The organism is Campylobacter concisus UNSWCS (assembly GCF_000466685.1).
Taxonomy (GTDB): Bacteria; Campylobacterota; Campylobacteria; order Campylobacterales; family Campylobacteraceae; genus Campylobacter_A; species Campylobacter_A concisus_A.
Genome location: NZ_ANNG01000006.1, coordinates 1 through 114,249, shown reverse-complemented (window position 1 = coordinate 114,249; position 114,249 = coordinate 1). Strand labels below are relative to the sequence as shown.

Genomic DNA, 114,249 nt, shown 5'->3' with positions numbered 1-114,249 from the left:
CTAAACTTATGAGATCATGCTGGATCGAGCTAGAGATGAAAAGCACCGAGCTTAGCACAAAGATAATGAGCGCAAAGAGGCAAAAGCTAAATAGATGATCCTTTTTGTCTTTAAAAAGCAGGACCACAGCGTAGTTTATGAAATTTCTACTTATCATAGACAAAGCCTTTTTGCTCTTTTAGGCTAAAGCTAGAAGCTAAATTTGCCCTTGTTATCTTTGAAATTTCTCTTAGCTCATCTTGCTTTGCTTTGTGGTCAAAGCTAAGGTAGTGCGCCGCTAAGAGCGTGTAAGAGAGTCCAAAAAATAACGCCAAAAATGCTAGAAATTTCACTTTATTTACCGATAAATGTCTTTATCTCGTCAAATTTTATGACACCTTTGCCAGCGTGATCTTTCATAAAGCTATTTGCCTTTGCTTCATCTTTAAACGGGATAAACTCCTCGCCCATCGGTCCAAAAACGTTTGAGCCATGAACGTAAAACGCCTCTTTTGCATCGAGCTTTTCAAGCGTGTAATAATCACTCACATAAGCCTCTTTCGCCACCTCATCAGCAAAGTAAAAGTGCGCCATATCTTTTACGCCATCAAAGTAATAATCCTTGCCACCAGCCTTGATAAGCGTCGCCCACTGCTTATTTTTTATAGGCATGCCACACACCGCACATCTTGCGTCCTTTGGTAGCTCGATGCGCTCTTTTGCCCCTTTATAGGCGTTTGCCTCACTCGTCAAATTTCCAGCCCACAAGGCAAAAACTGCACTAAGCAATAAAGCTATAAATTTCATCTCATCTCCTTTAGTTTCTCTTTTTCTAACTCGCCCTTTTCATAGAGCTTTTTTAACATCTCATCGTCAAATTCTATCTCGTAATAGCCCTTTACAAACTCGCTAAATTTAGCAAAATCATCAAATGCATACCCAAGCAGCCAGCGTCCGCCGTTATTGCCACCGACTAAATTTTGATGCTCCGTCCCGTCATACCAGATAAAAAAGGTCGTCTGCTCTATCTCATCTGGCAAGAAGTAAGAGCGAAATTTAGCAGCCTCGCCACTATAAATTTGCTCTATCACGCTTTTGTCTGCCATGCTTAGCATATTTAGCTCATTTTCATGATCAAACCCTCTAACCAGCACCGCCTCACGCGTAAATATCACATCTAGCAAATCGCCCTGCCCGTTATCTACCACGTATCTTAGGCTATTTTCATCCTCTCTTTTAGAAATGAGCCTTAGATACTCTTCATCTGGCTCCAAAAAAGCGCTATCTAGCAGATAAAGTGCCTCTAGGCTTGCTTGCATGTTGCCCCAGTTTTTAAAACTCATCAATGCTTTCCTAAAATTTCTAAATTCTCGCACGCCTCTTTTAAGCCATTTTTGCAGCTTTTAGTGAAAATTTCACGTGCTTTTTCTACGTCCTCTTTCATGCCTTTGCCCTCAGCTAGCATGATAGCGTAGTTGTTACAGCCCTTTTCATAGGCGTATATGCACGCTTGCTCGTAAAGCTTTGTCGCTTTTGTAAGGTTTTGATCAACCCCTTGCCCATAAACATATAAAAAGCCAAGATTATCGCACCCTATGCCAGCTTCGTTTGCGCAGGCCATTTCGTAGTATGTTTTAGCTTTTGAGTAGTCTTTCTCGGCGCCTTCGCCTTGAGCGTATAAGTAGCCAAGATTACTACATCCCATGCCATCACCTGCCTTACAAGCCTTCTCAAAGAGCTCTTTTGCCTTTTTTAGATCTTTTGCCACACCAGTGCCATTTGTATAGAGCAAGCCAAGCTCCGTGCAGCCCTCGTTGTCGCTACATGCTTTTTCATAAAATTTAACTGCTTTTGTTAGGTCTTTTTCTACACCTTTGCCCTTTTCATATACATAGCCAAGGTTGCTGCAAGCCATAGAGAAATTTTGATCGCAAGCCTTTTCATAGAGCATTGCCGCCTTTGCCTCGTCCTTTTTGACATTGCCCTCCCCCCTGCTGTAAAGCACAGCTAGGTTGTAGCAGCCTGATGCCTTTTTCTCTTTGTTGCAAGCATCTTCATAAATTTGTGCTAGTTTGTTGTGATCATCTTTTGCGCTTAAGGCCTCTTTTATGTAGCCAGCATTTAAAACGCACAAACTAGCAGCCAGTAAAATCAAACTCTTCATCATATCTCCTAAACTACTTTTATATCTCTGCCGCGGTAGGCTAGGGCGATCAGCAAGGCAAGAGCCGCTAAGATCAAGTATATTAGCCCAGAAACGCCAAAGCTCTCGCCATTTGCGTATGAGTGAAGCCCGCTAAGGTAGAAATTTACTCCAAAATATGTAAAAAGTACCGAAGCAAATGATAGCACGCTAGCTGTTAAAAAGGTAAAAACGCCCCTTAGCTTTGGTATAAACCTTAAATGAAGCACTATGGCATAGACGATGATCGTGATGTATGACCAGCTCTCTTTGCTGTCCCAACCCCAGTATCTGCCCCAGCTCTCATTTGCCCAGACGGCGCCTACGAAATTCCCTACAGTTAGCAAACTAAGTCCTATGATGAGGCTTAGCTCGTCGGTGGCAGCAAGGTATCTTATCTGCTCGCTAAGCTTTTGCTCATTTTTGTCATTTTTTAGAGCCATTAATATAAGTCCCACAAGCCCCAGCACAAAGCCAAAGCCCAAAAAGCCATAGCTTGCTGTGATGACGCTTACATGCACACTAAGCCAAAATGACTTTAAAACTGGGACTAAATTTGTTATCTGTGGGTTTATAAAATTTAGATGAGCAACGAGCAAGCTAACACTTGCAAAAAGCGAAGCAGCGCCAAGAGCGAAGCTTTGATGCTTGAAAAATAGCACTCCAGCTAGCACGCTTATAAGCGAGATATAGACTAAACTCTCATAAGCATCGCTCCAAGGTGCGTGACCTGAGATGTAGGCACGTAGGGCTAAATTTAGAGCATGCACTATAAATGCGGTAAAAAACGCAAGGCTAAGCGCTCTTTCAAATCTAAATTTCCTCCCAAAAAATAGCCTATAAAAGCCAAGAGCGAGCGAAGCAAGAGCTAGGATCATGTAAAAATAGATAAGAAATTTAAATATCTCCATTTGGTTGTAAAGCACTTCAAGGCCGACTTTTGCCTCGCTTGGCGCAAGAGAGCCTAGAGTGCTTCTTTGGAAGCTTGAAATTTGTTCTAAACTCTTATCAGCCTCTTTGCACTCGCCACTTTTTACGCAAAGGCTTAAATTTTCTATGTAAGCTCCTAAAACGCTTTTAAACTCGTTTGAAATTTCATCTTTGCTAAAGGCTTCATTTACGCCTAGCCACGTGATAGTATCACCATTTTTAGCGGGGATAAATTTTAAAATTTCTCCCTTTAGCACAAGGTATAAGACATTTAGCCTCTCGTCAAATTTAATGACGTCGTTATCAAATTTATCTCTTTTTGAGGCGGATTTTTCATTTGCAGCCTCTACAAATTTAGCCAGCTTATACTCGCCATTTTCGTTAAAAACGTCATTAAAGCTAGCAAATTTCTCACTAACTCCAAGAAGCTCGCCCACACGATCGCTTGTGATCTTTACCATCCTTTTATCCATCCACTCTTGTGGCGAGATGGCAAAAGAGAGCATAAGCTCATCGCTACTAAGCCCAAAGAGCGTCGTTTTGGTTGAAATTTTGCTTATTACTGCCCTTGTGTAAGAGCTAGCTGGGGCGATCCTGCTATCAGTTTGAACTAAAATTTTGGCAAATTTATCTGCATGAGCTTTAAAATTTATGGCTTCATCGCTTGCGAAATTTGGCGTGGCATTTAGTAAAAGTAGAGCCAAAAACGCAAACTGCGTGCCTTTTATGAAGTTACAAAGTCTAAAAAATCGGCTCTTTTTGCTAAATAAATTTCCCACAAAGCCAAGGCAAAGTAGAAAATATCCGATATAAGTTGGCACTTTACCAGGATCAAAGCTGATCTCAAAGGCGCTTCCAAGCTCGTCAGCGTCGTATGATGACTGAAAGATTTTATAGCCCATGATGCTTAGTGGGTGATTTAGTGAAATTTCATGCTCAGCACCTGCGATGCTTACTTTGCTCGTGTAAGATGATGGGCTATTTAGCCCTGCGTAGCGCTCTAGGATAAATTTATCAAGCCTTAGCGAAAAAGGTAAATTTATCGCTCGTGAGCTAAAGTAAAATTTCGCCTCTTGCCCATCAAAGCTTAAAATGCTTGGCTCAAGATCGTATCCAGCTCCGCCTTTTAGCTTGGCGCTCTTGCTCTTTTCATTAGCAAAGCCAGCCTCTATGCTAAGCGTGGCTGGAGCGTTTTTCTCATCCTTTTTGTAGCCAGTTATCTTTATCTCAAATTCTTTTCCATTTATATTTTTTTTAAAGCGAAAGTCATTTTTGCCAAGCAGGCTAAGTTTTAGTGGATATTCAAAACTTTCATTTGAAATTTGCACTCTCAAATATGGCTTTGTGCTTTGCATATAGTTGCCGCTCTCGCCCACTCTAAGATGCAATACACCCTCTTCGCCAAAGTATCTTGTAAGCGCAGCACCGATGAAGATCAGAATAAAAGCAAGATGTATCAAAAATGCGCCAAATTTCTTATACATCTTGGTTTTTACGATGCTAATGGCTAAGCAAATGGCACAAGCTGCCATGACGCACTCGTACCAGAGTGCTTCATAAACAAGCACTCTAGCCGTCTGTGTGTCATAAAAATTTTCCAAAAAGGTCGCCACCCCTGCACCAAAAGCAAGGATAAATAATAATATTAAAGACAAGCGATAAATATTTAAAATTTTCATCACCTGCCCTTAAGCCTTAAATGCTATAAGTCTGTCCTGCATAAAGTATAAAAACCCTAAGCAATAAAACGCCAACGACTGCTGCAAATGAGCCAAGGTAGAAGCTAAATTTCATCTTGCCAAGTGCGAAATTTAAAACAAGAGGCAAGACAAAGCCAACTAAAACAACCCCAAGCCAGAAAAATTTAGCCCAAACTCCACTATAAAATGCAACTGCCGCGCCTTGCTGATAGCTTGAACCAAGCAAAAGTGAGACAAAAAGCATTAAAATGAGTAAAATTTCAGCGCATAAGACGTAAAACTCCACGCCATGAAGCGAGCCAAGGTCGCTTGAGTGTGGATCTTCTTTGAAAAATAGTGCCGCTATCAGGCTGCTGCCACTTATGCCAGCACTAAGTCCTGAAGCTATGAAAAGCGCTGGTAAAACAGCGGTATTTAAAAGTGGAAATCTAATGAGCACCGAGATCAAAAAGCCTGTATATGCGCAAATGATAACCGCAAAAAGCAGGCAAAGCGCGCTTAAGAGCGGATAAAGTGGCGATAAAATTTTCATCACGCCATCAAAAAAGCCACAAATCGACTTTAACTCCGCGCCAAAGGCGTATAGACACATCAAAAAGCTAAGCGGTATAAACACGCAAAGCGCGGCTACACCGATAGACATAACCGATGTGAAGTTGTAATTAATCAAAATTTTCCAAAACAAAAGTGGCTTTTCAAGGTCAGCTATCAAGCAAACCATACCAAGCATGATGCTAACAAAGGCTAAAAGCGAAGCAGCCTTGAAAAATGGACTAAAGCTCTCTTGTCTTTTGTAGCGCTTTAGAAGTATGGCAGCTATTAGCGCTCCGCCACTCATACCAGCTAGCAGAAGATAAACAGCGATCGGCCAGCCCCACTCAACTGCGTGCGAAAATGTCGCAGTGAAATTTAATGCACCATCCATCTTACACCCCCGCTTTTACTTTAGGAATATATCTAAGGCTTGGTTTTGTGCCAAGTTCTGCTCTTAGCCTTATGCTATCTTTGACAGCTAGTAACTGGCTAATGTGCGAGCTCTCATCGTTTAAATCACCAAATACCAAAGCCTCATATCTGCACGCCTCAACGCAGGCTGGATCTTTTTTATCCTTTAAATTTGTATCTATGCAGAAGTTACAGCTTTGGGCTGAGTGACTAAACTTATCGATATATCTCACGTCGTAAGGACAGGCTACGATGCAGTATTTACAGGCGATGCAGTCATCTATGTTTGTAGTTTGGATGCCAGTTTTTATGTCCTTGTGACAGGCTTTTGTTGGGCAAACAGCCACACAAGGTGCATCCTCACACTGCTGACAAGATACTCTTACATATCTTTTATCGAGCAAATTCTTTGGATCAGTCTTATCCTCTACAAAAAGTCTCATCTGTCCTTTTGGGACTAAATTTACTTTTCTACATGCCACTTCGCAGTCCGTGCAGCCAACGCATTTGTTTTGGTCAAATATCATGCCAAAATGTGGTTTTTTCGCACTCTCTTCACTCTTAAAAGCAAAACCACTACTTGCCACGCTAGCACCAGCAGCCACAACTGCCATGCGTTTAAAGAAGGCTCTTCTGCTATTTTGATTTTGCATTTTTAACTCCATTTATGCCTTAATGAGGCTTTTTAATGCCCTCATTTTGCTCTTTTTCATGAATTTTTCTTGCCGCCTCAGCTAGTTCGCCAGGCTTTAAGACCTTAATAAGCTCTATCTCAAAAACGATAGTCTCGCCACCAGGTATCCCCTCCATGCCGCTATCGCCGTATGCAAGCTCAGGCGGGATGACAAATTTAAACTTCTCGCCCTCTTTCATAAGCATGAGCCCCTCTTCAAGTCCAGGGATCAAATTTAGCATCGAAAGATGAGCTGGAGCCTCTTTTGTCTCGTCAAAGACCTTGCCATCGGCAAAGCTTGCTTTATAATTTACTATGATGATGCTCTCAGGCTTTGGTGTAGCCCCTTTTGAGCTACTTTTTATGATCTCATATTGTAAATTTGATTTTGTTGTTTTTACATTTTTGTTTTTTGCATTTTTTTCCATATAGGCTTTGCCTTGGGCTAAATTCTCTTTTAGCTTGGCAGCCTCTTTTTCTTTTACTATCTTATCTAAGCTTTCAGCTCTTTTGTTTAGTAGCTTTGCTATCTCATCATCACTTAGTTTTAGCTCGCTCTTTAGCGCATCGCTAAAGCCTTTTATCACTGCATCAGCGTCATAGCCAACACCTAGTTGCTTTTGATCTAGCAGTCCTTTTAAAACATATCCACCACTTGTTGCGCCTATGGCATAAGAGTCGTTTGTATCGACATTTGCTAAGAGGCTAGCCGCGCTTAGGCTAAGAAGTAGCGAACATTTTAAAAACCCATTTTTCATTTCAAACCCTTAAGATTAAAGGGGCTAAAACTAGCCCCTAAATGCTATAAATTTTTGTTTAGAATTCTTTGAGCTTCTTTTATATACTCTTTAGATGCATCTAGTCTTTGTTTAGTAAATTTAAATCCATGCATACCCCACGAACCATCTTTTTCGACCATATCGATGATCTCTTGAGCGTTTTGGACAAGCTCATAAACTCTTGCTTTATCGCTTGGATCTAGCTTTTTAGTCTCTAGTAGTGAGTAAATTCCCTCGATGCCTATTTTGACCTCTGAGAATTCATTCTTAACTGGAGTTTGCCATCCCATAACCTCATCATAAACTTGTTTTTGGTTTTTGAAGTGAAGTGTTGGTTTTAGCTCAGATAGCACTGGGCTATGGCAGCCTTTATTATCTTTCATATCTTTATCAGCCCAAGATGTTCTAGCGCATGCCCACATCAAATCAACATAGTTGTGGCCATTTTTATCTCTCTCAAAGTGCCAATCTTTAGCATCTCTTGGACCTTTAGCAGCGTCGCCTGGGACAAGAGATTTCTCTTTTGGATCGACCATGATCTTCCAGATATGAGAGCGTCTTTGAGTATCAAAGCCAGCGTTGTCTTGGAACTGAACAGCGTAGAAGTTCTCGCAGCTCATCATAAATGGCATGTGGCAAGATGCACAAGTGTTGTTTTTGTGTGTATCTGCTTTTGATGCGATATATGCTTGAGTCTCGTGACAATCTTTACAATCTTTTTTGATCTTTGGTTTAGTGTAGAATGCACTTAGATAGCCTTGATCTGGGTTATAGTTCATACCAGTTACGCTCTTATCACCTACAACGTTACCTGTGTTGTCGTGTGGATCGTGGCAAGTGACGCATCTCATGCCTTTATCGTAGTGAGCGGTAAAGTATGATTGTGAGCCTTCTGAGCCGCATCCTGGTCCCATTGATTTAAATTTAGAGCTTAAAGAAAGATCTAGCTTGCCGTTATTAAGTGGGTTAGCTCGCATTAGATCTGGGCTAAAGTTAAATCTTTGGTGACAGCGTTCGCAGTTTGATGTTCTAAAATTTGTAGCTCCATCAAGGTGACCGCCAGCTCCGTGGCACTCCTCACAGCTTACGCCTTTTGAGATAGTGTGTTTTTGAAGCTCTTTGGCATTACCAAGTGCTGCGTAAAATTCTGCTTTTGACTTAAAGTCAAATTTAACTGGGTGGCAAACCTCACAATATGATGAGTTTGCTTGGAAAAACATCGATTTTTTATGTTTTGCGGCGTATGAGGCAAGACCTCTGACATATCCGCCATTATCGCCATACTCTTCAAGCGTGCCAGGAAATTCAGGCACGAGCTCTTTTATCTTTTTAACAGTTGCGTCGTCTAAATTTAACGCCCATGTTCTTTGCCATTGGTTACCGCCAGCAACGATCTGACCTGTGCCATCTCTTAGCAAGCCGCCCTCAACGTAGTAAGTACCACGAAGTAGCCATGCATCGACGTAGCCCATCTTAGTTCTTAAGTGACCAACGGTTGCATAGATGACATCTGGAGTGATACCTTTTGGAAGGATAGAAGCGGTATCTTTGTCAAATACTGGCTCAGTTAGGTTGTTATTGACCTCTGGGTGCTCGCCAGGGAAGCGCATAGTAGTTGCGTGGCGAGATCTGCTCCAGACCTCATACTGAGCTGGGTGACACTCACCGCACTTTTCTGGACCTACAAATTTATTAGGAAACTGAAGTGATGAGGTGGCTGGAATTCTATACATCATAGAGCTATAGCCCTTACCGCCATCTCTTTTACTAAGCTTTGACATATCAAAGCCATGTCCCTCGGCAAGCCACTCTAAGCCGCGGTCATGAACGACCATTTTGCCGACGGTTTTGCCACCATACTTTGTAAAAATAGGGTGGTTTTTAAATAGCCAGTTATACATCTCTTGCTCTTCTACGACGTAGTCTTGCAAGGAGACAACACCTCTACTTTGCAGTGTGCCTTTAGGATTTGCGATAACATCACGTGCTTTATCGGACATCTGCATATTATGCTCTTCGCAACAGGCTTGTGAAGCAAAGATACTAACACCCATGAGTAAGCCTGCTAAGGCTTTGTGTAAGTTTCTCACGTCTCCTCCTTTGAATTTTTATCCTAAAATCAAAATGATTTCATACTGATAATCTTAACACCAAAAAAGGGTAGAAAAGGGGGAAAATTAACAAATTATAAATTTTCGAAACTAATTGTAAATGCAACGTGGTTTTCATCCACATTTTTAGCAAAGATTAGGGCGTTATTTTTGCGAGCGATAAGGCGGCTCATATATAGCCCAAGCCCGCTACCGCTCTCTTTTGTGCTAAAGTGTGGCTCAAAGATGACCTTTAAAAATGAATTTTTTATCGCTCCTGCGTTATTTTGCACGCATAAATTCTTTCTGCCATCTTTTAAAAAGGCGCTTATCTTTATCACTCTTGGCTTTGTGTAGCTTTGCTTAAATGCGTCTTTTGCGTTGTTTATGATATTTATTAAAATTTGGATTATCTCATTAAAATTTGCAAATATCTCAAAATTTTCTCTCACGTCAAGCTGCACTTCGATCTGATACTTTTTAAGAGTTGCGTTTAAAATTTTTATCGTTTGATTTATCACTTCAAGCACCTTAAATTCTTTTCTCAAGGTATTTGGACTAAAGAAATTTTTAAAGTCATCAACAGTTTCTGACATGAAATTTATCTGCTTGCTTGTCTCTTCTATAAACTCATAAATTTTCGCCTCATCAAGCTTTTTTCGCTCTTGATAAAGCTCTAAATTTATCAAAGCTGAGCTTATCTGAGCTAGCGGCTGCTTCCACTGGTGTGAGATATTGCCTATCATCTCGCCCATCGAGGCTAGGCGGCTTTGATGTATCATCAGCTGCTCAGTCTGCCTTTTGCTCTCTTCGCCACGCTTATGCATCTTATAAACAAGTAGTAAAAATAGCCCAAATATAAGCGTTATGGCGCTCATTATGACGATGACCTCTTGCAAATGGTAGGTAAAAATGGCGCGAATTGGGATCTTAAAAGAGATCATCGCAACCGTTTCGTTCACATCTGGGATCTCTATGCCCTCCATCTCGTATTTTTCTAGCATTTGCTGCGGGGCATTTGCGCTGCTATGACAGGCTAGACAGGTCGGGCTTTGGTTTTTTATAGGCAGACCCACAAAGAGCTGTGAGCCATTTTCATCTCTTATTATCCTTACAAATTCTTGAAATTTATTTTCTTTAAAGCCTTGCAAGACGCCAGCTTCAAATTCATTTGGCTGGTGAGCTTTATTTAGCGGTGCGATAGCAACTAGCTTGTAGTCGAAGTCTAGGTTGTATTTTTGCTTTTGGATATTGTAAATTTCACGGCTTATATATGAAGATGATAGAAGCCTTTCGTCAAAAAAGTCCTCTTTTAAAATGCCCTCTTGCTTTAGCTGTTCGATTAGCGGGCGTTGCACACCTGAGATGTACTCTCTTACAGAATTTATACTCTCAAGCACATAATGCGCCTCTCTTTTGGCGTCTTTCATCGCTAGGTCGTTGTAGAAATTTAGCACAAGCGCCGAGACTAGCAGGTATACAAAGATGAAAGCACCGACGATTAGCTGAAATTTATATTTCACAAAGATAGCCTATACCATATAAATTTTTGATCACATCTTTGCCTAGCTTTCTTCTAAGCTCTTTTACGATGGTCTTTATAGCCTCTTTTGTCGGCTGCTCGTAGTCCCAGATGTAGTCAAAAATTTGCTCATAAGTGATAGTTTGGTTTTTGTTGTTTAAAAAGTACTCCAAAAGCTTGCTCTCGCTCTTACTTAGATGAGAAATTTGACCATTTACGTAAAGCGCTTTTTTGCCAAAGTCATACTCAAGCTCGTCATTTAGCCTGATAGTTGGCGTGCGCCCAACTAGCTCAAAAGCCACATCTTCAAGCGCTTTGATGAAAGATTTTTTATCGTATGGTTTTGCGAGATATCTTGTGATCTTTAGCTCAACTGCGCGCCACAGATACTCTTGCTCGACGTGGCTTGATAAGATCACGATAGGGATTTTTTGATTGATAGCTCTTACTTTTTTAGCGATCTCAAGACCATCGATATTTGGCACGCTGATATCAAGCACTAACGCGTCATACGCCCCACTCATAGCAAGCTCAAGCGCATCAAAGCCGTCTGTCACGCCTTTAACTTCTGCGAAAAATAGCTCCAGCGAGGCGCAGATATTTCGCAAGATCGCCTCTTCATCCTCTAAGCAAAGGACCTTTTTGTTTGATAAAACATCTAAAATATCATACTCTTGCATACGTCATCTCATCTCTTAAGCCAAAATGCCGACTTAAATAACACAAAATAAAAATTATTTCATAAATTTACATCATGATCGTAAGCTTAAAGTAAAAAATCGGCTCGATACTTAAGCGATAAATTTAAAAGATAAAGTTAAATTTAGCCAAAGATTTGGCTAAATTTCCTAATTATCCTTTAGTTGCCTCTGCTTCCAGGCTTAATCGCCTTGCTACCACTCTTACAAAGCGGACAGTGCTCTGGCTCGTAAATTTCAAATTCAAAATTTCCCAAAGCAAAAAACGGCTTATCGCTTGGCAGTTTTGCATTTGCCTTAGCTTCATTGCCTAAATTTGCAACCTTGCAAAAGCCGCGATTTGCAAGTGCCGCAAAGCCAACCACCTCGCCACCAAGGCTCTCTATCACGTGGGCTGCTTCAAGTGCTGAACCACCAGTTGTTATGATATCTTCACAAACTATAAATTTCTCGCCTTTTTTCACTTCAAAGCCGCGTCTTAAGCTCATCACCCTATCAACGCGCTCAGTAAATATAAAGCGTTTTTTTGCCGCACGAGCTAGCTCATATCCAGCTAAAATTCCACCAAGTGCAGGAGAACAAACACTATCAAATTTAATGCCAAATTTCTCTATCACACTGGCTAGCTCATCTGCTAGCTTTGCTGCAAGAGCAGGGTCTTCAAGCACCTTTGCACTTTGCAGATAAAACTGCGAGTGGTTGCCACTACTTAGCAAAAAGTGCCCCTCTAGATACGCCCCAGCGTCCTTATAAATTTTCTCTAAATCCATCGCTTTTTCCTTTTAAAATTTGCCAAAAATCTTAACACATACCCACTTAAGCCACTCTTTTTAAAATTTAATAAGCCCCACGCTTGTATAATTCTTGCACTCATACAAAAAGGACACTCATGCTTCTATTTAACCCTGTTGTTTTTAGCATTTTGGTGATGACGGTGCTATGTTTGCTGCGTTTTAACATCCTGCTTTCTATCCTCGTTTCTGCGCTTGTTGCTGGGGTTATGTATAAGCATGGTTTTAGTGGATTTGAAAGTGGTTTGGCAAGCGGTTTTGAGAGCTTTTTTACGGCTCTAAAAGAGACCACGCAAAGCCTCATAAGTGGCATGCAAGGCAACCTTGAAACCTCTCTTAGCTACATCTTGCTAGGTGCTCTTGCAGCTGCCATCGCAAATACAAATTTAACAGCCATTTTGATAAATGCAATGAGTAAATTTCTTAGCTCAAATAAGGTCATTTTTACGCTAACTATCGCATTTATCGCTTGTTTGTCTCAAAATTTGATCCCAGTTCATATAGCCTTCATACCTATCTTGATCCCGCCACTTCTTGCCCTTATGAACAAAATGGGCATAGATAGACGCGCTGTGGCTTGCGCTCTTACATTTGGACTTCAAGCGCCTTATGTGAGCATTAGCGTTGGCTTTGGTCTGCTTTTTCACAATATCCTTAAAAAAGAGCTAGCAAACAACGGCATAAACACAACCATCTCAGACATCTCATCAGTCATGTGGATAGGTGGAGCTTCGATGTTTGTGGGGCTTATCTTAGCCATACTTTTTTATAGTAAAAAAAGGATTTATAAAACTTCTAAATTTGAAAAGGCTGAACTTGATGAGATCGAGCGTGCAAAAAGCCTTGAGATGACTAAAAAAGAGTGGGCGGTCTTAGCTGGTGCAGTTGTCGCCTTTGTCGTGCAAATTTACACTTCGCTCTTGCCACTTGGCGCGTTACTTGGACTTTTGGTCATGGTCGTTTTTGGCGGCATCGAATACAAAAAGGTAGATAAGATCATGGATAATGGCCTTGCTATGATGGGCTTTATCGCATTTATCATGCTTGTTGCTGCGGGATATGGCACCATTTTAAGAGAGAGTGGCGGTATAGACGAGCTTGTGAAATACGCTAGCTTGGTCTCTGGCGGCAAGATAGGTGGAGCATTTTTGATGCTACTTATCGGACTTTTAGTCACGATGGGCATAGGCACTAGCTTTGGCACTATCCCTATCTTAGCCTCTATCTACGTGCCACTTTGCCTTAGCCTTGGCTTTGGCGTGCCAGCTATCATCTTGCTAGTTGGTATAGCAGCGGCTCTAGGCGATGCTGGAAGCCCAGCAAGTGACAGCACACTTGGGCCAACGAGCGGTCTAAATGCTGATGGTGAGCACAACCACATATATGATACTTGTGTGCCTACATTTATATTTTTTAACATCCCGCTAATCATCGGTGGCATCGTAGGAGCCATGATACTTGGATAAATGTGTTAAAATCATTAAAAAATTTAAAGGAAAATGCGATGCAAACAAATATTGATTATGCAAAATACGAGACTATGACACGTAAAGCATTGTTTAATTCTCTTGAAAAAGAAGAAAAAAAACTAAATTCATTGCAAGATACTTTAAAAAAACAATCAGAACTGATCCTTTATCTTAAAAAAAAGATAAAAAGTAAACTTGATGAGCCAAAAGATTATGAACTTTTAAAGTCTCCAAGCATAAAAAAACTCGATACAGAATTTAAAAAACTCTCAAAAGCAGAGCAAGAAGCACTAATAGCCGAAGTTAAAACTGAAATGGGTGTTTAGTGTATAAAATAGCCATTAAGCGCTCTGCCGACAAGCAACTAGATAAAATTTCAAAATGTGATCTAAGAGCAGCTCTAAAAATACGTACCTTTCTAAAAGAGCTCGAAAAAGTAGAAAATCCTTTTGCAACAAATAACGCAGAAAAGATGCAAGGCTATGATAATCGCTGGCGTTGGAGAGTTGGCATACATTACCGCATAATAGGGCTTAAGCAAGATGAAATTTTAACTATTGAGATAATAGAAATTTCATCACGAGAAAAAGCATACTAAAAAATACGATCACACAAAAATTTTCAAATTTTTCTCTTTTTGCCGATATAAATTTTGGAACATCTTTTGCTTTAAAAAGATCATAAAAAATTTTAAAACGAGAAAAAGGATAAGTCAATGATGAGATCACTTTGGTCTGGTGTTTCAGGCCTACAAGCCCACCAGATAGCCATGGACGTAGAAGGCAACAATATCGCAAACGTCAATACCTATGGTTTTAAATACAACCGCGCAAATTTTGCTGATATACTAAGCCAAACTCCAAGAGTTGCTACCGCTCCACAAGGTCAGCTAGGCGGTCAAAACGCTATGCAAATAGGTCTAGGAACGACCATAAACTCAACTACAAGAATTTTCTCACAAGGCACACTAACAGCTACTGACAAGCAAACCGACCTTGCTCTTCAAGGAAATGGCTTCTTTGTCGTCTCTCCAGATGGCGGAACGACAAGATACTACACAAGAAACGGCGATTTCGTCCGTGATAAGGCTGGTAACTTTGTAAATAATAGCGGTTATATCGTTCAAGGCTGGACTAGAGATGAAGAGACTGGCACTATCGACTCAACAGGCCCTATAAGCAACATCGTCATCAAAAAAGGTCTTACAACTCCAGCAAGAGCAACAACAGAAGTTAAAATAAAAGGCAACCTCGACTCAGGTAACAGCATCGGTCAAAGAAGCACACCTATTTACGCTCTTGACTCAGTTGCTGGCGGACGCGACTACAATAACGATGGAATTTTAAACGCTAACGAAGTTCATAATGAAAACGACGTAAATAACGATGAATTTTATACAAACTCAAAAAAAGAACAAATGCTAACAGAGCGTGGCGTCGATCTTGGTGTTACATTTGACGAGCTTGGAAACGGTCTTGCACTAAGAGATGGACAAGGCATATGGGTAAGCTACGCAAATGCTAAAACTGAGAAATTTAGCATAGGAAGTCCTGAATCTCAAACAATTGGTAAGATAGATCCAGCAAAAACACTTGATATCACAATAAATGGCACAACTATTAAATCCCAAGATCATACTATGACAAGCATCAGTGACGTTGCCGCTGCTATCAACGCTCAGTATAATAAAACTGGCGTTAGAGCTGAAATTTCAGAGGGTAATAAGCTAACACTTATAAATAGAAATAACTTAGGCACAACTGAAGAGACAAAAAATATTCACTTAGTGGTAAATGCAGGAAACAGCGTTGCTGGTCTAGCTAGCAAAGACATCATAACAGCTTATCAATATGTCTATACAAGCTCACAAACAACAGCTGTTCATCCAAATAACGACAAAATCGCAAGACAGATCACTACAACAGAAGATCTTCGTGCTGCTATGCAAGAGGATGCCAGAAACCACGTTGATTATAATGGTGATGGAAATATTGTTAATGTAAAAACATCAGATGAGATGGCAGAAAAACTAAGAGCCGCACAAGAGGCTGAAACAAAGGCTATACAAGAGAAAACAACTACAAAAACAGCAGCTAATGCTGCAAACAATGCTGCACAAAATGCAGAACAAGATGCTAGAACAAAGAATGTTACTGCCACGAATGCTATACTTGCATTAAATGCCGCTATAGCTGCTGCCGGTGCTGCCGCTGGTGCACCAGGTCAAGCACTTATAGATGCAGTAAATGATGCTATGGCAAAAGCAGATGCAGCATCAAGAGCTGCTATGGATGCTATAAACAAAGCAAATTTAGTTGCAACATCTAGAAATGCAACAGCTGCCGAAACAGCTGCAGCAAATGCTGCAGCAAATGCTGCAGTAGCAGCTGCAAAAACTGCCAATGATAATCTAATTACTGCAATAGATAATGTAGTATTTGCAGGTGGTGCAGGTGGTGCTGCGGCTGGCATAGCAGCATTAAGGACAGCAGCAGAAACAGCCATAAAAGATGCAAACGAGGCTGCAAACGAGGCTGCAAAAAAAGTAAAAGATGCAAACGAGGCCGCTCAAAAGGCAGCCACTGCTTTAAATAATGCAAATGAGGCTGTAAAAAATCGTGTAATGATACAAGAAAATATGGATGAACTAAATAGAGCAATCGGCGATGAAGCAAAAAAAGCACTAATGAAAAAGATGACAGATCTAAACGACGGAGTAAAAATAACAGTAAATAAACTAGGTCAATTTCAATTAGAAAACCCAGCGAGCGATAATGCCGACCAAGCCCTATATATGACGATTACTGGTTTAACAAAGCCAGCAGAAAATGCAAATACAGCAGCTATAAATGAAAATGTTAGACTTACAACAATGATGAAAGCACTTGATGGCGCACTAAGCCCGGGTCAAGCTCTAAGAGCAAGTGGTAAGATGATGATGTCAAGCCACGGCTCAACGGCTGAAATTTTTGACTCACTTGGCTCAAAACACACTGTTAGCATTAAATGGGCAAAGACAGGCACTACAAAAGATGGCGGAACTGAGTGGAACATGGTGATCCAAGTGCCAGAGCCTGCTAAGATAAACTACACAGGAGAGGGTCCAGACAACGTTGTGACTGGTTCATTGAGATTTAACTCAAATGGCTCACTTGCTAGCTTTCACCCAGCTACGATAACATTTTCAGCTAACAACGGCTCACAAAGCGGTCAAAATGTTAGTTTAAATTTTGGCTTGGGAACTGATTTTAACGGACTAACAAGCTTTGATAAAGACTCTTCAACTGAGTCTATCTCACAAGATGGCTACACAGGTGGCACACTAAATGACCTAAAGATCGATGAGACTGGCACTATCATCGGTGCATTTACAAACGGCCAAAGCTTTGGTCTAGCTCAAGTTGCACTTGCTAGCTTTACAAACAATGAGGGTCTTCAAAGTGAGGGCGGAAACGTCTTTTCACAAACTGCAAACTCAGGCGAAGCAGTCATCGGTGCAGCAGGCACTGGCGATAAAGGAACGATCGCAGCTTCAAAACTAGAAGCTAGTAACGTCGATCTAAGCCGCGCACTAACAGATCTTATCGTAATCCAAAGAGGCTTTCAAGCAAACTCAAAAACTATCACAACAAGTGATGAGATGCTAAACACACTTCTTCAACTAAAACAATAATCATAAAGGGGGCGCTCGCTCCCTTTTAAATTTACAAATAAAATCAGCCTTCTTTTTGTAAAATGCTAAAAAATTTCACAAAAAGAGAAAATATGCAAGTAACACTACTAAATCACACTCCACTAAATATCTGCTCTCACGCGATCCGCACATGCTGGCAAAGCTTTGACAAAGGCGACAATGGTGGTGAAAAAGACGTCGAGCTGATAGATAGGGTGGGTAATAAATTTAAACACGCATCAACGCTGGAGCATCTTTACTACAACTTCTACATCCAAGGCATCTCGCGCGCACTACTTCAAGAGCTAGCCCGCCACCGCATAGCAAGCCTAAGCGTCAAATCAACCCGCTACACGCTAAAAGAGCTAAAAAAAGAGGAGAAATTTGAAGTAGGGCAGTTTGAGCGTGCGGCTAAATTTATCGTGCTAACAAATGACGAAATGGTCGATAACGCAAGCATTAGAGCGCTTGAAAACTTACGTGAAATTTTAGCTACAACGACAAAGAGTCTAGACATAGTCAAATACTGCTTGCCAGAGTGCTATAAAACAGAGCTTACGTGGAGCATAAACGCTAGAAGCTTGCAAAATTTCATCTCTCTAAGAAGCTCAAAATCAGCCCTTTGGGAGATAAGAAATTTAGCAAATGCTATCTACGACGCCTTGCCAAATGAGCATAAATTTATCTTTGAGAAGTGCTTGCCAGAGGATGAGCAAAACTAACAATTACGTTAGTGAAATTTAGAAGTGATAAAATGAGCGCTAAATTTATTTTTTCAAAACGTAAAGAAGCTCGTCTACGTGGATGTTTCTAGCTTTTAAATTTCTGCTGCCGCGGTAGGCATTATACTTTTGGCGCAGTAGATGAACTTTGCCCATTTTATTTAGGTTTTTATCAAATTCATCTTGGTTTATAAAGCCCTCTGAGTTAAACGAGATAAGCACAAATTTCGCCTTTAAATTTGCTATCAGCTCGAAAAATGCCTCGCTTGCTGATGATTTTTTATTAAAAACTGATCTGTTCCAGTCCTTTGCGATGCCTGAGACTTTTGAAATTTTACTTGGCTCTTCATAGCTTGCGATGAGATTTAGCATGAAGTAGTTTGAGCCGTATGGATGCTGATTATAAGGCGGATCAAGATAGACTAGATCAAGCCCATCAAGCTCTTTTGCCAGTAAATTTGCGTCCTTTTGATAGACCTCAAATGGCACGCTAAAATTTGAAAAAATAGGCTTAGTCAAATTTATATCAGAAGTGATCCTTGAGATGGCATTTTGCCCCCTGCCACCAAACTGACCGATGCCCTCTTTATTTTTATGAAAACCTTTAAAAATTCCACTCGTATTTGCATGCACGCTTGCATTATAAAGTAGTGGAGCTATTAAAAATTTTCTCATCTCCTCTGGCAACATCTCATCTATGAGCCTTCTTGCGGTGTCAATGAATTTGGCATTTTTCCTTGTGTAAAAGACCCGCTCGCCAAAAGCGATATTTTCATCATCTTGCGGGGCATAAAGCCTTGTTATAAAGCCCTCATAAAGGCTCTTTTTTATCTCTTTTTCAAGCTTTTTTTGCCAGAAATTTATCTCATCTCTTAGCTCATTTGTGGCGTTTTGTAGGTAGCATGAGTTTGTGATGAAGCTATAAAGCTCCAAGTCGTTTGCGACTAGAAATTCGCTATTTTGTTTTAAAAACCTAGCCACCACGCCGCTTCCGCTAAAGAGGTCGCAGCAGCTAAGCTTCTCTTTTTTAAGCTCGTCTTTTGCGTATTTTACGCCTCGCTCGATAAAGCCTAAAAGAGAGCGTTTGTTACCAAGATAGGTTAAAATTTGCTCTTTTAGATAGGCTTGATTTTCTTGTTTAGCTGGCTTCAAATCAGTGCTTTTTTAGTCCCATAGCATCAACGTCAAGTTTGATCTCTTCGTTATTTATGATGACTAGGCCTTGTGCTAAAATTTTGCTTGCTATGGCGTGCGCTTCATCAAGTGAGTGCATCTTGTAAGTGCCACATTGAAATTTATTTAGCTCTGGGATCTTATCTTGATCTTTGACCTCTAAGATATCTTTCATTGAAGCAAGCCATGCCTTTTTTACAGCTTCTTCACTAGGTGTGCCGATCACACTCATATAAAAGCCAGTCCTGCAACCCATCGGCGAGATGTCTATGATCTCCACGCCGTTGCCATTTAGATGATTTCTCATAAAGCCAGCAAATAGGTGCTCTAAAGTGTGAGTGCCCTTTTCTGGCAAAATTTCTTCATTTGGCTTGCAAAATCTCAAGTCAAAAACGCTGATATCATCGCCTTTTGGGGTCTTCATACTCTTTGCTAGTCTAACTCCTGGGGCTTTCATCTTCACATGATCTACGCAAAAACTATCAAGTAGTGGCATATATTCTCCTTTAAATTTTTGGTAATTTTAGCGTAAAAAAGATTTAAAAATTTAAAGGCCCACGTAAATTTGCATGAGCCTAGTAGTATTTGAGTGGTTAATATTAAAATAAATGTTTGCTTTAATTATATAAACAAAATTTACAATGTTTATAGTGTTCTCATAAATTCGGTGCTATAAATTCCCTCGATGCGTCTTTTCATATCATCATGCCAGCCATTTGTAAGAGTGGTGAGGGCGTTAAATTTCTCAAGTAAATTTAAATTTTCACTTGGCGCGTAAAAGAGCCTATTTATCTCTAAAATGCTCATATGAACTGGGTCACTCTCTATAACCTCTATCGCGTCGCCCGCCTTGCACGAGCCTGGCGTAAGAACTCGGTAGTACCAGCCAGTAAGGCCTGTTTCAAAGATATGAGTGGCTAAATTTTCGTTACCCCATCTTTTTGAGAGCTTAAAGCATGGCTTTCTAGGCTGCGAGACTTGAAGCACAAGCGAGCCAACCTTGTGGATATCACCCACGCAGACGCTACTCTCATCAAGCCCATCAACGCATAAATTCTCCCCCATCGCCCCATAAGCCATATTTTTAAATCCTAAAAATTTCTCCCACTCGGCATAGTTTGCAAACGAATTTGCAAAGACTGCCTTTTCAGGGCCGCCGTGATGCTTCGTATCAGCGACACTATCGCCCTTAAAGCCAAGCTTATTTGCAAAAATTTCGCCATTTTGAGCTACTTTAAAAATAGCCGAACTCCAAGGTAAATTTAACTTATCAGTTGCATTTTGCAAGCCATAGTTTTTCACATCGCCGATTAGTAAAGCTTTTAGTATTGCCATCTTTTTCCTATCAAATTTAGCTTATTCTTAAATTATTTGCGTGAGTTAGCGCGATCGCGATCGCATCGGTGATGTCAAGCGGTTTTATCTCTTTGTTTATGCCCAAAATTTTCTTAACCATAAATGCCACTTGCTCTTTGTCAGCCTTTGCCTTGCCGGTGACCGTCTTTTTCACCTGAAGTGGCGTATACTCGGCAAAGTCCCCATGAAGCTGCAAAATTTTAAGACTAAGTGCCCCACGAAACTGAGCTAGCTTTAAGACCGTTTTTGGGTTGTAGGCAAAGAATATGTCCTCTATCGCGACCTCATCAAATTTATGGTTTTTAAAGATGAGGTCAAGCCCCTCGCAAAGCTCTGTGATCTGATACTGAAGCGTGTTTGGCTTTATCTTTATAAGCCCAGCTTCAAGAAGAGTAGTTTTAAATTTGCTCTTTTCAAGTATCGCGTAACCGCAATTTTTCGTGCCTGGATCGATTCCTAAAATTTTCATCACAATCTTTTCAATACTTTTTCACGACTTTTTCACGCCGTGAAAAAGTTTGTCAGAGTTTAACAAAGATTTTATTAAATTTAAGATAAAATCGCTAATAAAATTCATTAAATAAAAAGGGTTGAAATTTGCTAGCAGACGAGATTTTAGAGCTTTTACAGACAAAAATATCAGCTAATGAATTTGACTGCTACATCAAACAATTAAAATTTAATGAAAAGGCTTCAAACGAAGATTTTATAGTTTTTAACGCCACGAGTGAATTGATGGCTAAATTTATAAAAACTAGATATGCAGAAAAGATAGCCTACCTTTACGAAGTAAAAACCGGCAAAAAGCCAGAGGTCGAGATAACTAGCCAAACAAAGCTAAAAAACATAAAGCAAAACCAAGTAAATGTAAAGCAGATCAAGGCGCAAAGCAGCATTTTAAACCCTGGATATACATTTGAAAATTTTGTCTGCGGCGACTCAAATCAATTTGCATTTCTAAACGCAAAAGCAGTTGCGGACAAGCCTGGCGTACTTTATAACCCACTTTTTATCTATGGCACAACTGGCCTTGGCAAGACGCACCTGCTTCAGTCAGTTGGCAACTACTGCCTAGATCAAGGTAAGATCGTCATCTGCGTGACGAGCGATCAGTTTATGATCGATTTTACCACACATCTAAATAGCCACTCGATGACTAAATTTCGTGAAAAGTACCGAAACTGCGACGTTTTACTAATAGACGACGTGCAGTTTTTAGGAAAAACCGATAAAATTCAAGAGGAGTTTTTCAACACCTTTAACGAGCTCATCGCCAAAAAAGGTCAGATCGTCATGACCTCAGACCGCCCTGCAAAGATACTAAAAGGCTTTGATGAGAGGCTAAAGTCTAGGTTTGAACAAAGCATAATGGCTGATATCACACCACCTGAGCTTGATACAAAGATAGCTATCATCATCAAAAAATGTGAATTTGACAAAATTTATCTAAACAAAGAAGTGATCGACTACATCGCTACAAATATGGGCGATAATATCCGCGAGATCGAGGGCGCTATAATAAATTTAAACGCCTATGCAAGCTTGATGAGAGTTGAGATAACGCTTGAATTTGCCAAAAACACGCTAAAAGATCTCATCAAAGAGAAGCATGAAAATATAAATTTAGAGACCATTATAGAGATCGTTAGCAAAGAGCTAAATATCAAGCCAAGCGACATAAAAAGCAAGTCAAGAGTGCAAAATATCGTCGAGGCTAGACGCATCATCATCTACCTTGCGAAGATGCTCACTACAAACTCTATGCCTCAGATAGCAAACTATTTTGGTATGAAAGACCATAGCGCCGTTAGTCACAATATAAAAAAGATAAACGAGCTCATGGAGAGCAACGAAATTTTCAACCTCAGAGTGACTGAGATAAAGAACAAAATTTTAACAAAAGGATAAAAACATAATGAAATTCGTGAATAAATGTGAAGAAATGAAAAATTCTTTTCACATTTTAAATAACGATGCTGGCGTGAGAAAAGATGGTTTTCACACTTTCACGCTACCAACTAATACAACAAAAAGAAAATTAAAAATAAGAGGGAGTATTTAATGAAGGTTTTAATAAACAAAAACATGCTTGAGAGCATAGTAACAAACACTAATCCATATCTCGAAAAAAGAGATCTTAGTGCTATCACTTCTCACATCTATATCTCTGCAAAAGATGGAGTTTTAAACATAAAAGCGACTGATCACGAGATAGGACTAGCATATAAACTAAGCAACGCAAAGATCGTTGATGAAGGCTATGCGACTGCAAATGGCAAAAAGCTACTTGACATCATCAAAAGCCTAAAAGATGAAGAGGTGACGCTTGAAACTGTTAATAACTATCTTTACATCAAGCAAAAAAACTCAAAATACAAACTTCCTATGTATAAATTTGAAGACTTCCCAGAGTTTCCAACGATAGAAGGCAAGGCTAAATTTAACATAGACGCCATAATGCTAGGCAGAAGCTTAAAGAAAATTTTGCCATGCATTGATAGCAACAACCCTAAATTTGAGCTAAATGGCGCTTTGCTAGATATAAAACAAAACTATATAAATATAGTCGGTACTGATACAAAAAGGCTAGCTGTATTTAAATTTGCAAATGAAGCGAGCAATGAATTTTCACTAATCATCCCTAAAAAGGCGATAAATGAAATTCAAAAGCTATTTTTTGACAAGATAGAAATTTACTATGATGAAAACGTCCTCATCGCTCAAAGCCAAAATTTTGAGTTTTTCACAAAGCTGATAAATGGTAAATTCCCTGACTATGAGCGTGTTATACCAAAAGATATCGCTATTAGATTTGAGCTAAGCAGAGATAAGATGGTTGAGGGCATCAAGACTATCTCGATGCTAAGCGATCAGATGAAGATAACTTTTTCAAAAGAGAGCATCACATTTGAGAGCATCATAGAGGATAACTCAGAAGCCAAAACGATGATAGAGTTTCAAACTGGACTTGAAGAAGATATCAGCATAAATGTCAAAAATAGAAATTTAATAGACTTCCTACAAAGCATAGAAGATGAGAAATTTGAGTTTGGATTTAAAGATAAAAATTTACCTTTCGTTGTTAGCTCAAAAGAGCTTTTAACGGTTATAAGTCCATTAAATATATAAGTTAAAAAAGGTTTATGATGGAAAATAATTACGGCGCAGAAAATATTAAAGTACTAAAAGGGCTTGAGGCGGTCAGGAAGCGCCCAGGCATGTATATAGGCGATACTAACATAAGCGGTCTTCACCATATGATCTACGAAGTCGTTGATAACTCTATCGACGAAGCGATGGCAGGATACTGCGATACGATAGATGTTGAGCTTACACGTGAGGGCTCAGCGATCATTAGTGATAATGGCCGTGGTATCCCAGTAGATATGCACCCGACTGAGAAAATTTCAGCTGCGACTGTTGTTCTAACTGTGCTTCACGCTGGTGGTAAATTTGACAAGGACACTTATAAAGTCTCTGGTGGTCTTCACGGCGTTGGTGTATCTGTCGTAAATGCCCTTTCTAAAAAGCTAATCGTAAATATCAAACGTGATGGCAAGCTTCATAGACAAGAATTTGCAAAAGGCATCCCACAAAGCGATCTTGAAGTTATAAAGACTACAAACCGCACAGGTACGCAAGTTGAGTTTTGGCCAGATGATAGTATATTTGAAGTGACTGAATTTGACGATGAAATTTTAGTAAAAAGATTTCGTGAGTTAGCCTATCTAAACCCAAAGATAACTATAAATTTTAAAGATCAAAGAAATGGCAGAAGCGAGAGCTTTCATTTTGAGGGCGGACTTGAGAGCTTTGTAACTGATATGAATAAAGCAAATGCTGTCAGCAAAGCAGTCTCATTTAGCGGCGGCGAAGATGATGTTATGGTTGATTTTGCGCTGCTTTATAATGACACTTATAGTGAAAATTTACTAAGCTTTGTAAATAACATCAAAACTCCAGATGGCGGCACTCACGAGGCTGGCTTTAGAGCGGGCCTTACAAGAGTTATCACAAACTACGTTCAAGCAAACGCTGCTGCACGTGAAAAAGATACAAAGATAACTGGTGAAGATATCCGCGAGGGTCTTATCGCAGTTGTAAGCGTAAAGGTGCCAGAGCCGCAGTTTGAGGGACAAACAAAGGGCAAACTAGGTTCAAGCTACGTAAAACCTATCGTTCAAAAGATGGTTTTTGACGTGCTAACAAAGTATTTTGAAGAAAATCCTATCGAAGCAAGAGCGATAATGGATAAAGCTCTAATGGCAGCTCGTGGTCGCGAGGCCGCTAAAAAAGCTAGGGATCTAACTCGCAAAAAAGAGAGCATGAGTGTAGGCACACTCCCTGGCAAACTAGCTGACTGCCAAAGCAAAGATCCAGTAATTAGCGAGCTATATCTAGTGGAGGGCGACTCTGCGGGCGGTTCAGCAAAGCAGGGACGTGATAGAGTTTTTCAAGCGATATTGCCGCTTAAGGGTAAAATTCTAAACGTTGAAAAAGCACGACTGGATAAAATTTTAAAATCTGATGAGATAAAAAATATGATAACAGCTCTAGGATGCGGCATCGGAGATGAATTTGACGCTGAAAAGCTTAGATATCATAAGATCATCATCATGACTGATGCTGACGTCGATGGTAGCCACATCCAGACACTGCTTTTAACATTCTTCTTTAGATTTTTAAATAAAGTTGTTGAAAACGGCCACATATACCTAGCTCAGCCGCCACTTTACCGCTATAAAAAAGGTAAAAAAGAAATTTATCTAAAAGATGAAAAGGCACTAAATGAATTTCTTATCGAAACTGGCATCGAGGGCGTTGATATAGAGGGCATTGGCAGTGCGGATTTGATTGACTTTTTAAAGATCGTTGCAGCTTATAGAAGCGTCTTAAAAGAGCTTGAAAAACGCTTTAACGTCCTTTCAGCGATCCGCTATATGATAGAAAATCCAGACATCGTCTCAAAAAGCTACAATGAAATTTTTGAAATTTTAAGAGACTTCTTAAAAGCTGAGGGTCACAACATCCTAAACCACTACGTTAGCGAAGATGAGGTTAGAATTTATGTCCAAACTGAAAGCGGCCTAGAAGAGCTTGTGGTAAATGAAAATTTATTTACAAATCCACTCTATGAAGAGGCGCTTTACATCAGCCAAAAGATAAAAGAGCGCGGCCTAGACTTACATAGTGACGTTATAGATGTGCTTGATGAAGTAGAGAAAAATGCGAAAAAAGGTGCATATATCCAGCGTTACAAAGGTCTTGGTGAGATGAACCCTGAGCAGCTTTGGGAGACTACGATGAACCCTGAGAACAGAAGACTTTTAAAGATCGATATAAACGACGCTATAAGCGCTTCTGACACGTTTAATCTCTTCATGGGCGATGAGGTCGAGCCAAGAAGAAACTACATTCAAGATCACGCAAAAGACGTTAAACACTTGGATATTTAAAATATAAAGGATAAAAAATGAGCGAAGAGATGAAGTATGGCGAGAAAATTTTAAAAGAATTTGACGTAGAGAGTGACCTTGAGGTCTGGGAAAATAAGCAAACAAGGGACTATGTCATAAAGATTACTCTGCCTGAGTTTTGCTGCCTTTGCCCTCGCTCTGGTTATCCTGACTTTGCGACCATATACCTTGAGTATATCCCAAATAAGCTAGTTGTCGAGCTAAAAGCGATAAAGCTTTATATAAATAGCTTTATGAACCGCAACATCAGCCACGAAGATAGTATAAATGAAATTTACTCTGTTTTAGAAAAAAAGCTTGAGCCTAAATTTATGAAGATAGTTGGCGACTTTAACCCACGTGGAAATGTCCATACGATTATCGAGATCAGCTCTGATCTAGTGGTAAAAAAGCCAGCTGAAGAGAAAGAATACGCTCCAAGAAGTAGAGAGAGAAGCTTTAGCGACAAGCCGCGCGAGAGACGTAGCACAAGCGATCGAGCTAGCAGCAGAGGCAGCAGAGATGATAAATTTAAAAAAGATGACAAGCCAAGAAGAAGCTCAAACAAAGAGGGCTTTAGAAAGATAAGCTACGCCGATGATAAAAAGCCAAAAGTAGTCAAAAAGGATAAATAATGATAAGTGCTAAGCTTATAGAACATATCTTTAAAGCAGCATCTATATCACGTTGGAACGACTATCCAAAGATGACAAATTTAGTCGAGCTTGACAAGCAGGCTCATAAATTTATCATCGCTTATTTCATAGCAAAACAAGAGCAAAATGCCGACATGAACTACATCATCGAGGCTGGGATTTTTGAGTTTTTAAGCAGGGTCGTAGTCACAGACATACGCCCTGACGTCTTTCACCACATCCAAAAGACAAAAAAAGAGCAGATAAATAGCTGGGTTTTAAGCAACCTCGAGACGCTCATCTCAGATATCGAGGGCGGCGAGTTTTTGGAGAGGTTTAAAAACCACTATAAAAACGACAAAACTCACGAAAAAGAGCGCCTTATACTAAAAGCAGCCAGCTATCTTGCCACGAGGTGGGAATTTTCTATCGTCTATCAAACGAGCCAATTTTTAAGTGACATCGACGAGCTTAAAGCGAAGGTTGAGGAGGAGATGGAGGATTATTACGAGCTAATTGGTGTTAGAAAGATCGCTATGAATCAAAAATTAGCCCGCCTTGTAGATCTAAGTGGCAGGCTAAGGTTTCAAAAGCGCTGGGCACAAACGCCTCGCATCCCTGAAACCGCGGTATTAGGACACATGCTAGTTGTTGCGATACTTAGCTACTTTTACTCACTAAAAGCAAAAGCTTGCAAAAAACGCCTAGAAAATAACTTCTTTTGCGCACTATTTCACGATCTGCCAGAGAGCCTTACAAGGGATATCATAAGCCCTGTAAAATACGGCGTAAAGGGGCTAAATGAGATCATCAGCGAGTATGAGATGAGGCTTATTGATGAGAGGATTTTGCCATTTGTGCCAGAAAAGATCAAAGATGAGTTTAGCTACATCCTTGGTATCAGAAAAGATGGCGAGAAATTTATCAAAGATGAGTTTGAAAATAGGACTTATGAGCGCAAGATCATCTGCCACGAAGGAACTATGGAGAACGTAAATGAGGATAAATTTAACCCGATCGATGGCAAAGCGCTAAAATACTGCGACAAGCTCTCAGCCTACATCGAAGCTGGAATTTCTATAAGCTACGGCGTCAAGTCAAAAGAGCTAACTGATGGCTTTAATAATATGTATAAATTTTTTAGCGAAAAACCTAAGATCGATGGAGTGGATTTTTTAGAAATTTGCGATGATTTTAATGAGCATTTTGGTTTAGAAAGACCCCCTCTCAGATGACTGCGGCACACACTTAATACAAGTGCTCTGCTGTGTTCCCACCCTGAAGCGGTGCTCATAAAAAGCATTGCACAGGTCTAAGAAGGAGCTTCGCAATCATACAAAAACTATACTTAAATTTAGTTTTATAGTTACATTTTTAAAAATTTAGCTTTAAGAGTATATAATCTCACATAAATTTCACCAAAAGTAGGGCAATGTCAGGAAAGATCAAACTTCGTTTTTTATCGGCTTTTAGGGATTTTTTTATCTATCACCACAAGTCTTTAGAGTTTCGTGCCAAAATTTTTGCTGCGATTATCTCGGCTAAATTTGACCCAGACGAGGATGATTTTTTCATTTTAAATGACATCGTAAATGAAATTTATGAAAACGATCAGACTAGAAAAGACTTCTTAATCCAAACCGTTAGAGAGTACGTGGCAAGGGTCAAAAGAAGCGATAGGATCACGCTTGACACACTTCTTTTAAGCATAGATAAAGATATGAAAGATCACAAAAGATATGCTAAAAAGATAGACTTTTCGCACCTTCGCCGCTTGATGAGTGGCTGCGAGGAGGAAATTTTAGTGCAGCAAAGGGTATATGAGTTTTTGATAAACGAAGTTAAACTCTACTCGCAAAGTGCTTAAATTTCATCCTAAATTTAATCAAAAATTTTTCGTGGCTTGTAGCTAAATTTTTTCGTTTTTGACCTTGATTTTTCTCTATTTATCTAGCTAGTTTAGGCGATTTGTGACCAAAATTTGAAACAACACTTCATCAGCTAAATTTACATTGATAAATGTGCATTATTTTGTGATAAAGCTGTTGCCATGATAAAAAAATAAGCGCATAGATTAGCCCGTTTTGTAACTTCTTAGTGGTGTTTGCTTGCTACCCTATAAAGGACAAGAGCCTAAAGTAAGCCATAGGGCTTTTAAAGAGCATATTTGCTCCATTATAAAAGAGAGTATTGACACAAAACTAGGCAAAAGCGGTCTACTTTGGCACGGAGCGAAGTAAATTTAAGCTGCTTTTTGCACGGCGGCTGAGTGGGTTATGATGTCGTGTAAATTTAGCTTGTCTTTTCTAAAAAAGCAAAGGCAAAGTCCGATGATACTAAAGCCAGCAAATGCAAAGCAAATTTGGCGCAAGATCGCGTGAAGAAGGCTTAGCTTTTTACCGGTTTGTAAATTTATGAGATAAATTTCTTGCGCTTTGTAGCCCGGAGTTTGTGCCTTTATGCTAAAAAAAAGGCACATTATAAATGAGATGAGGCTATTTACGCCAAAGATCGCAAGCTGGTTGTGCAAAAACGCCTCTTTGCCGTCAAGCAAAAGATAGGTCGTGGCGTAAAATATAGGCATACCGATGATGAAAAGATCGATGATAGAGGCCTTTACTCTAGCCCAGATCGGTGCGATTTTCGCCTTTTGTTTTGCCAAGTCAATTTCCTGTATTTATGTAGATACGGCTAAATTTCTCCCAGTCATATAGATAGACTAGGTTGTCACTCTCGCCGCTATCATGCGTGACGCAGAGCATAGTAGAGGCGCGTGAGACCTTGCACCAGTGACTATAGAGATCAAGTTTTTTGATATCGCTTTCTAGTACACCAAAATAGCCTATATATTCATAAATGATAAGATTAAAAAAGCTCTTATTTTCGGTCCTTAGCAAGCATTTTTTGCTATTTTCTTGCATCAAACTAGCTCAACGCCTTTGCCACTTACCACTTCGCCGATCACGTAGCCATCGCTATTTGTTAGCACAGCATCAACGTTTTCTTTAGGCACAACAAGGATCATGCCAACGCCCATGTTAAATGTCCTCATCATCTCGCTATCTTCTACTTTTTGAGCTAGGATTTTAAAAATTACAGGCGTTTTTATAGCGCTTTTTTGCACCTTCGCGCCAAGTCCAGCAGGGAAAACTCGAGGCAGGTTTTCAACTATGCCACCACCAGTTATATGCGCCATTGCTGTGATCTTATCTTTTAATCTTAAAAAGTCGCTCACGTAAATTCTAGTTGGCTCAAGAAGCACGTCGATTAGCTTGCGCTCACCCACTTTTTCGTCAAATTTTAGTCCAAGCTCGCTTACCACTTTTCTTGCAAGAGAGAAGCCATTTGAGTGCAGGCCACTGCTTGGAAGTGCGACTAAAACGTCGCTTGCTTTTACAAATTTGCTTCTATCGATCTCGTCAGCCTCAGCGATACCCACGGCAAATCCAGCAAGGTCAAAGTCGCCCTTTTCATACATCGACGGCATCTCGGCTGTCTCACCGCCTATCAGCGCGCACTGCGCCTTTTTGCAGCCATTTGCGATGCTTTTTACCACCTCTTTGGCGCTTTCTATCTCAAGCTTTGCAGTCGCGTAATAGTCGAGGAAAAAGAGTGGTGTGGCGAAGTTGCAGATGAGGTCATTTACGCACATAGCGACTAGATCCTCGCCAACGCCGTCAAATTTCTTAGCGTCGATAGCTAGACGAAGCTTCGTGCCAACGCCGTCTGTGGCACCTAAAATAGCTGGATTTTTATATCCGCTTGGCAGTCTCACCGCACCTGAAAATGACCCGATGCCGCCTATGACGTTTGGTGTTTGCGTAGATTTTACGAAAGGCTTGATCGCCTCAACAAAGCTATTTCCAGCATCTATATCGACTCCGGCATCTTTATAACTTATCATTTTCGCCCTTTTGGTTATTTTTTTAAAACTTTAGCCAAAAGTTGCTAAAATTGTTATCAATTTTCAAAAATGGAGCGACTTTGCAGAAATTTCCAAACGCCTACGTCATCACAGGCTCGATCGCTAGTGGCAAAAGCACGGTTGTAAATTTACTAAAAGAGCGAGGTTTTAGCGTGATCGACGCAGATGTGATCGCGCACGAACAGCTTGAAATTTGTAAATGTGAGATAGTAAAAGCTTTTGGCGAGCAAATTTTAGATGAGACTGGCAGGATAGATCGCAAAAAACTGGGTGCTATCGTCTTTAACGAGCCAAAAAAGCTTAAAAATTTAGAGCAAATTTTACATCCAAAGATAAAGGCTGAAATTTTTTTCAAAGCTTTGCAGCTTGAGGGTTTGGGGCAAGTTTATTTTGTCGATATCCCTTTGTTTTTTGAAAAAAAGCAGCGTTACAGCGAATTTAAAAATGTAGCTGTGATCTACGCGCCAAAAGAGCTTTTGCTAAGCCGCCTAATGAGCCGAAATGGACTAAGCTTAGAGGATGCAAAAGCTAGAGTAGAACTTCAGATGGATATCGAGCAAAAGAAAAAAATGGCAAAATTTGTTATAGATAATAGCAGCGACATGGAGAATTTAAAGCTTGAGCTAGAGAAATTTCTAGTGCAAATTTGCGCTATTTCTTGATAAATTTACTAGCAAATTTATATGTTTGCAAGCTCTCTTTACTACTCAAATTCCAGCTATCAAGCTCGGCTTTTACTAAATTTGGAAATTTCTTGCTTATATCTTTTATTGCATTGCCAACCGACTTTCTAAGATATTCGCTCTCGTCTTCTTTTAGGCTAGAAAGCCGTCTAATCGCCTCATCTGGGTTCTCTTTAAAATAAGGCCTATTTGTCCATATCCTAAGCCCCTCGCTTACGGCTCTTTTTGCATTTGCGTTGCCGTTTTTTAGCCACTCATCGATGGCAAAAAGCGCCTGTTCGTAGCCAACTTTTTTACAAAACTCGTCAAACGCCTTTGCTAGCACCTCTTGAACTCGCCAGTTTTCATCTTTTGAGACTTCATCTCTCATAAACGTCAAAATTTCTTCACGATCTGATAGGTACCCAAAGAGAAAAACCGCATACATCCGCACTTGATAGACCTCCGAGCTGTATGCTAGGAGTGCAAGCTCTTTGCAGTGCGCAGCTCCCTTTGCTTTATAGTCAGCCAAAGCCCTTCTTTCTTGCTCTTTAAAGCCATTTTCTATCAAAGAAAACTCTTTTTCTAAATTTAAGATGTAGCTTTTCAAAGTGGCTCCTTTAAATTTATTAATAACTCTTATCTAAATTTTAGTAAAATCAAGCAAAAAATAGAAGGACGGATCGTGCAAGTCTCAAAATATAACGCCAGCGGCAATGATTTTGTCATATTTCACACATTTTTGAGCAAAGATAGAAGTGAGCTTGCAAGGCAGATTTGCAGCCGAACAAACGGCGTGGGAGCTGACGGGCTCATCGTGCTTTTGCCTTACGAAAAGGGCGTGAAATGGGAGTTTTACAACAGCGATGGAAGCTACGCTGCGATGTGTGGCAACGGCTCGCGTGCGGCTGCTAGATATGCCTATCTAAACGGCCTTGTTAGTTCAAGCGAATTTGCTCTGCTAACTGGTAGCGGCGAGGTGATGGCAAGCGTGAAAGAGGAGTGCGTCGAGGTCGTGCTAACAAGTCCAAAGATTTTAAGTGAGCCACTAAATGAAAACGGCAAAACTTGGTACTTTTACGATACTGGCGTGCCTCATCTTGTAAATTTCACACAAAATTTAGATAAATTTGACGTCAAAGAGTGCAGGGCGCTTCGTCAAAAATACAATGCAAATGTAAATTTAGCCAAATTTGATGGCGGAGTTTTAAGGGTGAGAACCTATGAAAGGGGCGTGGAGGACGAGACGCTAGCTTGTGGCACTGGCATGGCGGCTTGCTTTTACGGCGCTACTTTAAATTTAAACGCAGCGCAATGTCTAAAAGTCTATCCAAAAAGCGGCGAGGAGCTTGGTCTTAGGCTTGAAAAAGGTAAAATTTTATTTAGCGGAGCGGTGAAACACTGCTTTGATACGAGTATCGAAATTTAGCTACTTTGGCTGCTGGGTAGTTAAATTTGGCTAGTGGTTTGTAAAAGTCGCGGGTAGTAAATTAAAACAAAGAGTTTTTAGAGTTTTTGTTGTTAAATTTTAAAGTGTATAAAAAGGAAGATCTCCGCCGAAGCGGAGAAAAGGTGTTATTTCAAAGCATCTTTTGCTTGTTTTGCAAGTGCCGCAAATGCCTTCGCGTCATTCATAGCTAGATCAGCTAAAATTTTTCTATCAAGTTCGATCTTAGCTTTATTTAAGCCGTTGATAAATCTTGAATAGCTAATGTCGTTTAGTCTGCAAGCTGCGTTGATACGAACGATCCATAAACGTCTGAAATCACGTTTTTTCTGGCGTCTGTCGCGATATGCATAAACTAAACTTCTCTCTAGTTGCTCTTTAGCTTTTCTAAAGTGTTTATGTCTAGCACTGAAAAAGCCACGTGCTAGCTTTAAAACTTTCTTATGGCGTCTTTTTCTAACTACGCCTGTTTTTACTCTTGCCATATTTATCCTTTTACAAATTGGCGCTCACGAAGTGAGTCTTGCCCCTAAATTTGGGGGAGTTTGAATGACTTTTTGTCAAAAACTTAAATCTACGCTGCTTTATACGCCGAGCATTTTGCGAACGGCTGAGACGTTTGTGCTGTCCACGTATTTTGGGCCACGCAAATCTCTCATACGCTTAGTAGGTTTTTTTGTTAAGATGTGGCTTCTAAAAGCAGAGCCTCTTTTTATCTTATTTTTACCTACTTTAAAGCGCTTAGCAGCACCGCGAACGGTTTTCATCTTTGGCATGCTAATCCTTTTTGAAATTTTATACGCATGTGCGTAAGATTTGGATTATAGCGAAAAATCCTTTAGAAAATTTAAATTTCACTTAGACAAAATTTGCAATAAATTTACATTTAACTTAAAAAAGTTTTAAAAATCAGAACTAATTTATTAAATTTGGCATATAATTACATATGAAAATTTTATTTTACTAAAGGAGTAAAAATGAAAGGCAAAATTCTTGCATCAATCGTCGCTATGAGTGCGATTTTAGGCACAAGTAGCTTGGCATGCACTACCATTTTAGTAGGAGATAAAGCCTCAAATGACGGCTCTATGTTAGTGGCTAGAAGCGCTGATAGCAAGGCTATAAAGGCTCAAGTCTTTTTGATACACCCAGCTACGAAAAACCAAACTGGCATGCACAGCTCAAAGGCGCATGACGGCGCAAATGACTTTACATATCCGCTCCCAAAAGATGGCATGAGATACACAACTATCGCAAATTCACACACAAAACTTCACGGAGCAGTCGGCTACAACGAGGCTGGCGTAGGACTTAGTGGCACTGAGACTATCTATGCAAAAGATGAGCTTTTAAAAGTTGATCCATACAACGAAGAAACCGGCATCACAGAAGATGACATCCCAGACGTGCTTTTGCCGCGCATCAAAAGTGCAAAAGAGGGCGTTAAGCTTCTTGGCGAGATAGTTGAGACAAAAGGTGCTGGCGAGGGCTTTGGCGTGGTATTTGTCGATGCAAATGAGCTTTGGTACTTTGAAACTGGCACAGGCCACAAATGGATCGCTTCAAAGATCCCACAAGATGAGTACTTCGTCACCGCAAACCAAGGCAGACTTCACGCTTACAAAGAAAATGATCCAAATTTCATGGGCGCAAAAGATGTCATCAAATTTGCGATTGACAACAAGACTTATGATCCTGCGAAAGATGGCGAATTTAACTTTACAAAGGCCTATACAAGGGACGATGAAAGAGATGTGACTTACAACTATCCACGTGTTTGCTGGGTTCAAAGTATGTTTAACCCAAGCTTAAAACAAGACTTCGCCGATGGTCAGAAATTCCCAGTATTTTTAAAACCAGAGAAAAAACTAAGTGTTGAAGATCTAAAAGCTGCGATGAGAGCCCACTACGACGGCACGCCGTTTGATAACTACGCTAGCAAAGATGAAGATAAGAAAAACATCTACCGCGCTATAAGCGTCTTTAGAACATACGAGTCTCACGTCATGCAGGTGCGCCCATGGCTACCAAAAGAGATCGGCCGTGTGACCTACGTCGCTCTTGGCATGGCTGATCTTAGCGTTTATTTGCCGTATTACGAGGGGCTTGATGGCTTTATAAAAGGCTACTCTGATGGCTCGTACGAGGCTGATGACACTTCGATATACTGGGTTTATAGAAAGCTTCAAACCCTTGTGATGACTGATTATGAGAAGTATTCGCCAGTGGTAAAAGAGGCTTACGCTAAATTTGAAAAAGAGTTGGCGGTAAAACAGGCTAAATTTGAAGATGAGTACGTAAAACTTTATAAAAAAGATAAGAAAAAAGCGGACAAACTCTTAAATGAATTTAGTCAAAAGACTATGCAAGAGGCTAAGGATATAACACAGGAGCTTACAAACAAAGTCTTTACTATGCTTACAGCCGATATGGATGCTAAGCTAAAATCCCTAAATAAAGGTAAAAAAGACTAAAAACTCTGGGCGCGAAATTTAGTAGCGCCCAAACTTTAAACAAAAATTTGGCAAAGAGCGTTTATAATGCGGCAAAAATTCACTACAAAGGAAAAACGCTGATGCCTTGTCCCATGCATAAAGCTCGTTAATCTCGGCAAAAAACATATCAGCGATTTTCAAAAAACACGCAAATTTTTAAACAATTTTACATTTTTTCACATTGAGATAAATCCATTTTTGCTAGCAGGTCCGCTGCATTGTAACTGCATTTTTAAAAATAAAACTAAGCAGTGTTTGAAATTTGGCAAAGACCTTTTTAGCAGGGTTTTTTATAAATTTTACTTTAGTCTAAGAAGAAGTGGCTGTCATCCACCATGTTTGGGGTGACCCAGACTTGTGCGCAGCACAACAACATTGAACGTGCTGGGGGTTTGGGTCGCAGGGATATACCTGCATAAAAATATTCAAGGTTGCTGTGCAGGGCGCAGTTTTAATTAAAAAATAGAAATTTATAAAGGATAAAAATGATAAAAAGTTATGTTTTAGGTTTTCCAAGAATCGGAGAGAAAAGAGAGTTAAAGCGCGCATTAGAGGGCTTTTGGGCTGGTAAAGAGGGCTTTAGTGAAGAGAATTTGCAAGAGACTGCAAAGACGCTTCGTCAAAGACACTGGAAATATCAACAAGACGCTGGCATTTCGGCTATTAGCGTTAATGATTTTTCATTTTATGACCTAATGCTTGATAATATCATCGCTTTTGGCGCTACGCCTCCAAGATTTGCAAATTTAAGCGGCTTAGAGCAATATTTTGCTTGCTCAAGAGGCAATAAAAGTGGCGTTGCGATGGAGATGACAAAGTGGTTTAACACAAACTACCACTACATCGTGCCAGAGCTTAGCAGCGAGAGTAAATTTAGCCTAAAAGCGGATAAAATTTTAAATGAATACAAAGAGGCGAAGGCTAACGGAGTAAAGGGCAAGGTAAATTTGATCGGCCCTATCACATTTTTGGCTCTTTCAAAGACGACTGATGGCAGCTGCCCATTTAAGCACCTTGACGCACTTGTAGGCGAGTATAAAAAGCTACTTGAGCAAATTTCTAAGCTTGATGATGAAATTTTAGTGCAGTTTGACGAGCCAATCTTCGTAACAGACAAAAACGAAAGCGACCTTTTGCCACTTATCACAAAGGTTTATAACGAGCTAACAGGCGTCGCAAACAACATCAAGATCATGTTTGCGACATATTTTGAGCATGCGATCAAGGCAGTTAGCGAAGTGGCTAAAACTAAAATTTACGGCATCGCACTTGACTTCATCCACGGCAAGAGAAATTTCGAGGCACTTGAGACTATCAAAAACAGCCATTTGACGCTATTTGCAGGTGTGATCGACGGCAGAAATATCTGGAAAAGCAACATCGATGATAAGGTAAAACTTGTTCGTGAAATTTCAGAAAAAATAGGCGGCAAAGACTTTTATATCGGCACTTCATGCTCACTTCTTCACGTGCCATACACTCTAAAATATGAAGAAAATTTAAACCCTGAGATCAAAAGCTGGTTAAGCTTTGCGGTTGAGAAGCTTGATGAGATCAAGATCATCACAAAACTAGCAAACGGCGAGAAGCTAAATGAGGCTGAGGCTAAAATTTACGAAGAGAACAAAAATGCCGTTAAAACTCGCGCCACTTCAAAGCTCATCCACTCTGAAAGCGTTCAAAAACGCATCAAAAATTTAAGCAAATTTGAGCGTGATGAGAAATTTGAAGATCGCATCAAAATTCAACGCGAAACACTAAAATACGGCATATTACCAACAACAACGATAGGTAGCTTCCCTCAAACGGTTGATCTTCGCGTACTTCGCCAAAATTTCAAAAAAGGCGAGATCGACGCGGCTGCCTATGAAGCAGGCATCAAAAAATATATCGATCACTGCGTGAAATTTCAAGAAGATATCGGCCTAGATGTGCTAGTACATGGCGAGCCAGAGAGAAACGACATGGTTGAGTACTTTGGCGAGCAGATCAGCGGATATGCATTTAGCCAAAATGGCTGGGTACAAAGCTACGGCAGCCGCTGCGTCAAGCCACCACTTCTCTTTGGTGACGTAAGCCGCCCAGAGCCGATGACTGTTAAGTGGATGAAATACGCTCAAAGTATCACAAAACACGTAATGAAGGGCATGCTAACAGGTCCTGTAACTATGCTAAACTGGAGCTTTGTGCGTGACGATCTTCCAAGAAGCGAGGTAGCAAAACAGCTTGCACTTTGTATCTATGACGAGATCGCAGACCTTCAAGATGCAGGCATCAGAGTGATCCAAGTCGATGAGGCAGCGTTTAAAGAGGGCTATCCGCTAAGAGCTGAAAATATCCCAGCTTATGAGAAATTTGCGGTTGATTGCTTCAAGCTTTCAGTAAGCTCGGCTGAGGCAAAAACTCAGATCCATACGCATATGTGCTACTCTGAATTTAACGATATTATTAAGACCATTGAGGCTATGGATGCTGATGTTATCAGTATCGAGACTGCAAGAAGTGGTAACGAGCTACTTAAAATTTTCAAAGCCGTTGGCTACAAACAAGAGGTCGGACCTGGCGTTTACGACATCCACAGCCCACGCGTGCCAAGTGTCGAAGAGATCGTCACTCAGATCAAAGCTCTGCTTGAAGTCTTGCCAAAAGAGCAACTCTGGATCAACCCAGACTGCGGCCTAAAAACTAGAAAATGGGAAGAGGTCGAGCCAAGCCTTAAAAATATGGTAGAAGCCGTCAAGATCGTAAGAGGTCTATAATACAAATTTTTAGCGTCTAGCAAGCCTAGGCGCTAAACTCCATTTAAATTTCAAAAAAGTTAGAAAATGTTAAAAGATAAGATCATAAACAATGAAAGTGGCATAGTGCTTTACGGACTAACGCCGCCGAAGGCTGAATTTGACGAGGCAAAACTTAAAGAGATCGCTGCAAAATGGGATAAGAGGATCACAGACGTGCAGGCTGACGGCTTGGTACTTTACGAGATCCAAGACGAAAGTAGCCGCATAAAAAGCGAGCGAACTTTTGAATTTAGTGATACATTAAGCCCTGAAATTTACTACTCAAAATATCTAAATTTAAAGACGCCAAGCATCTTTTATAGGGTCGCGAATAAATATAATGAGAGTGAATTTAGAGCAAATTTAGCCAAAAGTAGTAGTGATATAAATGTCTTTGTCGGCGTTGCTTCTGGCAAAGTAGAGCCTAAAATGAGCCTAGAGCGTGCTTATGAGATCGCTAGAGATGAGTTTAAAGAGCTTGTAGTGGGCGGTGTTTGTATAGCTGAGAGGCACGCTAAAAAGGGCGATGAAGAGCAAAGGATGAGCCAAAAGGCCAAAATGGGGGCGAAATTTTTCATCTCGCAGGCGGTTTTTGATATAAATTTGGCTAAAAATTTACTAACAAGCGTGGCAAAAAGCGGGTTAAATTTGCCTATTATTTTGACATTTACTACTTGCGGCACGCCAAAAACGCTAGAATTTATCAAGTGGCTAGGCATAAGCGTTGATAAAAAGAGCGAAAAAAGGATGCTTGAATGTGATGATTTTTTAGCTATGGCATCGCAAATTTGCCTTGAAAATTTCGCAGAGCTTTATGAATTTGCCAAAAAGCTTGGTATAAACGTCGGCGTTAATGTCGAGAGTGTCATGGCAAAACGCGCCGAGATCGAAGCGAGCCTGGAGCTAACAAAAAACATAAGAGAGTTGGTGTAACGCCAGCTCTTGCTATAAATTTATACAAATTCTTTCTTGATGGCGCAATGGTGCCACAAATTCGCACAGAAAAGCCGTTATGATTAGCTATCACAAGCTATTTTAAATGTCAGTTGCACTGTTTGGCAAATTTTCAAAAAGCTGTTATGGCAAAAATGATATGGCTTTGGCGAGATATATGATACAGCAGACGCTGCTACTATTTAAAATATAAAAAAGGCAGGCAAATTTATCAAAGGTGCTGTGAAAATCGTTGAAGTCAAAATAGCCAAACAAGGCAAGAGTTTTTACAAATTTAAGCAAATTTTATCCAAAAGTATAGAATTTTAGCTTCAAACAAGATCTAAATTTGACTAAACCCCCTCACTCCACCTTATATCCAGTGCCTCGCACGGTTTTTAGACAGATGGTGGGAATTTTGGCTCTTATCTCTCACACGAGCGATCTTATGCGGTCTTGCGATAAGGTTTCGTTTTTGTATAGGTGATAGTCTATCTCGTCGTAGGTGACGACGTGGGGCGAGTTTTTGCATAAAATTTCAAGCAGCTGGCTCTCTTTTTTGCCAAGATAGATGACCTCGTCCTCTTTTCTTACTGCACTGGGAGTCTTTGTCAAAGACTAGGCCATTTTTTAGCTCAAATTTAGAGCCTAAAAACGTGAAATAAAAACTCTTCAGGGCAAAATGGCTTAATGATAAAATCATTAACCCTAGCGTAGTAAATCCTCTTAAAAACGCTAGGGACGCTCTCATCTAACAAAAGCATAATGGGAGTGATATTTTGACTATCTCTTATAAATTTAACCAGATCGAGGTTTAAATTTCTAGCCTTTACGTCAAAAACGTACAGATCATATCTGTTGCCGCACTCAAAGTCTTTGATGACTTCGCTGGCGCTTTTGAGCTGGATCATCCTAAACCCAAAGCGGTAAAGCGATGCATTTAGGATGACATTTTGCTCAAAGTCGCTCGAGAGCAACAATATCTTCTTCATCAGCCAGCCATGCCACCGCCGACTGGTTTTTTGGCGTCTTTTTCAGCCTTTTGTTTTAAAAATTCTTCTTCGTCTTTTGTAGGTTTGTACTCATCTTTGAAGAATTTTTGCTTAGTTTCGATCCTCTTTTCGATCATCTTTTTATCATAAATTTTATATGACGGCTTCCAGTACTCAAGATAGTTTCTAAAGCCAGCGCCGTGACCTGCGTCGTAGTGGCAGCTTACACATTTTAGCTCTTTAGGGGTGTCAAGAAGCTTTTTGTAGTGAGCGTGCATCTTTTGAGCTTGCGCTGAAGTGTTGTTGCTATCTATCACGTTTGTGTGGCAGCTTGTGCAGCCGTTGTCAAAGACAAAATGCTCGCGGTTTTTGAGGTTTTTGTGCCAATCAATAGCATTAGGATCGCCAAAGAAATGCACCCAGCCCTCTAAAATGCCGTTTTTAGCCTTCGTTAGGGCGTATTTTGCGATGTTGTCATGCGGTATGTGACAATCCACGCATCTTGCTTTTATGCCAGTTTTGCCCTTGCCGCTGTGGATGTCGTCGTTGTAGGCGATGACCATAGGGTCCATCTCGTGGCAAACGATGCAGAATTTATCCCCACTCGTCTCATTAAGCGCGTAATGAACTGGCAGAACGACTAAAAATCCAACAATTCCGCTTATGAAGATTATAAGCGCTAGTAATTTTTTTGAAATTTTCATGGTGTTACTCCATTCATCCATTGTGGCACCTCGTGTTCATGGCACTCAGAGCACATATTTGTAGATGGTTTGTGCTCGTTGTGGCACTCGTCGCAGTACAAAGTCGGACCATCGTGAACAGAGTTATGAGGATTTGCCTTTAGAGTATCCATAAATTTTAGCCTTTGAGCTAAGAGCTTTTTGCTCTTGTGACAGGATAGGCAGCCAGCGTCGCCGATCGCTTTAAATTTGCTAGGATCATCGCCTTGGTTTTGGTGACAATCAACGCAGTCAAAGCTTAGATGTTCGTGATGAGGTTTGATCTTATATTTGGCTCTTAGCTCATCAGAGACTACTACTTTTGTGACGTTTAGATCGCCCTTTGGCATATCGGCACCAAAGAGATGAAGCGAAAATAAACAGGCAAAAATAGCGATGAATTTAAGCTTATTCATACCCTTTTCCTTTCTATTAAGATTTTATAAACATCAAATTTCAATGAAAAACTAATATTTTTATTTAAACTTATTTTTATAAAATTATAGTCCTTGTTTGATTAAATATGCATTAATAATATTTTAGAGTACTAAAATATAGACTAGTTTTATAAAGTTAAATTTTAAAGAAAATGGCAATTAAGCTAAATAAAATGGAAAATAAAATATAATCCCAAATCTTTGGTCCCGTAGCTCAGTTGGTAGAGCACTACCTTGACATGGTAGTGGTCGATGGTTCGAGTCCATTCGGGGCCACCATTTTTATATCAAATTTCCCAAAACCTAAAATCAAATAAATAAAATTTAAAAATATTTTTTGTAACTTTTGTCTTTTTAAATTTTAAACTAAATCCCTAAAATAAGGCAAGTTATTATTAAATTTATTTCTAAAATTTATGACATCGTGTATCTAAAATGTCACTATTGTACCAAAGTACAATAGCAATAAACTAAACTATTTACTTATAATTGACAGTATAAAATCCAAAAACATAAAAAGGAAATGTTATGAGTAAAGTTAAAGGACTAATCAAATCAATAATCGGCACGGATGCTATCGTCGCTATAGATGCTAATGGAAATCAAAGAACTCTAAAAGCAGGCGACGTGATCTATGACAATGAGGTCATAAAAGAGCAAGACGGCGTAAAGGTTGAGTTGCAACCTCTTAATAGTGAAAATGAAAAAGCTGGCGATGAGACCAGCAAAGAGATCGCCTCACTTCAGGAGCAACTATTGAATGGTAAGAACATCACTGATCTTGAAGAGACTGCAGCTGGCGGTAATGCCTCAGCAGGTGGTGGTAATAGTGGAGATGGTGTTAGCCTTGGTGCTGCTAGCTTTGCAAATGGCGGTCACTACTCAAACATCAATGCAAATTTTGAAAACCTAAGTTCTCAAGCAAACGCTAGCGCAGAGGCTTTTACAAATGTAAGCGGTGGCGCAAGCGAGGAGGGCTTTAGTCTTGACACACTTGCAGCTGCGATAGATAATGCATATAACAATATATTGCCACAGACGCTAGAAGTATCTGTCACAGCAGTTGATGATAACGTAGTGACTGGTAATACAGACGAATCGGTAAGTCGCCATATTGATGTTGGAGATAATATCTTAGAGCACAGCGCATCTGAAAGAACAGGTCTGCATATCACAAACGACAACACTCCAACTTTAGTTGGCAAGGCTACTTCAAACGCTACTATAAGCATATTTGATGGTGAAGGTGAAAATGCACCACTACTTGGCACGACAACTGCCGATAATGACGGCAACTGGTCATATACCCCAACTTCACCTTTGGCTGATGGAGATCATAAATTTACTATCGAAGCTAGCAAAGTAGCTGCAAATGGCGAAGAGCTAAAAGCTACAAGCACGCAAGAGATAACTGTTGATACAAACAATAGCACCTTGTCTATCACAAAAATATCTACCGATGAGTTTTCTGATATATCACACAACGGCATAATAAAAGAAGATAATAGAGAATATGATTCATCGCCAAGTATTGAGGGTAAGGCAGAGCCATTTGCTGAAATAAATTTAGTTATCACAAAAGCTGAAGTTATTTATAATACCTTTGACTATTCTTGGGTAGAAAAACCGGCTCATGTGGTTGAAAAACTAAGTGCTAAGGCTGACGCTGAAGGTAACTGGAGAGCTGAGAGTAGTGTGTTGGATACTCTTGACACTAACGAATACACAGTCCAAGCATCATCAGTAGATGAGGCTGGCAACAAATACTCTGAGCCACAAGCAACGACATTTTATATGCCACTTGAGCCCATAATTCCCGCTCCAGAAGACCATCTATAATCTTAAATTTAATGTGGAGAGACCTCTCTCCACGCACTTTTAAATTTACTTCAAATACTCTTTTACGTCGTACTCTTTGCCCGCATCGTGATCTTTTAAAAGTTTAGCCACGACTGGGCTTAGAAGGATAATGGCGATCAAATTTGGCACAACCATAAGACCGTTAAACATATCGGCTAAACTCCAGACGAAATCAACCTTTTGTAAGCTACCTAAAAAGACAAAAACAACAACTAAAATTTTAAAAATTTTAACCGCCTTTGCACCAAAAAGGTAGCGCACGTTGATCTCAGCGAAGTAGTACCAGCCAATGATCGTCGTAAATGCGAAGAAAAATAGGCAGATCGCCACGAAGCTATAACCGCCAGTTTTGCCAAAGATATGTGACGAGAACGCCTCTTGCACCAAGGTGATGCCAGTAAAGACTGCCTTGCCGTTTTCAAAGCTGATGACGTTTGCGGTTAGCACCACAAAAACGGTTATATTTAAGATGACAAAGGTGTCTATAAAGACGCTCATTATGCCAAGGACGGCTTGATCGACTGGGTGTTTGACGTTTGCAGCGGCGTGTGCGTGTGGAGTTGAGCCCATGCCAGCTTCGTTGCTAAAAAGTCCCCTTGCGATGCCGTATCTCATAGCAGCTGCGATGCTAGCTCCAGTTGCCCCACCCCAAGCAGCCGAAGGGTTAAACGCAGCTTTAAATATTAGTGAGATCGCCTCTGGGATTTGGTGAAAATTTAAAGCGATGATAACCACGCCAACAACGATATAAAGTAGCGCCATTAGTGGCACGATCTTTTCAGCGACCCTTGCGATCGCCTTTACGCCACCTATGAAAATTAGTGCGCAAATGAGAGCCAAAAACGCCCCTGTTAGCCACTGCGGTATGCCAAAAGCGCCGCTAAAGCCGTCTGATATGGAGTTTGCTTGAACCATATTGCCGATAAAGCCAAGTGCGATGATGATAGCGATAGCGAAAAATCCAGCTAGAAATTTCGCCCATTTGCCCTTTAATCCGCGGCTTATGTAAAAGGCTGGACCGCCTATCGTGTGGCCGCTGTCATCTTTGGTGCGGTAAATTTGAGCGAGGCAAATTTCAGCAAAATTTGTAGCCATGCCCAAAAAGGCTGCACACCACATCCAAAATATGGCTCCTGGACCGCCCATGATAAGAGCTGTCGTCGCGCCTACTAGGTTACCCGTGCCAACTTGCGCCGCGATCGCCGTTGCGACTGCTTGAAACGAGCTCATACCAGCCTTGCCAGCAGCTTCGCCGTGAAGTGAGAAATTTCCAAAAAGCTTGCCTAAACTCATTTTAAATTTAAAAATTTGAACAAAACCAAGTCTAATGGTGAAAAATAGTCCAGTGCCGCAAAGTAGGGCGATGAGGAAGTATGGACCCCAAAGAAATGAATTTATACTTTCAACGCAGTTATTTAAAATTTCAGCAAAATTTGTAGTCATTTTTTAACTTTCGTGATTGATTTGGATTTGAGAAGTATAGTTGAAAAAATATAAAATTTAAATTAACTACTAAAAAATCATGGCCGAGCTAAATTTTTACAAAAGCGCCCTGTAAAACCATGCGTGAGTAGTAGTAAAAGCTGTAAAATAGCCTATCGTCATAGCTTAGCTCGTCTTGATCTACGATGTCAAGATATTTTGGCTCTAGCATTTGCTCCATTTTAGTAAGTGGCTTTGCGTGCTCAAGCTGCTCTAACCTCTCACAAATTTCAAGCATAAATTTAAAAAAGACTTCAAGCTTACGTGAGATAAATTTAGCTGCCTCGCCTTTTTCGTCTAGCGCACTTTTATAAATTCGCACTAAAAAAACGAGCGCAAAGGGCGTTGCGTGCCAAAAAGTCTCTTGATACTCGCACTGAGCCACTATCTCATCAAGCAGCTCGCTAAGCTCTTTTTCATCAAATTTAGACTTTTTCACAGCCTTTGTAAGTGTGTTTAAAATTTGCGCAAAAAGCTCCGCCGTGCCGTAGCTACAGCTTAGTCTATCCCATGGCACGTCTTTTATCTTTAAATTTGCGATATATTCTAAATTTTGCTCATTCATCCTTAAAACAGCCCTTTTAAATTTGAAAGAGTAAAGCCTAAATTTAGTCCTTTGACCTTATCTTTTCTAGCCACTCATTTAGCGTTTTTTCAAAGCCTATGCCCTTGCTTTTGTAAAAAACGAGCGGTTTTTCTAGGTATTTTTGCTCGACCCAGCCGCCAAAATCATGCGGATAAAGGTAGTCTTTGCTCTCTTTTGTGTGATTTTTTAGATATGGCGGGATCTTTAAAATTTCTTCGCTTTGCACGTATCTTAGAGCGGCATTTATCGCGTTGTAGCTGGAGTTTGACTTTGGCGAGCTAGCTAGATAGACGGCGCACTGAGCCAGTATGATCCTAGCCTCTGGGAAGCCTATCTCTTTTACTGCGCTTAGCGTGCTGGCGGCTAAGTTTAGCGCATTTGGGTTTGCGTTGCCGATGTCTTCGCTAGCAAATATCGCCATCCTTCTAGCGATAAAGTCAGCGCTCTCGCCAGAGTCTATGAGCCTTGCGAGATAGTATATGACGGCGTTTTCGTCGCTTCCACGCAGACTTTTTATAAAAGCGCTTGCTAGTTCGTAGTGCGTATCGTCCTCTTTTGCCCCCTCTTTTAGGGCGTTTTGGCGAAGTGTTTTTAAATTTTCTAGGCTCACATTTTCATCAAGCGTGACGGCAAATTCGAGTAAATTTAGCATAGCTCTTGCATCGCCGCCGCTACTTTTAAAGAGATACTCCTTTGCCTCCTCGTCAATGCTAAATGAAATTTGCTCTCTTATCTTGCTAATAAGCTCCTCAAAGTCGCCACTGCTAAGCGGTCTAAACTCAAAGAGCATCGAGCGGCTTCTGATGCCTGAGCTTAGCGTGAAAAAGGGATTTTCCGTGCTAGCGCCGATGACTAGGGCCTTGTAGTTTTCCATGGGTATAAGCAGTGCTTCTTGCTGGGTTTTGCTAAGCCTGTGGATCTCGTCTATGAAAAAGAGTGGCTTATTTAGGGCGTTTTCGTAGTTTTTTAAAATTTTGCGAAAGTCATCTATCTTTAAATTTCCGCCGTCAAACTCGTAAAAGTCGTAGTTTGCCCCACTTGCCACAGCCCTTGCAAAGCTCGTCTTGCCACAGCCTGCTGGACCATAAAATATGGAGTGCGGTATCTTGCTTGTGGCTATAAATTTTAAAAATGCCGCTTTAACCGCCTTTTGTCCGCAAATTTCATCCAAGTTTTTTGGTCTAAACATCAGTGCAAGTGAGCTCAAATTTACTCCTTTACTGCTTTTGGCAAAATTTTAGCCTTTGCGCTAAGGTTCTCTATCTTTAGCTCGTAAATTTTCATGTTTTTTAGCCCATACTCCGCAGCCACGTCAAAGGTGCTCATCGCGTAGGCTGTGTATTTTTGGCTGAGAATTTTTAAAATTTCATATCTTTTGGCATCATCTGTCACTTCGTAGGCTCTCGTTTTTGCGATGGCGCTTTTGTATTCAGTCGTAAAGACCTTGCCGCCAAGCGCCTTGCCGTCGTCTTTTATCGCTTCTAGCTCGCTATAATTTAGATGTGGGACTTTATTAAAACTAACGCAGACAAACTCCACTTTTCGCCCATTTTGAAGCAGTTTTGCCTTGCTGCCTGCGCTCGCTCCGTGGATAAAAATGCTCTCACCAACTCTAACCGGCGAGATAGGCACGCTAAAAATTTCTCCCTCATCATCCACGCATGAGATCACGCCGTATTCGCAGTTATCGATAATCTCAAGCGCCTCGTCTTGGCTAAGCTCTCTATCTTTTCGCCTCATTTTTCATCCTTTTTTTGCAAAATATTTTAAAATTTAAGTGCTTAAAGGCTAGTATAACGCAAAAATTTCAAGGAAAAATATGAAAAAATTTGCCATTTTTGCCCTTTTGCTGGGCGTAAATTTATTTGGTGCAAGCGAGGTTTGCAAGGAGTATGTCAAGCAAAGCAGGCTCTATCTTGACGAGCTTTATGCCAAAGAGAGCAAGAAGCTTGCGGGTGATGAGAAAGCGCTAAGGCTTTTTGAGCTTAAATTTGATGAGTTTAAGCAAAGACAAATCGGCCAAGAAGCGATGATAATGCAAAATAACGATGAGAAATTTTGCAAAAGCGAGCTAGAAAAGGTAAATAAGCTTCTTACTGAGCTTAAAAAATAGCTCAAATTTAAGCGTTTAAGTCCCACTCAATGGGCATTTTGCCGTGGTTTGCTAGGTAGATATTTGCCTTTGAAAAGTGTCTGCAGCCAAAAAACGCCCCGCGCGCTAGCGGACTTGGGTGCGCTGCCTCAAGGATAAGGTGCTTGCTAGCGTTTATGAGCGGTGCTTTTGCCTTGGCTGGGTTGCCCCAGAGCATAAAAACTACGTTTTGTAAATTTTCACTTATCTTTCTTATAACTGCGTCTGTAAAGCCCTGCCAGCCAAAGCCTGCGTGAGAATTTGCCGCTCCCGCACTTACACTAAGGGTCGAGTTTAGAAGCAGCACGCCTTGCTTTGCCCACTTTGTAAGATCGCCGCTATTTGGCTCTTTTATGCCAAGGTCGGCGTAAATTTCTTTATAGATATTCACAAGGCTTGGCGGCACTCGCACGCCACTAGGCACTGAAAAGCTTAGCCCCATCGCTTGATTTGCGCCGTGATACGGGTCTTGGCCTAGGATGACTACTTTGACGTCGTGAAATGGCGTTAGGTTAAATGCGTTAAAAATGAGCCCGCTTGGTGGATAGACGACGCCAGCGCTTTTTGCTTTTAAGAAATTTTCTTTGATGCAAGCGAAATTTTCACTCAAAAACTCATCTTTTAGCACCTCTTTCCAGCTTGTCTCGATCTTTACGTCATTTAAATTTATCTGCATTTTCCTGCCCTTTTTTGGTTTTAGCGGTATAATTTTAACTAAATTTATCCAAAGGAAAGAGCTGTGTCAGAGCAAATTTTTAATAAAATCCACGACCTTCTTAGCAAAAATGGAGCTAAATTTAGAGTGATAGAGCATGAGAGCGCGAGGACTTCAGAGGAGGTCGCTAGGATAAGGGGCACGAAGATGAGCCAGGGCGCAAAGGCGCTGGTGTGCTCTATAAAAGGCATTGATGAAGAGAAATTTAGGCAAATTTTTAAAGGTGAAAATGTGCTAGATGGCTACTTGCTAGATGACGAAAAGCCAGCGATGAAGGCTGGTAAAATTTACTTGCTCGCGGTTTTGCCAGCGGACGAGCAGGCTAATCTTGACGCGCTTACGCAAAAATTTGATGGCAAAAGAGCGAGCCTTGCTAGCCCAGAGGAAGTTACGGCCTTGACTGATTGCGTATTTGGCTCGGTTCCGCCGTTTAGCTTTCATAAAAATTTACACCTTGTTGTGGATGAGAGTTTGCTAGAGCGAAATGAGGAGATCGCCTTTAATGCGGGGCTTCTTGATAGATCGATCGTCTTAAACGCAAAAGACTACGCTAGGATAGTAAAGCCGGTGCTTGTTAAATTTGCAAAATAAAAAGTGCTAGGCTAACCACTTCCTAGCACTAAATTAGTCGGGAGAAAAATGAATTTAAGTAATGCAAAGACGAGAAATTGCTAAATTCATTTCAGGGGCAAATATTATCAGTGGTAATCTTAAAATATAATAAAGTATATTGATAAAATGCCTATATTTTAGGGATTATTATATTTATATATAAAAGTTTATATTTTAAAAGCCAAAAATTTTGGCTCAAATTTCATTAAATTTAAAAAGAATTTATAAAAATTTGCTTAGCAATTATTAAGTTTAGCTTAAAGCCCATTTAGATAAAATCCTTAATCGTTCTTTTATCGTAAAAAAGACAATTTGATATAAGGAAAAACAATGAGCGATATCATCGCATACAAACTAAATGGCGAAATAGTCGATACTCAAAGTATCGCAGGACGTGAGAGTAGTGCTGAGCCTGTCTATTTCGACAACTCAAAAGAGGCACTACACGTTATCAGACACTCCTGTGCACACCTCATGGCACAAGCTATCAAATCACTCTATCCAAAGGCAAAATTCTTTGTCGGACCAAACGTAGAAGATGGATTTTATTATGATTTTAGAGTTGATGATGAGGGCACGAAGCTAGGCGAGAGCGATCTCGCAGCGATCGAAGATAAGATGAAAGAGCTTGCTGAGAAGAAATTTGACATAGTTAAAACCTGCTCAACCAAAGCTAATATGAGTGAGAAATTTAAAGATGACGACTTAAAACAAGAGGTCTTAAAAAGAATTCCAGATGGCGAAGTGAGTAGCTACGCACAAGGCGATTTTGAGGATCTTTGCCGCGGACCACACCTGCCAAATACTAAATTTTTAAGATTTTTCAAGCTTACACGCGTAGCTGGCGCATATCTTGGCGGTGATGAGAGCCGTGAGATGCTAACTAGAATTTACGGCACAGCTTACGCAGACAAAGAGAGCCTAAAAGAGCACATCCGCATCATCGAAGAGGCTAAAAAGCGCGATCACAGAAAGCTTGGCGTCGAGATGAAGTTATTTACATTTGATGACGAAGTGGGCGGTGGTTTGCCGATATGGCTACCAAATGGCGGACGCTTAAGATCAAAACTAGAGCAGCTATTATACAAAGCTCACCGCGACCGCGGCTACGAGCCAGTGCGAGGTCCTGAGCTTTTAAAGGCTGATGTGTGGAGAAGAAGCGGCCACTACGCAAACTACAAAGAAAATATGTACTTTACAACGATCGATGAGACAGAGTATGGCATCAAGCCGATGAACTGCGTTGGCCACATCAAAGTCTATCAAAGCGATATCCGCTCTTACCGCGACTTGCCGCTTAAATTTTTCGAGTATGGCGTCGTTCACCGCCATGAGAAAAGCGGCGTACTTCACGGACTTTTCAGAGTTCGCGAATTTGCACAAGATGACTCACATATCTTTTGTATGCCAAGCCAGATCAAAGAAAATATCTTAGAAATTTTAAAATTTGCTGGCACGATAATGGAAAATTTTGGCTTTCATTACGAGATGGAGATTTCAACCAAGCCAGCCAAAGCTATCGGCGGCGATGAAATTTGGGATACAGCTACAAAAGCGCTAAAAGAAGCTCTTGATGAAAATGGCTTTAAATACGGCATCGACGAGGGCGGCGGCGCATTTTATGGTCCAAAGATCGACATTAAGATCACTGACGCGCTTAAGAGAAAGTGGCAGTGCGGCACGATACAAGTCGATTTTAACTTGCCAGAGCGCTTTGATCTAGGCTACATCGACGCAAATAACGAAAGACAGCGCCCTGTAATGCTTCACAGAGCCTTGCTTGGCAGTTTTGAGAGATTTATAGGAATTTTACTTGAGCACACTGCTGGCGAGCTACCATTTTTCATAGCTCCTACGCAAGTCGTCATCGTGCCTATTAGCGACGCGCATTTAGACTATGCAAAAGAAATTTCACGCGAACTAAGAAAGATCAACGTCGATAGCGAGATCGCAAGTAAAAATGAGAGTTTAAATAAGAGAATAAGAACGGCAGAAAAACAAAGGGTGCCTATGATAGTCGTGCTAGGAGACAACGAAGTAGCGAACAAGAGCGTTGCATTGCGCGACAGACAGGCTAGGACGCAGAGCGATATGAGCTTGGCGGAATTTGTAAATTTAACGAAGGAGAAACTTAGTGAGGTACATTTTTGAGTAAGGAAAATGAAGTATTGCTCAATGAGGACATAAGGGCGAGAGAGGTAAGATGTGTAGGGGATGATGGCACGGCATACGGTGTCATCTCAAGAGATGAGGCTTTAGAGATCTCAAACAAGCTTGGGCTTGATCTAGTGCTTATAGCGCCAGACGCGAAGCCGCCAGTTTGCAAGATAATGGACTATGGTAAATTCCGCTATCAGCAAGAGAAAAAGCAAAAAGAGGCCAAGAAAAAGCAAAAAACCATCGAGATAAAAGAGATAAAACTCTCTGTTAAGATCGCCCAAAACGATATAAACTATAAGGTTAAACACGCAAGCGAGTTTTTGCAAGATGGCAAACACGTTAAATTTCGTGTATTTTTAAAGGGTCGCGAGATGAGCACCCCAGAGGCTGGCGTAGCCATGCTTGAGAAGGTCTGGGAGATGATCAAAGATGAGGCTGACCGCGACAAAGAGCCTATAATAGAAGGTCGTTATGTAAATATGCTTGTAACTCCAAAAAAGGGTTAAATTCTCATAAAGAGCAGGCTAGGGCTTGCTCTTTTTCATTAAATTTTTAATACAAAAACTCACAAATAACTATTTTCAAAAATTCTATCATTTTTATATCTGCTAAATTTACGCAAGGGCGTTTGCGGTTGATGTGGCTTGTGGTTAAATTTCGTAGGATGAATTTAGACGCGGCTTAAATTTAGTAAATTTTGATTTTTGCTTACTGGAATTTAATACTTTGACATCACTTGTATAGACGTTGTGCTGAAAATAATTTAGACAAATTGACTTTCTTGCGAGTTTGTAAATTTAAGTGTTTGAAATCAAATTTTGTCTAATTGCAGGCTAAATTTGGTAAGAAGTTTGATTATTTATAGCTTAAATTTAGCAAAATTTAATCATTTGCTATCGCTCGCGTGTGTTGCTTTGTTGAAATTTGACTTGGTAAAGCCAACTTGTTGGAGTAAATTTGAAAAGTCCTTTTGAGCTTACAAATTTTTAGCGCTTGCGTGAGTGTTTTAAGCTAATTTTCGCCTAATATCTAGCTAAATTTGGCAAGAGAAATATTGTTTTAATAATACTTTTTATGTGGTGACTAAATTTGGTGAGAAATTCGCTTATTTGTGGGTTAAATGCAGTAAATTTCAATTTTTGCTTACCAAAATTTATCCCACCTTTTTCTGCCGACCCTTACACGAGTGATTTGTTGAAATTTGACTGGATAAAGCCGTCTAGTAAAGTAAATTTGATAACCCTCTGCGAGTTTATAAATTTATGGTGCGCGTAGAGTGTTTTAGGCTAAATTTGGCAAAAAAATCGCTTGTTTGTAGCTTAAATTTATAAAGGAGAATTTAGCTGAGCTAAGCCTAAATTTACTAAATTTCATAAGCCGTTTCTTGTCAAAAAAGTGCTTTTTATCTGCTTGAGAAATTTTAGGTTTTGCTCATTCTCTGGTAGGATTTCACTATTTAGCCTTACTATGCCGAAGTTGCAAGTGCTATGAAAATTTCTCTCTCAAAACTCATTTACTGCAAATTTCTTCATCTCCAAGCAGCCACATATAGACGACACAACTCCGTGCAATCAAGCAAAATATCCGCAGGATGCTCCACGGCAAAAGCTTTCAATTTTACTGCTCAAACCTCGCCACTCCACCATTTGCCGCCGTATCAGCTCTTTTAGCAAAATTTCTATTAAAAGCTCTAAAAAAGTGGTCTGCTCGCCACCCTAGTGAAATTTAACCAAGCTTCAAATCCACATCCGCCACGCCAGCAAAAATTTGTCAAAAAACGCTCTATATGCGCCACATAAAATGCTTCAAAGCAGTGTAAATTTGCTAGCTTGCTAGTAAAATTTGCCGTGCAAAAGGCAAATTCTATTTTAGCTAAAACCCCAGCCAACCCCATATTAATTTACGTCCAAATTTAGCTTGGACGTAAATTTACAGAGCCAAATTGGCCTACACATATCCTTGATCTATCATCGCATCAGCCACTTTTCTAAAGCCAGCGATATTTGAGCCAAGCACCAAGTTGCCCTCATCGCCAAACTCTTTACTTGTTTCGTAGCTTAGTTCAAAGATGTGATTCATGATGCCATGAAGTCTGCGATCGACCTCTTCAAAGCTCCACGAAGTCATGCCGGCATTTTGCATCATCTCAAGTCCGCTCGTACCCACGCCGCCAGCGTTTGCTGCTTTTGCTGGAGCAAAGTGAAAGTCTTTTTGCGCAAGCATGAAATTTATCGCATCAAGCGTGCTTGGCATGTTCGCGCCCTCAGCCACGAAACGGCAGCCATTTGCGTAAAGCACTTTTATGTCAGCTAGGTGAAGCTCATTTTGTGTCGCACATGGGAATGCCCCGTCGCATGGCACGTCCCAGACGCCGTTTCTGCCCTCTTTGTATTCGCTTACGCTTACATATTTTGCATTTGGTCTAAATTTGGTGTATTCGCTAAGGCGAGCGCGTTTTACTTCTTTTAGCTCTTTAAGCACCGCTAGATCGATGCCCTCAGCGTCATAGACATATCCGTTTGAGTCAGAGACGGTGATAGGCAGTGCACCTGCTTGATAGAGCTTTTCGACCGTGTAGATGGCGACGTTTCCGCTACCGCTGACGCTACATTTTTTGCCCTCTAGATCAAGTCCAGCTTTTTTTAGCATGTTTTGAGTGAAATATACTAGTCCGTATCCAGTGGCCTCTGTGCGTGCTAGACTGCCGCCCCAGTTTAGCCCTTTGCCAGTTAGGATGCCATCAAATCTGCCGGTTAGCTTTTTATACTGGCCAAACATATAGCCGATCTCTCTAGCGCCCACGCCGATGTCGCCTGCTGGCACATCCACGGTGTTGCCGATGTGGCGATATAACTCGCTCATAAATGCTTGGCAAAAACGCATTATCTCGCCTTCGCTCTTGCCCTTTGGATCAAAGGTGCTGCCGCCTTTTGCGCCGCCGATATTTACGCCAGTGAGCGAGTTTTTGAAAATTTGCTCAAATCCAAGAAATTTTAGCACGCCAAGATCGACGCTTGGGTGGAGCCTTAGACCGCCTTTGTATGGGCCAACAGCTGAGTTAAACTGCACGCGGTAGCCGTTATTTACCTTTGGTCTGCCATCATCGCCTGTGTATGTCACGCGAAAGATCACCGTGCGCTCAGGGATGACGATGCGCTCTAGGATCGCGTGTTTTTGGTACTTGCTCTCTCTTTTGATAAGCGGCTCTAGGCTGTTTAAAACCTCAGTCGCAGCTTGGACAAAGACGCCTTGACCTGGGTTGGTCTTCTTTATCCACTCCATCGTTTGTTCGATGTACTCGCTCATTTTTGCTCCTTTTTCCTTTTTTTGTAGTTAAATATTAGCTCGGCTAGAAAAAAATTTTATTTAAAGATATTTTAATATTTTTATTTTGGGCAATGAGTGTTACATATCGAAACTAAATTTATAAAAAAGTGGTTTTTGCTTTGGTTGCTAGGATAAATTTACAAAAGAGAATTTAGGCTAAGTGGAGCCTAAATTTACTAAATTTGCGCCATCTCTTGCCAAAAAATCAAGTGCTGTGTCGTCTGCTTGGACAAAATTTAGGATTTGCTGGGCTGATGGCAGGGCTTCATCATTTAGCCTTGCTATATAGGTGCTAGCAAGCGCTATGAAGAATTTTTCAAAGTCGCTTGCAACGCGCCTGCTGCAAAGCTCCTTATCACCAAGCAGCCACGCATAGACCGCACCACTCGTGCAATCAAGCAAAAATATCCAAGGATCACCCACGGCAAAAACTATCAAATTTGCTGGCCTCTCCTCGCCACTCCACCATTTGCCACCAAACTCATCTACGCTGTTTAGACGCACTAACTCGCTCGCGTAGTCGCCTCTAGAGCCAAAGCTGACATTGCAAATTTCAAATTCTCCAAGATCAAATTTGTTTAAAAGCTCCGTAAATTTGGCTGGAAAATCCACACCAAGGCTCTTTTGCGCCTGCATGATCGATGTGGCGTCCTTTTGTGGCAAAAGCCTCATGCCAGTCATACCCTCTTGCTCTAGCGGCAAGAAAATTTGATCTAGCTTCCTAGCGATCTCGTCTAGTTTTAAAAACATATCGGTCCTTAAATTTGATAAATTTTGGCAAATTTTATCAAATTTAGCCCAGTGTGCTTTAAAATTTGGGTTATAATCGCCATAAATTTAAGGAGCTAGCGTGGTTAGATCATATCCTCTTGATATGCCTGGCGTGGAGTTTCGCGGACACGGCGTAACTGGCATTTATGAGATGGGTGAGCGCATTGCATTTGTGCATTTTGCTTTTGGGGTGCCTAGCGAGTTAGAGATAGCTCAAAAGCTAACGCCAAACTACGTGCTACTAGATACATTTTCGCGCGACTTTAGCGAACATAAAAGATCAACGCTTACCTACAAACAAAGCGAAATTTTCATAGCCAGCAATGCGCGTTGCTACCCAGAAAATGGCTACTTCGTGCTAAATACTAGATACTACAAGGGCTACATAAATTCCCCAGCAAAGCTTATAAAGATAGATAACGGGTTGATGAGCGAGCTCGGCGTTGCTAATGAGCCCATAAAAGAGATATATAACGACGCTAAAACGTATGAATTTGATGGTTTTTGCGTGCGAATGAGTTCGCCATTTATGATGGAGTGCAAAGAAATTTTGGGTGGTGCAGAGTTCAAAAGCGAAGCGAAAGATGAAAATTTAAACGCGAGTGCGCCACGTAAAGAGCAGGGCGCAAGGATAGGCAAGACCATCTGGCGGCTAAAGCTTGGCGCATATCTTTACACGCCAGTTTGCCTGAATGATGGGGTGCTTTACTTTGGCACCGCTGGCAAGGGCGGAGATCTATACGGCGTGGATGCAAAAAGTGGCGAAGTGGTGTTTAAGTTTAAAACCAGTGGCACGGAGCATTTTGTTTGGATCAAAGGTCAAATTTTGCTTGCAAACCGCAAAAATAAGCCAGTTTTGATAAGCGCTAAAGATGGCTTGCTATTAAAAGAGATAGAGTTTGAGAAATTTAGCCTTAGCGTAGATCAGATCATGCTAGTAAGCGGTGGTAGGCTCTACGCTGTGGCAAATGACGGAGCTAAAATTTACGCAGTTTGTGCGGAAATTTAGCCTTGGCGAAATTTATCGCCAAAGCCGCAATGAGATAAATTTATCTCTTCTTTTTATATCTTTTTATCGCCTCTACGATGACCTCTTCTAGGTCGTCGTTTGGCTCTTTGTTCATATCATCGTAGGTGTTTTCAAGGATAGTTTTTAAGTTTTTCTCGACGTAGCTAGTATCGAAAAATCCTCTTCTAAACTCCTTACTTTTGCTGATCGTTAGCAAAAATGGGATGATCGTTCGCACGCCCTCGATGGTAAATTCTTCAAGCGCTCTTTCAAGTTTATTTACCGCTAGATCGTAGTCGGTCGCCTTGACGATCAATTTTGCGATAAGTGAGTCGTAAAATGGCGGTATGTTGTAGTCTTTATAAACGTGGCTATCGACACGCACAGATGGGCCAAGAGCTGGGTAGTAGCCCTCGATCGTGCCTGGTGCTGGGATGAAATTCTCCCAGACATTTTCAGCCGTGATCCTAGCCTCTATCGCGTAGCCGCGTGGCTTGATGTCGCTTTGCTCGATCTCTAATATCTCGCCAGCTGCGATCCTTATCTGCCTAACGACTAGGTCGTGGCCAGTGATCTCTTCGGTAATGCCATGCTCCACTTGGATACGGGTGTTCATCTCCATGAAGTAAAAGTTGTTGTAGTCATCTAGCAAAAACTCGATCGTTCCGACGTTTGAGTAGCCCACAGCCTTTGCAGCAGCGACCGCAGTCACGCCCATGATCTTTCTTAAATTTTCACTAATCGATGGGCAAGGTGCGATCTCGATGATCTTTTGGTGGCGCCTTTGGATAGAACAGTCACGCTCGCAAAGGTGGATGATGTTGCCGTAGTTGTCGCCTAAAATTTGAAACTCGATGTGGCGAGGATTGACGACAAGCTTCTCCATAAAAACTTCGTCGTTGTTAAAGTATGCCTTAGCCTCTCTGGTACACGACTCAAAGGCATCTTGCATATCTTCTTCTTGCCAGACCTCTCTAATGCCGCGGCCACCACCACCACCGCTTGCTTTTAAGATGACTGGGTAGCCGATGCGTCTAGCGTGCTCTTTTATGGCGTCCATACTCTCGTCATTTAACTTTTCAGTGCCTGGCACTATTGGTATGCCGTTTTTCTTCATCAGATATCTAGCGATGTTTTTATCGCCCATTTTCTTGATGACTTCGGCCTTTGGACCGATGAAAATAAGCCCAGCATCCTCAACTGCCTTTGCAAATTCGTAGTTTTCGCTTAAAAAGCCGTATCCTGGGTGTATGGCGTCTGCTCCACACTCTTTAGCGAGCTTTACGATCGCTTTGGCGTCAAGATAGCCTTTGATCGGATCTTCACCCACTTGATAGGCCTCATCAGCTATCCTGACATGCAAGCACTCGCTGTCTGGCGCTGTATAAATTCCTACGCTTTGGATGTGTAAATCCCTACAAGCTCTGACTATCCTAACTGCGATCTCACCACGATTTGCGATAAGAATTTTATGTATCATAGGCTATCCTTTTTGAGTTTTTCTTATCATATAACTATTCGTTTTATTTTTAGATAAATTTGTTAAGTCTGGTTTTAAAATTTGAGTGCAAAAGGCTAAATTTACACTCAAATTTCTTTATTTGCTGATGATTTGGGGAAAAGGTGTGGCTAGAGCTTTTTTGCTAAAGTCTTGTGACTCGATCGTGAAATTTGTAGCAAATCTTTGAATGCCCTCTTTTTTATAAGCACGCCTTTGGATGGTAAAAAGTACTAAATTTCCGCCCTGTTTGGTGTAGCGATATATCGAGTGCTCGGCTGTTGGAGTGCCATTTAAATTTGAAAATATCGTGATATCAAGATAAATTTCATTTGCGAGCGAGCCCTTTTTATAAGCTACTTTTAGCCCTTTTGCTTTTAGCTCTTTTAGATCATTTATCTTTTGCTCGACTGCTTGCTCTGGTGTAGCGTCAAATTTAAGGGTATTTAGCGAGAGCATGTAGCTAAAACTATCTAGTTTCTCACCAGGGAGCAAGTACTCCTGCGTGAATAAATTTGGCACAGGCTTGGCTGAGCTTGCTAGCGAGTAGAGTCTGTTGTCAAATTTTATCTGCATCGGCTCAAAGTACTGAGTAGCCGCGAGCAAGAGCGCTGGCAAAGCGATAAATGCTAAAAATTTCTTCATCAAATTCCTTTAAAATGGATTTACTATCATGACCCAGATGATGATGAGCATCGCGATAGTTGGCACTTCGTTGTAAGCTCTAAAGAAGATGCCACTTTTGTTACAGCGTTTCTCTTTGAGCTGCTTCATGTAGCGTCCAAGGTCTAGGTGATATATGGCCATTAAGATGACAACTAAAATTTTGACGTGGATGTGACCAGTTTTTATAAGATCAGGCATCGCGATAAGTATCAAAATACCAGTAACAAATGAGCCAATGAGTGCTACCCAGCCGATGTAGTGATACATCTTGTACTCCATCACCTCAACCACTTTTACAAAGTCTGGCTTGTCCATATTTTCTACGTGATAAACGTAGAGCCTTGGCTGATAAAACAGCACTGCCATCCACGAGATGAAAAACAAATAGTGGAGGTATTTTAAGTAAAGATAATATTCTGCCATAACGTCTCCTTATCTAAAAAGTATCTCTTTTCTAGCTTCAAATTCAGCCTTGCTGATCGCACCACTCTCAAAAAGCTCGTAAAGCCTTTTTAAGTCCTCTTCTTTATCTTTTAGTTTTACTCTCTCTTTTAGCTCGGCCTTTTGTAAATTTTTCTCGACATAAGCGCCAACCAAAAATGCATCGATGATCCACCAAATGCTCCAAATAGCCAAAAATAAGTAGCCAATTAGAATTACAGCTAACGATGTGCCAACGAAAAATAACCCCATCATCAAAAAACCAGTGATAAATTTACCAAGGTAAATTCTATGCGCTCCAAGCCAGCCAGTAAGTAGCCAAAGCGCGTATGCGACGTAGATATTATTTCCCACTCTCTCTCCTTTTTCTAAAACTTTGCCAAAGTATCATCACGACGCAAAGATCGATCATCACATCAGCGAAGTTAAAGACCGCAAAGTTAAACCACTTATGCCAAAAGACGTAATCCACGACGCCGCCATGGATAAATCTATCTGTGATATTTGAGCTGCCAGCTCCTAGTAAAGCTCCAAGCCAAATGGCATGCGAGCAAAGCAGCTTTTTTTCAACGACTAGATAGACAAAAACGCCTAAGATAAGGGCGATCTGGATAAATTTCAGCCACTCATCTAAAAAGGCAAACATCGAAAATGCAACGCCCTTATTATATGTAAGAACTAGCGAGAAAAACTCGCCCTCCCACGAAAAACCATCTATAAATATCATCTTTATCGCTTGATCAACGATAAAAATGAGAAAAAACGCAATGAAAAATTTAACCAAGCTTTTACGCATTTAGGGCTTTTACGAAAAATTTCTCAACTTCATCCATGCGTTTTTCAACTAAAGTTTGATTTTTACCTTCAAGCAAAAGTCTGATCAAATTCTCAGTGCCAGAGTATCTAAAGAGCGATCTTATGCCCTCTTTTGCAAGGCTAGCTTCAAGCTCTTTTAGCCCCTCTATCTTATCAAGCGGCTTTTTCTCTGTGATCTTTAAATTTAGCAAAATTTGCGGATACGGCTTTAGCTCGCCAAAAATTTCACTAGCTTTTTTGCCTTTTTTAAGCATCATCGCGACAACTTGCATCGAAGTAACAAGTCCGTCGCCAGTCTTGGCGTAGTCGTTAAAAATGACGTGGCCGCTTTGCTCGCCGCCAAAATTTATGCCATTTTCTTTCATCATCTCAAGCACGTATTTATCGCCTACGTTTGAGCGAAGTAGCTTGATCTTATGAGCTTTTAGATAGTCATCAAGCGCGGCGTTACTCATCACTGTAGCCACGATAGCTCCACCTTTTAGCGCCTTTTGCTCGTGTAAAAATGCTGCAAGTGAGCCAAGTATCGCATCTCCATGCACAACTTTTCCGTTTTCATCGACAACGACAAGCCTATCAGCATCGCCGTCAAATGCAAAGCCGATGTCAGCACGAAGCCTTTTTACCTCGCTTGCTAGATCTTCTGGGTGAAGCGCGCCGCAGTTTTGATTTATATTGCTACCATTTGGCTCATTGTTTATGACGATGACATCAGCTCCAAGCTCGCTAAATACAGTTGGTGCAACCTTGTAAGCAGCTCCGTTTGCCACATCCAAAACTACTCGTAAATTCTTTAAATTTAGCTCTTTTGGGAATGAATTTTTGATCTGCACGATATATCTACCGATAACATCGTCGATCCTCTTGTTTGCGCCGATCTCTGTCATCGTTTTTTGGGCGTTTGCGATGAGCTCATCGTCGTAGAAAATTTTCTCTATTTCAGCTTCTATCGTCTCATCAAGCTTGTTGCCAAAGCTGTCAAAAAATTTGATGCCGTTATCGTAGTATGGGTTGTGTGAGGCGCTTATCATTATGCCAGCGTCACAGCGCATATTTTCTGTTAAAAATGCGATCGCAGGTGTTGGCATAGGGCCTATTTGAAGGACGTTGTAGCCAACTGCAGTTAGCCCTGCAACGATGGCAGTTTCTATCATATAGCCGCTTTTTCTTGTATCTTTTCCAACTAAAATCACATTTGTCGCTGAGGTCTTTCTAAAGTAAATTCCAGCAGCCATTGCAAGGCGCATAGATGTTTGAGCTGAAAGCTTTTCGCCAGCCTTACCACGAACTCCGTCTGTTCCAAAAAGTTTCATAAATTTATCCTTTTTATTATAAAATGGTGCTATTTTATCAGAAATTATCAAATTTAAAATCTAAAATTTTATTTGTTTTAAAGCAGACTTAAATTCAGTTACAATTAAATATATTTTTCATATAATCACGGACTAAAATTATCAAAAAAGGTATATTATGGCAAACCATAAATCTGCTGAAAAAAGAGCTAGACAAACTATAAAAAGAACAGAAAGAAACAGATTTTACCGCACTAGACTTAAAAACATCACAAAAGCAGTGCGTGTAGCTGTAGAAGCTAAAGATCTAAATGCTGCAAATGAAGCTTTAAAAGTTGCTAACAAAAGCATCCACAGCTTCGTAAGTAGAGGCTTTTTGAAGAAACAAACTGCTGCTCGCCGCGTTAGTCGCCTTGCTCAATTAGTAAACACTCTAAAAGCTGCTTAATCTATTAAATTTTAATGTTTGCTGATAAACTTCATCCATTTTTGGATCGCTATGATGAAATTTCTACGCTTCTAAGCGATCCAAATATAGCAAACGATATCGAAAAGATGACAAAGCTCTCAAAAGAGCAATCATCTATCGAACCAGTCGCAACTGCTGCAAAAAAATATCTACAAATTCTAAACGACATCGAAGAGAATAAAGCCTTACTTGAGGACTCTGAGCTTGGTGAGCTTGCAAAAGAAGAGCTTAAAAATTTAGAAATTTCAAGAGAGAAGCTTGAAGAAGAGATCAAAATTTTACTTCTTCCAAAAGATCCAAACGATGATAAAAATATATTTTTAGAAATTCGCGCAGGTACTGGTGGTGACGAGGCTGCACTATTTGTTGGAGATCTTTTTAATGCTTACATCAGATATGCAGAGCTTCGTGGATATAAATTTGAGATCGTTAGCCAAAGCGAGGGCAACACTGGCGGTTTTAAAGAGATCATCGTGCTCATAAAGGGCAAAGGCGCTTACTCTAGGCTAAAATTTGAAGGTGGCACACATAGGGTTCAGCGCGTGCCAGAGACTGAGAGCCAGGGCAGGGTGCACACCTCGGCTGTGACTGTGGCTATCATGCCAGAGGTTGAAGACAGCGAGATCGAGATCAATCCAAATGATATAAGAGTTGATGTTATGAGAAGTTCAGGTCATGGCGGTCAGTCGGTCAATACAACTGATAGTGCCGTTAGGATCACGCACATACCAACTGGACTTGTTGTCACAAACCAAGATGGCAAGAGTCAGCACAAAAACAAAGAAGCTGCGATGAAGGTGCTAAAAGCTAGACTTTACGAGATGCAAGAGCAAGAGAGACTTGCTAAAGAGACTAGCGAGCGCAAGAGTCAGGTTGGCACTGGAGACCGCTCAGGCAGGATAAGAACTTATAACTACCCGCAAAACCGCATAAGCGATCACCGCATAAATTTAACACTTTACCGCCTTGATGCGATCATGGCTGCAGGATTATTTGACGAGATTATCGAGCCGCTTATCACTCACTATCAAGCAGAAGCTATGCTTGAAGCTGGCATCTAAGCGTAAAATTTATAAATTCTCAACAAGTCATTAAAAATCAAAAATCTACAAACTAAGATCTAAAGTCATCTGATCTTGAAACGATCTTAGTTTGTCTATTTTATAATAAAAAATAATATTTATTCATATATTTTTCAAAAATAATTTAAATTAAATTTTTAGATTTTAGTTCATTTAGTGTGGTATTTTGGGCTTTGGTAAATTATAAATCTTTACTTGTGATATTAAAAAATTTTATTAATTGATCATAAGTTCGCATTAATAATAATACTCTATAATACCCAAACATTAAATCAAAATAAGGATAAAATATGTCACTAAGCGCAAGAAATCAACTAAATGTTGAGATATCAGAAGTAAGAACAGGTGCGGTAAATTCGCTAATAGCTGGCAAACTAGCAGGTGGCGAGGTGCTAAAAGCAACTATTACAGTTGATAGCGAGAAAGCTCTTGATCTTAAGGTTGGTAAAAAAGCTATATTTTTATTCAAAGCTTCAAGCGTTATCGTTTCAAAAGACGACAGCATCAAGCTTAGCGCAACAAACCAAATCAAAGGCGTTGTTAGTGAGATAAAAGATGGCGCTGTAAATGCTGAGGTTATCATTGACGCAAATGGCAGCAAAATTTCAGCTATCATCACAAGAGAGTCAGTTCATAACTTGGCTTTAAAAGCAGGCGACAAAGTAACTGCTATTATTAAAGCAACTCAAATCATAGTTGGCGTTAAATAATTTCTCGGGGCAAATTTGCTCCGATCCTCTAGTTAAATTAATTTCTAAACTTAAGTTAATATCCAAAACCAAATCCTAAAATTTCTCATAAATTTTTCAAAATACAAAATTTAATTAATACTTATTTTTTCTAAATTTAAAAATAAAATCTCCAAATTTTATACTAAATTTACTATAAATGCCAATTTAGCGTAAATCCAAAGTCAAATTTGGATAAAAATAGTGTCAATAAATATTACCAAACTACGTCCTATTCGGTATAATCTTTAATAAAATTTAATTTTAAAAATTAAATTGCAAATTTTAATAAATTACCCTATAATGCTTAATAGCAATTATCTTACTTCAAAGGAGAGAGCATGAAAAATTCAGGTTTATCTAGAAGAGATTTTGTCAAATTTAGCGCTATCGGTGCTACGGCACTAGGCGTTGGCGCAACAAATTTAATGGCTAGCGCGATGAACGAAAAAGATGTCAAATGGGACGAGGAGTATGACGTAGTCATCATCGGCTCAGGCTTTGCAGCTCTTGCAGCTGGCGTGACATCAGCCAAAAAAGGCAACAAAGTCGTCTTGATCGAAAAGATGGGCCGCACAGGTGGCAACTCTGTCATCAATGGCGGAATTTTTGCCGTTCCAAACAGCGACATGCAAAAGAAAGCTGGCATCAAAGATAGCACCGAGCTATTTATCAAAGACTGCTTGAAAGCAGGTCGCGGCATCAACCACGTTGATCTTTTGGCAAAGATCGGCGAGAGAGCGCAAGATGCTTACAAACTCACAATTGATTGTGGTGCAAAATATATCGACCAGATCACTCACGCGGGCGGTCACTCAGTGCCAAGAAGCCTTCAAACAGAGGTCGGCAGCGGCGCTGGCATCGTGCTCCCTATGACTGCGACATTTGAAAAGTTAGATGGCGCATCGATCAAAAAAAGGACAAAATTTGATGATTTCGTCTTTGACGACAAGGGCGCAGTTGTGGGCGTCATCGTCAGAGAAAACTACAAATTTGATGGCAATTTGATGAGTGACGATGTCGAAAACAAAGGTGGCGATATAAAATATATAAAAGCCAAAAAAGGCGTCGTACTAGCAGCTGGTGGCTTTTGTAGGGATAAAATTTTTAGACGTCTTCAAGATCCAAGGATCACACCTGAGACAGACTCGACAAACCAACCAGGCTCAACAGCAGGTGCGCTTCTAGCGGCGTTTAGAGCTGGTGCTTATCCAGTTCAGCCAAGCTGGATCCAATACGGCCCTTGGGGATGTGCTGATGAGACAGGCTTTGGCGTTGGATCTATGTTTAACGTAAATGGCGCTTTTCCGTTTGGAATTTCAGTCAATCCAAGAACTGGCAAACGCTACATGAATGAGCTTGCAGACCGCAGGACAAGAACTGAAGCGATGTTTAAAGTCATCCATGAAAAGGGCGAAGACGATAAAAACTTCCCTATCAACTTCTGTGACTCAAGAGCACTTCCTCACATGCTTCCAGCTCACTATGAAAAGGCTATCGCAGCTGGAATTTGCAAGAAATTTGACACACTTGATGCCTTGGCAGCTGAGTATAAGATCCCAGTTGATGAGCTCAAAAAAACAGTCGCAAGATACAACGAATTTGTCAAAAAAGGCGTTGATGAGGACTTTGGCAAACCAGTTGTTGCGACTACGACAAAGGGCATTGATATCTCAGTTCCGCCGTTTTACGCAGAGCGTGGCACGCCAAAAGTTCACCACACAATGGGTGGCCTAAATATCAACACAAAAGCCCAAGTCATGAACTCTCAAACAGCTATGCCTATACCAAATTTATATGCAGCTGGCGAGATCACAGGTGGCGTTCACGGAGCCAGCCGTCTAGGATCAGTGGCTATAACTGATTGCTTGACATTTGGTATGATCGCTGCTGAGACCATAGGCTAAAACTACTAGTGGCAGGCGTTTGCTTGCCACTATAAATTTTTAAATCTATAAACCCCATTTTTTACTCGCTCGAAAATTTTCTTCTCTTCAAGCAGCCTAAACGTGCTTATCACGGTTGGTTTGCTCACATTTAGCTTTTCGCAAATTTCTGAAATTTTAAGCATGATAAAGCCATTTTCATCGCTTAGCTCGCAAAGTAAATTTATGATCTCTACCTTTTTCTCGCCAAGAAGCACCTTGTAAATTTGCTCTTTCACGCTAATCTCAAAATTTATAATATATAGCCACGCACCAAAGCGCGCCACATAAGAAATTTGCGATCATCACGGCCGCACTTCCAGCGTCCTTTGCTGCCTTTGCTAGTGCGTGGTAGTCTGGGCTTGCAAGATCAGTCACTCGCTCTAGCCCTGAGTTTAAACACTCACAAACTAGCACAAATGCCATGCTAAAGATCAAAAATAGATTAAAAATAAGGTCAAATTTCCAAAAAAATAGCGAGATCGCAGCTATCAAAAATATGCAAATTTCTATGCGAAAGCTCTTTTCATTTTTAAAAATTTCAGCCAAACCCTCTCTTGCGTAGCCAAAATTTTTAAAAAATTTATACGTTGGCTGGTTTCTCATAACTTTCCTTTTTGTGATTTTTGGCATAATTATAATTAAAAAAAGGATGAAATTTGAAACTTATTAGCTGGAACGTAAATGGTCTGCGTGCAGTCGTGGCAAAAGAGGGCTTTGCTTGGCTTGATGAGGTTAGGCCTGATTTTTTGGGACTGCAAGAGATCAAGGTCAAAGAAGATGACGTGCCAAAAGAAATTTACAACCTTGGCTTTAAAGATATCAGTGTAAATTCAGGCGCAAGGGCTGGCTACTCTGGTGTGATGAGTCTAGCAAAATTTGACGTGCAAACGCAAAAGGCGGCCTTTTTTGACGACACGGAGGGGCGAGTTTTGGAGCATAGATTTGGCGACATCGTGCTTTTTAACATCTACTTTCCAAACGGCCAAAAGGACGACGAGCGCCTGGCATTCAAGATGGACTTTTACGAGAAATTTCTAGCTTACTGCAAAGAGCTTGTAAAAAGCGGCAAAGAGGTGATATTTTGTGGCGACGTAAATACCGCTCACCGCGAGATCGACCTGAAAAATCCAAAGACAAATGCCAAAACTTCTGGCTTTTTGCCTATCGAGCGCGCTTGGATAGATGAGGTGCTAAAAAGTGGCTTTATAGATACCTTTAGAGCCGTAAATGGCGACGTTGCAGACGCTTACTCGTGGTGGAGCTACCGCTTTAACGCAAGGGCGAAAAATGTTGGCTGGAGGATTGATTATTTCTTCATATCACAGGGACTAAAGGATAGGCTAAAAGATGCCTTTATCCTGCCAGAGATCACAGGTAGCGACCACTGCCCAGTTGGCATAGAGATAGAAATTTAGAGCACGCCCTCTTCAAGCAGGTGGGTGATGAGGATTTTAAAGCCTAGAAATATAAGTATCGCTCCGCCTAAAAAAAGCGCCTTTTTCTCTAAAATTTCACCCATAAATTTACCGATGTAAAAGGCGGCTAGGCTTAGCACAAAGCAGACTACGCCGATGATGAGCGCGCTTTTAAATATACTAACCGCTTCAAAGCTAAGTGTGACACCAACGGCAAGTGCGTCGATACTCGTGGCAAATGCACCCACAAAAATGGTCTTAATATCCATGCTTAATGACTCGCCAGCCTCGCTACTACAGGCCTCTTTTAGCATTTTAAAGCCAAGAAAACAGAGTATAAAAAATGCGATGAAGTGATCGATAGAACTTATAAATTTAGCAAAGCTAATGCCTAAAAAATAGCCAAGAAGCGGCATGAGAAACTGAAAAAAGCCAAGCATAAAAGCTATAAATAAAATTTTGCCAAAGCCAAGGCTTTTATACCTTGCGCCGTTTGCCATATTTAGAGCCGCGCTATCCATGCTAAGAGCGAAGCTAAGAAGTAAAAGCTGCATAAATTCCCCTCAAAAAAGGGTGAATTTTAGTGCAAAAATATTAAATTTATTTTAAGCGTTTAGATATTTTTTGTATGATTTTGCTTTAAATTTAAAAAAGGAGAGAAGATGAAAAGATCTCTTGTTATACTTTGTGGCGCGCTTGTTTTAAATCTGCAAGCAGCAAGCATGGATGATATGATAAATAAAGGCGTCAAAATCGCTACTCACGCATCAAGTGGCGACTATAAAAGCTTAGTTAGCGAGGCGCTAAATGCGGCTGTTAGCGAGCTTTCAAAAGAGGGCTTTGTAAACAACACCACAGCTAAAATCCCACTCCCAAAAAGCCTTGAGATGGCGTCAAATTTAGCCAAAAAAGTGGGCGGCGAGAAGTGGGCGCAGGACCTTAGCAAGTCGATAAACAACGCTGCGACCACGGCTGTGCCAAAGGCTGCTGAAATTTTTAGCGAGAGCATAAAAAATATGAGCGAGGCTGATGTTAAAAAGCTATTTAACGGCGGTAGCGACAGCGTTACGAAGTATTTGCAGCAAAGCTCTAGCCAAAAACTAAAGGCGGCATTTACACCGATAATTGAGAAAATGATGAGCGATAATAGCTTTGCGACTGCCTATAATGGGCTAAATTCTTTCATCGGCAGCTCAGCTAAAAACAACGAAACGATAAAATCAGTCAAAAGCCTAGCTAAAAATTTAGGCGCAAGCGAATATGTGCCAGATGAAGGCGAAGACCTAAACGCCTATATCACGAGAAAGACGCTAGATGGGCTATTTAACGTGATGAGCGAGAAGGAAAAGGGGCTAAGAAGCGGCTTTAGCCTAGATAGCGGCAAAAAGGTGCTAGACTCGATCTTTAAATGAGAAATTTAAGCGCTCAAAACAAAGCCGACATCGCTCTTATCGTAGTTGCCGTCGTTTGGGGCGCTACGTTTTTACCCATGGCAAATGCGCTAAAGACAAATGGCGTCTTTGTCATGCTCTTTTGCCGTTTTTTTCTCTCGGCTATCTTTATGGGCTTTGTCGCGCTTAAATTTACTAAGAAATTTGATAAAAAGAGCGTTATCTACGGCGTTATCCTTGGGGCGGTGCTATTTTTATCATTTGCCACGCAAACTTACGCCCTAAAGCTCACTTTTAGCTCGAGCGTCGCCTTTATCACGGGGCTTGAGTGCGTGATAGTGCCTTTTATGGCGGCTTTTATTTTTAAAAATAAAATAACCATTTTTGCTATTTTAGGCGCTATCGTCGCTATTTTTGGGCTTTGGCTCTTAAGTGGCGCCACGCTAGCACTTGGGAGCGGAGAGGCGCTAGCGCTTGTCTGCGCGATATTTTACGCACTTTATACTACGCTAAATGGCCACTTTGTTAGAAAGAGCGAGCTTTATTTGCTTGTCTTTGTGGTATTTCTTACAAACGCCCTGCTTTCGCTTGTTTTTGCGCTTTTTCAGGGCAGTATCGTGCCAAATTTTGATAGGGAATTTTTCATAGCGATATTTATCACGACGGTGATAGGCACTATATTTTGCTATTTTGTGCAAACTATCGCTCAAAGATACACGACCGCTAGCAAGGCGGCCTTGTTTTTCTGCCTAGAGCCAGTCTCTGCTGGGCTAATAGGCTACTTTTTTGCAGGCGAGATACTTAGCATCTGGCAAATTTTTGGAGCCATGCTCATCATCTTTGGCGTCATTTTTAGCGAATTTGGCAAGCAAATTTGCTCTAAATTTAAGCTCTAAAAGACAAAAAGCTTCATTTGTGAGTCTATCTTTTCATCTATAAACTCACCCTCAAATCTCTCTTTTAACATCACTAAAACCGTCTTTTCATCGTAGTTTTTAGCTCCGTTTATCTCAAGGTGCCAGCAGATATTTTCAGCTGCTTCTTGCACGCTTCGTCTAGCGATCCTTGTCTCATTTAAAATTTGGCTCTTAAAAGCGATGCCTTGCTCATTTAGCCACGCTTCAAGCCTATCTACTATGTTTTTTTGAGAGAGTACGCGGCCAAATTTTTCAAAAAATGGCTCAAGTAGATCAGAACTTCTAGGCTTGTCCCAGCCAAGATAGAGCTTTTGCTTGGCGCAGTTTTGAAAGCTCATGAAGTCCTCGTCGCTTGCAATGGCCGGGCTCATCGTGCAAATAGCGATATCAAAGAGCCTTGCTGGCTTAAATTCTCTCCACGAGCAAACCTCGCTACTTAAATTTGTCACGCCAAATCTCTTTGCGTCCTCGTTTAAAATTTCTATCATCTTTTCAGAGCTATCAATGCCTGTTATATGTTTAGCCGTTTTTGATAAAAATATGCTCCAAACGCCCGTGCCACAGCCGATATCTAAAATTTCTTTGCCGTTAAAGTCTATCCCCCAAGCCAAGGCTTTGGCAAAAATTTGCTGCTGGATAGCGCTGATCTTGCCGTCAAATCTTTGGTAGTTTGACGCCTTTTTATCCCATAAATTTTGCATTTTAGCTCCTCATTTTTGGTTATAATTTTAGCAAAAAAGGTCAAAAATGAGAGATTTTATATATCACGTCACCATCCCACCACAAGCCATCGACATGCACGGACATATGAATAATGTCTATTATTTCACGCTTATGCAAGAGGCCGCATTTGCCCACTCTGCCGCAGTTGGCGACACGGTTGAGGCGCAGTATAAAAGGGGTGAAATTTGGCTCATTAGAAAAAATGAAGCAAAATATATAAAAAGCGCAAAGCTGATGGACAAGATAGAAATTCACACCTACACGCAGGCCGATGGCAAGGCGACATCTTGCAGATATTTTGAGTTTAAAAAAGATGGCGAGCTAATAGCAACTGGCAAGACGGAGTTTGTCTATATCGACCTTGAGAAAAACCGCCCAAAAGCTATCCCGGATGAGATCATCGCACTTTACTCGTGATCGCACTCGTCGCAAACGCCCTTTATCACGGCACTTTTTATATTTTTAGCGACGTTTAGGCGGGGCATATCGATGTTTGTCACCTTGTGGCAGACGTCGCAGATGAAGTAGGCTTTGGCTTCATTTGCCAGCTCGTAGTAGCTCTTGTGGTTGTTTTCGGTTTTTATCACGAGATTTTCTTTTTCAAAAATTTCCATACTTCTATAAAAGGTCGTCTTGTTTGCGTCAAGGCTCTCTAAAATTTCGTCGTAGCTTAGCGGCGTTTTGGCGTTTTGTAAAATTTCAACAAGCTTTATGCGAAGCGTCGTGGCCTTGATATTGTGCTCTTCTAAGAAATTTCTCGCGTTCATCTTTGCCCTTTTGATTTTTCGTATATTAACGCTAAAAGATTTAAACTATATTTAAAAGAAAAGGCTAAATTTAGGCTTTTGTATTTTAAGTTGCAACCAAGTTGCATTTTGCTAAACTTCGCAATTATTTTTTAAAGGAGAGATAATGAGAAAAATTATCGTTTTTTTAGCTGTTTGTGCTTTGTCTCTTTTTGCAAAGCCGGTTGTGACTACTAGCATACTGCCAACGAAATTTTTTGTCGAGCAGATCGCTGGAGATACGCTAGATGTAAATGCGATGGTTGGCAAAGGCGCTGATCCGCACACTTATGAGCCAAAACCAAAGCAGATGAAGGAGCTTGAAAAGAGCGAGCTTTACTTTGCTATCGGCATCGAGTTTGAAGACGCGTGGCTGGATCGCTTCTCAAAGACGTTTAAAAATTTACGCATCGTAAAGACGCAAGAGGGCATCGAAAAGATCGCTATGAGCGAGGAGCATGAACATGAAGAGCACCACGAGCATAAGCACGATGGTGAGCATAAGCATGAGCACCATGACCACGAGGGCGAGCACCATCATCACCACCATGACGGCCTTGACCCACACATCTGGCTTGACCCTATCTTAGTAAAAACTCAAGCTGATAACATCGCAAAAGCGCTAATAGAGAAATTCCCACAAAATGCAAAGCTTTATGAGGAGAATTTGGCTAAATTTAAAGCTAGTCTTGACGAGCTTGATAGCTTTATCAAAAATGAGCTAAAAGATGTCAAAACTCGCGAATTTATCGTATATCACCCATCTTGGGGCTACTTTGCAAAGCGCTATAACTTAGAGCAGATCGCCATCGAGATAGAGGGCAAAGAGCCAAAGCCAGCTGAGCTAAAAGAGCTCATAGAAGAAGCCAAAGAGCACGGTGTAAAGGTCATTTTCGTGGCTCCACAATTCCCAACAAAGGCTGCAAATTTGATCGCAAAAGAGACTGGCTCAAAGGTCGTCATGATAGACCAACTGCCTGAAAACTGGCTAGCCGAGATGAAAAAAACGGCTGAAATTTTCGCTAAAAGTCTATAAAAATGTTAGCACGCCTGATCGTCATTTGCCTACTAGCGATAAATGCTTTCGGGTGTGCTCTATGCTCGCTTTATAGCCCAACAGCTCACGTTAGCGCGAAATTTATCGCACACGAAAATAATATCACGCAGATAGCCTTTACTTGGACCTTTTCGCAAAATTTCTCAGACCTGATGAAGCAAAATTTTGACCTCAATCAAGATGAAAAGATAGACGATAAAGAGCTTAGAAAGATCCGCCTAAATTTACTCGACTACCTCGTGCCAAGGCACTATTTGACGGACATTGAGTATTATTACAAGGATGAAAATGCCACTAAAATAGAGCCAAATTTAAATAATTACAAGCTCTATTTTGACGAGGGCAGGCTTAAATTTGACGTGAGTTTTAAAACAAATTTAGTGATCGCTGACGGACTTGTCGTGTCGGTTGATATGGAAGACAAAGAGAGCTATTTTAACTTCAAATTTACGCAAAATAACGCATTTTTGGTGGGTAAAAGCTTCTGGGCGATACCAAATTCAAACTCAAATTTGATATTTTTTACGTTTTCAAGCAAAGAAGCGGCCAAAGCTCACAACCAAAAGCCAGCGCTTAAAGAGCTGCTAAAAGAGCCAGTAGCAGGCGCGAGCGATGAGAATTTAAGCCAGATAGACAAGATCGACGAGGCGAAATTTGACATCGTCTCAAAAACTAGTCTAAGCTTGCTTGATAGGCTAAAGCAAATTTTAAGAAGCGTGGATTACAAAAGTCCGCTTGCGCTGCTATTTTTGGCATTTATCTCATTTGGCTATGGCTTCTTACACGCTGCTGGAGCAGGCCATGGCAAGGTGCTAACAAGCTCATATTTTGCCGCAACTGGAGGCAGCTACAAAAGGGCGTTTTTATTTGCACTAAAGATCGGCTTTTTGCACGTCGTGGGTGCATTTGTCTTTGTCTTTGCTAGCTTTTTACTGCTTCGTGAAGTAAGCAGCGACCTTACAAAGGACACTGCTAGTATAACGACTGCGTTTTCTGGAGTTGTGATCTTTTTTGTGGCGATTTTTATGCTCATTAAAAAGATCAAATTTTACCTTTCAAACAAAAATGAGACTAAATTTTATATTTTTAGATCAAATCTAAGCCAAAACTTGAGTAAAAATACAAAATTTAAAAGTGAATGTGGCTGTCAAATTTGCTCAACCAAAAAGCCAAAGAGTAAAGAGGAGTGGCTAGTAGCGGCCGCTGCGGCTCTTGTGCCCTGTCCTGGCACGATACTAGTCTTTGTGCTGGCAAATGAGATAGGTAGCTACTTTGCAGGTGTGATAAGTGGCGTATTTATGGCGCTTGGCATGAGCTTGGTGATATTTGTAGCGGCAGTTTTTGGCTCAAAGATCAGCACGAACATTAAGCTAAAAAAGTTTAAAATCTACGCAGAATTTGCAGCCCTTGGCATCATGCTTTGGCTTGGACTTTTCATTTTTGTCACGACATTTACGCAAAAGAGTCTGTTTTGAAAGATATTATAAAAATTAAAAATTTAAACTTTAGCTACGATAAACAAGTCGTTTTAGAGGATATTAACTTAGAGTATAGTAGCGACGAGTTTTTAGCGATAATTGGTCCAAATGGCGGGGGCAAAAGCACGCTTTTAAAGCTCATTTTGGGTCTGCTTAAGCCTCAAAGTGGCGAGATCAAGCTCTTTGGCAAAGAGCCAAGCGAGGTTAGCAAATTTATAGGCTACGTGCCGCAAAATTTCCTCTCAAATCAAAGCTTTCCGATGATGGTTTTAGAAGTTGTTTTAATGGGGCTAATCGATAAAAAAATCTTTGGCTTTTACTCAAAAGATGAGAAAGCCCTAGCGCTAAGTGCTCTTGAAAAGGTCGGCATGAGGGAGTTTGCAAACGCAAGGATCGGCGAGCTAAGTGGCGGTCAAAGGCAGCGCGTCTATATCGCTAGAGCGCTTTGCGCAAATGCAAAAGTGCTTATCTTAGATGAGCCAACAGCAAGCATCGACACAAAAGGGCAGGCTGAAATTTATGAAATTTTAAAGGGCATAAACGCAAATGGCGTGGGCGTAGTTTTAGTCAGTCACGACCTAAATATTGTGCTAAATTACGCTACAAAGATCGCTTACGTGAGTAAAAATTTACACATTCATAAAACGCATGAAAACCTTGCAAAGAGGGAATTTATCGAGCATCTAGCTAGAACGCATAGCCATTTTTGTGATGTCGAGATCGCACTTGGCGAGTGCGGTTGTGAAAAAACAAAGAGCAATGTTTTTAAATTTTAAAGAGAGAAAATGAGCGAAATTTTAGAGTTAAATTTTATGCAAAATGCCTTTATTGTGGGCATTTTAGTAAGCATAATATGCGGCATGATAGGCTCGCTTGTGGTGATAAACAAGATGACTTTCATCGCTGGAGGTATCGCACACGGCGCGTATGGCGGCATAGGGCTTGCATTTTTCTTCTCGCTCGAGCCACTTTTTGGAGCGAGCATATTTTCACTATTTTTAGCACTCATCATCGCCACGATCACGCTAAAAGACAAGACAAACATTGACTCTGTAATAGGCGCTATTTGGGCGATTGGTATGGCGATTGGCATCATTTTCATCGACCTCACACCTGGCTATAACGCCGATCTTATGAGCTATCTTTTTGGCTCGATCCTTGCGGTTAGCGGCACAGATATCGCGTTTATGAGCGTTTTAGACCTCTTGTTTTTGGCGCTCATCGCACTTTTTTACCGCCAGTTTGTGGCGATCAGCTTTGATGCGGAGTTTGCAAAACTTCGCGGGGTAAATACGACATTTTTTCACTATCTGCTAGTTTGTATGATGGCGCTTTGCGTGGTGGCTACGATCCGCGTCGTGGGGCTAATACTTGTCATCGCGCTACTTACCATACCGCCATATATTGCTCAAATTTTTGCCAAAAGGCTGGGGCTAATGATGCTAATCTCAACCATTTTTTCTATCATTTTTTGCTTTATCGGTCTTGTGATCAGCTTTTATTTTAACATCACAGGCGGAGCTAGCATCATCTTAGTCGCCTCGCTTTGCTTTTTTGCGTTTAGCTTTAAATTTAAAAGCTTGCGCTCGTAGCTCTTTTTAACCTAAAAAGCGTCCAAGCCAAAAAGCAAATCGCCGTAAAATAGACGCTAAAAAAGAGCGCTAGCCACATAAATTTGATCTCGAGTCCTAGCCAAAAGACCACCACGTAAAAGAGCGAGCATTGAAGCACGAGCTGTCTAAAGCCATTTAGCAAAAAGATCGCCACTGGGCGTTTTATCGCTTGTAGCGTGCTGCCTGAGATGTTTATCGTGCCGTAAGCCATGTAGGCAAGTGAGTTGATGCCAAGGTAGAGTTTTGCCACTTCTAGCACGGCTGGCGTGCTGTCAAAGAGCTTGATCGCGCTCTCGCCAAAAAGCCTTATAAAGATGTAGGCAAAGGCGCAGTAGATGAGCAAAAAAAGAAGCGATAGTTTGTAGCACTGCATCGCTCTTTGAAAGCTCTTAGCGCCGTAGTTTCTTGAGATGATGCTAAGCACTCCTGCTGCCATGCCGATGGTTGGAAGCACTAAAATTTGCTCGATCCTTAAGGCTATGCCATAACCTGCGACTGCATTGACGCCGTAAAAGCTTACAAATTTTAAAAGCACAAGCGAGCCAAGCGACATTGAGAGGTAGTTTAGACAAGCTGGCAAGGCTTGCTTTAGTATCTTTGCCCAGACGGTGAAATTTGGCACGAAGTAGCCTAAATTTCTAGGCTCTATCATCTTGCTTTTTATAACTTTAAAAAAGAGATAGATCATGCCTAAAAACTGCACGCTAGCCGTTGCTAGTGCAAGACCTTTTACGCCAAGAGCAAAGATAAAAGCAAAAAGATAGCAAAAAAATGCGTTGATAAAAAGGCCGCAAAATAGCCAGTTGCGGTAGCTTTTAGTATCGCCAAGTGCGACAAGTATGCCATTGAGCGATTTTATAAGCAAGAAAAATGGAGCAGCAAGAAAGATGACGCCAGCGTAGTCAAGTGCTTCATCGATGTAGTGATGATCAGCACCTAAAATGACTAGTAAATTTGGCGCTAGTAAGTAGCCACATAGCCCCATAAATAAGGCAAAAAGAAGCACAAAAACGATGCCATTTGCCGCATAAAGCTTAGCCATTTTTGGTTTGTTTGCGCCTAGGCTGTTGCCTATTAGCGCGGTGAGTGCCGAGCCAAAGCCAAGCCCAATACCAACGACACTTAGATAGAGCAAAAAGCTCATCGCCATGCCAGCAACTGCAAGGGTTGAAATTTTGGCGGCGAAAAATGTGCCAGTGACGTTGTAAAGCGTGTTAAACATCATGCCCACGCCAGCTGGCAGCGAGAGCGAGATGATTAGTTTATTTAGCGGGTCTTTTAGTAGGTCCAAGCTGTCTTCTTACTAAATGGTATATGAGCTAAGTTCTATCAAATTTCCATCAAAGTCGTAAATATATAAACTCTTCATTGCCCCAAGTGCTCCATTTCGCCTAACGATGCCAAGCTCGATCTCTACGCCTTTTGCAAGAAGCTCTGAGCGCACGTCTTCTATGTCGTCTTCAACTATTAAACATATATCAGCACTGCCCTTTGTTGGATGCTTTGCCGCAGGTAAAAACTCGCCCTCAAACCTATGTAAATTTATCTTTTGCGAGCCAAAATTTAGGCTAATGTGACCGTCTTTCTGAGCTAGTCGCATGCCTAAAATGTCGCAGTAAAATTTAAGCGCCTCTTCAACGTCGCTTACTACGATCACGATGTGATCTAAATTTTTTATCTGCATTTTGGCTCACATCTTTATTTTTGATCTCTTAATGCCCTTTTTCTAGCGTAGATATTTATGCACTCAACCGCTAGCGAGAAGCCCATAGCAAAGTATATGTATCCTTTTGGCACATGCACGCCAAAGCCATCAAGCACGAGCGCAAAGCCAACTAGCACCAAAAATGCTAGTGCGAGCATTTTTATCGTTGGGTTGTTATCGACAAATTCTGAGATCGCCTTTGAGGCAAACATCATCACACCAACTGCGATGATGACGGCAAGTATCATGATATCGATGTGCTGAGCCATACCAACTGCGGTGATAACGCTATCAAGCGAAAAGACTATGTCTAAAATGCCTATTTCTAGGATAGTTGCAAAAAATCCTGGATGAGATTTGCTCTCGTGAGCCTCTTCATGCTTGCCAGTGGCGTTTGCGTGGATCTCCATTGATGATTTTACTATCAAAAATAGACCGCCTATTATGAGCACTAGATCGCGCCCAGTGATGCTAAGCTCGCCTATGCTAAAGAGCGGCTTTGTAAGCTTCATGATCCAAAATAGCGAAAGTAGCAGGATGATCCTGGTGATCATCGCAAAGCCAAGCCCTAAAATGCGGCCTTTGCCCCTTTGCTCTGGTGGCAATTTGCCTACTAAAATAGCGATAAATATGATGTTATCTATGCCTAAAACTATCTCCAAGCCAGTTAGCGTAAGTAGCGATATCCACGCCTCTGGCGAACTCAACCATTCAAACATTTACTTCCTTTGTTAAAATTTTTATTATGCTTTGTGGCAAAATTTCATGCTCTATGGCGTGGATTTTAGCCTCCCAAGCCTCCAAGCTCATGCCGTCCTCGCGCTCAAATGCCCTTTGCGCGATCAGTTTGCCCCCGTCAAGCTCCTCACTCACATAATGCACGCTCACACCGCCTATCATCATGTCGCTCTCAAAGCTCTCCTTTATCGCATGCGCGCCCTTAAAAAGCGGCAGGATAGATGGGTGAAGGTTTATGGCTTTTATCTGCGCCGTAAAAACTGGTGTTAGTATCCTCATAAAGCCTGCAAGAACCGTTAGATCAGCCCCGCTTTTTAAAATTTGCTCCACCAAAACAGCGTCAAATTCCTCACGTTTGTCAAATTTAGCACTTTCTATTATCGTCGTTTCAAGCCCAAATTTCTTAGCTCGCTCGATGCCAAATGCACCAGGTTTATTGCAGATACAAAGACAAACTTCGATCTTTACGCCGTTAAAAATTTGGTTATGAACTTTTTTAAGTATCGCTTCTAAATTTGAGCCACTGCCGCTAAAAAGCACGGCTATCTTTTTCGTAAGCATTTTATTCCTTTGATGATGTCTGTTGGCTCCAGCGCGTAGCTGTTTTTGTCAAAATTTCTAAGACTAAGCGCATGAGCTAAAGTGGCTGAGATGGCAGCATTTAGTGGCTCGTAGCCTTGAGCCAAAAGTGCTAGCACAAGACCGCTTAGCACGTCGCCGCTGCCGCCTTTTGCAAGCGTATTTTTGCCATAAGGCATGACGTAAATTTGCCCATCTTTGGCGATTATAGTATTTGCCCCTTTTAGCACAAGAACGGCATTAAATTTCTCGCTCCAAGCCCTCGCGTAAGCGTATCTGTTTTCTTGCAAAGTTTGCACATCTATATCGGCTATTTTGCAAATTTTTAAAAGCGAGCAAAACTCCTTTGGATGAGGCGTCAAGACGCAGTTTTTGCTTAGCAGATCAAGCACTTTTGGGCTGTAAAAGATATCAGCGTCAAGCACAAGCTTTTTGCCTTTTAAAATTTGCACCTCAAGCTCTTCTACGCCCTTTTTGCCAAGTCCCATGCCAAGGGCTCCAGCGTTCATTTTCTCACTTATCTTGCTAGCTTGCATGATATGCGTTGGCAAATTTAAACCTTGCTCGCCTATCACGCTAACTAGCCCAGCCCCAAAGGCAAATGCTGCCTTGGCGCAAAGTTTGCTAGCTCCTATGTGCTCGCCAGATATGATAAATGCGTGGCCAAAGTCGCCCTTATTTACGCACTGATTTTTTCTATTTGGAAGTATAAGGTCGCATTTTTCAAGCAAGTGATAGTCGCTCTCGCACTCGTAGTTTTGCGCGCTTATGCCAAGAGTGGCGACCTTTATCTTGCCCACGTAGTCCTTTGCCGCGTCACTATAAAGCCCTAGCTTTTTAGCTCCCATCGTGACAGTCACGTCTGCTTTTACGCAAGCGCCAAGCACCTTACCATCGCTACTTAGTCCGCTTGGCAGGTCGCAAGCGATGATGTAAGCAGGGCTGGCGTTTATTTTTGAGATAAGCTCTATGTGCTTTTCGTCTAAATTTCTATTTAGCCCTGAGCCAAAAAGTCCGTCTATGAGGCATTTTGCGATATTTAAGCTACTTTCTACATCTTTGCTCTCTCGCACGCCAGCAAATTTAGCCCTTTCAAGCTGTTTGCTCGCAAGTGGTTTTAAATTTTTACTAGCTAGGATAAATTCACACTCAAACTCGCCATCTAGCATCCTTAAAGCGCAAAGCACGTCTGCACCGTTATTTCCGCCACCACAAATGCCAAGCACCCTCTCGCCTTTTTTAAATTTCTTACGGATGAAATTTGCTATAGCTGTGGCTGCATTTTCCATTAACAGCTCTTCGCTAAGGTCAAATTTCTCGCCTGCTCGCTCGTCCAAAACTCTCGTATCTAAATATAAATTTTTCATTCTATGCCCTAAAACTAAGCGCCTCTAGGATGTGGGGCTTTAAAATTTGCTCGCTCTCATCAAGATCAGCGATGCTTCTAGCCACTCTAAGCGTCCTTTTTATGCCCCTTTGAGAGAGGTTATACTTTGTGGCGGCCTTTTGTAAAATTTCACTTGCCTCGGTGTTTAATGTGCAAAATTTAGCCACCTGCGCGTCACTAAGCTTGCCATTTAGCTCATCTTGACCCCGCTTTTTTTGAAAGATAAAGGCTTTTAGCACCATCTCGCTCATCTGCCGTGAGCTTAAACTTGCCTTATCATCTGGCGAGCTCTCGTCCATGGCGACTTTTAGATCGATGCGGTCAAGCACTGGGGCTGAAATTTTGGCTTTGTAGTTTTTTATCTCATTTTCGCTGCATTTGCAGTTTAGGTTGCGGGAGAATAAATTTCCACAAGGGCAGGGATTTTGAGCGGCTACGAAGATAAATTTAGTCTCATAAGTCACTTTTGAATTTACCCTTGCGATGTGGATTTGATTGTCCTCAAGTGGCTCTCTAAGGCTTTCTATCACCTGTTTAGCAAAGTGTGGGAACTCGTCAAAAAATAGCACTCCGCCATTTGCAAGTGCGATCTCGCCGATCTTTGCGACGTTCGAGCCTCCGCCAAAGATCGAGCTTTTTGTCGAGGTGTGATGCGGCGAGCGAAAGGCTCTAATGCTTGTAAATTCGCTATCTTGAAGATTGAGCGAGCGGTAGGCGGCGGACTTTAGCACCTCTTCTAAGCTTTGTGGTGCCATGATATAGACGAGGCGTTTTGCGCACATGCTCTTACCGCTGCCTGGGCTGCCTTCAAATAGGATATTGTGCATGCCAACGGCTGCGATGACGCAGGCTCTTTTGGCTCTTTCTTGACCCAAAACGTCCTTAAAATCAAGCTCATAATTTAAATTTGGAACATATCTTTTGCCGCCAACTTCTATCACATTTGAAAATAGCTCGTGCGTGGCGTTAAAATGAGTGCTTTTAGCAAATTCTGTGTCGCTAAAAAACTTGATCGCCTCTTCTAGTGTGCTAACGCCATAAACCTCTAAATTTGGGATCATTGAGGCTTTTGCAGCTATCTCACTTGGCACTAAAATTTTTGCCTTTTGCACCTGCGTGCTTAAAAAAAGTAGGATCGAGAACAAATTTGCCGTGCTTTTTACACTGCCATCAAGTCCAAGCTCGCCAAAAACGAAAATTTTTTCTAAGCTTTTTGCCTTTTGAAGGGCGATGAGAAGTGCGATACTTAGATCAAAGTGTGAGCCACTTTTTGGCAGGTCTGAGGGGGATAAATTTATGGTTATTTTTTGTGCTGGAAAGGCAAAGTCAAGCGCTAAAAGTGCTGCCTTTACGCGCTCCGTGCTCTCTTTGATGCTGGTGCTTGCAAGACCCACGATGCTAAAGCCAGGAAGCCCACGAGAAAAGATCGACTCAACATCAATGATCTTTAGTCCGTCGCCGTATGTAGCACATTTTAAGGACTTCATGATGTCTTTTCTTTTTTCTGCTTTTTGTATTCCTTGTCGAATTTTTTGCGTTTGTTAAAGCCTATTTTTTCTATAAAAAGATGTCCGTCTAGGTGGTCATTTTCATGCTGGATAGCGATCGCTAGTAGCCCGTCAGTTTTTAAGGTCTGCTCTTTGCCAAAGCGGTCTTGAAATTTGATGCTAACGACCTCACTTCGCTTAACGTCCTCGTAGTAGCCAGGCACGCTAAGGCAGCCCTCTTGATAGACACACTCACCCTCACGTAGCTCAAATTTTGGGTTTATGATCTCGATTAAATTTTCTTTATCTTGCACGCCCTCTTCGTTGGCTAAATTTATGATGAAAATTCTCTTTGCAACGCCTATTTGTATAGCTGCAAGACCGATGCCTTCTTTTGCGATCATCGTCTCATACATATCATCAAGAAGTTTGTGAAGCTTCTCATCGAAGACTTTGACCTCTTTTGAAATTTCATAAAGCTTTTTATTTGGATAGGATAAAACGTCTAGGATCAAACTAATTCTCTGCTTTCTCGTCTAAAAATAGTGGCTCATTTAGGTCTTGGTTGGTCTCTAGCTTGTCAAGTGCGTGAGAGAGCAACTCTTCGGTACTTTTTGTCTTTGAGATCATGCTTGAGACGATCTGCACATCTAGTTTGCACTCTTCGTTGTCGATCTTCCAAGGCATAGATGAGAGCATGTTTAAAATTCTCGCGCACGCTTGCTTTGTGCCATTTTCGTCGGTGTATTTCATCACCATAGCAAAGCAACCATCGCCGTAGTGTGCGACTATATCGCTCCTACGTGAAGTTCTTAAAAGAAGCTGCGACATACTTTTAAACATATTGTTTCGCTCTTTTAAATTTTTAACTCGGTTTGCAAATTTGTCTTTTATCTTGACTAGCAAAAATGAGGCATTATAGCCGTAGCGCCTAACAGACTCTATCTCGCTGCTTATGGTCGCTACTAGAAATTTCTTGTTATAGACCTCGTATGTTGTGTCGTAGATCGACTGCTCTTCGATCGCCTTAAACATCTTGCCGACCTCTTCGTAGCTCATCTTGATGACGTCAAGGTGCTTGTCCATGAGGTCGTTTAGCTTGATAAGGTCTTGGTTGAAGGCGCTTAAGACATTTTGCAGCGCAAGGACGTTTGTGTTGTTTTTAAGCCCATCCATGCGCTTTTGCACTAGACTTCTCATAATGCCTAAATTTTTATAGATGAGCACGACTGCTTGAAGCATGCTTTTTATCTGGATAAAGCCTTGTTTTACCTCTTTTTCGATAGAAATGTTGCCATTTGTTGGCACTGAGCTTTCAGAATTTGCCACGATGATATCGCCGATCTCTTTTCTAAACTCATCTGACTGCCCATCAAGCATCTTTTCAAAGTAGATAGAGTAGTTTGTTGGCGTAGATGGGACGTTGTCGTCACTTAGTTCGTGCAAAACGTCCTCTGAAAATTTATAGATATTTACCTTTTCTTTTTTGACAGCTGGTTTTGCTTTAGCTGCTTTTCTTTTTGGATCTGGTGCGTTATCTATCTTTATCACTTTGGGCCTTATTTAAAACTTTTCTCCAAAATTTTATCGACAAGTCCATACTCTTTAGCTTCAGCTGAGCTCATAAAAAAGTCACGCTCAGTATCTTTTACGATCTTGCTTAGTTTTTGACCTGTATTTTTTGCCAAAATTCCATTTAAAATTTCTTTCAAACGTAAAATTTCGCGAGCTTGTATCTCGATATCAGTTGCTTGTCCTCTAGCACCGCCAAGTGGTTGGTGTATCATGATACGAGAATTTGGCAGAGCATATCTCTTTCCAGGTGCGCCACAGCTTAGTAAAAATGCGCCCATGCTAGCGGCCTGACCGATGCAGATAGTGCAAACATCTGGCTTTATGTAGTTCATCGTGTCATAGATGCTAAAGCCACTTGTTATCACGCCGCCTGGTGAGTTTATATAAAGGTAGATATCTTTATCTGGATCTTCAGCCTCTAAAAATAGCAGCTGAGCGACGATAGAAGCAGCCATGCCGTCCTCTATCTCGCCACTTAGCATAACGATCCTGTCTTTTAAAAGACGGGAGTATATATCATAGCTTCGCTCACCTCTGCTAGTTCTTTCAACTACGACAGGAACGTAATAGCTCATTACTCAGCCTTCTCTTTTTTGCTTGCTTTTTTCTCGTCTTTTTCTTTGTTAAAAAGCTCGCTAAATAGCTTCTCTTCGATCATCGACATCTTTATAGCTGGGAGCATGCCTTGGTTGCGGTATATCTCGAGGTGCGCTTTTGGATCTTGACCGCTTCTATACGCCTCAAAGTAGATCGCTTGAACGACCTCTTGATCGCTCACTTTCACGCCTCTTACGCGAGCTAGCTCATCGATGATGAAAGTTAGGCGAACACTATTTTCAGCGTCTTTTCTATACTCGTCACGTTTTTTAGCTAGAGCGTCTTTGTCTTCTCTAAATTTCTTCATATCATCTGGAGTAAATGAGCTCCATGCGTTTCTAAACTGCATATCGATCTCTTGCTCGACGATATTTTTTGGCACGTCAAATTTAAATTTCTCAACCGCAGCTTCAGCAAATTTTGGTTTTAGCTCTTCGTTTATAAGTTTATAAATTTTCTCTTGGCGAATTTGCTCTTTTATGCGCTCTTCAAGTAGCTCTTCAGTTGGTTTTTCTTCGTTTGGAAGGATAGTTTTTAGCATCTCTTCGTCTAGTTTTTCAGGGATCTTTCTCTCTTGAATTTCATGAAGTTTGACTTTAAAAACAGCGTCTTTGCCAGCTAAATGTGCAGCGCCATAGTTTTCTGGGAATTTAACCTCGATATCTTTTTCGCCACCAGCTTTTATGCCTACCATGCCATCTTCAAAGCCTGGGATGAATTGGTTTGAGCCGATCTCAAGCACGTAGTTTTCAGCCTTGCCACCTTCAAATGCAACGCCATCAACAAAGCCCTCAAAGTCAAATTTAGCAAAATCGCCAACTTTTAGGCCTCTTTTACCCTCTACTTTTTCAAGCGGAGCTATCATTTTTAGAAGTTCAGCTTTTTTCTCATCGATATCTTTTTTCAAAACGCGTGGGTTTGAAAACTCTGGTATCAAGCTCTCATAGCCGCTCACATCGACACTTGGCTTAAATGAAACTGTTAGCTCAACGTCGATCTTGTCATCTTTTCTGTCAAATTTTGAAACGATAGGCTCGCCGATAAGGTCGTCATTTTTCTTGCCCGCTTTTTTGATAGCCTCTTCGACTACATCTCTTAAGACATCTTGCTCAGCGTCGTTTGTCAGCTCTTTCTCGTAGCGTTTTAGCACGACAGCGACTGGCACATGGCCTTGTCTGAAGCCATCTACTTTCATAGTTTTTGCTGCTTTTTTTGCTAGTTTTTCTACGCTAGACTTTATAGCATCTGCACTTACAGTTGTGCTTGCTAGGGTATTTACGCTATCTAGAGCTTTGATTTTGATTTCCATCGAATTCCTTTATGAATACAAATTTTTAGCCCAAAATATAGCAGAATTTTCCTTATTTCATTGTAAATTTGTAAATTTTTATAGATATAAAAGGCGTTTTAACGTAGAATTTGGCGATAAAATTATGGAGAAAATTTATGCAAGAGAGTTTTGAAAATTCAGTTAAAAATATGCTAACTATTATCGGCGAAGATCCAAACAGAGAAGGGCTTATTAAAACCCCAGAACGCGTTTATAAAGCTTTTAAATTTCTAACTAGCGGATACGAGCAGGACCCAAAAGAGGTGCTTGGTGACGCGCTATTTACTAGTTCAAACAACGAAATGGTTTTAATGCGAAACATCGAGTTTTACAGCCTTTGCGAGCACCATTTGTTGCCAATAATTGGCCGTGTGCATGTGGCATACATCCCAAATGGCAAGGTTGTTGGCCTTAGTAAAATTCCACGCATGGTAAATATCTACGCCAGACGCTTGCAAATTCAAGAGCAGATGACCGAACAGATCGCAAAGGCGCTTGAGGACGTTATCGCTCCAAAAGGTGTTGGCGTAGTCGTTGAGGCTAGGCATATGTGTGTTGAGATGAGGGGCGTGGAGAAGATAAACTCGACTACGACGACCTCGGCGCTTAGGGGCTGCTTTATCAAAAACGCAGACACAAGACGGGAGTTTTTCTCTCTTATAAATTCGCCTAGGGAAACGCATTTTTGAGCTTAGAGCGTATAAATTCAAGGCTTAAAGAGGGCGTGAAGCTCTCAAATACCTTTGGCGTCATCACAAAGATCACAGCTACTACGATAGAGATCACCGGACTTCGCCCAAGTATCGGCGACATCGTGCGCATAGTGGCAAAAGACAAGAGCAAAAACGGCCTTGGCATGGTCACGCAGATAAAGACAGATGGCGCTTATATCAGCCCATTTGGCTTTGTCGAGGGCTTTAGGATAGGCGACTTTGTCTATGAGAGCGATCAAGGCATGAGCATACCTGTGGGGCCAAATTTACTTGGTCGCGTGGTCGATCCATTTATGAAGCCCATTGACGGCAAAGGGGCGATTGATACGACTGAATATATGCCGATCATGAGAGCGCCCATAGATGCGATGAAAAGGGGGCTTATAAACGAGCCTTTTAGCGTTGGCATAAAGACGATAGATGGGCTGCTTACCTGCGGCAAAGGGCAAAAGCTGGGAATTTTCGCAGGTTCAGGCGTGGGCAAATCAACCCTCATGGGCATGATCGTAAAAAATACGCTAGCTCCCATAAAAGTAGTCGCGCTAATAGGTGAGCGTGGCCGTGAGGTGCCTGAATTTATCGAAAAAAACCTAGGTGGCGACCTAGAGGGCACGGTCATCATCGTAGCGACAAGTGACGATAGCTCGCTCATGCGAAAGTACGGCGCCTTTTGCGCGATGAGCGTGGCTGAATACTTCAAACAGCAGGGCAACGACGTGCTTTTCATCATGGATAGTGTGACGCGTTTTGCGATGGCACAGCGTGAGATCGGCCTTGCGCTTGGCGAGCCACCGACCTCAAAGGGCTATCCGCCAAGCTCGCTTACACTCTTACCACAGCTGATGGAGCGCGCCGGCAAAGAGGAGGGCAAGGGCAGTATCACGGCATTTTTCACCGTGCTAGTCGAGGGCGATGATATGAGCGACCCGATAGCTGACCAAAGCCGCTCTATCCTAGACGGCCACATCGTGCTAAGCCGCGAGCTAACGGACTTTGGCATCTACCCACCTATCAATATCCAAAACTCGGCCTCGCGTGTCATGGGCGACGTGATCGGCAAAGAACACAAGCTAAATGCGATGAAATTTAAGCGCCTCTACTCGCTTTTAAAAGAAAATGAGGTCCTACTTCGCATCGGCGCATATCAAAAGGGCAGCGACAAGGAGCTTGACCTTGCGATCTCGAAAAAAGAATTTATGGAGAGCTTCTTAAAACAAAGCTCAGAAGAGGCCTTTGCGCTTGAAGAGGTCGAAGAGCTGCTTGATAAGATCAATCAGTAAAATTTCTGCATAAATTTGACTACTAAAATTTCATAGCCTTTTATTAAAAAGATCGGTAAATTTTGCTTTTTTGGTGCGGAAAAGTGTTGTTGCAAAAGTCGCGGAAGCGTGTTTGAAATTTACTGGGTTTTTGGGGCTAAATTTCATGAAGTGGGCGGCTTTTGTGTTAGTAAAAATGATAAAACGTTATAAAAAATAGTCACGCCCACGCTTCAAACGGCGGATAAATTTAAAATTTTTGGTTTTTTGGATAAAAAATACCATTTTGCAGAGGCTAAGGTAGTAAATTTATGCTAGTGCCTATAAGTTGGCATCTGCCAAGCTGTAGTTTTGAGTTCAAATTTAATAAAAAAGCAAAATTTCACACTTTGACCCACAGTCATCTGCTTTAATGAAAAAGCCCGCAATAGGCAAAAAAGCGATAAAACAGCTTATGTAAAAATTTATCTGCCTAAACTGGAGTTGCAGAGTGGATAAAATTTTAAAATTTAAAACAAGCAAGCGAGTTAAATTTATGCAAAGAGCCTATGAGGGGCATATATCTTATCGTAGCTTTTGCTAAAATTTAATTGTAAAAAATTTCATATTTAGTTTTGCAAGCGCCAATATTTTAGACTTTGCTTTGTGACGCAAAGCGTATATTTAAAAAAGCCAAAGAGAAAAATCTCTTTTTACTTTTGCCAAAGATTAAAATTGTTTGCGTTTTCTATAACTTTAGTGGTAGGCTTTGTGTAAATTTGACTATAAAGGCAAATTTGATATTCGCGCTTTTGTCTTTGTGATGACGTAAAGCCTGCAAGATACTTTAAAAGCCAAAAGTAAAGCTTTTTTCTCGCTAAAGCTTAAATTTAACCCGTGTTTTCCGTGATTTTATCGGCAAAACTCTTCTAAATTTTATTGAGTAAAGCAAATTTATTATCAAACCAGCGGTTTTGTGTAGCGCAAAGTCAAATTTATAAATTAAGGGAAAAGCTAAGAGCCAAATCCCATCTTTTTATCCTCGCCAAAGCTTGAGTTTAGCTCGCGCTCTATCGTGGTTTTGAAGTCCTCAAAGGTAAAAATCCCATCATCTTTTATCGCCACTTTCAATGCGGTATTTTTTAGCGCAAGGACGATCTGCGCACCACTTAGGTTAAACTCAGCCAGCCTTTCTACGCTAAAGCCATCTTCAAAGCTTGCATTTTCAGGCAAAATTTTACGCCAAATAGCAAGCCTGCCGTTATAATCAGGCTTTTTAAACTCGATCTTGTAGTCAAATCTTCTAGAAAACGCCACGTCAAGGCTTTGTAAGAAATTTGTCGTAGCGATCAGCACGCCTTCAAAGCGCTCGATCTGCTCTAAGAAGATATTTTGCATTTGATTATGCATCTTTTCAGCCCCGCTTGAGCTCTCCACCCTCGTGCTTAAAAATTGATCGGCCTCGTTTAGCAAGAGCACCGGCTCGCTGCCACTTTTTTTGCAAATTTCTTTGTAGGTGTCAAAAATTTTCCTTACATTTTGCTCGCTCTCGCCGACATATTTGCTTAAAATTTTTGAGCAGTCAAAGCTTAAAATTTGCTTCTTTAGGCTCTTAGCAAGCCCAACGGCGCTCATCGTTTTACCAGTGCCAGGCTCGCCGTAAAAGATGATCTTAGCGTCTATATTTTTCCTAGTTTTTATGCCCCAGCTGCTAAGTCTAGCGAGCACTTTTTTATCGACTTGCTTTAGTATCGTGCTTAAAAGCTGCTTTGTCTTTTCATTTAGCACGACGTCTTCTAGGCTCGTCACTGGCTCTATTAGCTCAAAAATTTCTTGCTCTTTTACCAAGCTTTCGATCTTGATTTTCTTGCTGTTTTTGTCATTTTTTGGGTGCATTATGCTTTGCAAAATTTCTTCGTTTATAAAAAAGCTCTTGCTTACGTTGCCATAAGCGTTTAAAACCTCGTCATAGTCGATAAGTGCGCTCTCTATGAGCCTTGAGCCATCCTCTAAAAGTGTGCGATTTTTGATGCGTTCAAGTTCATCTTTGCTTATTAGCCCAACTAGCGTGTTTAGGTCGCGGCCGTTTTCAAAGTCGCCCGCATACTCCTCTTTTAAAAGGGCTAAAAAGATGATCTGCTCTTTTTCATCAAGTGAGTTTTCTTTAAAAATTTGCTCTATCTTTAGGCTGATCTTACTTAGTTTTACACGCTCATTTATGCGTTTTGTTAGCTCAGAAATTTGCTCATTTATGCGCTTTTTAGCGTCATTTGAGCCACCTTCAAATATCGCAGCCTTTGAGTAAAGCTCTATCTTTAAAAACTGATCTTTTAAATACTCCAAATGATCTTCATAAGGCGCAAGCTCTGGCAAATTTATATCAGCGTTGCCATCCTCAAGGATCTTTAAAAAAGTGCTTGAGAGTGAAATTTCAGAGTGAAGTAGTGAAAGTAGCCCTTGGCTTGAGCTTTTTTGCGGGCTCTCTGGCATTTTAAAGAGGCTGTAGTTTTGCACTATCCAGCCGCTACCCAGCAAATTTTTTATAAATTTAAGATATAAAAGCTGCTTGTCATTTTGCGTGCCAAAAACAGCTCCAAGTAGCTCAAAAACGCTCATGCTAGCCGTTCCTTGCACGTAGGCTTTGCTTAGGTATTTTAAAATTTCTCCCTCTTCATCGCCGCACTTTATAAGCTCGTAAATTTTACTTTTTTTGAGGTCTTGGTTTAGAAAATCAAGCAAATACTTCACTAAATTTTATCCTTTATCTGCTCTTTTAGCACGCGTTTTAGCACCTTGCCAGTGGCGTTTCTAGGCAGCTCCTCGGCAAAATAGATGCTTTTTGGAATTTTGAAATTTGCTAAATTTTTCTTTAGATGCTCTCTAACCGTCTTTTCATCAAGATCCATGCCATCTTTCACCTGTATGAAAGCGACGACCTCTTCGTCTGCGTGCACATCTTTTACGCCGATGACTGCTGTAGCCTCGACGGCTTCAAGTTTATATATGACCTCTTCGATCTCACGCGGATAGATGTTTATACCCTTTGATATGATGAGGTCCTTTTTGCGATCAACAATGTAGATAAAGCCCTCTTCATCGATCTTGCCAAGGTCCCCAGTCTTTAGCCAGCCATTTATGATGGTCTCATCAGTCACGCCTGGCATGCCGTAGTAGCCTTGCATGACGCAGTCGCCTTTTACGATGATCTCGCCGATCTGGCCGACTGGTAGCTCTATCATCTCATCATCTACGATCTTGACCTCATAGCCATTTAGCGCAGGGCCTACGCTTAGAAGCTTTTGCTTGTCAAATAAATTTGCCGCTACGACTGGCGAGCATTCGCTAAGGCCGTATCCTTCAACGAGCGTCGCGCGCGGGAATTTCACTCTAAAATCATCAATCGTTTGCTTAGCAAGCGGAGCAGCACCACTTACAAATAGCCTTATGCGGTTAAACCATCTAAAATACCAAGGAATTTTTGCCTTGCCAATGGCTGTATAGATGGCTGGGATACCCAAAAATACAGTGACTCTTTTAAGCAGCGTCTGCTTTAGCACATTTGAAAATGGAAAGACTGATCTTACAAGCACCATCGAAGCGCCCGCATATATCGGTAAAAGCACCATCGCTGTGAGCGTAAAGCTATGAAACATCGGTAAAAATACGATAAATCTATCGCTTTTTTTAACCTTAAAACGCTCGTGAGCGCCGATGACGTTTGAGAAGATATTTTTATAGCTTATCATCGCACCCTTTGGCTTGCCTGTGGTGCCTGAGGTGTAGATGATGTGCATGAGATCGTCTATTTTAGGGTATTTTGTGATGCTTAGGGTGTATTTGTGATTTAGCGCTTCGCTGAAATTTACATTTTTTACAACGCCGTTATTTTCATAGCCCTTGCTCATATCCTCTTTTGAAATTTGTGGAGTTGAAGATAGATAGGCACTCTCGCCATACTCCTCATCGAAGCTTACATAGTCGTCTTTTGAGGCGCTTTGAAGCTTTTTAGGCGTTTGACCGATCCAGATGATCTTTCTTAAAATTTCAAGCTCGTTAAGTGCTATTAGCTCCTTTGCAAGCGAGCTGGAGGCAAAGAGCACCCTTGCGCCGCAGTCGTTTAATATATACTCAAACTCATTTGTCTTTAAAAAGGTGTTCATCGGCACCGCGACCGCTCCGATAGCCGTGATAGCAAGGTATGAGATGATAAATTCTTTCGAATTTGCCACCGCCATAGCCACTTTGTCGCCAAAATTTACCCCACAAAGCTGCAAGTAAGCCGCCACTTTATCGACGTTTTGTTTTAGTTCGTGGTATTTTAGCTTCTCTTTTTCATCAAAGATCGCTATCTGGTTTGGACTTTCTTTTGCTACTTTGGTCAAAATTTCATAAAAATTATTATAAGAGTATTGCATTTTTAGCCCTAGAAAGAGTATTTAAATGTTGTTGCAACTATCTGTATCTTGCCAGTTTCAAATTCTCCTGACATTGAGCCCATGCCATTGCGAGTGCCATTTTTTATATCTGTTGCACGCTTTTTATCACGGTGCTGATATACATAGCCAAGCCCTACCTCTAAATTTGGTGTAAATTTATAATTCACTCCAGCCGTGTAAGCTTGAGAAGTGGTGTTTGGAAGCTCCAAGCCAGTATGCTCGCTGCTAGTTATATCTTCATCATATGAAAAGCCAGCCATTAGCCTAAGTTTTTCATTGACATCGTAGGCAAGACCTATCCTATATGTGTTTGTATCCTTTGCGTTTTTAACGACTGGATCGTCCATAAATGACTTAAAGTATCCGCTAAGCGGAGAACTCGTGTGAGCTGCTGTCTTATCGCCAAATTCAAAGTCATAATCTTTAAATTTAGACCAGTAAGTCCTCTCAAATGCTAGCAAAAGTGTAAAATCGCTAAATTTATATCCAGCTGCAAGCACTAGCTGAGCAGGTAAAGGGATCTTGACGCTAGTTTTGCCGTGATAGCTTATAGGTGCAAGCTGTCCGTTAAAGTCAGCGTCGGTGCTACCTTTTAGCTCCATATCAACCTTTGAGCGATATGTTACAGCTAGGCTAAGGTCTTCAATTGGTCTATATGTAAGAGCGACGTTGTAACCGTAGTTTATCCCATCGCCTTGTATCTCTCTGTAGCCAAAACCTCCAAAGTCGCTTGCTATCTTACCCTTGCTATAAACGCCTCTAGCGCCCAGAGCAACGGCAAGCTTATCATTTATGCGGTAAGCCACGGTTGGATTTAGCTCGACAACTTGCAGTTTAAATCTCTTGCCAGTAAAAGCAGTAGCTGGATCCTCCCACGAGATGCCAACGGCAGCAGGCACGGCAAGGGCTAGTCCAAATCTCCAGTTTTCATAAATTTCTGGCGTTACAAAGCTAAATGTGCCAGCTAGCGAGTCAAATTTCTTTGAGCTGTAGCTTTTGCCATCATCGCTTTTAAAGTCGATGGAATTTATATGAAACCAACCAAGCGTGCTTTCAAAATGGTGAAGCCCGTCTAAAAACATCATATTTGCAGGGTTAAAATAAGCCGCATCAGCCCCAAAACTAAAGGCTACGTTACTAGCAGCAAGCCCTAAAGAGTCAGCACTTTGCTCAGGGACCTTATAACCCCCAGCATTTAATAAAGAACACGTCGCAACAATGCTTAAAAGCACTCTTTTCATAGCTTTTCCTTTTCTAGGTTTCTTAAAATTTTGATCTCATCTTCCCAAATACTCTCGTCAATCGTCTCTAAAATCAAGGGAATTTCGCCTATTTTATCATCATTTATTATATTTTCAAAAGCGCCAAGCCCAAGCTCGCCCTTGCCAAGGCTCTCGTGTCTGTCTTTTTTTGAGCCAAGTCCAAATTTAGCGTCATTTAGGTGCATGCCAGATAGAAATTTGTAGCCGATGATCGCATCAAATTCGCCCATCGTCTTAGCGTAAGCCTCTTTGCTTCTTAGATCGTACCCAGCGGCAAATGCGTGGCAAGTATCGATGCAAACGCCAACTCTGCTCTCATCGTCTGCTCTCTGGGTCAAATACGCCAGCTGCGTAAAGTCAAAGCCTAAATTTGAGCCTTGTGCGGCTGTGTTTTCGATGACAAGCTTTACGCCGCTTGTTCGTTTTAGCGCTTCGTTTATGCACCTAGCGATGTTATCTAGGCACTCGTTTTGGCTTATCTGCTTTAGGTGTGAGCCTGGGTGAAAATTTAAAAGCTTTAGTCCAAGCTTGCTAGCTCGCTCTATCTCATCGATAAAGGCTTCAAGGGATTTAGCTCTTGCCTCTTTTTCTGGATGGCCTAGATTTATGAGGTAGCTTGCGTGTGGCAAGACGTGATCAGCGCTTATGCCAGAGGCCTTTAAATTTGCTTTAAACTGCTCTATTTCGCCCTCGCTTAGCTCTTTTGCGCTCCATTGGCGCTGGTTTTTTGTAAAAAGCGCAAAGGCATTTGCTCCTATTTTTGCAGCATTTATCGGTGCGTTAAAGACGCCTCCAGCCGCACTTACGTGAGCCCCTATGTATCTCATTTTAACTCTTTTATTATCACTTTTATTTTATTTTTGCTGTCGATAAATTTGACGTAGTTATCGCAAACTTCGTATTTTATAAAATAAGAACTTAGATCTTGTCTAAAGCCGCACTCTGTGGTGCTTAGACCTTTGCCGTCATAAATTTTTTGCCTTTGCAAAATCTCTTCAAAAAGGCTCTCGTAATGCGGCGCTAGAAAAAATTTCTCGTTAAATTCAGTCTTTTTAAAACAAGCGCTATTTACGCAAATTTTGTCCTTTATATTGATATTTGCGGTATTTACGCCAGAGCTATAAATTTGCAAATTTAGATCATTTTTGTATGTATGAAAAAATCCAACATCATTTATCTTTATCATCGGAGAAAATAAAGTGACCTGAAAAGCTTGCGAGCTTTGCGGTGTTTTAGTCGCAACACAGCCTGAAAAAATGAGAGCAGATAATAAAACAAGTGAAAATTTCTTCAATGATTTGTCCTTTTATGTAAATTTAAGTTAAAAAGTAATATAATCCCAACTTCATAACCGACCGTGGCCCATTCGTCTAGCGGTTAGGACATCGCCCTTTCACGGCGGTAACACGAGTTCGAGTCTCGTATGGGTCACCACTTCTAAAAGACAAAATCTTATCCACATAAGCTTTAAAATCTAGTTAATCCAAATTTCAAGCCTTTTAAAAATAAATTCTTAAATTTTCGTTTTGTAAAAAAGATCAAATTTCACGTCTAGTAAAATTTAAAAAAGAGATTTCGCGCGAGTATAAAAGCAAAAAGCAGTTAAATTTAGCCCTTTAAGTGGCTCTAAATTAACTGCGAAATTTACATCTGATGTGGCTTGCCTAGTAAAAATCCCTGTGCATACGAAATTCCAAATTTCTTTATATATTCTAAAATTTCTTCATTGCTCACAAACTCAGCCACTATCTTATAGCCTTGTCTTCTAGCAAAGCTCACGATAGTCTCGACCAAAACCCTTGCGTTTTCATCGGTTGGTAGCTTTTTGATGATCGAGCCATCTATCTTGATGTTATCTATATCAAGCTCTAAAATTCGGTAGTAGTTTGAGTAGCCAGAGCCAAAGTCGTCGATTGAGATTTTACATCCATATTTTTTAGCTCTTTTTATAAATTCATTTGCCATGCCGTAGTCGCTAAGCTCTTCGCTCTCTAGCATCTCAAAGCAAACTCTACTAGGATCTGGGCAGCTCTCTAGCTTTTCATCTAAAATTTCTCTAACACCAGGATCAGTTAGATCTGAGCTTGAGAGGTTGATAGAAAATGTATAGTCTGGATATTTTTTCACTAGATCAAAGGCTAGGGCGATCACTTTTTTTGTTATCTGAAGATAAAGTTGCGTTTTCATTGCGATCTCTAAAAACTCGCCTGGGTAGCGGATCTTGCCGTTTTGATCGACTATACGCACCAAAACTTCGTAGTATTTTGCCTCTGTCTCATTTTCATGCACGTTAAAAATTCCCTGACACTCGACTATCACCTTGTCGTTTTCTAGGGCATACTCGATGAGTTCGGTTATGAGTTGGTTTTTATAGTATCTCATCTCGATCGCGTCGTTTTCGAGATAGTAGTAGATTTCGTTGCCGCTATCACTTGCTTGTTGATTAGCTAGGATTGACTGCATTAGACGATTTGTTTGCGGTGTGTCATTTGATAAAGATACGCCAAGAGTTATCTTGATACCAGGTAGGTTTTCAAATTTACCATCTATCTCGATGTTCATCCTGCTAAAGTTAAAATACTCTTTTATAAAGCCGATATCTCTAACGATGTCATCGCCTTGATAACAGATGTAAAACGCATCATCTTGAAATCTAAATAGCTCAGCATTTATAGAGTAGGTATCAACACAGAGTTTTAGTGTATTTGCCACCGCTTTTAACATAGCGTCAATAACCTTTGTTTGGTAGAAAAATCTTAGCATCTTGTAGTTTTTGATGCTTATGCTGATCACAATTCCATCTTTTTTCGCCTCTATCATCTCAGTCAGAGCAAAATAGTTTCCAAAGCCAGTTAGCTTGTCGATTGAGGATTGAATTTTTATCTGCTCATTTTTTTGAGTTAGCTCTTTAAGCATGCTAAGCTCTTTTGTCCTATCAAGCTTTATAGCCATGTAGCCCTCTAGCTTGCCCTCAAAGAAAAATGGCGCAAAACGCACCTTTTCATAGAGCAGTTTGCCACTTTTTGTTCTGCTTATCAGCTCGTCGCTTTCCCAAGAAGTATGCTTATTTATGGCATTTCTTATCTCAGCATAAAAGCTCTCTGGGTGCATATTTGATTTTAAAATTTTAGGGCTTTTTCCGATAACGTCTTTTAGTTTATATCCACTTTTTGCCTCAAAGGTTTTATTTACATATAAAATTTTATTGTCATTGTCGCAAAAGACTATCGAGCTGTGTCCAGCATCCACTGTCGTTTTTAGAAGTTTTATCTGTTTTAACTGCTTGGTTAGTACCCTTGCTTGATAAAAAGTTAAAGCGCAAAATAACACAAAACTGATAAAACAAAGCACTTGCATTATTACTATATTTCGTATCATTATTTTGTAAGAGGCTAGGGTATCATCTCTAAATTTTCTTAGTGTTTCTCCAAGTTTTAGATCAACAGAGTCTTGAGCTACGGCACTTAGGTTTTTTGCAAATTCAAGCGCATAAGTTGCCTTGTTTAGCACCAAGATCGCTTTTGTGTCGTTTTTGTAAGTATCTTTATACTTTTCTATCTGCTCTTTTGTTTGATTTAGCGTTTCGGGGCTGATTAGGGCTGAGCTTTTTATCGCGTGAAATATCACATTAAGCGCATCTAGCTTCTTCTCTGATGCTATTTCAAACTCACCTGATAAGATATAAGCAGCCATTGACGAGCTAGCGTAGTTTGACCTATCTACAAGCCTTTGTTTTTTTAAAAAGTCGTCGTTTATGACCTTTAAAGTTTTGGCATTTTTCTCTTGGTAAAAGACCTGTATGATCGCGTTTAGCTCATCAAGCTTGGTTAAATTTTGATCAAAACTTCTTAAATTTTTATTTACATCGTCGTAGTTTAAGCGAAGTACGTTGTTCTCTAGGGTGAAGCTTAGCTCATTATCTAGTAAGATAAGACTTAAGATCGTATCATTAAATTTACTAACAGCAGTAACTGCTCTATTTGCCATGTAGATGTAGGTTGAGCTAAAGCAAAAGATAATTGCTAGGACGATTAAGATGATATTTGCTTGTCTTTTATTCATTTAGTATCCTAGGTCTGCGTCCATTTAGTGTTTGCAAAAATTTATAAATTTGCTCCAGCTCTTCGCTACTTAGTGTGTGGATCAGCTGATGATAGCTCACAAAGCCTATGACCTCTTTTAGATCGCTCATTTCGCCACTACTTAGATATGGAGCTGTTCTTGCTACATTTCTAAGCGAAGGCACACGCATAAGGCGCCTGCTCTCACTAGCATCCTTTAAGCCCACGTTTTGCATCAAATTCCCACCTAAATTTCTACCATTGTGGCATGCCACACAGCCTATTTTATTAAAGAGCTCAAAGCCCTTTTTTGCCTCAGCATTTATGGAGTCATCATTGCCAGCTAGATACTCATCAAATGGTGAATCAATGCTCAAAACCGCCTTTTCAAATTCCACCAAAGCATCTACTATATTTTCGTAGTTTATGCCATCATCGTATGCGTCATTAAACAAAATCCCATACTCGCCTATGCTTTTTACCTTTTTTACTATCTCATCTTTGTTTGAATTTAGCTCATTTCTAGAATTTATCGACTCTTTTACTTGATCTTTTAAGCTTCTTACTCTGCCATCAGTAAAAAATAGAAAATTTAAAGCCGAATTTAGCACGCTAGGCGGGTTTATGACGCCCTTTTGGCTGGTGTAAGATGAGTTTGTACCGCTTAAATTCCAGTATAAGTTGTGGCAAGTTTCGCATGAGTAGTTTTCAGTGGTGCTTAGTCTTTTGTCAAAAAAGAGCTTTTTACCGATGTAGGCTTGTTTTTCGTCATATTTTGATGAAAGCACTGGCTCAAATGATGAATTTGCGCTCAAAATACAAAAAGATACTACCATCCAAAATAAAACTTTTTTCATAAAATCTCCATATTCTTAAGCGTCATTATAGCGGAATTCTTTTTCATAACTACCAAATCGGCTAAATTGTAAAAAATTTAGTTTTTATTTGCCTTTTGAAAAAAATGTTGTATAATCTGAGAAGAATTACACAAATTTCAAGGAGGAACCATGAAAAAAGGTTTTACAATGATCGAGTTGATCTTCGTGATCGTTATTTTGGGTATATTAGCCGCAGTCGCTATACCAAGACTAGCTGCAACAAGGGATGATGCAGAAGTTGCTAAAGCTGCTACAAACTTATCTACTTTGCTAAGCGATGTTGGCGCTTATTATACTTCTCAAGGTAAATTTGCTACCTTATCAGAAATGACAAATGTGCCTTTAACTAATGCCAATGAGTTATTAGCAGCTGGCAAAAAATGCTTGAAAGTTACTTTAACGAACTATAATGCAACGACAAATAAACCTGCAAACGTAAAAGTAGAACAAGGTGACGATAAGACAGAAAGTATTTGCACTGCGATTTATAAAAATAGCGGTGTAGATAAGCTACTTAAAAATACATTTAAATGGAATGGCTTAGCTGCTAATGCAGCTGCTGGTACAGCTGCAACAGAGCAAACAAGTGATGCTGGCGAGTACCCAGTTAGTGGTCTTAGCGTAGCTTTCTAATTTTTCAAACTCAAAATTCTTGGCAAGGAAATTCCTTGCCACTCTTTTTTAACTTAATTTCAAAATTTATTTTTCATTTATAAAAATTCTAGCTATAATCTCGCAACTTCAAATTCAAGGATGAAGTAATGAAAAAAGCTTTTACTATGATCGAACTAATTCTCATTATAGTTGTCATTGGAGTATTAGCCGCGGTCGCTATCCCAAGGATCAGCGCTACAAGAGATGATGCGGTCTTAGTAAAGACTATGGCGGAGATTAGAACTGCTATAGAAGAGATAAATGCCTACTATATATCACAAGGCAAACTAGCCCTTGATACTACAAACAATAAAGTTAAATTTAAAGAGATGACAAATGCTGGGGTTGTGGATAGCTCTGGTGATCTTGGCTTTTTTGCCAAAAATGAAAGGTGTATTTCATTAAAATTCTTTGTTGCAGACCAAAGCTGCTTGGGAGTAGATATCAGCGAGCAAGGCTTATGTAAAAAGCTTTGGGAAGCTCCAGAATTTAAGCGCTTTAGTCAGACCATGATAAAGCCAGCACAAGGAGCATTGCCAGCTCATATCAGCTTTAGTGCTGCTCGAATCGTTTTTTAGCTAGATTTTTACCAAAAGCTTTAAAGTCTGAAATTTACACTTAATTCTTGAAAATTTATAAAAATAAAGTCCAAAACTAATTTTTTCTTGACAACAATAACATTTTTAGATACAATGCGACTTTTTAATGAGGTAGTGGCATAAACTTACAAACACGACTCAGGCGGGGTGTAGCGCAGTCTGGTTAGCGCATCTGGTTTGGGACCAGAGGGCCGAAGGTTCGAATCCTTTCACCCCGACCATGTTAAATGGTGAGTGTAGCTCAGTCGGTTAGAGCATCAGATTGTGGTCCTGAGGGTCGTGGGTTCGATTCCCATCACTCACCCCATTTTGGGCGCTCGTAGCTCAATTGGATAGAGCGACAGACTTCGGATCTGTAGGTTATGGGTTCGACTCCTATCGGGCGCGCCACTTAAAAGACTTTATGCGCTCATAGCTCAGCTGGATAGAGCAACGGCCTTCTAAGCCGTAGGCCTCAGGTTCGAATCCTGATGGGCGTACCACTTATTATTGTTGTGCGGATGTGGTGAAATTGGCAGACACGCCAGACTTAGGATCTGGTGCCCCACGGCGTGGAGGTTCAAGTCCTCTCATCCGCACCATCTTTTTAAATCTTTTTAAAATCCCCAAAAAACTCAATTTTCATTTGAATTTATCAAATTTGCTTATTTAAAATTTAGTAGAAATTTTCATTTATCAAACGATCTGCATTAAATTTATAAAATTTATAGATCAAATTCTTACGCCATTAGAAACAAATAGATAATAAAAACCTAGAGCAAGTGCGGTAGTGTGTTGAAACTGCCGTTTTTAGTAACGCTTAAAGACGCGTGTTGGTCGGCTTGATGAGCTATTTTGAGCCATTTTTGATGAGTTTAATAACGCGCTTTTGGCTTAAACAAGATCGATCAGTGGGGGATAGAAAGATCGGTTGGTTGCAGACTAGGCACTATTGCTAAATTTGAGCGCAAATTTTAAAAATCTAGGGGGGGCTAAATTTAGTCATTTTGGGCATAAAATTTAAAAACGTTAAGGACGCGATGCTTAAAATACAATAGAGGTAGTCTATTTGAACTATTAGATAAGCATATTCTTGTGCGGTTTGTGGCAATTAGTCGTAAAGTCTAAAAACATAAAATTTTAGGGCTAAATCTAGTTTTTTGGGTTTAAATTTAAAAATTTGGACGCTGTGATTTCAAATAATAAAATAAGCCAAATTTGAAAGGTGGGCGGTAAAATTATCGGGTAAAGACGGCTTTTTATGGGTTGTATAATGGCAAGGTTTATCAATGTAGCATAAAGTTGGTTGTGGTTGATATGCCCACTAAATTTAACTACAAAACCAAATGAGATAGAAATTTATGGCTAAATTTGTTTGCTGTGGTTTAAATTTTAGAAGCTACGATACTTAAAAAAGAGATCAAATTTACAACGAAAGCGCTAAATTTGAGCTATCAGAAAAGATGCTTTTTTATGGTTTATGTTCTCAATGCCTTGATAGATCGTGATAATGGTGGATAGTTACGTTTGATATGCGCTTACTAGTTTAACTATAAATAGAAATTTACGCCTAAATTTAACCATTTCGTGAGCTAAATTTAAAAAGATAAAACAGGGTAAATTTACAAAAAGAAGTAATAAATTTAAACTACTAGAAAATGCTGATATTATGTGCGGGGGCATTGCTTGTGGCTATCGACAACACAGTTGGTTATAGTTGATGTATTCTCATCAAAATTTTTAATAACATAGAATTTACGACCAAATTTAACTATCTCAGGAGCCAAATTTTATATCTTGAGCTAAATTTAAAGAGTAAAAACAGAGTTAATTATAAATTTGGGCTGTTAGAAAAATGGTTGCCTTGAGCTGGCGGCAGTGTTTTAAGAGCTAGCGATAATGGAGTTGGTTGATTGCTCTGCTCTAATTAAATTTAACGAAAAAACTTAGTAGCATGAAAATTTACGATGAAATTTAGTAGTATCGGACTTAAATCTAAAATTTTACTAGCAAATTTTTAGCCAAATTTACACTTGCTTCGAAATTTACTCAGCAATCAGCTTGATCTAAAAGCGCTTTTAGATAGTAGTTTGCCTTTTTAAAGATATAGAAATTTGTTTGCGTAGTGGCCTTTTGTTTAGACAATAAAGCGTGCCTAAATTTACGAAAATGTAAATTTAGTAGTGATCGTTTTTGGTTTCATAGATAAATTCTAGCGCCAGCTGTTATTTCTGATAAGTGATATTTAGCGCCTTATGGCAGGTTGATTAGACTAACTATGGGTCAAATTTAAACAACCACAAGATGATTTTGATTAAAAACAGCAAATGATCAAATTTAGCCCCCAAGCGAGGGCTAAATTTAGAAATTTACAGTGACTGTAAAATTTTTGGTTTAGAAAACGCAGTGATCGGCTTGATCTCGCCTTTGTATTTTTCTAAATTTACAAGGATCGTGTGTCCGCAGTTGCTTTGAGCGATGCTAGATGTGCCTTTGTCGCGAGTTAGGACATTGACGCAGCCGTGTTTGCAAAGGCTCTTTTCGCCTAGCACTTCAGGATCGTACCACGCACCCTCGCAGATGGCGATGACGTGCTCTGGGATGATGTCAGTGACAAGCGCGCCGACCAAAATTTCGCCCCTGTCGTTAAATACTCTCACCACGTCGCCAGTTGCGATGCCTTTTGCTTTGGCGTCATTTACGTTTATTAGCATTGGCTCTCTAGCGCTCACCTCAGCGTAGTTTCTGATTATTGAGTTATTTAGCTGTGAGTGGAGGCGATATCTTGAGTGTGGGGTTGTGACGCTAAATGGATACTTTTTGGCTTTTTCGCTGCCAAGCCACTCAAACGGCTCGATCCAAGCAACGTGCGGCGCAAAGTCTTTGTAGCCAAATTTAGCGATAGTTGGAGAGTAGAGCTCTATCTTGCCAGATGGCGTGCCTAGGCGGTTTTTGTGAGGGTTTTCTCTAAAAGCGCTAAGTCTTGTGTAGTATCTGCTCGCTTCGTCATCTTGCTCAAATCTAACATATCCCTCTTTCCAAAACTCATCAAAGCTTGGCATCTTGACATTTATGCCTTTGGCTTGCTCGGCTGCGTCTGCGTAAAATTCTTTCGCCCAGCCAAGCTCATCTTTGCCCTCTGTAAAGACCTCTTCTCTGCCCCAGCGTTTGCAGATTTGTGAGCAGATCCAGTAGTCACTCCTGCTCTCGCCCATAGGCTCTACGACAGGCTTGTAAGCCACGATGTACTCGTTTGTAGGCACGCTTTGGTTGATGTCATTTCTCTCGACTTCAAGGGCTACTGGCAAGACGATGTCGCTTAGTTTTGCTGTGCTTGTCCAAAATGGCTCAGCAGTTATCACGGTGTCAAATTTACGCCACGCTTTTACGGCGTTATTTACGTCCTGATGCCTTGTAAACATCGATCCAGACGCCATGTAAGCCACTCTCATGTGTGGGAGCTTGATCTTTGAGCCGTCATAGTCTATCTCTTTGCCAGGGTTTTGCAAAGCCTCGATCGATCTTGAAGATGGGATGGTGACGTTTTTAAATTTCTTCCAAGGAGCGCCATCTACGTTGTCGTATTTCTCGCTGATGCTGGTGCTGATGCCTTTTAGCGACGGAGCGATCTTGTCTGTAGCGCCATTTGCGTAGTTGAGGTTAAACTCAAATCCAAGACCCTCTTTGCCTATCTGACCTAGCATCGCACTAAGTGTTACGATACCCCAAAAGCTCATCTCGCCGTGATCTTGTCTTTGAAGTGATCTGCCTGCGATGATGACGCTTGGCTCTTTTGCAAGTGCTGTTGCAAATTTTGCGATATCCTCAGCTTTTACTCCGCAAATTTTGCTAGCCCAGTTGATATCTTTGACTACCTTGTCGGTTGTGCCAAGCAGGTAGTCTTTAAATTTATTAAAGCCAACTGTGTATTTTTTGATAAATTCTTCGTCATAAAGCTTGTTTTCATATAGATAGTGGCACATGCCAAGCATCATTGCTACGTCGGTATTTGGACGAACGATGATAGCTTCAGAGTCAAGGTATCTTGTGGTGTCGTTTTTAAAGACGCAAACGCTATAAGTTTTTATGCCTGCCTCTTTTATCTTTTTGATGCCAAGATAGCCATCATGTGTTGGTGGTTGCCATGAAATTTGATCAGTTACAAGTGGGTCAGTGCCCCAAAATACAACATTTTTAGCGTTTTTAGCGATAGCCTCCCACTTTGTCGGAGCATCATAAACGGCGCTGTTGCCTAGGACGTGAAGCATGATAACAAGGCCAGCACCCGTTGAGTAGTCGCCGCTCTCTTCTACATATCCGCCAAGCACTTTTAGCATCCTGTGACCAACAGTCCTACCCCAGCTGATCTTGCCGCTACCGCCCCACCAGTAGCACTCGCCGTAGATGCTCTCAGGGCCATACTTATCAAAATTTTCTTTTAAGGCTTTTGCTGCTAGATCAAGTGCAGTCTCCCAGTTAACGCGCACAAATTCCTCTTTGCCACGAAGCTCGCTCTTTGCTGCGCCCTTTGCCTTTAGGTAGCTCTTTCTTACGTATGGATAGAGCACGCGGCTTTCATTTTGGATGAGGTCTGGTAAGCTGTTGTTCATAGTATTTGGGAATTTATCGCCCTCAAATGGATCAACAGAGACGATTTGGTTTGAGTTGGTATTTGCCCAAAATAGCCCAAATCTATTTGCGCCAAAGGTTTTGTTTTGGTCAAAAATGGTCTTTGTTACGCCCTCTATCTTGTTTGCCTGCGCCGCTGTGGCAGCAAGTGCAGAAAATTTTATAAAATCTCGTCTTTTCATATTTTCTCCCTTATGAAAATTTATTTTACTTTTTTGGCATTGTGTTGTAGGTATTTAAGCACTAAATTTAGGTCAGTTTCGTCAAGTGCGACAAATTTCGCATCAACCATGCCAGATAAATTTGCTGGCCACTGAGCAGCTGTAAAGCTGTTTGGCTCGTGCAGTCTGTGGCATGCTGAGCAGGTCTCTTCGTAAATTTTCTTAGCCTTTGCGTAAAGCTCTTTTTGGTTGCCACCAAGCGCGTCATTTGGCACTTCATAAAGCCCATCAACTTGATACCAAACCTCGCCGTAGTCATCTTCAAGATCTTTTACTTTTTTGAAATTTGCCTCGCTCTCGTCATCAAAAGCTACAAAAACTTCAGGATCTTCTACGCTTCTTTGAAGCTGAGCCAAGTAGTTTGCCGACACTACACCACTAACCTTGATCTTACTCGTTTTATCGCCTTTTTCTAAGACTTCAACTGGCGTTAAAACCTCGATCTTACCGATCATCTTGCCATCAAGTGTTATGTTTGCATCTTTTGCGATCACATCAGCACCAAAGGCAAGACTACAAGCTAGCACTGGGGCTAAAAATAGCATTTTCATTTGACAATCCTTAAAAAAAGAAATTAAATGAATTTTATAACCAGCACGCTTAAAATTATATTGCTATATTTAGAGAAAAGTAAGTATTTTAGGGGATTTGAAAGGTATAAAGTAAATTTAAAGTTATAAAATAGGGCGATTGCTCGCCCAAATTTACTTTAAGGATTATTTCTTCATCTGGATAGCAGTTTGTATCATCTCGTCGCTTGTCGTGATGCTTTTTGCGCTCGCTTCGTAGGCCTTTTGCGTGACGATCACCTCGCTTAGTGCTTGACCAAGATCGACGTTACTCATCTCAAGCTTGTTTGCCAAAATTTGCGCCCCATAAACGGTTTCGCCAGCCTTGTTTTTGTAAAAAAATGGCTCGCCAGAGTTGGCTGTTGCTTCATAGAGATTGTCACCAACCTTTGCCACGCCCTGGTCGTTTATGAAGTGATAAAGGGCTACTTTTGCCACTGGAAATGCTCGCGTATTGTCGAAATTTGCCATGATGTTTCCACGATCATCGACGCTATATTTTGATAAAAGCCCCTCAGCGTAGCCATCTCTTTTTATGTTGAAGTCTTTTCTGGCATTTGCTGAGCTCATCATTCCGTTATAAACATCCGCATCGCCGTCGCCCTCGAAGTTTAAATTTACGCCGCCAACGCTCGTTAGTGTATTTGTGACAAGCCTGCCACTGCCATTAAATGTAAGCGAGCCCATTGCCGTATTTTGCACGGCTCCGCTAGCATCAGTTATCGTTGCCACCGCGTCCCAGATAGTCTGGTCGCCAGCTTGTGGGATCTGCTTGGTTAAATTTATAGTAACTAGGCTCTTTGTGCCGTCTGCGTTGTAGATGTCAGAGGTTAGTTTCTCTTTGTTTGGCACTTCAACGAGCGAGGTGACTTCAGCATTTACCTCTAAATTTGCAAAATCCATAAATTTAAGGCTCTTGTCGTTTATCTGCCAAGTGCCGTCACCCTCAAGTGTGGTTGAAAACTCGCTAAATTTACCATCGCCGTCTTTTACTTTTACGACCACGCTGTCACCAGCTTTTGCGCCAAGTGATGTGGTACTTAGCGGGATCTGTCCGTTTAGTGAGATCGTCTTGTTTGTATTATCAAGCGTGTAGGCGTATTCGCTAGCCTCAAGGGCTGTCGTTTTTTTATCTGTTATGCGGCTTGAGTTTAGGTTGCCTTTTAGGCTGATGTTTGTAGTGGCCTCAGCTGGCATAAATAAAAAATGAGGCAGTGTTATGCCCTTTTGCGAGCCAGGATCGCCCAGACTTAGCTCCTCTTGCGAGACCGTGTAAGCTTGTGGGGCGCTTGAGGTTTGACCATATTTTTTAAGAGCGCTCGCACTTGGCGTGGTTGGAGTGAAATTTGCAAGCGTGCCAAGGAGTAAATTTCCCCTAGTATCTACTAAATTTCCAGCCGCATCTATGTCAAAAGTGCCTGTTCTTGTGTAGTAGTTTTTACCTGTTTTATCGACAACGCCAAAGAAGCCATCTCCTCCTATGGCAAGGTCAAAGTTGTTATCAGTGCTTTGAAAGCTACCATTTGACATGTCAAGTGCAGTCGTTTGTTTGGTAGCTCCAAGTCCCACTTGATCGCTAGTTGGGCCACTTCCTGCTGAGACTAGGTTTTGGTTTATTAAATTTTTAAACTCAGGGATTGAAGCTTTGAAACCGACATTGTTTATGTTTGAGATGTTGTTTGACCAAACATCCATGCCAAAGCTTTGCGTCTTGATGCCGCTAACCCCGTTGTAAAAACCTCTCATCATGGCTTTTAGCCCTCGTAGTATTCAGATACTTTATCCATAGAAACGTATTCGCCAGCTACTTTCATCATAGCCTTGCCATCTACAAATTTCACCGCCTCGACTGGGTAGTTGCCTATTTGTGTTTTGTACTCTTTGCCATCTTTGCCAGTGTAAGTTGCCGAAATGGTATATGAGCCATTTGGCACTTGGTTGCCAGACGCGTCTTTGCCGTCCCAAGCTAGGTTATGAACGCCTGCATTTGTCTCGTTTAGATCAGTTGTTCTTACAACTTGACCATTTGCGTTTTTGATCTCGATTTTGCCATTTGCAAGATCTGTTTTAAAATAAAGCGCAAATTTTGCATCTTTTTTCTCATCTGTTAGCGTGACTGCATTTGAGCCAGTTGAGACCATCTTGCCAAGGGCTGAGATAGCGTAGGCATTTGCGTTTGACTTTAGCTGACTTACTAGCTCTTTCATCGCTTTGTTTGTGTTCTCTTGCATCTCGACTGATGCTAGTTGGCTAGTTTGCGTTAGCATCTTTTCAGTATCCATAGGGCTTGTTGGGTCTTGGTACTGAAGCTCTGTCAAAAGTAGCTTCATAAATGCATCTTTATCAAGCTGTCCATTTGGATTAGTTCCTGTGCTAGCTGCAGCGTCTTGTCTTGCTTTTGCCTTTTTCTCGGCGTTTTTTTGCTGCGTTGTTTGTGTAGTTATATCTGAAACTGAAGCCATAATCTCTCCTAAATATATCTTGGTATTACTAGCTCAAGCAAGCTTTGTTCCGCTTGGCCGTTTTCGCTCTCATCGCTTTGATTTGAGCTATATTTGTTTTTTGCTTGTTCTCTTTTTTCTTGTCTTTGGTTTTGATCTGAGAAATTCATCTCAAGCTCGGTAAATCCCATATTTACAAGGCTGTTTTTAAACTCAGCCTGGTTTTGTAAAAAGAGGTTCATCGTAGCTGTTGTAGAGTTAAAATTTACATGCAAATTATTGCCGCGATTAACCATCGTGATCTCGACCTCGCCTAAATTTAGCGGGTTAAGTGTGATGTTAAAGCGAGTGATCGGTGCTTTGTAGTTTTGCACCTGCTCTTTTAGCGTAGAAGAGAAATTACTAAGCGTCTCTTTTATCTCCGCCTTTGTCTGAAGCTGGTGTTTAGCGCTATTTGCGATATCTTTTACCATTTGATTTAGCTCTGATTTATTATCACTACTAAATGTCTCCTCGCTTGGCTCAGCCTCGCTCATCTGCTCTCTTTCAGGAAAGAGTAGCGACTCAAGAGTTGGGGCTTTTTGCGCCTTTTGCTCGTGTAAATTTACCTTTACTTTTGGCTCTTTTGGCTGCTCATCTGGCTCAATATCCACTATTTCATCATCAAGCTTTACTTCACTATCATCTAGCTTTTTAGGCTCTTCTTTGACTAAATTTTTAACTTCGCTGACTGGATTTGCCATAACCTCTTTTAGCAAAGTATCAAGCTTTACGACCTCTTTTGGCTCGTTTTTGATGATAGTTTGCTCGACCTCGTTTTTTAGCTCTTTTAGGTAAAAAGGCTTGTCCTCAGTCTTTATCGGCGTGAAGAATTCCTGTTTGCCTAAATTTTTAAACATCTCGTTTAGTTTTGGCACATCTTCATTTGAAATTTCTATATTTTCGAGGCCAAGGTCAAATTTCTTAGCAAGGTCGATAAGATCGTTAACGCTTTTAACGTTGCTAAGCTCTTCGACGTTTTGGGGCACACTTAAAAAATTTGCTATTTTGTCGCTGAAATTTGGAAATTTACTTACCTTTTCATTGCCGTTTAGTATCTCTAAAACTTGCAAAAGCTGCATGAAATTTGCATTTTCATAGAGCTCATTTTTTGTATCTTCGTCCAAATTTTCTTCAAGTGCGGCCGAAATTTTTGCCACGCTTTCGTTTTGCGCCTTTTCTATCGTCTCTTTTTGGATATCAACAGTTTTTACTATCTCTTTGACATCCTTTTCGGTGATCTTTTGACCGCTATTTGCTTTGCTCGCAGCCGCATCCAAAACCATCGACAAAAACTCGCCGTTGTTTTGAGACTTCTTCGCAGCCGCAGGCTTTTTAGTAGCCGCAGGAGCTAGCAAATCTACGTTGTTTTTCGCTGTGTAAGCTTGCATTTAATCCCTTTAAATTTAAAAACTTAACGCTTACATGCAAAATCTATTCCAAAAATTAATTTCTTGATATCAGCTTAAAATTTATAAAAATTTGGCTATAATCTGCCCCTATTTAAAAACTGATGAAGCGAAAAATATCAAACTAATAAACGGAGAAACATTTGGAAAAGATACGAAATATAGCCGTCATCGCGCACGTCGACCACGGTAAAACAACAATGGTTGATGAGCTTTTGAAGCAGTCAGGAACATTTAATGAGCATCAAAACCTTGGCGAGCGTGTAATGGACAGCAACGACATCGAAAGAGAGCGTGGCATCACGATCCTTTCTAAAAACACCGCCATTCGCTACAAAGATACAAAGATCAACATCATCGACACCCCAGGCCACGCCGACTTTGGTGGCGAGGTAGAGCGTGTTCTTAAGATGGTTGATGGCGTTTTGTTGCTTGTTGATGCGCAAGAGGGCGTTATGCCACAGACTAAATTTGTCGTCAAAAAGGCGCTATCTCTTGGACTTCGCCCAATCGTCGTCGTAAATAAGATAGATAAACCAGCTGGCGATCCAGACCGCGTTATAAATGAAATTTTTGACCTTTTTGTCGCACTTGACGCAAATGACGAGCAACTAGAATTTCCAGTCGTTTATGCAGCTGCAAAAAATGGCTACGCAAAGCTAAAATTAAGTGATGAAAACAAAGATATGCAGCCACTTTTTGAGACTATCCTAGCTCACGTACCAGCTCCAAGTGGTAGCGACGATAACCCACTTCAGCTTCAAGTTTTCACGCTTGATTATGACAACTACGTCGGCAAGATCGGCATTGCGAGGATTTTTAACGGCAAAATAGCTAAAAACCAAAACGTTATGCTTGCAAAGGCTGATGGCACAAAGACAACTGGTAGAATTTCAAAACTCATCGGCTTTATGGGACTTGATAGGATCGATATAAACGAGGCTGGCACTGGCGACATCGTAGCGATCGCTGGCTTTGACGCGCTTGACGTTGGCGATAGCGTCGTTGATCCAAACAACCCTCATCCGCTTGATCCGCTCCATATCGAAGAGCCAACACTTAGCGTTGTATTTTCTGTAAATGATGGCCCACTTGCAGGCACTGAGGGCAAACACGTCACATCAAACAAGATCGATGAGCGCCTTGCAAATGAGATGAAGACAAATATCGCGATGAAGTATGAAAACATCGGCGAGGGCAAATTTAAAGTAAGCGGTCGTGGTGAGCTTCAGATCACCATTTTGGCTGAAAATATGCGCCGCGAGGGCTATGAGTTTTTACTTGGCAGACCTGAGGTCATCGTAAAAGAGATAAACGGCGTAAAGTGCGAGCCATACGAGCTTTTAGTGATCGACTCGCCTGATGATACGACAGGTACAGTCATCGAAAAACTTGGCAAAAGAAAGGCTGAAATGGTCTCTATGAACCCAACAGGCGACGGCCAAACAAGGATCGAATTTGAGATCCCAGCGCGCGGTCTTATTGGCTTTAGAAGCCAGTTTTTGACTGATACAAAAGGCGAGGGTGTTATGAACCACAGCTTTTTGGAGTTTAGGCCACTTAGCGGCACCGTCGAGCATAGAACAAATGGCGCGCTAGTTTCGATGGAAAACGGCGTAACGCTTGCTTATTCGCTATTTAACTTGCAAGATCGTGGCGTGCTATTTCTTGATCCACAAGCAAAAGTCTATGTGGGCATGATCATCGGCGAGCATAGCCGTCCAAACGACCTTGATGTAAATCCAATAAAAGGCAAAAACCTAACAAACGTGCGTGCAAGCGGTAGTGACGATGCGATCAAACTAGTACCGCCTAGAAAGCTAAGCCTTGAGCGCGCGCTAGAGTGGATAGAAGATGACGAGCTAGTCGAGGTTACGCCTATAAATATCCGCGTTCGTAAGCGCTATCTAGACCCAACAGAGCGCAAAAGAAAAGCAAAACTATAATCCAAATTTGCTAGCAAATTCCCTTTGGTACCAGCCAAAGGGCTAGCAAGTCAATTTAATCCCCAAAAGCAAATTTAATAATCTAGTTTGTAAATTTATCTGTTTGTGCCAAATGGAGCTGGCTAAATTTAGTCAAATTTGGGTTTTGGCTGCTGTAAATTTATAAAAGCTACTTTTTGTTTTTTGGGTTCTGGCGCTTCAAATTTGTAAATTTATGCTTGATAAGTAAATTTGTCCGATCTGATGCCGTCACGATAAATTTAAAGAGTAGTTTGCGTTTTACAAAGACTATTTTTGCCCACAAAAGCAATCAGCTGTGGTGATTGATTTTGCTTATTTAAATTTGCAAAATGGCTAAATTTAGGTTTTGGGGCTGTTAAATTTGCTTATTTGACTATCTCTGTATCCAAAATTTGATAGTGGCTAAAATTTAAATTTGTCGCTTGACTGAATTTACTTGCGTGATTGTAGTGGCGTTGCTATGAGTGGCTACTTTATCCGCACAAACAGACTAAATTTAATGAAATTTAGTCCTTTCTTGCTCTAAATTTGTAAATCTATGTGAGTTGGTAGAGTTTGAGTGATCTAAATTTTGGCTATGGTGGGCAGCTTTAGATATTGGCTCAAATTTACATCTGTCAGTGCTTAGCTAAAGCATCTAGCAGACTTTAAATTTTAAAATGTAGTCTGAAGCGAGATTTATAGCAAGCGAAGGGCTAAATTTAGTTTGGATATTTGTAAATTTATCTAATTAGTAGATTAAATTTAGACCTTGTCTAAAAACTAGCTTTCAAAACCACTCAGCAAGCTGTGAAATTTGGCAAATTTATCACCTCAAACCACAACAAAGCTACCTAAATTTATAAAAAGTGCAGGGCGCAAATTTAACTAACGGATCTTTTTTAGTTTGGATTTTGAAATTTTATAAATTTTTGATGGCATATCTTCAAAAAAATGCTCATCAACAACTTCATCAGCCACGCTTCTAGCCCAAGCTTCATCAAATTTCATACCATTTTTATTTGCGCTACTTGAATAAAGCCAGTCAAATTTGCTTAGGAATTTCTCGTGTTCGCACTCTTTTACGACTCTGATCGCCTTTAAATTTGGATATAAAAATGTCGTCTTTCTCGAGCGACGGATGAAATTTTTATATTTTTTTGGTGCTCTTGCAAGCTCACGTAAAACGCTAAATTTAGCCGTCGTGATGAGGCAAGGTTTGCCCTCGTTTCGCATTTTGGCGTGGTTTATCTCCTTGTAGTCCTTGCTTAAAAAGCCGGCCGTCGTGTCAGTTTGCGCTAGGTATATCATCTCTCTTCTTTGAAAGTAAAAATATGCATGATATGATGAGAGCAAAGCCTAAAAAGTCCCAAAAGACAAACTTCGTCCCAAGCCAAAAATAGTCAAAAAAGGCCGCACTTAGTGGCTCTATGCAAGCTATCATGCTAGCTTTTGAGGCGCCTATGAGCTTAACTCCAGTCATATAAAAACTAAATGCAAATATCGTGCCAAGCGTGATAACGGCGAAAAATGCTAGCCACTGCGCCGTGCCACTAAGTCCCGTGAGCTCCCAAACTCTCATATAAAGGCAAAGCACCACGCCACCTATCACCATGCCCCAGCCAAGGGTCAGAGCTACGGAATATTTGGCATTTAGTCTTGTGGGGGCAAGGTTGTAAACGCAGACGCAAACAGCACTTACTAAGCACCAAAATAGCGCTTTTGGTGAGATGACAAGGGCTGAAATTTGAGCGTGCGTAGCAAGAAAAAAGACCCCAAACATCGCACATAGTAGTGCCAAAATTTCAAGTGGCCTTGGCGCTCGCCTCTCTTTTAGGCAGATGATAGCTAGGATGAGAACTGGAGCGGTGTATTGAATGACGGTCGCAACTGCGGCGTTTGAGAGCTCGATCGAGTAAAAATAAGCATACTGCGTCATCATGAGCCCAAGTATGGCGTATATAAGAAGCTCTGCTAGCAGTTTTACGTCAGTAAGTGGCGCAAAAACGGCCTTTGGAGCCTTAAAAGCGTAGTAAAGCACGATAATTGAGCCAGCTAGCAAGAGCCTATAAGGTACTAAAAAATCAGCGCTTATGCCCTGCGAGAAGAGATACTGTCCGCAAACTCCGCTAAACCCCCAAAGTACGCCACCAACTAGCGTAAGAAGCACTCCAAGTTGATGGCTGGACAAAATTTATCTATCTTTATGTAGCTGGGCGTCTTTGCCGTAGTGTGGCGAATATGGCCCATACAGTATGCAGTTGTGGCAGTTGCTAGAAAAGAGATAGGCATCGGCCATTGCCGCTAGATCATATGATTTATCTGAGATGGTATTTGCCACCTGTGAGATGACGGCTGAGACTAGCATGCCAAGGAGGCTACTTTGACCGCTACTACTATCTTCGATGGCTGTTGCTGTTCCATTCCAGAGGGTAGCTCCGTTTTTTATATCGACTAGCTTTGCTTCAAGGACAACTCTTGTCGAGCTTGAAATAACGGCATAGCTTGTGCCGTACTCTTTTATGTTGATGTAAAGCACGCTATCGGCTTGAAAAATTTTATCAAGCTTATTTAGTGGGACGGCGGCGATCTCGCTTGGTTCGGTTATGCCATTTTGCTTAAATGTATCATTTACAAGAGCCACTGGAAATACGTAGTATCCAGCCTCACTAAGCGGGGCTACTGCGTTAGCCAGCACTGCTGCTGAGCCAGCTACATCGGTGCTATCGTTTGTTGGCATGAGCACTAAGATAGAGTGGGGCTTTTTTTGTAAAAAGGCGGTGTAGTCGTATGGCTCAGGTTCTTTTACGGAGCATCCAGTAAAAAATATCGCCAAAAGAGCCACGGCTATAAATTTAAGGCTATTTTTCATTTTTGGCCTCCTCTACTTTAGGCGTTTGAACTAAATTTTTTGAGCCCTTGATGAAATTTATATACTCCCTTGACTCTGGGAAATTTTGCACTTCTTTGTCAAAATTTACATTTGCAATGCCTAAATTTCCATTATTTAGATATAAAAGTCCAAGGTGTGCATATACGCCAGGGGCGATTTTGTAGCCCTTTTGCGTTGAGAGCTGGACTAAATTTTCTAAGCGTGAAATTTGCTCGTTTGTATCGCCGCCCTCATTTAGATATGTGTATAAAGCATTGTTATACGTGCCATCCCAGTAGTAAAGCGACCTTGGTGTATCTGGTTGATTGCAGCCTGCAAGTAATAGCGCAAAAAGCACAAGGCAGGTAAGTTTTATTTTACTTGCCATGCTCCGCTCTCTATGCCGTTTACTAGGTTATTTACGGCCTCTATGATAGCTAGGCTTAGCACCTTGCCATTTAGCGTAGAGTCGTATCCTGCTGAGCCACCAAAGCCTATGATTTCTCTGTTTGAAAGGGTGTATTCGCCAGCGCCGCTAACTGAGTAGACGACCTCTGCGGTTTTGGTATCGACAACGTTTAAATTTACCTTTGAGTAGGCAGTTTGCTTTTTGCCTCTGCCAAGTATGCCAAATAGCTGGTGATCGCCTGTTGTTTTGCGGCCAAATTCGGTCACATCGCCAGTTATGACGTATCTTGAGCCTTTTAAATTTTGAGCCTCTTTGTTTAGCTCGCTCTCTTGCTTGATCACCTTCATATTTGATCTATCAAGCACTGAAAATCTACCGCTTTGCTGTAAATTTGTTATCAAGATGCTTTGCGCTTGGTTGCCAAGCCTATCCTCGCCGTCACCAAAAACGCCATTTTGATAGGCTGATTGGTTATTAAAGCGGCCAATAGAAACTGAGACTTTTTGTCCGTTATAAACTGAGCCGTAGCTTGCTACTTTTGGAGTTTCAACCACTCTTGAGCTCTCGCTTGCACATCCAGCAAAAAGCGCTGCGATCACTAGAGCTGCACTAAATTTTAAAACATTTTTCATATATATCCTTTTATGATAAAAATCTTCATATATTACTAAAATTCCTTTTAAATAGCTTTAAAATTAATCTAGCCGTAAATCTAGTCTTATTTATTGACAAATTTGTCTTAAAGGGAGTAAAATCACGCCAGTTCTAAGTTTTAGAAAGACCTTTTTTGGATACAAAATGCATTCAATCGGAATCGATATAGGCTCAACATCTGCAAAAGTAGCAGTCATGGAAGCTAGCGGCGAGATAAAGGAGCTATTTTTACTGCCAACAGGCTGGAGTAGCGCAGATACGGCCATGCTTATAAAAGAGCGAGTTTTAGCTTTAAACCTTGGCGAGCTATATTTTACAGCGACAGGTTATGGCAGAGTCTCGGTGCCATACGCTGATAAAACCCTTACAGAGATCACTTGTCACGCGCTTGGGGCGCACTATTTTTGCAAAAGCGACTGCACAGTTATAGATGTGGGCGGACAAGATACGAAGGCTATCAAGCTTGAAAATGGCTCGGTGACGGACTTTACGATGAATGATAAATGTTCAGCCGGCACTGGTAAATTTCTTGAAGTGATGTCAAACCGCCTTGGAGTTAGGTTTGATGAGCTTACACGCCTTGCTAAAAATAGCGACGAAGATATATCCATAAGCTCGATGTGCACGGTCTTTGCGGAGTCTGAGATCATAAGTCTCATCGCTCAAAATATCTCACGAGAAAATATCGCAAAAGCGGTGATCGTCTCAGCTATAAATAAAATTTCAAATTTGGTCAAAAAACAGGCAAATACGAGCTATTTCTTAAGCGGTGGCTTTAGCAAGAGCGAGTATGTGAGAGAAAATTTAGAAGTTTGCTTGCAGGCCAAGGTCAGCACACACGAAGATGCGATCTACTGCGGTGCGATAGGCGCTAGCCTTGCAGGGATAAGAAATTTAAGGAGAGAAAATGGCGATAAATGAGAGTATGAGTTTGAGCGAAATTTTCGCTACTTATGATGGCGCTAAGAAAAGTTTAGCCCAAAACGTCGAAGCGGTCAAAAATAGCGGTCAAAAGATCGCAGCGATATTTTGCACCTACACGCCAAGAGAGATCATCCACGCAGCAAATGCCCACAGCGTGAGTGTCTGCGCTACTGGCGATAACGCCGTGGTTGAAGGCGAAAAGTACCTGCCTAAAAATCTCTGTCCGCTCATAAAGGCAAGCTATGGCTTTGCTAAGGCAAACAAGTGCCCATTTGTGCGAAACTCCGATATCGTTATCGGCGAGACTACCTGCGACGGCAAGAAAAAGATGTATGAGCTAATGGGTGAATTTAAAGACGTCCACGTCATGCACTTGCCACATTTCAAGAGCCAAAAGAGCTTGGAGCTTTGGCAAGATGAGGTTAGGGAGCTAAAGGAGCGGCTGGAGGTTAAATTTGACGTGAAAGTGAGCGACGAGGAGCTTAGAAACTCTATCAAGCTATTTAACAAAGAGCGCGAGCTGATGGGCGAAATACAAAATTTCATGAAGCTAACGCCACCACCGATGAATGGCAAAGAGCTTCACGCACTGCTATATGGAAATGGCTTTATATTTGATAAAAAGGAGCAGATAAGCGACCTTGAGATCATCGTAAATAAGCTAAAAGAGTGCGTGAGAGACAAAATTTCACCCGTACATAAGGACGCCAAACGCATCATCATCACAGGCTGTCCAAGTGGCGGGGTCTATGACAAGATCGTACCAGCCATAGAAGAGGCAGGCGGCGTCGTGGTGGCTT

113 protein-coding genes, 7 tRNA genes, 1 other RNA gene and 1 pseudogene (1 of these 122 only partly in view) are annotated in these 114,249 nt (G+C 40.9%); 48 read left to right on the top strand and 74 right to left on the bottom strand.

Annotated features, from left to right (window positions below):
• The 13 genes from UNSWCS_RS02025 to pyrE form a co-directional block, all read right to left on the bottom strand.
• On the bottom strand, positions 1-157 hold the 5' portion of the coding sequence (locus UNSWCS_RS02025) for an ABC transporter permease (RefSeq protein WP_021087015.1). Its footprint begins 953 nt before the window's first position; the window shows 157 of its 1,110 coding nt (coding positions 1-157); its start codon is at positions 155-157; its stop codon lies beyond the left edge, outside the window.
• Positions 147-332, bottom strand: a complete 186-nt coding sequence (locus UNSWCS_RS02020; protein ID WP_021084005.1) for a hypothetical protein — start codon at positions 330-332, stop codon at positions 147-149. The genes UNSWCS_RS02025 and UNSWCS_RS02020 overlap by 11 nt, the downstream gene beginning before the upstream one ends.
• A 1-nt stretch (position 333) precedes the next feature.
• On the bottom strand, positions 334-786 hold the full coding sequence (locus UNSWCS_RS02015) for a nitrous oxide reductase accessory protein NosL (protein WP_021087042.1): 453 nt from the start codon (positions 784-786) through the stop codon (positions 334-336).
• Positions 783-1,322 carry a hypothetical protein gene (locus UNSWCS_RS02010; protein WP_021087064.1) on the bottom strand — a complete coding sequence of 180 codons (540 nt, stop codon included), beginning with the start codon at positions 1,320-1,322 and terminating at the stop codon, positions 783-785. The genes UNSWCS_RS02015 and UNSWCS_RS02010 overlap by 4 nt, the downstream gene beginning before the upstream one ends.
• Positions 1,322-2,143: a tetratricopeptide repeat protein gene (locus UNSWCS_RS02005; protein ID WP_021087103.1), complete on the bottom strand. Its 822-nt coding sequence runs from the start codon at positions 2,141-2,143 to the stop codon at positions 1,322-1,324. Before UNSWCS_RS02005 ends, UNSWCS_RS02010 begins: the two co-directional genes overlap by 1 nt.
• Positions 2,144-2,151: 8 nt before the next feature.
• The gene (gene ccsA, locus UNSWCS_RS02000; RefSeq protein ID WP_035143339.1) at positions 2,152-4,770 is read right to left on the bottom strand and encodes a cytochrome c biogenesis protein; all 2,619 of its coding nucleotides are present in this window, start codon (positions 4,768-4,770) and stop codon (positions 2,152-2,154) included.
• A gap of 16 nt (positions 4,771-4,786) precedes the next feature.
• Positions 4,787-5,716, bottom strand: coding sequence for an NrfD/PsrC family molybdoenzyme membrane anchor subunit (gene nrfD / locus UNSWCS_RS01995; RefSeq protein ID WP_021087050.1), 930 nt, complete (start codon positions 5,714-5,716; stop codon positions 4,787-4,789).
• A gap of 1 nt (position 5,717) precedes the next feature.
• Positions 5,718-6,389, bottom strand: coding sequence for a 4Fe-4S dicluster domain-containing protein (locus UNSWCS_RS01990; protein WP_035143353.1), 672 nt, complete (start codon positions 6,387-6,389; stop codon positions 5,718-5,720).
• A gap of 19 nt (positions 6,390-6,408) precedes the next feature.
• Positions 6,409-7,167 carry an FKBP-type peptidyl-prolyl cis-trans isomerase gene (locus UNSWCS_RS01985; protein ID WP_021087061.1) on the bottom strand — a complete coding sequence of 253 codons (759 nt, stop codon included), beginning with the start codon at positions 7,165-7,167 and terminating at the stop codon, positions 6,409-6,411.
• A gap of 44 nt (positions 7,168-7,211) precedes the next feature.
• Positions 7,212-9,278, bottom strand: coding sequence for a cytochrome c (locus UNSWCS_RS01980; RefSeq protein ID WP_009295151.1), 2,067 nt, complete (start codon positions 9,276-9,278; stop codon positions 7,212-7,214).
• 95 nt (positions 9,279-9,373) lie between these two features.
• Positions 9,374-10,801, bottom strand: coding sequence for a DUF3365 domain-containing protein (locus UNSWCS_RS01975; RefSeq protein WP_021087082.1), 1,428 nt, complete (start codon positions 10,799-10,801; stop codon positions 9,374-9,376).
• Positions 10,791-11,480, bottom strand: a complete 690-nt coding sequence (locus UNSWCS_RS01970) for a response regulator transcription factor (RefSeq protein ID WP_021087068.1) — start codon at positions 11,478-11,480, stop codon at positions 10,791-10,793. The genes UNSWCS_RS01975 and UNSWCS_RS01970 overlap by 11 nt, the downstream gene beginning before the upstream one ends.
• 179 nt (positions 11,481-11,659) lie before the next feature.
• Complete coding sequence (gene pyrE, locus UNSWCS_RS01965; protein WP_021087034.1) at positions 11,660-12,268, bottom strand: orotate phosphoribosyltransferase; 609 nt, start codon at positions 12,266-12,268, stop codon at positions 11,660-11,662.
• A gap of 119 nt (positions 12,269-12,387) precedes the next feature.
• On the opposite strand from pyrE, the gene UNSWCS_RS01960 reads away from it, so the two are divergent.
• The 5 genes from UNSWCS_RS01960 to thyX all read left to right on the top strand — a co-directional run bounded on the left by UNSWCS_RS01960 (position 12,388) and on the right by thyX (position 18,153).
• On the top strand, positions 12,388-13,755 hold the full coding sequence (locus UNSWCS_RS01960) for a Na+/H+ antiporter NhaC family protein (protein ID WP_002940689.1): 1,368 nt from the start codon (positions 12,388-12,390) through the stop codon (positions 13,753-13,755).
• Positions 13,756-13,793: 38 nt separating this feature from the next.
• Entirely contained in the window at positions 13,794-14,084 is a 291-nt protein-coding gene (locus tag UNSWCS_RS01955; protein ID WP_035143351.1) for a hypothetical protein, read from the top strand.
• Positions 14,084-14,356 (top strand): type II toxin-antitoxin system RelE family toxin, encoded by a 273-nt coding sequence (locus tag UNSWCS_RS01950; protein WP_021087052.1) that lies wholly within the window; start codon positions 14,084-14,086, stop codon positions 14,354-14,356. Before UNSWCS_RS01955 ends, UNSWCS_RS01950 begins: the two co-directional genes overlap by 1 nt.
• Before the next feature lie 117 nt (positions 14,357-14,473).
• A complete protein-coding gene (gene flgE / locus UNSWCS_RS01945; RefSeq protein WP_021087087.1) occupies positions 14,474-17,431 on the top strand; it encodes a flagellar hook protein FlgE in 2,958 nt (985 codons plus the stop codon).
• A gap of 92 nt (positions 17,432-17,523) precedes the next feature.
• On the top strand, positions 17,524-18,153 hold the full coding sequence (gene thyX / locus UNSWCS_RS01940) for an FAD-dependent thymidylate synthase (protein ID WP_035143338.1): 630 nt from the start codon (positions 17,524-17,526) through the stop codon (positions 18,151-18,153).
• Between the two features lie 45 nt (positions 18,154-18,198).
• On the opposite strand, the gene UNSWCS_RS01935 is transcribed toward thyX, so the two are convergent.
• From UNSWCS_RS01935 to ruvC, 4 genes are all read right to left on the bottom strand, one after another.
• Positions 18,199-19,305, bottom strand: a complete 1,107-nt coding sequence (locus tag UNSWCS_RS01935) for a DNA adenine methylase (protein WP_021087069.1) — start codon at positions 19,303-19,305, stop codon at positions 18,199-18,201.
• Position 19,306: 1 nt separating this feature from the next.
• A complete protein-coding gene (luxS, locus tag UNSWCS_RS01930; protein ID WP_021087046.1) occupies positions 19,307-19,822 on the bottom strand; it encodes an S-ribosylhomocysteine lyase in 516 nt (171 codons plus the stop codon).
• 149 nt (positions 19,823-19,971) lie between these two features.
• Positions 19,972-20,661, bottom strand: a complete 690-nt coding sequence (locus UNSWCS_RS01925; protein WP_021087049.1) for an MOSC domain-containing protein — start codon at positions 20,659-20,661, stop codon at positions 19,972-19,974.
• A gap of 16 nt (positions 20,662-20,677) precedes the next feature.
• Positions 20,678-21,157, bottom strand: a complete 480-nt coding sequence (gene ruvC / locus UNSWCS_RS01920) for a crossover junction endodeoxyribonuclease RuvC (RefSeq protein ID WP_155242287.1) — start codon at positions 21,155-21,157, stop codon at positions 20,678-20,680.
• Positions 21,158-21,279: 122 nt separating this feature from the next.
• Between ruvC and dnaA the strand changes: the two genes are divergently transcribed.
• From dnaA to UNSWCS_RS01895, 5 genes are all read left to right on the top strand, one after another.
• Positions 21,280-22,590 carry a chromosomal replication initiator protein DnaA gene (gene dnaA / locus UNSWCS_RS01915; protein WP_021087108.1) on the top strand — a complete coding sequence of 437 codons (1,311 nt, stop codon included), beginning with the start codon at positions 21,280-21,282 and terminating at the stop codon, positions 22,588-22,590.
• A 153-nt stretch (positions 22,591-22,743) separates the two neighbouring features.
• Positions 22,744-23,811, top strand: coding sequence for a DNA polymerase III subunit beta (gene dnaN, locus UNSWCS_RS01910; RefSeq protein WP_021087099.1), 1,068 nt, complete (start codon positions 22,744-22,746; stop codon positions 23,809-23,811).
• Between the two features lie 17 nt (positions 23,812-23,828).
• Complete coding sequence (gene gyrB / locus UNSWCS_RS01905) at positions 23,829-26,138, top strand: DNA topoisomerase (ATP-hydrolyzing) subunit B (RefSeq protein ID WP_021087013.1); 2,310 nt, start codon at positions 23,829-23,831, stop codon at positions 26,136-26,138.
• Between the two features lie 17 nt (positions 26,139-26,155).
• Positions 26,156-26,773 (top strand): preQ(1) synthase, encoded by a 618-nt coding sequence (queF, locus tag UNSWCS_RS01900; protein ID WP_021085673.1) that lies wholly within the window; start codon positions 26,156-26,158, stop codon positions 26,771-26,773.
• Positions 26,773-28,008 carry an HD domain-containing protein gene (locus UNSWCS_RS01895; protein WP_021085664.1) on the top strand — a complete coding sequence of 412 codons (1,236 nt, stop codon included), beginning with the start codon at positions 26,773-26,775 and terminating at the stop codon, positions 28,006-28,008. The genes queF and UNSWCS_RS01895 overlap by 1 nt, the downstream gene beginning before the upstream one ends.
• Here UNSWCS_RS01895 and ffs read toward each other — a convergent pair.
• An RNA gene (gene ffs / locus UNSWCS_RS11630) (signal recognition particle sRNA small type) lies at positions 27,995-28,092 on the bottom strand. The two genes, UNSWCS_RS01895 and ffs, sit on opposite strands and share 14 nt — an antisense overlap.
• A gap of 113 nt (positions 28,093-28,205) precedes the next feature.
• Here ffs and UNSWCS_RS01890 point away from each other — a divergent pair.
• Positions 28,206-28,640, top strand: a complete 435-nt coding sequence (locus tag UNSWCS_RS01890) for a hypothetical protein (protein WP_021087007.1) — start codon at positions 28,206-28,208, stop codon at positions 28,638-28,640.
• 375 nt (positions 28,641-29,015) lie between these two features.
• Here UNSWCS_RS01890 and UNSWCS_RS01885 read toward each other — a convergent pair whose 3' ends face one another.
• The 3 genes from UNSWCS_RS01885 to purM are packed head-to-tail and all read right to left on the bottom strand — an operon-like array spanning position 29,016 to position 30,677.
• Positions 29,016-29,435, bottom strand: a complete 420-nt coding sequence (locus UNSWCS_RS01885) for an RDD family protein (RefSeq protein ID WP_021087057.1) — start codon at positions 29,433-29,435, stop codon at positions 29,016-29,018.
• A gap of 1 nt (position 29,436) precedes the next feature.
• On the bottom strand, positions 29,437-29,694 hold the full coding sequence (locus UNSWCS_RS01880; protein ID WP_035143336.1) for a hypothetical protein: 258 nt from the start codon (positions 29,692-29,694) through the stop codon (positions 29,437-29,439).
• A complete protein-coding gene (gene purM, locus UNSWCS_RS01875; protein WP_021087010.1) occupies positions 29,694-30,677 on the bottom strand; it encodes a phosphoribosylformylglycinamidine cyclo-ligase in 984 nt (327 codons plus the stop codon). Before purM ends, UNSWCS_RS01880 begins: the two co-directional genes overlap by 1 nt.
• Positions 30,678-30,757: 80 nt before the next feature.
• On the opposite strand from purM, the gene coaE reads away from it, so the two are divergent.
• On the top strand, positions 30,758-31,360 hold the full coding sequence (gene coaE / locus UNSWCS_RS01870) for a dephospho-CoA kinase (protein ID WP_021087063.1): 603 nt from the start codon (positions 30,758-30,760) through the stop codon (positions 31,358-31,360).
• On the opposite strand, the gene UNSWCS_RS01865 is transcribed toward coaE, so the two are convergent.
• Positions 31,350-31,970: a DNA alkylation repair protein gene (locus UNSWCS_RS01865; RefSeq protein WP_021087032.1), complete on the bottom strand. Its 621-nt coding sequence runs from the start codon at positions 31,968-31,970 to the stop codon at positions 31,350-31,352. The two genes, coaE and UNSWCS_RS01865, sit on opposite strands and share 11 nt — an antisense overlap.
• Before the next feature lie 75 nt (positions 31,971-32,045).
• Here UNSWCS_RS01865 and dapF point away from each other — a divergent pair, with 75 nt between their 5' ends.
• Positions 32,046-32,789 (top strand): diaminopimelate epimerase, encoded by a 744-nt coding sequence (dapF, locus tag UNSWCS_RS01860; protein ID WP_021087041.1) that lies wholly within the window; start codon positions 32,046-32,048, stop codon positions 32,787-32,789.
• A 146-nt stretch (positions 32,790-32,935) separates the two neighbouring features.
• On the opposite strand, the gene rplT is transcribed toward dapF, so the two are convergent.
• Positions 32,936-33,292, bottom strand: coding sequence for a 50S ribosomal protein L20 (gene rplT / locus UNSWCS_RS01855; RefSeq protein ID WP_021086994.1), 357 nt, complete (start codon positions 33,290-33,292; stop codon positions 32,936-32,938).
• Positions 33,293-33,391: 99 nt separating this feature from the next.
• Positions 33,392-33,583 (bottom strand): 50S ribosomal protein L35, encoded by a 192-nt coding sequence (gene rpmI / locus UNSWCS_RS01850; protein WP_021086991.1) that lies wholly within the window; start codon positions 33,581-33,583, stop codon positions 33,392-33,394.
• Positions 33,584-33,784: 201 nt separating this feature from the next.
• On the opposite strand from rpmI, the gene UNSWCS_RS01845 reads away from it, so the two are divergent.
• The 3 genes from UNSWCS_RS01845 to UNSWCS_RS01835 all read left to right on the top strand — a co-directional run bounded on the left by UNSWCS_RS01845 (position 33,785) and on the right by UNSWCS_RS01835 (position 39,015).
• On the top strand, positions 33,785-35,281 hold the full coding sequence (locus UNSWCS_RS01845) for a C69 family dipeptidase (protein WP_021087092.1): 1,497 nt from the start codon (positions 33,785-33,787) through the stop codon (positions 35,279-35,281).
• Between the two features lie 506 nt (positions 35,282-35,787).
• Complete coding sequence (gene metE / locus UNSWCS_RS01840; protein ID WP_021087126.1) at positions 35,788-38,061, top strand: 5-methyltetrahydropteroyltriglutamate--homocysteine S-methyltransferase; 2,274 nt, start codon at positions 35,788-35,790, stop codon at positions 38,059-38,061.
• 66 nt (positions 38,062-38,127) lie between these two features.
• Entirely contained in the window at positions 38,128-39,015 is an 888-nt protein-coding gene (locus UNSWCS_RS01835; protein ID WP_021087098.1) for a 5,10-methylenetetrahydrofolate reductase, read from the top strand.
• Positions 39,016-39,447: 432 nt separating this feature from the next.
• Here the strand turns inward: UNSWCS_RS01835 and UNSWCS_RS12315 are convergent, their stop codons facing one another.
• Genes UNSWCS_RS12315 through UNSWCS_RS01820 form a run of 4 tightly spaced genes read right to left on the bottom strand, consistent with a single transcriptional unit; the run spans position 39,448 to position 41,145 of the window.
• Entirely contained in the window at positions 39,448-39,630 is a 183-nt protein-coding gene (locus UNSWCS_RS12315; protein ID WP_200862613.1) for a helix-turn-helix domain-containing protein, read from the bottom strand.
• A 26-nt stretch (positions 39,631-39,656) separates the two neighbouring features.
• On the bottom strand, positions 39,657-40,007 hold the full coding sequence (locus tag UNSWCS_RS12310) for a hypothetical protein (RefSeq protein WP_200862612.1): 351 nt from the start codon (positions 40,005-40,007) through the stop codon (positions 39,657-39,659).
• Positions 40,007-40,711: a cytochrome c3 family protein gene (locus UNSWCS_RS01825; RefSeq protein WP_021087055.1), complete on the bottom strand. Its 705-nt coding sequence runs from the start codon at positions 40,709-40,711 to the stop codon at positions 40,007-40,009. The genes UNSWCS_RS12310 and UNSWCS_RS01825 overlap by 1 nt, the downstream gene beginning before the upstream one ends.
• The gene (locus tag UNSWCS_RS01820) at positions 40,708-41,145 is read right to left on the bottom strand and encodes a cytochrome c3 family protein (protein ID WP_004317425.1); all 438 of its coding nucleotides are present in this window, start codon (positions 41,143-41,145) and stop codon (positions 40,708-40,710) included. Before UNSWCS_RS01820 ends, UNSWCS_RS01825 begins: the two co-directional genes overlap by 4 nt.
• A gap of 224 nt (positions 41,146-41,369) precedes the next feature.
• On the opposite strand from UNSWCS_RS01820, the gene UNSWCS_RS01815 reads away from it, so the two are divergent.
• Both UNSWCS_RS01815 and UNSWCS_RS01810 read left to right on the top strand, forming a co-directional pair.
• Positions 41,370-41,445 (top strand) — tRNA-Val (locus tag UNSWCS_RS01815).
• Between the two features lie 249 nt (positions 41,446-41,694).
• Positions 41,695-43,005 carry an Ig-like domain-containing protein gene (locus UNSWCS_RS01810; protein ID WP_021087113.1) on the top strand — a complete coding sequence of 437 codons (1,311 nt, stop codon included), beginning with the start codon at positions 41,695-41,697 and terminating at the stop codon, positions 43,003-43,005.
• Positions 43,006-43,050: 45 nt separating this feature from the next.
• On the opposite strand, the gene UNSWCS_RS01805 is transcribed toward UNSWCS_RS01810, so the two are convergent.
• The 4 genes from UNSWCS_RS01805 to UNSWCS_RS01790 form a co-directional block, all read right to left on the bottom strand.
• Positions 43,051-44,469 carry an alanine/glycine:cation symporter family protein gene (locus tag UNSWCS_RS01805; protein WP_021086999.1) on the bottom strand — a complete coding sequence of 473 codons (1,419 nt, stop codon included), beginning with the start codon at positions 44,467-44,469 and terminating at the stop codon, positions 43,051-43,053.
• Between the two features lie 88 nt (positions 44,470-44,557).
• Positions 44,558-45,073, bottom strand: a complete 516-nt coding sequence (locus tag UNSWCS_RS01800) for a hypothetical protein (RefSeq protein ID WP_021087071.1) — start codon at positions 45,071-45,073, stop codon at positions 44,558-44,560.
• Between the two features lie 43 nt (positions 45,074-45,116).
• Positions 45,117-46,283, bottom strand: coding sequence for a replication-associated recombination protein A (locus UNSWCS_RS01795; RefSeq protein ID WP_235044379.1), 1,167 nt, complete (start codon positions 46,281-46,283; stop codon positions 45,117-45,119).
• 20 nt (positions 46,284-46,303) lie between these two features.
• On the bottom strand, positions 46,304-46,834 hold the full coding sequence (locus UNSWCS_RS01790; protein WP_021087084.1) for a pyridoxamine 5'-phosphate oxidase family protein: 531 nt from the start codon (positions 46,832-46,834) through the stop codon (positions 46,304-46,306).
• 79 nt (positions 46,835-46,913) lie between these two features.
• Here UNSWCS_RS01790 and UNSWCS_RS01785 point away from each other — a divergent pair, with 79 nt between their 5' ends.
• Positions 46,914-47,207 (top strand): hypothetical protein, encoded by a 294-nt coding sequence (locus UNSWCS_RS01785; protein ID WP_021087000.1) that lies wholly within the window; start codon positions 46,914-46,916, stop codon positions 47,205-47,207.
• 7 nt (positions 47,208-47,214) lie between these two features.
• Here UNSWCS_RS01785 and ung read toward each other — a convergent pair whose 3' ends face one another.
• Positions 47,215-47,901, bottom strand: a complete 687-nt coding sequence (gene ung / locus UNSWCS_RS01780) for a uracil-DNA glycosylase (RefSeq protein ID WP_021087075.1) — start codon at positions 47,899-47,901, stop codon at positions 47,215-47,217.
• A gap of 63 nt (positions 47,902-47,964) precedes the next feature.
• Between ung and UNSWCS_RS01775 the strand changes: the two genes are divergently transcribed.
• The 3 genes from UNSWCS_RS01775 (at position 47,965) to infC (ending at position 51,218) form a co-directional block, all read left to right on the top strand.
• Entirely contained in the window at positions 47,965-48,531 is a 567-nt protein-coding gene (locus tag UNSWCS_RS01775; RefSeq protein WP_021087110.1) for a YbaK/EbsC family protein, read from the top strand.
• Between the two features lie 351 nt (positions 48,532-48,882).
• Entirely contained in the window at positions 48,883-50,703 is a 1,821-nt protein-coding gene (thrS, locus tag UNSWCS_RS01770; RefSeq protein ID WP_021086993.1) for a threonine--tRNA ligase, read from the top strand.
• A complete protein-coding gene (gene infC / locus UNSWCS_RS01765; protein WP_009295104.1) occupies positions 50,700-51,218 on the top strand; it encodes a translation initiation factor IF-3 in 519 nt (172 codons plus the stop codon). Before thrS ends, infC begins: the two co-directional genes overlap by 4 nt.
• Before the next feature lie 1,184 nt (positions 51,219-52,402).
• Here infC and UNSWCS_RS01760 read toward each other — a convergent pair.
• From UNSWCS_RS01760 to UNSWCS_RS01750, 3 genes are all read right to left on the bottom strand, one after another.
• On the bottom strand, positions 52,403-52,606 hold the full coding sequence (locus UNSWCS_RS01760) for a hypothetical protein (RefSeq protein WP_035142356.1): 204 nt from the start codon (positions 52,604-52,606) through the stop codon (positions 52,403-52,405).
• Between the two features lie 53 nt (positions 52,607-52,659).
• On the bottom strand, positions 52,660-54,018 hold the full coding sequence (gdhA, locus tag UNSWCS_RS01755; protein WP_021084055.1) for an NADP-specific glutamate dehydrogenase: 1,359 nt from the start codon (positions 54,016-54,018) through the stop codon (positions 52,660-52,662).
• A 177-nt stretch (positions 54,019-54,195) separates the two neighbouring features.
• Positions 54,196-54,789 carry an SMI1/KNR4 family protein gene (locus UNSWCS_RS01750; RefSeq protein WP_021087029.1) on the bottom strand — a complete coding sequence of 198 codons (594 nt, stop codon included), beginning with the start codon at positions 54,787-54,789 and terminating at the stop codon, positions 54,196-54,198.
• 100 nt (positions 54,790-54,889) lie between these two features.
• Here UNSWCS_RS01750 and UNSWCS_RS01745 point away from each other — a divergent pair, with 100 nt between their 5' ends.
• Complete coding sequence (locus UNSWCS_RS01745) at positions 54,890-55,819, top strand: PQQ-binding-like beta-propeller repeat protein (RefSeq protein ID WP_021087107.1); 930 nt, start codon at positions 54,890-54,892, stop codon at positions 55,817-55,819.
• A gap of 40 nt (positions 55,820-55,859) precedes the next feature.
• Here the strand turns inward: UNSWCS_RS01745 and UNSWCS_RS01740 are convergent, their stop codons facing one another.
• The 6 genes from UNSWCS_RS01740 to glmM all read right to left on the bottom strand — a co-directional run bounded on the left by UNSWCS_RS01740 (position 55,860) and on the right by glmM (position 60,553).
• On the bottom strand, positions 55,860-57,299 hold the full coding sequence (locus UNSWCS_RS01740) for an acetyl-CoA carboxylase subunit A (RefSeq protein ID WP_021087025.1): 1,440 nt from the start codon (positions 57,297-57,299) through the stop codon (positions 55,860-55,862).
• Positions 57,300-57,416: 117 nt separating this feature from the next.
• Positions 57,417-57,962, bottom strand: a complete 546-nt coding sequence (locus UNSWCS_RS01735; RefSeq protein ID WP_021087019.1) for a hypothetical protein — start codon at positions 57,960-57,962, stop codon at positions 57,417-57,419.
• A 9-nt stretch (positions 57,963-57,971) separates the two neighbouring features.
• Positions 57,972-58,406 (bottom strand): CopD family protein, encoded by a 435-nt coding sequence (locus UNSWCS_RS01730; protein WP_004317437.1) that lies wholly within the window; start codon positions 58,404-58,406, stop codon positions 57,972-57,974.
• 9 nt (positions 58,407-58,415) lie between these two features.
• Positions 58,416-58,778: an NINE protein gene (locus UNSWCS_RS01725; RefSeq protein ID WP_021087073.1), complete on the bottom strand. Its 363-nt coding sequence runs from the start codon at positions 58,776-58,778 to the stop codon at positions 58,416-58,418.
• Entirely contained in the window at positions 58,768-59,220 is a 453-nt protein-coding gene (gene lspA / locus UNSWCS_RS01720) for a signal peptidase II (protein WP_021086998.1), read from the bottom strand. Before lspA ends, UNSWCS_RS01725 begins: the two co-directional genes overlap by 11 nt.
• On the bottom strand, positions 59,213-60,553 hold the full coding sequence (gene glmM, locus UNSWCS_RS01715; protein ID WP_021087014.1) for a phosphoglucosamine mutase: 1,341 nt from the start codon (positions 60,551-60,553) through the stop codon (positions 59,213-59,215). Before glmM ends, lspA begins: the two co-directional genes overlap by 8 nt.
• A gap of 157 nt (positions 60,554-60,710) precedes the next feature.
• Here glmM and rpsT point away from each other — a divergent pair, with 157 nt between their 5' ends.
• The 4 genes from rpsT (at position 60,711) to UNSWCS_RS01695 (ending at position 64,718) form a co-directional block, all read left to right on the top strand.
• Positions 60,711-60,980 (top strand): 30S ribosomal protein S20, encoded by a 270-nt coding sequence (rpsT, locus tag UNSWCS_RS01710; RefSeq protein ID WP_004317319.1) that lies wholly within the window; start codon positions 60,711-60,713, stop codon positions 60,978-60,980.
• A gap of 14 nt (positions 60,981-60,994) precedes the next feature.
• Entirely contained in the window at positions 60,995-62,062 is a 1,068-nt protein-coding gene (gene prfA / locus UNSWCS_RS01705; protein WP_021087008.1) for a peptide chain release factor 1, read from the top strand.
• A 311-nt stretch (positions 62,063-62,373) separates the two neighbouring features.
• A complete protein-coding gene (locus tag UNSWCS_RS01700; protein ID WP_009295093.1) occupies positions 62,374-62,793 on the top strand; it encodes a TOBE domain-containing protein in 420 nt (139 codons plus the stop codon).
• 359 nt (positions 62,794-63,152) lie between these two features.
• Positions 63,153-64,718, top strand: a complete 1,566-nt coding sequence (locus UNSWCS_RS01695; RefSeq protein ID WP_021087124.1) for a flavocytochrome c — start codon at positions 63,153-63,155, stop codon at positions 64,716-64,718.
• Between the two features lie 29 nt (positions 64,719-64,747).
• On the opposite strand, the gene UNSWCS_RS01690 is transcribed toward UNSWCS_RS01695, so the two are convergent.
• A complete protein-coding gene (locus tag UNSWCS_RS01690; RefSeq protein ID WP_021086992.1) occupies positions 64,748-64,975 on the bottom strand; it encodes a replication/maintenance protein RepL in 228 nt (75 codons plus the stop codon).
• Between the two features lie 7 nt (positions 64,976-64,982).
• Positions 64,983-65,342 (bottom strand): diacylglycerol kinase, encoded by a 360-nt coding sequence (locus UNSWCS_RS01685; RefSeq protein WP_021087030.1) that lies wholly within the window; start codon positions 65,340-65,342, stop codon positions 64,983-64,985.
• Between the two features lie 53 nt (positions 65,343-65,395).
• On the opposite strand from UNSWCS_RS01685, the gene UNSWCS_RS01680 reads away from it, so the two are divergent.
• The gene (locus UNSWCS_RS01680; protein WP_021087090.1) at positions 65,396-66,154 is read left to right on the top strand and encodes an exodeoxyribonuclease III; all 759 of its coding nucleotides are present in this window, start codon (positions 65,396-65,398) and stop codon (positions 66,152-66,154) included.
• Here the strand turns inward: UNSWCS_RS01680 and UNSWCS_RS01675 are convergent.
• On the bottom strand, positions 66,151-66,708 hold the full coding sequence (locus UNSWCS_RS01675; RefSeq protein WP_021087026.1) for a manganese efflux pump MntP family protein: 558 nt from the start codon (positions 66,706-66,708) through the stop codon (positions 66,151-66,153). The two genes, UNSWCS_RS01680 and UNSWCS_RS01675, sit on opposite strands and share 4 nt — an antisense overlap.
• A 108-nt stretch (positions 66,709-66,816) precedes the next feature.
• Here UNSWCS_RS01675 and UNSWCS_RS01670 point away from each other — a divergent pair, with 108 nt between their 5' ends.
• Positions 66,817-67,566, top strand: a complete 750-nt coding sequence (locus UNSWCS_RS01670) for a DUF4197 domain-containing protein (RefSeq protein ID WP_021087109.1) — start codon at positions 66,817-66,819, stop codon at positions 67,564-67,566.
• The gene (locus UNSWCS_RS01665; protein ID WP_021087039.1) at positions 67,563-68,441 is read left to right on the top strand and encodes a DMT family transporter; all 879 of its coding nucleotides are present in this window, start codon (positions 67,563-67,565) and stop codon (positions 68,439-68,441) included. The genes UNSWCS_RS01670 and UNSWCS_RS01665 overlap by 4 nt, the downstream gene beginning before the upstream one ends.
• On the opposite strand, the gene UNSWCS_RS01660 is transcribed toward UNSWCS_RS01665, so the two are convergent.
• A complete protein-coding gene (locus UNSWCS_RS01660) occupies positions 68,438-69,163 on the bottom strand; it encodes a class I SAM-dependent methyltransferase (protein ID WP_021087048.1) in 726 nt (241 codons plus the stop codon). The genes UNSWCS_RS01665 and UNSWCS_RS01660 overlap by 4 nt on opposite strands.
• A gap of 46 nt (positions 69,164-69,209) precedes the next feature.
• On the opposite strand from UNSWCS_RS01660, the gene UNSWCS_RS01655 reads away from it, so the two are divergent.
• Positions 69,210-69,602 (top strand): acyl-CoA thioesterase, encoded by a 393-nt coding sequence (locus UNSWCS_RS01655; protein ID WP_021087070.1) that lies wholly within the window; start codon positions 69,210-69,212, stop codon positions 69,600-69,602.
• Here the strand turns inward: UNSWCS_RS01655 and UNSWCS_RS01650 are convergent.
• Positions 69,593-69,952 (bottom strand): Fur family transcriptional regulator, encoded by a 360-nt coding sequence (locus UNSWCS_RS01650; protein ID WP_021087036.1) that lies wholly within the window; start codon positions 69,950-69,952, stop codon positions 69,593-69,595. The genes UNSWCS_RS01655 and UNSWCS_RS01650 overlap by 10 nt on opposite strands.
• Positions 69,953-70,097: 145 nt before the next feature.
• Here UNSWCS_RS01650 and UNSWCS_RS01645 point away from each other — a divergent pair, with 145 nt between their 5' ends.
• Genes UNSWCS_RS01645 through UNSWCS_RS01630 form a run of 4 tightly spaced genes read left to right on the top strand, consistent with a single transcriptional unit; the run spans position 70,098 to position 74,097 of the window.
• Positions 70,098-71,006, top strand: a complete 909-nt coding sequence (locus tag UNSWCS_RS01645) for a metal ABC transporter solute-binding protein, Zn/Mn family (protein ID WP_021086628.1) — start codon at positions 70,098-70,100, stop codon at positions 71,004-71,006.
• Positions 71,007-71,008: 2 nt separating this feature from the next.
• Positions 71,009-72,502 carry a nickel/cobalt transporter gene (locus UNSWCS_RS01640; RefSeq protein WP_021087104.1) on the top strand — a complete coding sequence of 498 codons (1,494 nt, stop codon included), beginning with the start codon at positions 71,009-71,011 and terminating at the stop codon, positions 72,500-72,502.
• Positions 72,499-73,281, top strand: a complete 783-nt coding sequence (locus tag UNSWCS_RS01635) for a metal ABC transporter ATP-binding protein (RefSeq protein ID WP_021087079.1) — start codon at positions 72,499-72,501, stop codon at positions 73,279-73,281. The genes UNSWCS_RS01640 and UNSWCS_RS01635 overlap by 4 nt, the downstream gene beginning before the upstream one ends.
• A 9-nt stretch (positions 73,282-73,290) precedes the next feature.
• The gene (locus UNSWCS_RS01630; RefSeq protein WP_021087037.1) at positions 73,291-74,097 is read left to right on the top strand and encodes a metal ABC transporter permease; all 807 of its coding nucleotides are present in this window, start codon (positions 73,291-73,293) and stop codon (positions 74,095-74,097) included.
• On the opposite strand, the gene UNSWCS_RS01625 is transcribed toward UNSWCS_RS01630, so the two are convergent.
• From UNSWCS_RS01625 to tig, 10 genes are read right to left on the bottom strand one after another with little or no spacing between them, the layout of a single operon-like run.
• Complete coding sequence (locus UNSWCS_RS01625) at positions 74,078-75,409, bottom strand: MATE family efflux transporter (protein ID WP_021087006.1); 1,332 nt, start codon at positions 75,407-75,409, stop codon at positions 74,078-74,080. The two genes, UNSWCS_RS01630 and UNSWCS_RS01625, sit on opposite strands and share 20 nt — an antisense overlap.
• A gap of 12 nt (positions 75,410-75,421) precedes the next feature.
• Entirely contained in the window at positions 75,422-75,802 is a 381-nt protein-coding gene (locus UNSWCS_RS01620) for a VOC family protein (protein WP_021087053.1), read from the bottom strand.
• Between the two features lie 14 nt (positions 75,803-75,816).
• Entirely contained in the window at positions 75,817-76,542 is a 726-nt protein-coding gene (locus UNSWCS_RS01615; protein WP_021087117.1) for a TerC family protein, read from the bottom strand.
• Positions 76,535-77,122 carry a phosphoribosylglycinamide formyltransferase gene (gene purN / locus UNSWCS_RS01610; RefSeq protein WP_021087035.1) on the bottom strand — a complete coding sequence of 196 codons (588 nt, stop codon included), beginning with the start codon at positions 77,120-77,122 and terminating at the stop codon, positions 76,535-76,537. Before purN ends, UNSWCS_RS01615 begins: the two co-directional genes overlap by 8 nt.
• Positions 77,104-78,507 (bottom strand): bifunctional ADP-dependent NAD(P)H-hydrate dehydratase/NAD(P)H-hydrate epimerase, encoded by a 1,404-nt coding sequence (locus tag UNSWCS_RS01605; protein ID WP_021087047.1) that lies wholly within the window; start codon positions 78,505-78,507, stop codon positions 77,104-77,106. The genes purN and UNSWCS_RS01605 overlap by 19 nt, the downstream gene beginning before the upstream one ends.
• Before the next feature lies 1 nt (position 78,508).
• A complete protein-coding gene (locus UNSWCS_RS01600) occupies positions 78,509-80,014 on the bottom strand; it encodes a YifB family Mg chelatase-like AAA ATPase (RefSeq protein ID WP_021087111.1) in 1,506 nt (501 codons plus the stop codon).
• Positions 80,011-80,529 (bottom strand): peptide deformylase, encoded by a 519-nt coding sequence (def, locus tag UNSWCS_RS01595; protein WP_021087040.1) that lies wholly within the window; start codon positions 80,527-80,529, stop codon positions 80,011-80,013. Before def ends, UNSWCS_RS01600 begins: the two co-directional genes overlap by 4 nt.
• A gap of 1 nt (position 80,530) precedes the next feature.
• Complete coding sequence (locus tag UNSWCS_RS01590) at positions 80,531-81,565, bottom strand: GGDEF domain-containing protein (protein WP_021087083.1); 1,035 nt, start codon at positions 81,563-81,565, stop codon at positions 80,531-80,533.
• A gap of 8 nt (positions 81,566-81,573) precedes the next feature.
• Positions 81,574-82,164 carry an ATP-dependent Clp endopeptidase proteolytic subunit ClpP gene (gene clpP / locus UNSWCS_RS01585; RefSeq protein ID WP_004317374.1) on the bottom strand — a complete coding sequence of 197 codons (591 nt, stop codon included), beginning with the start codon at positions 82,162-82,164 and terminating at the stop codon, positions 81,574-81,576.
• Positions 82,164-83,495 carry a trigger factor gene (gene tig, locus UNSWCS_RS01580; RefSeq protein WP_021087078.1) on the bottom strand — a complete coding sequence of 444 codons (1,332 nt, stop codon included), beginning with the start codon at positions 83,493-83,495 and terminating at the stop codon, positions 82,164-82,166. Before tig ends, clpP begins: the two co-directional genes overlap by 1 nt.
• Positions 83,496-83,632: 137 nt before the next feature.
• Between tig and folE the strand changes: the two genes are divergently transcribed.
• Positions 83,633-84,205 carry a GTP cyclohydrolase I FolE gene (folE, locus tag UNSWCS_RS01575; RefSeq protein ID WP_012001018.1) on the top strand — a complete coding sequence of 191 codons (573 nt, stop codon included), beginning with the start codon at positions 83,633-83,635 and terminating at the stop codon, positions 84,203-84,205.
• On the top strand, positions 84,202-85,509 hold the full coding sequence (gene fliI / locus UNSWCS_RS01570; RefSeq protein WP_004317323.1) for a flagellar protein export ATPase FliI: 1,308 nt from the start codon (positions 84,202-84,204) through the stop codon (positions 85,507-85,509). The genes folE and fliI overlap by 4 nt, the downstream gene beginning before the upstream one ends.
• Before the next feature lie 972 nt (positions 85,510-86,481).
• Here the strand turns inward: fliI and UNSWCS_RS01565 are convergent.
• Genes UNSWCS_RS01565 through UNSWCS_RS01545 form a run of 5 tightly spaced genes read right to left on the bottom strand, consistent with a single transcriptional unit; the run spans position 86,482 to position 92,459 of the window.
• Entirely contained in the window at positions 86,482-88,215 is a 1,734-nt protein-coding gene (locus UNSWCS_RS01565) for an ATP-binding protein (protein WP_021087106.1), read from the bottom strand.
• Positions 88,215-89,882 carry a fatty acid--CoA ligase gene (locus UNSWCS_RS01560; RefSeq protein WP_021087093.1) on the bottom strand — a complete coding sequence of 556 codons (1,668 nt, stop codon included), beginning with the start codon at positions 89,880-89,882 and terminating at the stop codon, positions 88,215-88,217. The genes UNSWCS_RS01565 and UNSWCS_RS01560 overlap by 1 nt, the downstream gene beginning before the upstream one ends.
• A gap of 8 nt (positions 89,883-89,890) precedes the next feature.
• Complete coding sequence (locus UNSWCS_RS01555) at positions 89,891-91,144, bottom strand: OmpP1/FadL family transporter (RefSeq protein ID WP_021087101.1); 1,254 nt, start codon at positions 91,142-91,144, stop codon at positions 89,891-89,893.
• Positions 91,141-91,992: a deoxyribonuclease IV gene (gene nfo, locus UNSWCS_RS01550; protein ID WP_021087094.1), complete on the bottom strand. Its 852-nt coding sequence runs from the start codon at positions 91,990-91,992 to the stop codon at positions 91,141-91,143. The genes UNSWCS_RS01555 and nfo overlap by 4 nt, the downstream gene beginning before the upstream one ends.
• The gene (locus UNSWCS_RS01545; protein WP_021087028.1) at positions 91,989-92,459 is read right to left on the bottom strand and encodes a hypothetical protein; all 471 of its coding nucleotides are present in this window, start codon (positions 92,457-92,459) and stop codon (positions 91,989-91,991) included. Before UNSWCS_RS01545 ends, nfo begins: the two co-directional genes overlap by 4 nt.
• A 65-nt stretch (positions 92,460-92,524) precedes the next feature.
• Between UNSWCS_RS01545 and UNSWCS_RS01540 the strand changes: the two genes are divergently transcribed.
• Positions 92,525-92,599, top strand: a tRNA-Glu gene (locus tag UNSWCS_RS01540).
• A gap of 210 nt (positions 92,600-92,809) precedes the next feature.
• Here the strand turns inward: UNSWCS_RS01540 and UNSWCS_RS01535 are convergent.
• Together UNSWCS_RS01535 and UNSWCS_RS01530 are read right to left on the bottom strand one after the other, a co-directional pair.
• A complete protein-coding gene (locus UNSWCS_RS01535) occupies positions 92,810-95,227 on the bottom strand; it encodes a GGDEF domain-containing phosphodiesterase (RefSeq protein ID WP_021087100.1) in 2,418 nt (805 codons plus the stop codon).
• A complete protein-coding gene (locus tag UNSWCS_RS01530) occupies positions 95,220-96,083 on the bottom strand; it encodes a cytochrome-c peroxidase (RefSeq protein ID WP_021087060.1) in 864 nt (287 codons plus the stop codon). Before UNSWCS_RS01530 ends, UNSWCS_RS01535 begins: the two co-directional genes overlap by 8 nt.
• A 150-nt stretch (positions 96,084-96,233) precedes the next feature.
• Here UNSWCS_RS01530 and UNSWCS_RS01525 point away from each other — a divergent pair, with 150 nt between their 5' ends.
• The 7 genes from UNSWCS_RS01525 (at position 96,234) to UNSWCS_RS01495 (ending at position 97,938) form a co-directional block, all read left to right on the top strand.
• Positions 96,234-96,737 carry a type II secretion system protein gene (locus UNSWCS_RS01525; RefSeq protein WP_021087003.1) on the top strand — a complete coding sequence of 168 codons (504 nt, stop codon included), beginning with the start codon at positions 96,234-96,236 and terminating at the stop codon, positions 96,735-96,737.
• Positions 96,738-96,865: 128 nt separating this feature from the next.
• Positions 96,866-97,336 (top strand): hypothetical protein, encoded by a 471-nt coding sequence (locus UNSWCS_RS01520; RefSeq protein WP_021087022.1) that lies wholly within the window; start codon positions 96,866-96,868, stop codon positions 97,334-97,336.
• 164 nt (positions 97,337-97,500) lie between these two features.
• Positions 97,501-97,578: transfer RNA gene (locus tag UNSWCS_RS01515), tRNA-Pro, on the top strand.
• 9 nt (positions 97,579-97,587) lie between these two features.
• A tRNA-His gene (locus tag UNSWCS_RS01510) sits at positions 97,588-97,664 on the top strand.
• A gap of 6 nt (positions 97,665-97,670) precedes the next feature.
• Positions 97,671-97,747, top strand: a tRNA-Arg gene (locus UNSWCS_RS01505).
• A 15-nt stretch (positions 97,748-97,762) separates the two neighbouring features.
• Positions 97,763-97,839, top strand: a tRNA-Arg gene (locus UNSWCS_RS01500).
• A 14-nt stretch (positions 97,840-97,853) separates the two neighbouring features.
• A tRNA-Leu gene (locus UNSWCS_RS01495) sits at positions 97,854-97,938 on the top strand.
• 1,767 nt (positions 97,939-99,705) lie between these two features.
• On the opposite strand, the gene UNSWCS_RS01490 is transcribed toward UNSWCS_RS01495, so the two are convergent.
• The 5 genes and pseudogenes from UNSWCS_RS01490 to UNSWCS_RS12720 all read right to left on the bottom strand — a co-directional run.
• Complete coding sequence (locus tag UNSWCS_RS01490) at positions 99,706-102,147, bottom strand: molybdopterin-dependent oxidoreductase (protein WP_021087002.1); 2,442 nt, start codon at positions 102,145-102,147, stop codon at positions 99,706-99,708.
• Positions 102,148-102,167: 20 nt separating this feature from the next.
• Positions 102,168-102,737, bottom strand: coding sequence for a cytochrome c-type protein TorY (locus tag UNSWCS_RS01485; RefSeq protein WP_021087024.1), 570 nt, complete (start codon positions 102,735-102,737; stop codon positions 102,168-102,170).
• A gap of 165 nt (positions 102,738-102,902) precedes the next feature.
• On the bottom strand, positions 102,903-104,504 hold the full coding sequence (locus UNSWCS_RS01480) for a flagellar hook-basal body complex protein (protein ID WP_021087089.1): 1,602 nt from the start codon (positions 104,502-104,504) through the stop codon (positions 102,903-102,905).
• Between the two features lie 5 nt (positions 104,505-104,509).
• A complete protein-coding gene (locus UNSWCS_RS01475; protein WP_021087001.1) occupies positions 104,510-105,217 on the bottom strand; it encodes a flagellar basal body rod modification protein in 708 nt (235 codons plus the stop codon).
• Between the two features lie 121 nt (positions 105,218-105,338).
• Positions 105,339-105,612, bottom strand: a pseudogene (locus UNSWCS_RS12720) (flagellar hook-length control protein FliK); the annotation flags it as partial.
• 1,175 nt (positions 105,613-106,787) lie between these two features.
• On the opposite strand from UNSWCS_RS12720, the gene typA reads away from it, so the two are divergent.
• Positions 106,788-108,590 (top strand): translational GTPase TypA, encoded by a 1,803-nt coding sequence (gene typA / locus UNSWCS_RS01465; protein WP_021087066.1) that lies wholly within the window; start codon positions 106,788-106,790, stop codon positions 108,588-108,590.
• Positions 108,591-109,478: 888 nt separating this feature from the next.
• Here typA and UNSWCS_RS01460 read toward each other — a convergent pair.
• From UNSWCS_RS01460 to UNSWCS_RS01440, 5 genes are read right to left on the bottom strand one after another with little or no spacing between them, the layout of a single operon-like run.
• A complete protein-coding gene (locus UNSWCS_RS01460) occupies positions 109,479-109,901 on the bottom strand; it encodes a hypothetical protein (RefSeq protein ID WP_021087012.1) in 423 nt (140 codons plus the stop codon).
• Entirely contained in the window at positions 109,879-110,781 is a 903-nt protein-coding gene (locus UNSWCS_RS01455; protein ID WP_021086997.1) for a DMT family transporter, read from the bottom strand. Before UNSWCS_RS01455 ends, UNSWCS_RS01460 begins: the two co-directional genes overlap by 23 nt.
• Before the next feature lie 3 nt (positions 110,782-110,784).
• Entirely contained in the window at positions 110,785-111,462 is a 678-nt protein-coding gene (locus UNSWCS_RS01450; protein ID WP_021087065.1) for a DUF799 domain-containing protein, read from the bottom strand.
• Positions 111,452-111,850: a DUF4810 domain-containing protein gene (locus UNSWCS_RS01445; protein ID WP_021087105.1), complete on the bottom strand. Its 399-nt coding sequence runs from the start codon at positions 111,848-111,850 to the stop codon at positions 111,452-111,454. Before UNSWCS_RS01445 ends, UNSWCS_RS01450 begins: the two co-directional genes overlap by 11 nt.
• On the bottom strand, positions 111,835-112,503 hold the full coding sequence (locus UNSWCS_RS01440) for a CsgG/HfaB family protein (protein ID WP_021087072.1): 669 nt from the start codon (positions 112,501-112,503) through the stop codon (positions 111,835-111,837). The genes UNSWCS_RS01445 and UNSWCS_RS01440 overlap by 16 nt, the downstream gene beginning before the upstream one ends.
• 166 nt (positions 112,504-112,669) lie before the next feature.
• On the opposite strand from UNSWCS_RS01440, the gene UNSWCS_RS01435 reads away from it, so the two are divergent.
• A complete protein-coding gene (locus tag UNSWCS_RS01435) occupies positions 112,670-113,446 on the top strand; it encodes an acyl-CoA dehydratase activase (RefSeq protein ID WP_035143331.1) in 777 nt (258 codons plus the stop codon).
• Positions 113,433-114,249, top strand: an 817-nt coding sequence (locus UNSWCS_RS01430; protein ID WP_035143330.1) for a 2-hydroxyacyl-CoA dehydratase family protein, incomplete at its 3' end; no start/stop codon positions are given. The genes UNSWCS_RS01435 and UNSWCS_RS01430, both read left to right, overlap by 14 nt.

Excerpts from the sequence above, each read along its gene's own strand:
- UNSWCS_RS01530 (WP_021087060.1), bottom strand. The coding sequence starts at position 96,083 with ATGAAAAAAGTTTTATTTTGGATGGTAGTATCTTTTTGTATTTTGAGC.
- UNSWCS_RS01645 (WP_021086628.1), top strand. The coding sequence starts at position 70,098 with ATGAGAAAAATTATCGTTTTTTTAGCTGTTTGTGCTTTGTCTCTTTTT.
- UNSWCS_RS01670 (WP_021087109.1), top strand. The coding sequence starts at position 66,817 with ATGAAAAGATCTCTTGTTATACTTTGTGGCGCGCTTGTTTTAAATCTG.
- UNSWCS_RS01805 (WP_021086999.1), bottom strand. The coding sequence starts at position 44,469 with ATGACTACAAATTTTGCTGAAATTTTAAATAACTGCGTTGAAAGTATA.
- UNSWCS_RS01485 (WP_021087024.1), bottom strand. The coding sequence starts at position 102,737 with ATGAAAATGCTATTTTTAGCCCCAGTGCTAGCTTGTAGTCTTGCCTTT.
- UNSWCS_RS01460 (WP_021087012.1), bottom strand. The coding sequence starts at position 109,901 with ATGATATACCTAGCGCAAACTGACACGACGGCCGGCTTTTTAAGCAAG.
- gyrB (WP_021087013.1), top strand. The coding sequence starts at position 23,829 with ATGGAAAATAATTACGGCGCAGAAAATATTAAAGTACTAAAAGGGCTT.
- dnaN (WP_021087099.1), top strand. The coding sequence starts at position 22,744 with ATGAAGGTTTTAATAAACAAAAACATGCTTGAGAGCATAGTAACAAAC.
- UNSWCS_RS01960 (WP_002940689.1), top strand. The coding sequence starts at position 12,388 with ATGCTTCTATTTAACCCTGTTGTTTTTAGCATTTTGGTGATGACGGTG.
- UNSWCS_RS01800 (WP_021087071.1), bottom strand. The coding sequence starts at position 45,073 with ATGAATGAGCAAAATTTAGAATATATCGCAAATTTAAAGATAAAAGAC.
- UNSWCS_RS01605 (WP_021087047.1), bottom strand. The coding sequence starts at position 78,507 with ATGAAAAATTTATATTTAGATACGAGAGTTTTGGACGAGCGAGCAGGC.
- UNSWCS_RS01665 (WP_021087039.1), top strand. The coding sequence starts at position 67,563 with ATGAGAAATTTAAGCGCTCAAAACAAAGCCGACATCGCTCTTATCGTA.
- UNSWCS_RS01445 (WP_021087105.1), bottom strand. The coding sequence starts at position 111,850 with ATGGCAAGTAAAATAAAACTTACCTGCCTTGTGCTTTTTGCGCTATTA.
- luxS (WP_021087046.1), bottom strand. The coding sequence starts at position 19,822 with ATGCCACTACTTGATAGTTTTTGCGTAGATCATGTGAAGATGAAAGCC.
- UNSWCS_RS01700 (WP_009295093.1), top strand. The coding sequence starts at position 62,374 with ATGTCACTAAGCGCAAGAAATCAACTAAATGTTGAGATATCAGAAGTA.
- UNSWCS_RS01735 (WP_021087019.1), bottom strand. The coding sequence starts at position 57,962 with ATGAAGAAATTTTTAGCATTTATCGCTTTGCCAGCGCTCTTGCTCGCG.
- purM (WP_021087010.1), bottom strand. The coding sequence starts at position 30,677 with ATGATAAGTTATAAAGATGCCGGAGTCGATATAGATGCTGGAAATAGC.
- UNSWCS_RS01760 (WP_035142356.1), bottom strand. The coding sequence starts at position 52,606 with ATGGGGTTGGCTGGGGTTTTAGCTAAAATAGAATTTGCCTTTTGCACG.
- UNSWCS_RS01435 (WP_035143331.1), top strand. The coding sequence starts at position 112,670 with ATGCATTCAATCGGAATCGATATAGGCTCAACATCTGCAAAAGTAGCA.
- UNSWCS_RS01880 (WP_035143336.1), bottom strand. The coding sequence starts at position 29,694 with ATGCAAGAAAATAGCAAAAAATGCTTGCTAAGGACCGAAAATAAGAGC.
- UNSWCS_RS01535 (WP_021087100.1), bottom strand. The coding sequence starts at position 95,227 with ATGAATAAAAGACAAGCAAATATCATCTTAATCGTCCTAGCAATTATC.
- thrS (WP_021086993.1), top strand. The coding sequence starts at position 48,883 with ATGAGCGATATCATCGCATACAAACTAAATGGCGAAATAGTCGATACT.
- nfo (WP_021087094.1), bottom strand. The coding sequence starts at position 91,992 with ATGAGATACATAGGGGCTCACGTAAGTGCGGCTGGAGGCGTCTTTAAC.
- UNSWCS_RS01785 (WP_021087000.1), top strand. The coding sequence starts at position 46,914 with ATGAAAAAATTTGCCATTTTTGCCCTTTTGCTGGGCGTAAATTTATTT.
- UNSWCS_RS01925 (WP_021087049.1), bottom strand. The coding sequence starts at position 20,661 with ATGGCAATACTAAAAGCTTTACTAATCGGCGATGTGAAAAACTATGGC.
- UNSWCS_RS01730 (WP_004317437.1), bottom strand. The coding sequence starts at position 58,406 with ATGGCAGAATATTATCTTTACTTAAAATACCTCCACTATTTGTTTTTC.
- UNSWCS_RS01685 (WP_021087030.1), bottom strand. The coding sequence starts at position 65,342 with ATGAGAAACCAGCCAACGTATAAATTTTTTAAAAATTTTGGCTACGCA.
- UNSWCS_RS01740 (WP_021087025.1), bottom strand. The coding sequence starts at position 57,299 with ATGATACATAAAATTCTTATCGCAAATCGTGGTGAGATCGCAGTTAGG.
- UNSWCS_RS01795 (WP_235044379.1), bottom strand. The coding sequence starts at position 46,283 with ATGTTTAGACCAAAAAACTTGGATGAAATTTGCGGACAAAAGGCGGTT.
- UNSWCS_RS01985 (WP_021087061.1), bottom strand. The coding sequence starts at position 7,167 with ATGAAAAATGGGTTTTTAAAATGTTCGCTACTTCTTAGCCTAAGCGCG.
- UNSWCS_RS02010 (WP_021087064.1), bottom strand. The coding sequence starts at position 1,322 with ATGAGTTTTAAAAACTGGGGCAACATGCAAGCAAGCCTAGAGGCACTT.
- gdhA (WP_021084055.1), bottom strand. The coding sequence starts at position 54,018 with ATGAGCGAGTACATCGAACAAACGATGGAGTGGATAAAGAAGACCAAC.
- pyrE (WP_021087034.1), bottom strand. The coding sequence starts at position 12,268 with ATGGATTTAGAGAAAATTTATAAGGACGCTGGGGCGTATCTAGAGGGG.
- UNSWCS_RS01825 (WP_021087055.1), bottom strand. The coding sequence starts at position 40,711 with ATGAAAATTTCAAAAAAATTACTAGCGCTTATAATCTTCATAAGCGGA.
- purN (WP_021087035.1), bottom strand. The coding sequence starts at position 77,122 with ATGCTTACGAAAAAGATAGCCGTGCTTTTTAGCGGCAGTGGCTCAAAT.
- UNSWCS_RS01525 (WP_021087003.1), top strand. The coding sequence starts at position 96,234 with ATGAAAAAAGGTTTTACAATGATCGAGTTGATCTTCGTGATCGTTATT.
- tig (WP_021087078.1), bottom strand. The coding sequence starts at position 83,495 with ATGGAAATCAAAATCAAAGCTCTAGATAGCGTAAATACCCTAGCAAGC.
- thyX (WP_035143338.1), top strand. The coding sequence starts at position 17,524 with ATGCAAGTAACACTACTAAATCACACTCCACTAAATATCTGCTCTCAC.
- UNSWCS_RS01835 (WP_021087098.1), top strand. The coding sequence starts at position 38,128 with ATGTTAAAAGATAAGATCATAAACAATGAAAGTGGCATAGTGCTTTAC.
- UNSWCS_RS01600 (WP_021087111.1), bottom strand. The coding sequence starts at position 80,014 with ATGAAGTCCTTAAAATGTGCTACATACGGCGACGGACTAAAGATCATT.
- UNSWCS_RS01790 (WP_021087084.1), bottom strand. The coding sequence starts at position 46,834 with ATGAGGCGAAAAGATAGAGAGCTTAGCCAAGACGAGGCGCTTGAGATT.
- UNSWCS_RS01895 (WP_021085664.1), top strand. The coding sequence starts at position 26,773 with ATGATAAGTGCTAAGCTTATAGAACATATCTTTAAAGCAGCATCTATA.
- UNSWCS_RS01820 (WP_004317425.1), bottom strand. The coding sequence starts at position 41,145 with ATGAATAAGCTTAAATTCATCGCTATTTTTGCCTGTTTATTTTCGCTT.
- UNSWCS_RS01695 (WP_021087124.1), top strand. The coding sequence starts at position 63,153 with ATGAAAAATTCAGGTTTATCTAGAAGAGATTTTGTCAAATTTAGCGCT.
- UNSWCS_RS01675 (WP_021087026.1), bottom strand. The coding sequence starts at position 66,708 with ATGCAGCTTTTACTTCTTAGCTTCGCTCTTAGCATGGATAGCGCGGCT.
- UNSWCS_RS01660 (WP_021087048.1), bottom strand. The coding sequence starts at position 69,163 with ATGCAAAATTTATGGGATAAAAAGGCGTCAAACTACCAAAGATTTGAC.
- nrfD (WP_021087050.1), bottom strand. The coding sequence starts at position 5,716 with ATGGATGGTGCATTAAATTTCACTGCGACATTTTCGCACGCAGTTGAG.
- UNSWCS_RS01750 (WP_021087029.1), bottom strand. The coding sequence starts at position 54,789 with ATGTTTTTAAAACTAGACGAGATCGCTAGGAAGCTAGATCAAATTTTC.
- UNSWCS_RS01450 (WP_021087065.1), bottom strand. The coding sequence starts at position 111,462 with ATGAAAAATAGCCTTAAATTTATAGCCGTGGCTCTTTTGGCGATATTT.
- UNSWCS_RS01650 (WP_021087036.1), bottom strand. The coding sequence starts at position 69,952 with ATGAACGCGAGAAATTTCTTAGAAGAGCACAATATCAAGGCCACGACG.
- UNSWCS_RS01810 (WP_021087113.1), top strand. The coding sequence starts at position 41,695 with ATGAGTAAAGTTAAAGGACTAATCAAATCAATAATCGGCACGGATGCT.
- rplT (WP_021086994.1), bottom strand. The coding sequence starts at position 33,292 with ATGGCAAGAGTAAAAACAGGCGTAGTTAGAAAAAGACGCCATAAGAAA.
- folE (WP_012001018.1), top strand. The coding sequence starts at position 83,633 with ATGCAAGAGAGTTTTGAAAATTCAGTTAAAAATATGCTAACTATTATC.
- UNSWCS_RS01440 (WP_021087072.1), bottom strand. The coding sequence starts at position 112,503 with ATGAAAAATGTTTTAAAATTTAGTGCAGCTCTAGTGATCGCAGCGCTT.
- metE (WP_021087126.1), top strand. The coding sequence starts at position 35,788 with ATGATAAAAAGTTATGTTTTAGGTTTTCCAAGAATCGGAGAGAAAAGA.
- rpsT (WP_004317319.1), top strand. The coding sequence starts at position 60,711 with ATGGCAAACCATAAATCTGCTGAAAAAAGAGCTAGACAAACTATAAAA.
- UNSWCS_RS02015 (WP_021087042.1), bottom strand. The coding sequence starts at position 786 with ATGAAATTTATAGCTTTATTGCTTAGTGCAGTTTTTGCCTTGTGGGCT.
- lspA (WP_021086998.1), bottom strand. The coding sequence starts at position 59,220 with ATGCGTAAAAGCTTGGTTAAATTTTTCATTGCGTTTTTTCTCATTTTT.
- ccsA (WP_035143339.1), bottom strand. The coding sequence starts at position 4,770 with ATGAAAATTTTAAATATTTATCGCTTGTCTTTAATATTATTATTTATC.
- glmM (WP_021087014.1), bottom strand. The coding sequence starts at position 60,553 with ATGAAACTTTTTGGAACAGACGGAGTTCGTGGTAAGGCTGGCGAAAAG.
- UNSWCS_RS01970 (WP_021087068.1), bottom strand. The coding sequence starts at position 11,480 with ATGCAAGAGTATGATATTTTAGATGTTTTATCAAACAAAAAGGTCCTT.
- flgE (WP_021087087.1), top strand. The coding sequence starts at position 14,474 with ATGATGAGATCACTTTGGTCTGGTGTTTCAGGCCTACAAGCCCACCAG.
- UNSWCS_RS01560 (WP_021087093.1), bottom strand. The coding sequence starts at position 89,882 with ATGCAATACTCTTATAATAATTTTTATGAAATTTTGACCAAAGTAGCA.
- UNSWCS_RS01640 (WP_021087104.1), top strand. The coding sequence starts at position 71,009 with ATGTTAGCACGCCTGATCGTCATTTGCCTACTAGCGATAAATGCTTTC.
- ung (WP_021087075.1), bottom strand. The coding sequence starts at position 47,901 with ATGCAGATAAATTTAAATGACGTAAAGATCGAGACAAGCTGGAAAGAG.
- UNSWCS_RS01630 (WP_021087037.1), top strand. The coding sequence starts at position 73,291 with ATGAGCGAAATTTTAGAGTTAAATTTTATGCAAAATGCCTTTATTGTG.
- rpmI (WP_021086991.1), bottom strand. The coding sequence starts at position 33,583 with ATGCCAAAGATGAAAACCGTTCGCGGTGCTGCTAAGCGCTTTAAAGTA.
- prfA (WP_021087008.1), top strand. The coding sequence starts at position 60,995 with ATGTTTGCTGATAAACTTCATCCATTTTTGGATCGCTATGATGAAATT.
- UNSWCS_RS01655 (WP_021087070.1), top strand. The coding sequence starts at position 69,210 with ATGAGAGATTTTATATATCACGTCACCATCCCACCACAAGCCATCGAC.
- UNSWCS_RS12310 (WP_200862612.1), bottom strand. The coding sequence starts at position 40,007 with ATGAAGAAGATATTGTTGCTCTCGAGCGACTTTGAGCAAAATGTCATC.
- UNSWCS_RS01990 (WP_035143353.1), bottom strand. The coding sequence starts at position 6,389 with ATGCAAAATCAAAATAGCAGAAGAGCCTTCTTTAAACGCATGGCAGTT.
- UNSWCS_RS02005 (WP_021087103.1), bottom strand. The coding sequence starts at position 2,143 with ATGAAGAGTTTGATTTTACTGGCTGCTAGTTTGTGCGTTTTAAATGCT.
- UNSWCS_RS01615 (WP_021087117.1), bottom strand. The coding sequence starts at position 76,542 with ATGTTTGAATGGTTGAGTTCGCCAGAGGCGTGGATATCGCTACTTACG.
- UNSWCS_RS01620 (WP_021087053.1), bottom strand. The coding sequence starts at position 75,802 with ATGCAGATAAAAAATTTAGATCACATCGTGATCGTAGTAAGCGACGTT.
- UNSWCS_RS01890 (WP_021087007.1), top strand. The coding sequence starts at position 28,206 with ATGTCAGGAAAGATCAAACTTCGTTTTTTATCGGCTTTTAGGGATTTT.
- UNSWCS_RS01555 (WP_021087101.1), bottom strand. The coding sequence starts at position 91,144 with ATGAAAAGAGTGCTTTTAAGCATTGTTGCGACGTGTTCTTTATTAAAT.
- clpP (WP_004317374.1), bottom strand. The coding sequence starts at position 82,164 with ATGAGCTATTACGTTCCTGTCGTAGTTGAAAGAACTAGCAGAGGTGAG.
- UNSWCS_RS01845 (WP_021087092.1), top strand. The coding sequence starts at position 33,785 with ATGAAAGGCAAAATTCTTGCATCAATCGTCGCTATGAGTGCGATTTTA.
- UNSWCS_RS01480 (WP_021087089.1), bottom strand. The coding sequence starts at position 104,504 with ATGATGAGAGGTTTTTACAACGGGGTTAGCGGCATCAAGACGCAAAGC.
- UNSWCS_RS01475 (WP_021087001.1), bottom strand. The coding sequence starts at position 105,217 with ATGGCTTCAGTTTCAGATATAACTACACAAACAACGCAGCAAAAAAAC.
- UNSWCS_RS01520 (WP_021087022.1), top strand. The coding sequence starts at position 96,866 with ATGAAAAAAGCTTTTACTATGATCGAACTAATTCTCATTATAGTTGTC.
- UNSWCS_RS01955 (WP_035143351.1), top strand. The coding sequence starts at position 13,794 with ATGCAAACAAATATTGATTATGCAAAATACGAGACTATGACACGTAAA.
- queF (WP_021085673.1), top strand. The coding sequence starts at position 26,156 with ATGAGCGAAGAGATGAAGTATGGCGAGAAAATTTTAAAAGAATTTGAC.
- UNSWCS_RS01490 (WP_021087002.1), bottom strand. The coding sequence starts at position 102,147 with ATGAAAAGACGAGATTTTATAAAATTTTCTGCACTTGCTGCCACAGCG.